Source organism: Agrobacterium sp. SORGH_AS_0745, from assembly GCF_030818995.1.
In the GTDB taxonomy this organism is placed as follows: domain Bacteria; phylum Pseudomonadota; class Alphaproteobacteria; order Rhizobiales; family Rhizobiaceae; genus Agrobacterium; species Agrobacterium tumefaciens.
Map to the genome: position 1 here is coordinate 2021055 of NZ_JAUTBI010000003.1, position 114105 is coordinate 2135159.

116 protein-coding genes, 1 pseudogene and 1 riboswitch (2 of these 118 running past the window's edge) are annotated in these 114105 nt (G+C 58.1%); of the genes and pseudogenes, 65 read left to right on the forward strand and 52 right to left on the reverse strand.

Annotated elements, in window-relative coordinates; genetic code table 11:
* Positions 1-216, reverse strand: the start of a protein-coding gene (locus QE432_RS19595) for a RidA family protein (RefSeq protein WP_003512829.1). Its footprint begins 255 nt before the window's first position; the window shows 216 of its 471 coding nt (coding positions 1-216); it begins with the start codon at positions 214-216; its stop codon lies off the left edge, out of view.
* Between the two features lie 116 nt (positions 217-332).
* On the opposite strand from QE432_RS19595, the gene QE432_RS19600 reads away from it, so the two are divergent.
* The 15 genes from QE432_RS19600 (at position 333) to lpxB (ending at position 14657) form a co-directional block, all read left to right on the forward strand.
* Positions 333-1175, forward strand: a complete 843-nt coding sequence (locus QE432_RS19600; protein ID WP_373465167.1) for a cell envelope integrity EipB family protein — start codon at positions 333-335, stop codon at positions 1173-1175.
* 61 nt (positions 1176-1236) lie between these two features.
* Positions 1237-1362 carry a hypothetical protein gene (locus QE432_RS19605; RefSeq protein WP_003512833.1) on the forward strand — a complete coding sequence of 42 codons (126 nt, stop codon included), beginning with the start codon at positions 1237-1239 and terminating at the stop codon, positions 1360-1362.
* A 6-nt stretch (positions 1363-1368) separates the two neighbouring features.
* Entirely contained in the window at positions 1369-2136 is a 768-nt protein-coding gene (gene rpsB, locus QE432_RS19610) for a 30S ribosomal protein S2 (RefSeq protein WP_003512836.1), read from the forward strand.
* A 362-nt stretch (positions 2137-2498) separates the two neighbouring features.
* Positions 2499-3425, forward strand: a complete 927-nt coding sequence (gene tsf / locus QE432_RS19615) for a translation elongation factor Ts (RefSeq protein ID WP_003512838.1) — start codon at positions 2499-2501, stop codon at positions 3423-3425.
* Positions 3426-3522: 97 nt separating this feature from the next.
* Positions 3523-4245 (forward strand): UMP kinase, encoded by a 723-nt coding sequence (gene pyrH / locus QE432_RS19620; protein ID WP_003502561.1) that lies wholly within the window; start codon positions 3523-3525, stop codon positions 4243-4245.
* 66 nt (positions 4246-4311) lie between these two features.
* The gene (gene frr, locus QE432_RS19625; RefSeq protein WP_003512840.1) at positions 4312-4869 is read left to right on the forward strand and encodes a ribosome recycling factor; all 558 of its coding nucleotides are present in this window, start codon (positions 4312-4314) and stop codon (positions 4867-4869) included.
* Positions 4870-4933: 64 nt separating this feature from the next.
* A complete protein-coding gene (locus tag QE432_RS19630; protein WP_003512842.1) occupies positions 4934-5677 on the forward strand; it encodes an isoprenyl transferase in 744 nt (247 codons plus the stop codon).
* Positions 5677-6510 (forward strand): phosphatidate cytidylyltransferase, encoded by an 834-nt coding sequence (locus tag QE432_RS19635; RefSeq protein ID WP_003512845.1) that lies wholly within the window; start codon positions 5677-5679, stop codon positions 6508-6510. The genes QE432_RS19630 and QE432_RS19635 overlap by 1 nt, the downstream gene beginning before the upstream one ends.
* Before the next feature lie 49 nt (positions 6511-6559).
* The gene (gene rseP, locus QE432_RS19640; RefSeq protein ID WP_019565535.1) at positions 6560-7681 is read left to right on the forward strand and encodes an RIP metalloprotease RseP; all 1122 of its coding nucleotides are present in this window, start codon (positions 6560-6562) and stop codon (positions 7679-7681) included.
* A 199-nt stretch (positions 7682-7880) separates the two neighbouring features.
* Entirely contained in the window at positions 7881-10205 is a 2325-nt protein-coding gene (gene bamA, locus QE432_RS19645; RefSeq protein WP_019565536.1) for an outer membrane protein assembly factor BamA, read from the forward strand.
* Between the two features lie 49 nt (positions 10206-10254).
* A complete protein-coding gene (gene lpxD, locus QE432_RS19650; RefSeq protein WP_306625376.1) occupies positions 10255-11322 on the forward strand; it encodes a UDP-3-O-(3-hydroxymyristoyl)glucosamine N-acyltransferase in 1068 nt (355 codons plus the stop codon).
* On the forward strand, positions 11315-11782 hold the full coding sequence (gene fabZ / locus QE432_RS19655; RefSeq protein WP_013636020.1) for a 3-hydroxyacyl-ACP dehydratase FabZ: 468 nt from the start codon (positions 11315-11317) through the stop codon (positions 11780-11782). Before lpxD ends, fabZ begins: the two co-directional genes overlap by 8 nt.
* Positions 11779-12594, forward strand: coding sequence for an acyl-ACP--UDP-N-acetylglucosamine O-acyltransferase (gene lpxA, locus QE432_RS19660; RefSeq protein WP_111795833.1), 816 nt, complete (start codon positions 11779-11781; stop codon positions 12592-12594). The genes fabZ and lpxA overlap by 4 nt, the downstream gene beginning before the upstream one ends.
* Positions 12595-12597: 3 nt before the next feature.
* The gene (locus QE432_RS19665) at positions 12598-13491 is read left to right on the forward strand and encodes an LpxI family protein (protein ID WP_162686637.1); all 894 of its coding nucleotides are present in this window, start codon (positions 12598-12600) and stop codon (positions 13489-13491) included.
* Positions 13476-14657, forward strand: a complete 1182-nt coding sequence (gene lpxB, locus QE432_RS19670) for a lipid-A-disaccharide synthase (protein WP_111783100.1) — start codon at positions 13476-13478, stop codon at positions 14655-14657. Before QE432_RS19665 ends, lpxB begins: the two co-directional genes overlap by 16 nt.
* Positions 14658-14787: 130 nt before the next feature.
* Here lpxB and gltA read toward each other — a convergent pair whose 3' ends face one another.
* On the reverse strand, positions 14788-16077 hold the full coding sequence (gene gltA / locus QE432_RS19675) for a citrate synthase (protein ID WP_003496202.1): 1290 nt from the start codon (positions 16075-16077) through the stop codon (positions 14788-14790).
* Between the two features lie 306 nt (positions 16078-16383).
* On the opposite strand from gltA, the gene QE432_RS19680 reads away from it, so the two are divergent.
* Positions 16384-18819, forward strand: a complete 2436-nt coding sequence (locus QE432_RS19680; protein WP_306625381.1) for a ComEC/Rec2 family competence protein — start codon at positions 16384-16386, stop codon at positions 18817-18819.
* A gap of 16 nt (positions 18820-18835) precedes the next feature.
* Here the strand turns inward: QE432_RS19680 and QE432_RS19685 are convergent, their stop codons facing one another.
* Positions 18836-19519 carry a glutathione S-transferase family protein gene (locus QE432_RS19685; protein ID WP_306625383.1) on the reverse strand — a complete coding sequence of 228 codons (684 nt, stop codon included), beginning with the start codon at positions 19517-19519 and terminating at the stop codon, positions 18836-18838.
* Between the two features lie 439 nt (positions 19520-19958).
* A complete protein-coding gene (gene lexA, locus QE432_RS19690) occupies positions 19959-20681 on the reverse strand; it encodes a transcriptional repressor LexA (protein ID WP_003512859.1) in 723 nt (240 codons plus the stop codon).
* Positions 20682-20892: 211 nt separating this feature from the next.
* Between lexA and QE432_RS19695 the strand changes: the two genes are divergently transcribed.
* The 11 genes from QE432_RS19695 to lipA all read left to right on the forward strand — a co-directional run bounded on the left by QE432_RS19695 (position 20893) and on the right by lipA (position 32285).
* On the forward strand, positions 20893-21774 hold the full coding sequence (locus QE432_RS19695; protein WP_111795838.1) for a VOC family protein: 882 nt from the start codon (positions 20893-20895) through the stop codon (positions 21772-21774).
* Positions 21774-22619 carry a 3-deoxy-8-phosphooctulonate synthase gene (kdsA, locus tag QE432_RS19700; RefSeq protein WP_060724147.1) on the forward strand — a complete coding sequence of 282 codons (846 nt, stop codon included), beginning with the start codon at positions 21774-21776 and terminating at the stop codon, positions 22617-22619. The genes QE432_RS19695 and kdsA overlap by 1 nt, the downstream gene beginning before the upstream one ends.
* A gap of 147 nt (positions 22620-22766) precedes the next feature.
* Positions 22767-24041: a phosphopyruvate hydratase gene (gene eno / locus QE432_RS19705; protein ID WP_003512870.1), complete on the forward strand. Its 1275-nt coding sequence runs from the start codon at positions 22767-22769 to the stop codon at positions 24039-24041.
* 337 nt (positions 24042-24378) lie between these two features.
* Positions 24379-24696, forward strand: a complete 318-nt coding sequence (locus QE432_RS19710; RefSeq protein WP_003512872.1) for an FtsB family cell division protein — start codon at positions 24379-24381, stop codon at positions 24694-24696.
* 153 nt (positions 24697-24849) lie between these two features.
* A complete protein-coding gene (pdhA, locus tag QE432_RS19715; RefSeq protein WP_003512874.1) occupies positions 24850-25893 on the forward strand; it encodes a pyruvate dehydrogenase (acetyl-transferring) E1 component subunit alpha in 1044 nt (347 codons plus the stop codon).
* An 18-nt stretch (positions 25894-25911) separates the two neighbouring features.
* Positions 25912-27333: a pyruvate dehydrogenase complex E1 component subunit beta gene (locus QE432_RS19720; RefSeq protein WP_003512876.1), complete on the forward strand. Its 1422-nt coding sequence runs from the start codon at positions 25912-25914 to the stop codon at positions 27331-27333.
* Between the two features lie 14 nt (positions 27334-27347).
* Positions 27348-28718, forward strand: a complete 1371-nt coding sequence (locus QE432_RS19725) for a pyruvate dehydrogenase complex dihydrolipoamide acetyltransferase (protein ID WP_306625388.1) — start codon at positions 27348-27350, stop codon at positions 28716-28718.
* Positions 28719-28730: 12 nt separating this feature from the next.
* Positions 28731-29375, forward strand: a complete 645-nt coding sequence (locus QE432_RS19730) for an SGNH/GDSL hydrolase family protein (RefSeq protein WP_003512881.1) — start codon at positions 28731-28733, stop codon at positions 29373-29375.
* Between the two features lie 58 nt (positions 29376-29433).
* On the forward strand, positions 29434-30879 hold the full coding sequence (gene lpdA / locus QE432_RS19735) for a dihydrolipoyl dehydrogenase (protein ID WP_013636031.1): 1446 nt from the start codon (positions 29434-29436) through the stop codon (positions 30877-30879).
* Positions 30880-30960: 81 nt separating this feature from the next.
* Positions 30961-31209 carry a GlsB/YeaQ/YmgE family stress response membrane protein gene (locus QE432_RS19740; protein WP_003512885.1) on the forward strand — a complete coding sequence of 83 codons (249 nt, stop codon included), beginning with the start codon at positions 30961-30963 and terminating at the stop codon, positions 31207-31209.
* 104 nt (positions 31210-31313) lie between these two features.
* The gene (lipA, locus tag QE432_RS19745) at positions 31314-32285 is read left to right on the forward strand and encodes a lipoyl synthase (RefSeq protein WP_003512887.1); all 972 of its coding nucleotides are present in this window, start codon (positions 31314-31316) and stop codon (positions 32283-32285) included.
* A gap of 78 nt (positions 32286-32363) precedes the next feature.
* Here the strand turns inward: lipA and QE432_RS19750 are convergent, their stop codons facing one another.
* The 3 genes from QE432_RS19750 to QE432_RS19760 all read right to left on the reverse strand — a co-directional run bounded on the left by QE432_RS19750 (position 32364) and on the right by QE432_RS19760 (position 34414).
* On the reverse strand, positions 32364-33293 hold the full coding sequence (locus tag QE432_RS19750) for a DMT family transporter (RefSeq protein WP_019565544.1): 930 nt from the start codon (positions 33291-33293) through the stop codon (positions 32364-32366).
* Between the two features lie 95 nt (positions 33294-33388).
* Positions 33389-34123 (reverse strand): helix-turn-helix transcriptional regulator, encoded by a 735-nt coding sequence (locus QE432_RS19755; protein WP_306625391.1) that lies wholly within the window; start codon positions 34121-34123, stop codon positions 33389-33391.
* Between the two features lie 114 nt (positions 34124-34237).
* Positions 34238-34414, reverse strand: coding sequence for a hypothetical protein (locus QE432_RS19760; RefSeq protein WP_003512893.1), 177 nt, complete (start codon positions 34412-34414; stop codon positions 34238-34240).
* 248 nt (positions 34415-34662) lie between these two features.
* On the opposite strand from QE432_RS19760, the gene QE432_RS19765 reads away from it, so the two are divergent.
* The gene (locus QE432_RS19765; RefSeq protein WP_111803678.1) at positions 34663-35232 is read left to right on the forward strand and encodes an AAA family ATPase; all 570 of its coding nucleotides are present in this window, start codon (positions 34663-34665) and stop codon (positions 35230-35232) included.
* Between the two features lie 9 nt (positions 35233-35241).
* On the forward strand, positions 35242-35697 hold the full coding sequence (locus QE432_RS19770) for a type II toxin-antitoxin system RatA family toxin (protein ID WP_003512897.1): 456 nt from the start codon (positions 35242-35244) through the stop codon (positions 35695-35697).
* On the opposite strand, the gene QE432_RS19775 is transcribed toward QE432_RS19770, so the two are convergent.
* Both QE432_RS19775 and QE432_RS19780 read right to left on the reverse strand, forming a co-directional pair.
* Positions 35679-36188: a CinA family protein gene (locus tag QE432_RS19775; protein WP_038490894.1), complete on the reverse strand. Its 510-nt coding sequence runs from the start codon at positions 36186-36188 to the stop codon at positions 35679-35681. The two genes, QE432_RS19770 and QE432_RS19775, sit on opposite strands and share 19 nt — an antisense overlap.
* The gene (locus tag QE432_RS19780) at positions 36185-37372 is read right to left on the reverse strand and encodes a bifunctional 2-C-methyl-D-erythritol 4-phosphate cytidylyltransferase/2-C-methyl-D-erythritol 2,4-cyclodiphosphate synthase (RefSeq protein ID WP_306625394.1); all 1188 of its coding nucleotides are present in this window, start codon (positions 37370-37372) and stop codon (positions 36185-36187) included. The genes QE432_RS19775 and QE432_RS19780 overlap by 4 nt, the downstream gene beginning before the upstream one ends.
* Before the next feature lie 305 nt (positions 37373-37677).
* Between QE432_RS19780 and dusB the strand changes: the two genes are divergently transcribed.
* From dusB to hflX, 8 genes are all read left to right on the forward strand, one after another.
* The gene (gene dusB, locus QE432_RS19785) at positions 37678-38664 is read left to right on the forward strand and encodes a tRNA dihydrouridine synthase DusB (RefSeq protein ID WP_272870597.1); all 987 of its coding nucleotides are present in this window, start codon (positions 37678-37680) and stop codon (positions 38662-38664) included.
* Positions 38661-39809: a two-component system sensor histidine kinase NtrB gene (locus tag QE432_RS19790; protein ID WP_003512904.1), complete on the forward strand. Its 1149-nt coding sequence runs from the start codon at positions 38661-38663 to the stop codon at positions 39807-39809. Before dusB ends, QE432_RS19790 begins: the two co-directional genes overlap by 4 nt.
* Positions 39806-41257 carry a nitrogen regulation protein NR(I) gene (ntrC, locus tag QE432_RS19795; RefSeq protein WP_003512914.1) on the forward strand — a complete coding sequence of 484 codons (1452 nt, stop codon included), beginning with the start codon at positions 39806-39808 and terminating at the stop codon, positions 41255-41257. The genes QE432_RS19790 and ntrC overlap by 4 nt, the downstream gene beginning before the upstream one ends.
* Before the next feature lie 149 nt (positions 41258-41406).
* On the forward strand, positions 41407-43668 hold the full coding sequence (locus QE432_RS19800) for a sensor histidine kinase NtrY-like (RefSeq protein ID WP_003512916.1): 2262 nt from the start codon (positions 41407-41409) through the stop codon (positions 43666-43668).
* Positions 43658-45022, forward strand: a complete 1365-nt coding sequence (ntrX, locus tag QE432_RS19805) for a nitrogen assimilation response regulator NtrX (RefSeq protein WP_003512918.1) — start codon at positions 43658-43660, stop codon at positions 45020-45022. The genes QE432_RS19800 and ntrX overlap by 11 nt, the downstream gene beginning before the upstream one ends.
* Before the next feature lie 50 nt (positions 45023-45072).
* Complete coding sequence (trkA, locus tag QE432_RS19810; RefSeq protein WP_373465171.1) at positions 45073-46449, forward strand: Trk system potassium transporter TrkA; 1377 nt, start codon at positions 45073-45075, stop codon at positions 46447-46449.
* A 184-nt stretch (positions 46450-46633) separates the two neighbouring features.
* Positions 46634-46876 (forward strand): RNA chaperone Hfq, encoded by a 243-nt coding sequence (gene hfq, locus QE432_RS19815; RefSeq protein WP_003496145.1) that lies wholly within the window; start codon positions 46634-46636, stop codon positions 46874-46876.
* Positions 46877-46969: 93 nt separating this feature from the next.
* Positions 46970-48409 (forward strand): GTPase HflX, encoded by a 1440-nt coding sequence (hflX, locus tag QE432_RS19820; RefSeq protein WP_306625406.1) that lies wholly within the window; start codon positions 46970-46972, stop codon positions 48407-48409.
* A gap of 201 nt (positions 48410-48610) precedes the next feature.
* On the opposite strand, the gene mazG is transcribed toward hflX, so the two are convergent.
* Both mazG and QE432_RS19830 read right to left on the reverse strand, forming a co-directional pair.
* Positions 48611-49456, reverse strand: a complete 846-nt coding sequence (gene mazG / locus QE432_RS19825; protein WP_306625408.1) for a nucleoside triphosphate pyrophosphohydrolase — start codon at positions 49454-49456, stop codon at positions 48611-48613.
* Positions 49457-49520: 64 nt separating this feature from the next.
* On the reverse strand, positions 49521-50108 hold the full coding sequence (locus tag QE432_RS19830) for a deaminase (protein ID WP_306625409.1): 588 nt from the start codon (positions 50106-50108) through the stop codon (positions 49521-49523).
* Positions 50109-50370: 262 nt separating this feature from the next.
* On the opposite strand from QE432_RS19830, the gene cysG reads away from it, so the two are divergent.
* The 5 genes from cysG (at position 50371) to QE432_RS19855 (ending at position 55296) form a co-directional block, all read left to right on the forward strand.
* Positions 50371-51834: a siroheme synthase CysG gene (gene cysG, locus QE432_RS19835; protein WP_306625411.1), complete on the forward strand. Its 1464-nt coding sequence runs from the start codon at positions 50371-50373 to the stop codon at positions 51832-51834.
* Entirely contained in the window at positions 51827-52141 is a 315-nt protein-coding gene (locus tag QE432_RS19840; RefSeq protein ID WP_003512933.1) for a DUF2849 domain-containing protein, read from the forward strand. The genes cysG and QE432_RS19840 overlap by 8 nt, the downstream gene beginning before the upstream one ends.
* A gap of 8 nt (positions 52142-52149) precedes the next feature.
* Positions 52150-53820 carry a nitrite/sulfite reductase gene (locus QE432_RS19845; protein ID WP_003512935.1) on the forward strand — a complete coding sequence of 557 codons (1671 nt, stop codon included), beginning with the start codon at positions 52150-52152 and terminating at the stop codon, positions 53818-53820.
* A gap of 10 nt (positions 53821-53830) precedes the next feature.
* The gene (locus tag QE432_RS19850) at positions 53831-54337 is read left to right on the forward strand and encodes a DUF934 domain-containing protein (protein ID WP_111783314.1); all 507 of its coding nucleotides are present in this window, start codon (positions 53831-53833) and stop codon (positions 54335-54337) included.
* Positions 54338-54483: 146 nt separating this feature from the next.
* Positions 54484-55296 carry a ferredoxin--NADP reductase gene (locus QE432_RS19855; protein ID WP_003512938.1) on the forward strand — a complete coding sequence of 271 codons (813 nt, stop codon included), beginning with the start codon at positions 54484-54486 and terminating at the stop codon, positions 55294-55296.
* A gap of 60 nt (positions 55297-55356) precedes the next feature.
* On the opposite strand, the gene QE432_RS19860 is transcribed toward QE432_RS19855, so the two are convergent.
* A complete protein-coding gene (locus tag QE432_RS19860) occupies positions 55357-56697 on the reverse strand; it encodes an MFS transporter (RefSeq protein ID WP_373465172.1) in 1341 nt (446 codons plus the stop codon).
* 133 nt (positions 56698-56830) lie between these two features.
* On the opposite strand from QE432_RS19860, the gene QE432_RS19865 reads away from it, so the two are divergent.
* Positions 56831-57334 carry a hypothetical protein gene (locus tag QE432_RS19865; protein ID WP_013636046.1) on the forward strand — a complete coding sequence of 168 codons (504 nt, stop codon included), beginning with the start codon at positions 56831-56833 and terminating at the stop codon, positions 57332-57334.
* Positions 57335-57380: 46 nt separating this feature from the next.
* Here the strand turns inward: QE432_RS19865 and QE432_RS19870 are convergent, their stop codons facing one another.
* The 5 genes from QE432_RS19870 to QE432_RS19890 all read right to left on the reverse strand — a co-directional run bounded on the left by QE432_RS19870 (position 57381) and on the right by QE432_RS19890 (position 63290).
* On the reverse strand, positions 57381-58184 hold the full coding sequence (locus tag QE432_RS19870) for an endonuclease/exonuclease/phosphatase family protein (protein WP_065704606.1): 804 nt from the start codon (positions 58182-58184) through the stop codon (positions 57381-57383).
* Positions 58185-58343: 159 nt separating this feature from the next.
* Positions 58344-61208, reverse strand: coding sequence for an aminomethyl-transferring glycine dehydrogenase (gene gcvP / locus QE432_RS19875; protein ID WP_003512945.1), 2865 nt, complete (start codon positions 61206-61208; stop codon positions 58344-58346).
* Positions 61208-61570: a glycine cleavage system protein GcvH gene (gene gcvH / locus QE432_RS19880; RefSeq protein WP_003512948.1), complete on the reverse strand. Its 363-nt coding sequence runs from the start codon at positions 61568-61570 to the stop codon at positions 61208-61210. The genes gcvP and gcvH overlap by 1 nt, the downstream gene beginning before the upstream one ends.
* Before the next feature lie 28 nt (positions 61571-61598).
* A complete protein-coding gene (gene gcvT, locus QE432_RS19885; protein WP_111783086.1) occupies positions 61599-62738 on the reverse strand; it encodes a glycine cleavage system aminomethyltransferase GcvT in 1140 nt (379 codons plus the stop codon).
* 154 nt (positions 62739-62892) lie between these two features.
* Positions 62893-62980, reverse strand: a riboswitch (glycine riboswitch).
* Between the two features lie 124 nt (positions 62981-63104).
* A complete protein-coding gene (locus tag QE432_RS19890; RefSeq protein WP_003496099.1) occupies positions 63105-63290 on the reverse strand; it encodes a DUF3008 family protein in 186 nt (61 codons plus the stop codon).
* A 173-nt stretch (positions 63291-63463) separates the two neighbouring features.
* Between QE432_RS19890 and QE432_RS19895 the strand changes: the two genes are divergently transcribed.
* On the forward strand, positions 63464-63844 hold the full coding sequence (locus QE432_RS19895) for a hypothetical protein (RefSeq protein ID WP_111783085.1): 381 nt from the start codon (positions 63464-63466) through the stop codon (positions 63842-63844).
* An 88-nt stretch (positions 63845-63932) separates the two neighbouring features.
* A complete protein-coding gene (locus tag QE432_RS19900; protein ID WP_306625416.1) occupies positions 63933-64922 on the forward strand; it encodes a copper chaperone PCu(A)C in 990 nt (329 codons plus the stop codon).
* A gap of 62 nt (positions 64923-64984) precedes the next feature.
* Here QE432_RS19900 and QE432_RS19905 read toward each other — a convergent pair whose 3' ends face one another.
* Entirely contained in the window at positions 64985-65413 is a 429-nt protein-coding gene (locus QE432_RS19905; RefSeq protein WP_003512955.1) for a plastocyanin/azurin family copper-binding protein, read from the reverse strand.
* Between the two features lie 120 nt (positions 65414-65533).
* The gene (locus tag QE432_RS19910; protein WP_065658277.1) at positions 65534-65824 is read right to left on the reverse strand and encodes a hypothetical protein; all 291 of its coding nucleotides are present in this window, start codon (positions 65822-65824) and stop codon (positions 65534-65536) included.
* Positions 65825-66026: 202 nt separating this feature from the next.
* Here QE432_RS19910 and crcB point away from each other — a divergent pair, with 202 nt between their 5' ends.
* The 5 genes from crcB (at position 66027) to QE432_RS19935 (ending at position 69509) form a co-directional block, all read left to right on the forward strand.
* On the forward strand, positions 66027-66404 hold the full coding sequence (crcB, locus tag QE432_RS19915; protein ID WP_013636055.1) for a fluoride efflux transporter CrcB: 378 nt from the start codon (positions 66027-66029) through the stop codon (positions 66402-66404).
* 66 nt (positions 66405-66470) lie between these two features.
* A complete protein-coding gene (locus tag QE432_RS19920) occupies positions 66471-67460 on the forward strand; it encodes an RluA family pseudouridine synthase (RefSeq protein WP_003512960.1) in 990 nt (329 codons plus the stop codon).
* A gap of 6 nt (positions 67461-67466) precedes the next feature.
* Positions 67467-68135 (forward strand): HAD family hydrolase, encoded by a 669-nt coding sequence (locus QE432_RS19925; RefSeq protein ID WP_306625418.1) that lies wholly within the window; start codon positions 67467-67469, stop codon positions 68133-68135.
* A 30-nt stretch (positions 68136-68165) separates the two neighbouring features.
* The gene (locus QE432_RS19930; protein WP_003512964.1) at positions 68166-68960 is read left to right on the forward strand and encodes an ATP12 family chaperone protein; all 795 of its coding nucleotides are present in this window, start codon (positions 68166-68168) and stop codon (positions 68958-68960) included.
* A gap of 60 nt (positions 68961-69020) precedes the next feature.
* Positions 69021-69509, forward strand: coding sequence for a hypothetical protein (locus QE432_RS19935; RefSeq protein ID WP_013636057.1), 489 nt, complete (start codon positions 69021-69023; stop codon positions 69507-69509).
* A 24-nt stretch (positions 69510-69533) separates the two neighbouring features.
* On the opposite strand, the gene QE432_RS19940 is transcribed toward QE432_RS19935, so the two are convergent.
* Positions 69534-70127: a TetR/AcrR family transcriptional regulator gene (locus tag QE432_RS19940; RefSeq protein ID WP_065704593.1), complete on the reverse strand. Its 594-nt coding sequence runs from the start codon at positions 70125-70127 to the stop codon at positions 69534-69536.
* A 165-nt stretch (positions 70128-70292) separates the two neighbouring features.
* Between QE432_RS19940 and QE432_RS19945 the strand changes: the two genes are divergently transcribed.
* Positions 70293-70691, forward strand: a complete 399-nt coding sequence (locus QE432_RS19945) for a RidA family protein (protein ID WP_013636059.1) — start codon at positions 70293-70295, stop codon at positions 70689-70691.
* A gap of 108 nt (positions 70692-70799) precedes the next feature.
* Here QE432_RS19945 and fghA read toward each other — a convergent pair whose 3' ends face one another.
* Genes fghA through QE432_RS19960 form a run of 3 tightly spaced genes read right to left on the reverse strand, consistent with a single transcriptional unit; the run spans position 70800 to position 72807 of the window.
* Positions 70800-71633: an S-formylglutathione hydrolase gene (fghA, locus tag QE432_RS19950; RefSeq protein ID WP_065704590.1), complete on the reverse strand. Its 834-nt coding sequence runs from the start codon at positions 71631-71633 to the stop codon at positions 70800-70802.
* A 33-nt stretch (positions 71634-71666) separates the two neighbouring features.
* A complete protein-coding gene (locus QE432_RS19955; protein WP_013636061.1) occupies positions 71667-72326 on the reverse strand; it encodes a DUF1345 domain-containing protein in 660 nt (219 codons plus the stop codon).
* Between the two features lie 25 nt (positions 72327-72351).
* Positions 72352-72807, reverse strand: coding sequence for a YaiI/YqxD family protein (locus QE432_RS19960; RefSeq protein ID WP_003512976.1), 456 nt, complete (start codon positions 72805-72807; stop codon positions 72352-72354).
* 166 nt (positions 72808-72973) lie between these two features.
* Here QE432_RS19960 and QE432_RS19965 point away from each other — a divergent pair, with 166 nt between their 5' ends.
* Positions 72974-73426 carry a DUF5680 domain-containing protein gene (locus QE432_RS19965; RefSeq protein ID WP_306625421.1) on the forward strand — a complete coding sequence of 151 codons (453 nt, stop codon included), beginning with the start codon at positions 72974-72976 and terminating at the stop codon, positions 73424-73426.
* 64 nt (positions 73427-73490) lie between these two features.
* Here the strand turns inward: QE432_RS19965 and QE432_RS19970 are convergent, their stop codons facing one another.
* Positions 73491-74147 (reverse strand): peroxiredoxin, encoded by a 657-nt coding sequence (locus QE432_RS19970; protein ID WP_003512980.1) that lies wholly within the window; start codon positions 74145-74147, stop codon positions 73491-73493.
* Positions 74148-74415: 268 nt separating this feature from the next.
* Between QE432_RS19970 and QE432_RS19975 the strand changes: the two genes are divergently transcribed.
* A complete protein-coding gene (locus tag QE432_RS19975) occupies positions 74416-75066 on the forward strand; it encodes a glutathione S-transferase family protein (RefSeq protein WP_111803688.1) in 651 nt (216 codons plus the stop codon).
* A gap of 298 nt (positions 75067-75364) precedes the next feature.
* On the forward strand, positions 75365-76015 hold the full coding sequence (locus tag QE432_RS19980) for a pyridoxamine 5'-phosphate oxidase family protein (protein ID WP_025593402.1): 651 nt from the start codon (positions 75365-75367) through the stop codon (positions 76013-76015).
* On the opposite strand, the gene QE432_RS19985 is transcribed toward QE432_RS19980, so the two are convergent.
* The 5 genes from QE432_RS19985 to QE432_RS20005 form a co-directional block, all read right to left on the reverse strand.
* Positions 76016-76657, reverse strand: coding sequence for a cytochrome b (locus QE432_RS19985; protein WP_111789237.1), 642 nt, complete (start codon positions 76655-76657; stop codon positions 76016-76018). It lies immediately after the preceding gene.
* Positions 76658-76660: 3 nt separating this feature from the next.
* Positions 76661-77440: an anti-sigma factor family protein gene (locus tag QE432_RS19990; RefSeq protein ID WP_121556569.1), complete on the reverse strand. Its 780-nt coding sequence runs from the start codon at positions 77438-77440 to the stop codon at positions 76661-76663.
* On the reverse strand, positions 77437-77943 hold the full coding sequence (locus QE432_RS19995; RefSeq protein WP_111783076.1) for a sigma-70 family RNA polymerase sigma factor: 507 nt from the start codon (positions 77941-77943) through the stop codon (positions 77437-77439). The genes QE432_RS19990 and QE432_RS19995 overlap by 4 nt, the downstream gene beginning before the upstream one ends.
* A 5-nt stretch (positions 77944-77948) precedes the next feature.
* Positions 77949-78338 carry a COG4315 family predicted lipoprotein gene (locus QE432_RS20000; RefSeq protein WP_111803691.1) on the reverse strand — a complete coding sequence of 130 codons (390 nt, stop codon included), beginning with the start codon at positions 78336-78338 and terminating at the stop codon, positions 77949-77951.
* Positions 78339-78449: 111 nt separating this feature from the next.
* On the reverse strand, positions 78450-79016 hold the full coding sequence (locus QE432_RS20005; RefSeq protein WP_121556570.1) for a YceI family protein: 567 nt from the start codon (positions 79014-79016) through the stop codon (positions 78450-78452).
* A gap of 568 nt (positions 79017-79584) precedes the next feature.
* Between QE432_RS20005 and QE432_RS20010 the strand changes: the two genes are divergently transcribed.
* The gene (locus QE432_RS20010; protein WP_065657925.1) at positions 79585-80001 is read left to right on the forward strand and encodes a hypothetical protein; all 417 of its coding nucleotides are present in this window, start codon (positions 79585-79587) and stop codon (positions 79999-80001) included.
* A gap of 38 nt (positions 80002-80039) precedes the next feature.
* Here the strand turns inward: QE432_RS20010 and QE432_RS20015 are convergent, their stop codons facing one another.
* Both QE432_RS20015 and QE432_RS20020 read right to left on the reverse strand, forming a co-directional pair.
* Positions 80040-81413 (reverse strand): ISNCY family transposase, encoded by a 1374-nt coding sequence (locus tag QE432_RS20015; protein WP_306625426.1) that lies wholly within the window; start codon positions 81411-81413, stop codon positions 80040-80042.
* Between the two features lie 633 nt (positions 81414-82046).
* Complete coding sequence (locus QE432_RS20020) at positions 82047-82943, reverse strand: LysR family transcriptional regulator (RefSeq protein WP_003515217.1); 897 nt, start codon at positions 82941-82943, stop codon at positions 82047-82049.
* A gap of 105 nt (positions 82944-83048) precedes the next feature.
* Here QE432_RS20020 and QE432_RS20025 point away from each other — a divergent pair, with 105 nt between their 5' ends.
* From QE432_RS20025 to QE432_RS20050, 6 genes and pseudogenes are all read left to right on the forward strand, one after another.
* Positions 83049-84131: a 4-oxalomesaconate tautomerase gene (locus QE432_RS20025; RefSeq protein ID WP_025593409.1), complete on the forward strand. Its 1083-nt coding sequence runs from the start codon at positions 83049-83051 to the stop codon at positions 84129-84131.
* A gap of 48 nt (positions 84132-84179) precedes the next feature.
* Complete coding sequence (locus tag QE432_RS20030; RefSeq protein ID WP_003515219.1) at positions 84180-85181, forward strand: ABC transporter substrate-binding protein; 1002 nt, start codon at positions 84180-84182, stop codon at positions 85179-85181.
* Between the two features lie 63 nt (positions 85182-85244).
* Positions 85245-86013, forward strand: a pseudogene (locus tag QE432_RS20035) (ABC transporter ATP-binding protein).
* Complete coding sequence (locus QE432_RS20040) at positions 86000-86776, forward strand: ABC transporter permease (RefSeq protein WP_003515221.1); 777 nt, start codon at positions 86000-86002, stop codon at positions 86774-86776. Before QE432_RS20035 ends, QE432_RS20040 begins: the two are co-directional and overlap by 14 nt.
* A gap of 231 nt (positions 86777-87007) precedes the next feature.
* Positions 87008-88117, forward strand: a complete 1110-nt coding sequence (locus QE432_RS20045; RefSeq protein WP_003515223.1) for a PAS domain-containing protein — start codon at positions 87008-87010, stop codon at positions 88115-88117.
* A gap of 11 nt (positions 88118-88128) precedes the next feature.
* On the forward strand, positions 88129-88554 hold the full coding sequence (locus QE432_RS20050) for a response regulator (RefSeq protein WP_003515224.1): 426 nt from the start codon (positions 88129-88131) through the stop codon (positions 88552-88554).
* Positions 88555-88593: 39 nt separating this feature from the next.
* Here QE432_RS20050 and QE432_RS20055 read toward each other — a convergent pair whose 3' ends face one another.
* Positions 88594-88755: a hypothetical protein gene (locus QE432_RS20055; RefSeq protein ID WP_236735600.1), complete on the reverse strand. Its 162-nt coding sequence runs from the start codon at positions 88753-88755 to the stop codon at positions 88594-88596.
* On the opposite strand from QE432_RS20055, the gene QE432_RS20060 reads away from it, so the two are divergent.
* From QE432_RS20060 to QE432_RS20070, 3 genes are all read left to right on the forward strand, one after another.
* Positions 88705-90900: a GAF domain-containing protein gene (locus QE432_RS20060; RefSeq protein WP_306627101.1), complete on the forward strand. Its 2196-nt coding sequence runs from the start codon at positions 88705-88707 to the stop codon at positions 90898-90900. The genes QE432_RS20055 and QE432_RS20060 overlap by 51 nt on opposite strands.
* Positions 90897-91280: a response regulator gene (locus QE432_RS20065; RefSeq protein ID WP_111789231.1), complete on the forward strand. Its 384-nt coding sequence runs from the start codon at positions 90897-90899 to the stop codon at positions 91278-91280. Before QE432_RS20060 ends, QE432_RS20065 begins: the two co-directional genes overlap by 4 nt.
* Positions 91281-91504: 224 nt before the next feature.
* Positions 91505-92665 carry a glucoamylase family protein gene (locus tag QE432_RS20070; protein ID WP_306627103.1) on the forward strand — a complete coding sequence of 387 codons (1161 nt, stop codon included), beginning with the start codon at positions 91505-91507 and terminating at the stop codon, positions 92663-92665.
* A 160-nt stretch (positions 92666-92825) separates the two neighbouring features.
* Here the strand turns inward: QE432_RS20070 and QE432_RS20075 are convergent, their stop codons facing one another.
* The 12 genes from QE432_RS20075 to QE432_RS20130 all read right to left on the reverse strand — a co-directional run bounded on the left by QE432_RS20075 (position 92826) and on the right by QE432_RS20130 (position 105281).
* Complete coding sequence (locus tag QE432_RS20075) at positions 92826-93221, reverse strand: c-type cytochrome (protein ID WP_306625429.1); 396 nt, start codon at positions 93219-93221, stop codon at positions 92826-92828.
* A gap of 68 nt (positions 93222-93289) precedes the next feature.
* Entirely contained in the window at positions 93290-93850 is a 561-nt protein-coding gene (locus QE432_RS20080) for a gluconate 2-dehydrogenase subunit 3 family protein (RefSeq protein ID WP_080798554.1), read from the reverse strand.
* The gene (locus QE432_RS20085) at positions 93850-95535 is read right to left on the reverse strand and encodes a GMC oxidoreductase (protein ID WP_003515231.1); all 1686 of its coding nucleotides are present in this window, start codon (positions 95533-95535) and stop codon (positions 93850-93852) included. Before QE432_RS20085 ends, QE432_RS20080 begins: the two co-directional genes overlap by 1 nt.
* A 153-nt stretch (positions 95536-95688) precedes the next feature.
* The gene (locus tag QE432_RS20090; protein WP_162632918.1) at positions 95689-96543 is read right to left on the reverse strand and encodes a sugar phosphate isomerase/epimerase family protein; all 855 of its coding nucleotides are present in this window, start codon (positions 96541-96543) and stop codon (positions 95689-95691) included.
* Positions 96544-96671: 128 nt separating this feature from the next.
* Positions 96672-97841: a Gfo/Idh/MocA family protein gene (locus QE432_RS20095; protein ID WP_112155080.1), complete on the reverse strand. Its 1170-nt coding sequence runs from the start codon at positions 97839-97841 to the stop codon at positions 96672-96674.
* An 11-nt stretch (positions 97842-97852) separates the two neighbouring features.
* On the reverse strand, positions 97853-98902 hold the full coding sequence (locus QE432_RS20100; RefSeq protein WP_306625432.1) for a sugar phosphate isomerase/epimerase family protein: 1050 nt from the start codon (positions 98900-98902) through the stop codon (positions 97853-97855).
* Between the two features lie 33 nt (positions 98903-98935).
* A complete protein-coding gene (locus QE432_RS20105) occupies positions 98936-99958 on the reverse strand; it encodes a LacI family DNA-binding transcriptional regulator (protein WP_003515235.1) in 1023 nt (340 codons plus the stop codon).
* Between the two features lie 3 nt (positions 99959-99961).
* Entirely contained in the window at positions 99962-100930 is a 969-nt protein-coding gene (locus QE432_RS20110) for an ABC transporter permease (RefSeq protein WP_003515236.1), read from the reverse strand.
* A gap of 1 nt (position 100931) precedes the next feature.
* Positions 100932-101876, reverse strand: a complete 945-nt coding sequence (locus QE432_RS20115) for an ABC transporter permease (protein WP_019566277.1) — start codon at positions 101874-101876, stop codon at positions 100932-100934.
* Positions 101873-103366 (reverse strand): sugar ABC transporter ATP-binding protein, encoded by a 1494-nt coding sequence (locus tag QE432_RS20120; protein WP_306625434.1) that lies wholly within the window; start codon positions 103364-103366, stop codon positions 101873-101875. The genes QE432_RS20115 and QE432_RS20120 overlap by 4 nt, the downstream gene beginning before the upstream one ends.
* Before the next feature lie 119 nt (positions 103367-103485).
* Positions 103486-104508: a substrate-binding domain-containing protein gene (locus QE432_RS20125; RefSeq protein WP_003515239.1), complete on the reverse strand. Its 1023-nt coding sequence runs from the start codon at positions 104506-104508 to the stop codon at positions 103486-103488.
* A 299-nt stretch (positions 104509-104807) separates the two neighbouring features.
* A complete protein-coding gene (locus QE432_RS20130; RefSeq protein WP_306625436.1) occupies positions 104808-105281 on the reverse strand; it encodes a ribonuclease H family protein in 474 nt (157 codons plus the stop codon).
* Positions 105282-105396: 115 nt separating this feature from the next.
* Between QE432_RS20130 and QE432_RS20135 the strand changes: the two genes are divergently transcribed.
* Positions 105397-105777, forward strand: a complete 381-nt coding sequence (locus QE432_RS20135) for an RDD family protein (protein ID WP_306625438.1) — start codon at positions 105397-105399, stop codon at positions 105775-105777.
* Between the two features lie 64 nt (positions 105778-105841).
* Here the strand turns inward: QE432_RS20135 and QE432_RS20140 are convergent, their stop codons facing one another.
* The 8 genes from QE432_RS20140 to QE432_RS20175 all read right to left on the reverse strand — a co-directional run.
* Positions 105842-106615, reverse strand: a complete 774-nt coding sequence (locus QE432_RS20140; protein WP_306625440.1) for a class I SAM-dependent methyltransferase — start codon at positions 106613-106615, stop codon at positions 105842-105844.
* A 177-nt stretch (positions 106616-106792) separates the two neighbouring features.
* The gene (locus QE432_RS20145) at positions 106793-108574 is read right to left on the reverse strand and encodes a chloride channel protein (RefSeq protein ID WP_113473201.1); all 1782 of its coding nucleotides are present in this window, start codon (positions 108572-108574) and stop codon (positions 106793-106795) included.
* Between the two features lie 21 nt (positions 108575-108595).
* Positions 108596-109426: an MBL fold metallo-hydrolase gene (locus QE432_RS20150; protein ID WP_038490991.1), complete on the reverse strand. Its 831-nt coding sequence runs from the start codon at positions 109424-109426 to the stop codon at positions 108596-108598.
* A gap of 2 nt (positions 109427-109428) precedes the next feature.
* On the reverse strand, positions 109429-110211 hold the full coding sequence (locus QE432_RS20155; RefSeq protein WP_111789220.1) for a TatD family hydrolase: 783 nt from the start codon (positions 110209-110211) through the stop codon (positions 109429-109431).
* Between the two features lie 11 nt (positions 110212-110222).
* Positions 110223-111773: a methionine--tRNA ligase gene (gene metG / locus QE432_RS20160; protein ID WP_003515246.1), complete on the reverse strand. Its 1551-nt coding sequence runs from the start codon at positions 111771-111773 to the stop codon at positions 110223-110225.
* Positions 111774-111877: 104 nt separating this feature from the next.
* A complete protein-coding gene (locus QE432_RS20165; protein ID WP_306625442.1) occupies positions 111878-112903 on the reverse strand; it encodes a DNA polymerase III subunit delta' in 1026 nt (341 codons plus the stop codon).
* Positions 112896-113570, reverse strand: a complete 675-nt coding sequence (tmk, locus tag QE432_RS20170) for a dTMP kinase (protein ID WP_111783061.1) — start codon at positions 113568-113570, stop codon at positions 112896-112898. Before tmk ends, QE432_RS20165 begins: the two co-directional genes overlap by 8 nt.
* Positions 113571-113707: 137 nt before the next feature.
* Positions 113708-114105: the end of a D-alanyl-D-alanine carboxypeptidase family protein gene (locus QE432_RS20175; RefSeq protein WP_003515250.1), read on the reverse strand. It continues 775 nt past the right edge of the window; the window shows 398 of its 1173 coding nt (coding positions 776-1173); its start codon lies beyond the right edge, outside the window — the gene reads right to left on this strand; its stop codon occupies positions 113708-113710.

Below are 114105 nucleotides of genomic sequence, written 5' to 3' on the forward strand. Positions count from 1 at the left end.
GGCGCATAATTCGGCGGCGCGCTGGGCGGTTGCAACATCAACATCGCGGCCAACGAGGCCCGTCACCGCAATCTTGCCTGATTCCATCGGCAGTTGACCCGATACATAAAGAAGATTGCCGCTGATGGTGAACGGAACGTAGTTTGCGGCAGGTGCTGCCGCTACGGGAAGAGTAAAGCCCAGTTCCTTGAGGCGGCCTTCGATGACATCAGACATTTTCGTCTCCGGTTTTGTTGTAAATCCTTCAAGAATCCGGCATTCAGAAGATGTTGATCCAAAAGCCGGGCGGTTGCTTGTACAATATGAGCAGCGAGTCCAACAGGAGATATTGAATGTTTGTCAGGACGCTTGGTTTCGTTGCCGCCACAGGGCTCATGACCGGCCTGTCGAACGGTGCCAATGCCTTGCCCGTCACGGTTCCGGACCTCATCGCCCATCGCGCCGTCTACGATCTCGAACTCAAGGACGCGACGGATCGTTCCGGTATCGAGGGCATGACGGGCCGCATGGTCTATGAATTCACCGGCTCTGCCTGTCAGGGTTACAAGACGGATTTCCGTTTCGTGACACAGATCAACACCGGCGACGCGGTCCGCATGACCGACCAGCAGACGACGACCTTCGAGGACCTGGCGGCCAGGAAGTTCACCTTCGAGACCAAGTCCTACACCGACGACAAGCTGGACAAGGAAGTGCAGGGCGCTGCGATCGACAACAAAGAGGGTGTGAAGGTTGATCTGACCCGCCCGGACCCCCGTCAGATCGATCTCGTCGCCAGCGAATTTCCGACCGAGCACATGTTTCAGGTCATTGAAAACGCCAAGCAGGGAAAGCGCATCTTCGAATCCCGTATTTTCGACGGCTCGGATGACGGCGATGAAAGCCTGATCACTTCCACGCTGGTCGGCAAGGCGCAGATGCCGAAGGACGGCGATGCCGAGGCTGGCAAGGCGGGCGAATTCGGCAAAGCCGCGTTCTGGCCGGTGACGATCGCTTATTACAACGACAAGACCGGCTCCGACGCCCTGCCGATCTACCGCATGTCGTTCAAGCTTTACGATAACGGAATCACCCGCGATCTGACGATGGATTACGGCGATTTCGTTCTGACCGGCAAGCTCGCGAAGCTTGATATCCTCAAGCCGGAAACCTGCGAAAACAAGCCGGTTCGCTAAAAGACGGACCGTTTGCGTGGTTTTTTCGCAGAAATGCTTGCTTTTTATCTGAGGCGACTGTATGCGCCTCACCATTCCACACGCGAAGCTTGGGATGTTCCGGGAGAAATCCGGTCCGTTCCGCCCGGTGGTGTCGATGAAAATCGGCGCTGTTCGCTTCGCGGGGGTTAAACCGGAAAAGGAGTAACTAGGCATGGCATTGCCCGATTTTTCTATGCGTCAGCTTCTGGAAGCTGGTGTTCACTTTGGTCACCAGACGCATCGCTGGAACCCGAAGATGAAGCCGTACATCTTCGGCGACCGTAACAACATCCACATCATCGACCTGGCTCAGACCGTTCCGATGCTGTCGCGCGCCCTTCAGGTCGTGTCCGACACCGTTGCTCGTGGCGGCCGCGTTCTATTCGTCGGCACCAAGCGTCAGGCGTCTGAAATCATCGCCGACAGCGCAAAGCGTTCGGCCCAGTATTACGTCAACTCCCGCTGGCTCGGCGGCATGATGACCAACTGGAAGACGATCTCCAACTCGATCCAGCGTCTGCGCAAGGTTGACGAGATTCTGAACTCGGAAGGCACCGGCTATTCCAAGAAAGAGCGTCTGACCCTCGAGCGCGAACGCGAAAAGCTTGAAAAGGCTCTCGGCGGTATCCGCGATATGGGCGGCGTTCCGGACCTGATGTTCATCATCGACACCAACAAAGAAAAGATCGCGATCGAAGAAGCCAAGCGTCTTGGCATTCCGGTCGTTGCGATCATCGACTCCAACTGCGATCCGGATCACATCGACTACCCGATCCCGGGTAACGACGACGCATCGCGCGCCATCTCGCTCTATTGCGACCTGATCGCCCGCGCCGCCATCGACGGCATCCTGCGTCAGCAGGGTTCGTCCGGCCGCGACATCGGCGCTTCGGAAGAAGCTCCGATCGAGCCCGCGCTCGAAGACGAGGCTGGCGCCTGATATAGGCCCTGTCTGGCGGCGATTTCGTGTCGCCGTCTCCTCGACCAGGATATGACAAGGCCGTCAAAGACCTTAAATGGGTTGACGGCCTTGTTCGTTTCAAACCGCTCCGTCGGGGCTTCGGTGAAGTCTCTGGCGTTTTGATGCGGATGAAATCCGGTGGCAGCCTTCATAACGCTGTCACACTTGAGCGGCACCCATCGTTTCGATGTATGGAGACGCCGCAGCACTTGGGAATGCGCATGCCCCTTTCCTGAAATCGTCCCGGTTTCAAAGGGTGTGCGGCCGGGTACACTCATCACCCAGAACTTCGGCACGGCGAATTCAGCCGGCTGACCGATCGAACCGATAAGAGGCAAACAATGACCGAAATCACAGCCGCAATGGTGAAGGAACTGCGCGAGAAATCCGGCGCAGGCATGATGGACTGCAAGAAGGCTCTTGCTGAAACCAATGGCGACATGGAAGCGGCGATCGACTGGCTGCGCGCCAAGGGCATCGCAAAGGCCGACAAGAAGTCTGGCCGTACGGCTGCCGAAGGTCTGATCGGCGTCGCCACCATGGGTCACAAGGCTGTTGTTGTCGAACTCAACTCCGAAACCGACTTCGTTGCCCGCAACGACGCGTTCCAGGATCTCATTCGCGGCATTGCCCAGGTAGCGCTCTCCACCGACGGCACCGTTGAAGCCGTCAGCGCCGCCACCTATCCGGCAACCGGCAAGTCCGTTTCCGACAGCATCAAGGACGCGATCGCCACCATCGGCGAGAACATGACGCTGCGCCGTTCGGCAGCACTCGAAGTCGAGCACGGCGTTGTCGCGACCTACATCCACAATGCTGCCGGCGAAGGCATCGGCAAGCTTGGCGTTCTCGTTGCCCTGAAGTCGGTCGGCGACAAGGCCGTTCTGAGCTCCATCGGCCGCCAGGTCGCCATGCACATCGCTGCAACCAACCCGCTCGCCATCCGCGCCGAGGAAGTTGACGCAGCCGTGGCCGAGCGCGAACGCAACGTCTTCATCGAGCAGGCCCGCGAATCCGGCAAGCCGGAAGCCATCATCGAAAAGATGGTTGATGGCCGTATGCGCAAGTTCTTCGAAGAAGTCGCTCTTCTGTCGCAGGCTTTCGTCATCAACCCCGACATCACTGTCGGCGCTGCCGTCAAGGAAGCTGAAAAGGAAGCCGGTGCTGCCATCGAAGTGACGGGCATGGTTCGCCTGCTGCTCGGCGAAGGCGTCGAAAAGGAAGAAAGCGATTTCGCAGCAGAAGTCGCCGCAGTCGCCAAGGGCTGATTATATTTACCCAATCTTGGGAAAACGGGAGGGCATCGCGTGACAACGCGGTGCCCTTCGTGTATCCGCGTTTCGGTTACATTTCCGAGGAGTCATGATGTCTTCCAAGCCGATCTACAAACGTGTTCTTCTCAAGGCTTCCGGTGAAGCCCTTATGGGCGATCAGGGTTTCGGTATCGATGTGGCGGTTGCAGACCGTATCGCCTCCGATATTGCCGAGGCGAGGGCGATGGGCGTTGAAGTCGGCGTTGTCGTCGGCGGTGGCAATATTTTCCGCGGCGTTGCCGTGGCGTCCAAGGGCGGTGATCGCGTTACCGGCGACCATATGGGCATGCTGGCCACCGTCATCAACGCGCTGGCGCTCGCAACCTCCCTGCGCAAGCTCAGCATTGACACCGTCGTTCTGTCCGCAATTGCGATGCCGGAAATCTGTGAGAGCTTCTCGCAGCGTGCAGCGCTCCACCATCTGGCGCAGGGCCGCGTGGTGATTTTTGCCGGCGGCACGGGCAACCCCTTCTTCACAACCGATTCCGCTGCAGCGCTGCGCGCCGCGGAAATGGGCGCGGAAGCAATCTTCAAGGGCACCCAGGTGGACGGCATCTATTCCGCCGATCCGAAAAAGGACCCGACAGCCACCCGTTTCGACGAGCTGACCCACAGCGAAGTGCTAGGCAAGGGACTGGCGGTCATGGATATTGCAGCTGTCGCGCTTGCCCGCGAGAATCACATCCCGATCATTGTTTTCTCGATCCACGAGAAGGGCGGTTTCGCGCAGATATTGACCGGCGGCGGCCGCAAGACCATCGTGCACGACAAATAATCAAAAAACGATGTCGCCCCTGTGGCGTATTCCGGCCGCCACGGCCGATAGAGATGGAGTATCAAGATGAGTGGTATTGACCTCAACGATATCAAGCGCCGCATGGATGGTGCCATCAATGCATTCAAAAGCGATATTGCATCGCTGCGCACCGGCCGCGCTTCGGCCAACATTCTCGATCCGGTGACCATCGAGGCCTATGGCTCGCGCGTTCCGCTAAACCAGGTCGCAAACATCACGGTTCCGGAGCCGCGCATGCTCGGCGTCAACATCTGGGACAAGTCGATGGTGAACGCCGTCGACCGTGCCATCCGCGAATCCAATCTCGGCCTCAACCCGATCGTTGATGGTCAGAACCTGCGTATCCCGCTGCCAGAACTCAACGAGGAGCGCCGCAAATCACTCGTCAAGGTAGCTCATGACTACGCCGAGAAGTCCAAGGTGGCGATTCGTCACGTGCGTCGCGATGGCATGGATGGTCTGAAAAAAGCCGAAAAAGACGGTGATATCGGTCAGGACGAAAGCCGTGGACAGTCGGAAAAAGTGCAGAAAATCACCGACGACACGATTTCGGAAATTGAGCGCTTGCTTGGCGAGAAGGAAAAGGAAATCATGCAGGTCTAGTATCGCTTGCGATAGACCTGTATTTTATTCGTTTTAATTCCACGCTGCCTGTTACTGGATCGATATGCCGACGACGACACGTTCCTCAATACCCGAGCACGTCGCCATCATCATGGATGGAAATGGGCGATGGGCAAAACAGCGCGGTCTTCCGCGGGTGATGGGGCATCGCCGCGGGGTCGAGGCTGTGCGCGAAACGGTGCGTGCGGCCGGCGACTGCGGTGTCCGCTATCTCACACTTTTCGCGTTCTCGTCGGAAAACTGGCGCAGGCCCGAATCCGAGGTCAGCGACCTGATGGGGCTCTTGAAGGCTTTCATTAGGCGCGACCTTGCGGAACTGCACCGCGAAAACGTGCGTGTGCGCATCATCGGCGATAGGCAGGGGCTGAAAAACGATATCCGCAGTCTTCTCGAAGAAGCGGAACATATGACGGCTGATAACACCAGGCTGACGCTGGTGATTGCCTTCAATTACGGCAGCCGCGACGAGATTGCCCGCGCGACAATGGCGATTGCCCGCGATGTCGCCGAAGGCCGGCTGGATGCAGAATCGATCACGCCGGAGATTATTTCGGCAAGACTTGATACATCAGGCATACCGGATCCTGATCTGATCATCCGCACCAGCGGCGAGGAACGGCTGTCGAACTTCCTGCTCTGGCAGGCCGCCTATTCCGAGTTCCTGTTCGTTCCCGAATATTGGCCCGACTTCGACCGGCAGCGGTTTTTTTCCGCAATCGAGCAATATGCAACGCGTGATCGCCGTTTTGGCGCTCTGGCCGAGCAGGTTGCCGTGGCAGGCGCCTGATGAGCCGTGAACTCAGACTGCGGATCATATCCGCAATCGTCATGGCGGCGGTCATTTTGGCTGCGACCTGGTATGGCGGCATTCTGTTCCGCATCGTGGCCGGTCTGCTGGCGATCCTCATCTATTATGAATGGGCGACAATCACCCGCATGTCGGAAACCAATTCCACCGGCAATGCCTGGGGCTGGTTTGCGGTTGCCGTCATCGCCGGCAACACGATTTTCGGCGAACCTTCGCTCGACCTGCCTCTGCTCTCTGGCTTCACGCTGACGGCGGCACTTTTTCCCGTGTTGCGTGGCAGAAACTGGTGGCTGGTGGGCGGCATCGTTTATGCGGGTCTGAGCGGCATATCGCTGGCCGCCATTCGCGGCGATGAGCTGACCGGTTTCGTCGCCATCCTGTTCATTTTCGCGGTCGTCTGGTCAACGGATATTCTCGCTTATTTCGTCGGGCGCGCCATCGGCGGGCCAAAGCTTGCGCCGTCGATTTCACCGGGCAAGACTTGGTCAGGCGCTATCGGCGGAGCGGTGGCCGCATTGATCGGCGGCGGCGCGGTGTCTCTTGCCTATCACGGCAGGATTAGCCTGCTGCTGCTTGGGCTCGCTCTCATTCTTTCGGTGTTCAGCCAGATAGGCGATCTCTTCGAATCCTTCGTGAAACGGCGTTTTCAGGTCAAGGATTCGAGCCATCTTATTCCCGGCCATGGCGGCTTCATGGACCGGGTTGACGGTCTTGTTTTCGCCTGCTTTACGGTATTCCTCATTGCTTTCGTGCATGCGGCGGCAACCGGCGACGTGCCCGGATCGGGCGGCGGCCTGTTGCCGGGCTTTTAAGCGGCACGCAAGGTCATGAAATAAAGGGCAGATTGTCATGAACACAGTAATGGCGGCGACCGGTTTTCTGACCGGCTATATCGTGCCCTTCGTCCTCGTACTTTCCCTGCTCGTTTTCGTCCATGAAATGGGCCACTACCTTGTCGGCCGCTGGAGCGGCATTCGCTCCACCGCCTTTTCCATCGGTTTTGGCCCGGAGCTGATCGGCTTTACCGACAGGCACGGCACGCGCTGGAAGATTTCCGCCATACCGCTCGGCGGCTATGTAAAATTCTTCGGCGACGAGGATGCGTCCAGCAAGCCGGATAGTTCCGGCCTGTCGCACATGTCGCTTGAGGAGAGGGCGCAGACGCTTTCCGGCGCTAAGCTGTGGAAAAGGGCGGCGACGGTTGCCGCCGGACCTATTGCCAATTTCATTCTCGCCATTCTCATCTTCGCGGTCCTGTTCGGTGTCTATGGCCGTATGATCGCCGATCCGGTCGTGGCGGAAGTGCGTGAAAACAGCGCGGCTGCGGCCGCCGGCGTGCACCCCGGTGACCGCCTCGTTGCGATCGACGGTGAAAAGGTCAAGACGTTCGAGGACGTACGCCGTTATGTCGGCATCCGTCCGGGCACGCCGATCACCGTGACCGTCGAAAGGGCAGGTGAGGAGCTGAAGCTGCCGATGGTTCCGACCCGCACCGAAACCACGGACCAGTTCGGCAACAAGCTGGAAATGGGCATCATCGGCATTGTCACCGACCAGAATAGCGGCAATTTCCGCCACATCGAGTATTCGCCGTCTGAGGCGCTGCTTGAGGGCGTGCGTGAAACGGGCCACGTCATCACCGGTACTTTCAACTACATCGGTAACCTCGTGACCGGGCGCATGAACGCCGATCAACTGGGCGGTCCAGTCCGCGTAGCACAGGCTTCCGGTCAGATGGCGACGCTCGGTATTTCGGCCGTCATCCAGCTTGCAGCGGTTCTTTCCGTATCGATCGGCCTTTTGAACCTGATGCCTGTGCCGGTTCTGGACGGCGGACATCTGGTGTTTTATGCAATCGAGGCCATCCGCGGCAGACCGCTTGGTGCCGGTGCGCAGGAGGTTGCGTTCCGTATCGGCATGGCAATGATTTTGGGGCTTATGGTTTTTGCAACATGGAATGATATCAGCAGCTTGATTGGCTGAGGATAGTGTTTTAACGGTTTTGTTAGTCGATTGTTTACCCTGTTTTTATCCCGAAGTGGCGAATGCGCCACTCTGGATCACGAAGTAAACAGAATTTAACGTTCTGACTTGCTTGTAGGGGAAAAGCAGGTAAAACGACGCACATGGCCGGAGTCGGGTTCCGCCCGCTGAGGGACAACGTAAAAAGGTAAGAATTGAAATGAAGGCTGGTTCAAGATTTTTGAACGCGGTGTCGGCGGTTGCGCTGTCTGCTGGTGTTTCTTCGGTTGCGGGCCTCGGCGTGCTTGCCTCTGCTGGTGTTGCGAATGCAGCCGTCATCAGCAAGATTGATGTTCGTGGCGCTGAGAGATCCGGTGCGGACTCCGTACGCTCCAACATCACCATTGCGCCGGGTAAGAACTTTTCCAATTCGGACATCGATGAATCGGTGAAGCGTCTTTACGCCACCGGTTACTTCTCGAATGTCTCCATGCGCGTTTCCGGCAGCACGCTGGTTGTAACGGTCAACGAAAACCAGCTCGTCAATCAGGTGGTTTTCAACGGTAACCGCAAGATCAAGGACGACAAGCTCGCTGGCGTCGTGCAGACCCAGCCGCTCGGCCCGTTCAATCAGGCAATCGTTACTGCCGATATCGCGCGCATCAAGGAAGCCTATTCCGCGATCGGCCGCAGCGACGTCGAAATCACCACCCAGACCGTTTCCGTTGGTCAGGGCCGTGTGAACATCGCTTTCGTCATTAACGAAGGCGAGCGCACGAAGATCGGCCGCATCGATTTTGTCGGCAACAATTCCTATAGCGACGGTCGTCTGGCCGCCGTCATCAATACCAAGAAGTCCAACATGCTGTCGTTCCTGACACGCAAGGACGTCTATAACGAGGACAAGCTGCGCGCCGACGAAGAGGCGCTGCGCCAGTTCTACTACAACCGTGGTTATGCCGACTTCCGGGTCGTGTCGTCCGACGCGGTGCTTGATGAATCCAAGAACGAATACACCATCTCCATCACGGTCGACGAAGGCAAGAAGTACGACTTCGGCAACGTCGCAGTCGAATCGACTGTTCCGGGTATTGACGGCTCCGAGCTTCAGGGTCTCGTGGAAACCCGCCAGGGCGCTAGCTACAGCGCCAAGGAAGTCCAGCAGAGCATGGAAGCGATTTCCAAGCGCGTTGCCGGTGAGGGGTATCCTTTCGCCCGTGTAACGCCGCGCGGCGACCGCGATATGTCTGGTAACACCATCGGTGTGACCTATATCGTCGATCAGGGCGAGCGCGCCTATGTCGAGCGTATCGAAATCCGTGGCAACACGCGTACGCGTGACTACGTCATTCGTCGCGAGTTCGATATTTCCGAAGGCGATGCTTTCAACCAGACTGTCATCACGGCTGCCAAGCGCCGTCTTGAAGCGCTCGGTTATTTCTCGAAGGTCAATGTCTCGACTGCCGGCGGCAGCGCGCCTGATCGCGTCGTCATCGTTGTCGACGTGGAAGATCAGTCGACAGGTTCGTTCGGTATCGGTGCGGGTTACTCGCAGAACGACGGTGTGCTGCTTGAAGCATCGATCGAAGAGAAGAACTTCCTCGGTCGTGGCCAGTACATTCGTCTCGCCGCCGGTGCGGGTGAAGACGATGCACGCAGCTACACGCTGTCCTTCACCGAGCCGTATTTCCTTGGTTACCGTCTGGCCGCAGGTTTCGACCTGTTCAAGAGCCAGAGCCGCAGCGAAGATTATTACGATTACGACGAGCAGGGCTTCGCACTGCGCGTGACGGCGCCGATCACCGAGAACCTCTCGACGACGTTCAAGTACACCTACAAGCAGCTCAACTACGACGGTGAGGGCGATTGGGAAACCGGCAGCAATCTTGCCGAGCCCTATAAGGCTCTGATCCGTGGCGGTGACTGGACACAGTCCATCATCTCCAACACGCTGAACTACAATACGCTCGACGACCGCAACATGCCGCGCGAAGGCTGGCAGGCTGCCTTGACGAACGAATTTGCAGGCCTCGGCGGCGATTCCGAATATTACAAGATCTACGCCAAGGCGCGCTTCTACTACACGCTTTCGGATGAGTACGACGTTATCGGCTCGCTCACCGGTCAGGCGGGTCACGTCGTTCCGACGGGCGACAATCTGCTGGTGTTCGATCAGTTCAAGTTCGGTGGTCGTCAGGTTCGCGGCTTCAAGAATGATGGTATTGGCCCGCGTATCGGTTCCGACTCCATCGGCGGTACGACCTACTTCGCGGCTTCTGCTGAAGTCACGGCTCCGATGCCTGGTGTTCCGGAAGATTTCGGCCTCCGTCTCGCCGGTTTCGTCGATGCCGGTACGCTGTACGGCAACAAGGTTGCCAACAGCGCAGGCGTGAAGGATGACAACTCCATCCGAGCATCCGCCGGTATCGGCGTGATGTGGGCATCGCCCTTCGGCCCGATCCGCGTCGACTATGCGGTTCCGATCGCCAAGGAAGACTACGACGAGGAACAGCGTTTCCGGTTTGGCATGTCCAACACTTTCTGATATCGGCAGTCCAGAACTGCAACTTTGAACGTTCTGGAGTGTCCGGCTAATGGAATACAACGCGTTTTTTCCGCCCCACGAGGGACTGCGATTGAAAGACATCGCAGACCGTTTTGGGGCGGAACTGTCTGATGAGGCGGCGGGAGAAAGGATCATCAGGTCCGTTTCGCCGGTCTACCGGGCAAAACCCGACCAGCTCTGCTATATTCTTTCTCGCAAGAACCGCGATGAGTTGCCGACCTGTGAGGCTGGCGCCGTCATTTGTGACGCCGCACTTGCGGATATGCTGCCGTCTCACATTCCGGCGCTGATATCGAAAAACCCGCACACGCTTTTTGCGCAGGTAGGTGCCTTGTTGCATCCCGCCGCGATGCGTCCCGGTACGACTGTGGTGATGGAAGCTGAAGTTTCCCATACCGCGCATGTCGATCCGTCTGCAAAGCTGGAAGCTGGCGTGATTGTTGAGCCGCTTGCCGTGATTGGCGCTGGTGCCCATATCGGCGCCGGTACCCGGATCGGGCCTGGTGTCATCATCGGCGCGGATGTTCAGGTGGGGCGTGATTGCACGATTGCCGGCGGCGCGAGCATTCTTGCCGCTCTCATCGGCAACAATGTGATTATTCACAACGGAGCGCGCATAGGTCAGGACGGGTTCGGTTATGCGCCCGGTCCGCGCGGCATGCTGAAGATCGTGCAGATCGGCCGGGTTATCATTCAGGATAATGTTGAGATCGGCGCTAATACGACGATCGACCGTGGCACGATGGACGACACGGTCATCGGCGAAGGTACCAAGATCGACAATCAGGTTCAGATCGGCCACAACGTCCGCATCGGCCGCCATTGCGGCATCGTCAGCAAGGTCGGCATTGCGGGCAGCACCCGCATCGGCGATGGTGTGATGATCGGCGGCGCGGCGGGTATCAACGGCCATATCACTATTGGTGACGGCGTGCAGATTGCGGCGATGAGCGGTGTTGTCGCCGACGTTCCGGCCGGCGCCCGTTATGGTGGGACGCCAGCGCGTCCGATGAAGTATTTCCTGCGCGACATGGCCGATATTCTGGCGCGCGCTGAAGGGCGTGATAAAAAAACAGGAGAAAAAAACGATGACTGAAGAAACCAAGACGACGCTCGGCGCGGCTGACATTCTGGAAGTCATGAAGCTTTTGCCGCATCGTTACCCGTTCTTGCTCATCGACAAGATCATCGAGATCGATGGTAATAATTCGGCGATTGGCATCAAGAACGTGACGGTCAACGAACCGCATTTCACCGGTCATTTCCCGGATCGCCCGATCATGCCGGGTGTTTTGATCGTCGAGGCCATGGCCCAGACGGCAGGTGCGATCTGCGCCCGCAGCCAGGGTGAGGGCGGTTATCTCGTCTATTTCATGACAATCGACAATGCGCGCTTCCGCAGACCCGTCGTTCCCGGCGATCGTCTGGAAATTCACGTGGTCAAGCAGCGCCAGCGGGGCAATGTCTTCAAATTTCATTGCGAGGCCAAGGTCGAAGGCGCGCTGGTGGCTGAAGCTGACGTCGGTGCGATGATGATCCCCGAGGACCAGCAATGAGCACTATCGCGGCTTCGGCAAAAATTCACCCGACCGCCGTTGTCGAAGACGGCGCGGTTATCGGTGAAAATGTCGTCATCGGTGCTCTGAGCTATGTCGGCGCGAAAGTCACTCTGCATGACGAGGTCACGCTGCACAATCATGCCGTCGTCTCCGGTCTCACCGTCATTGGCCGTGGTTCGGTCATCCATCCAATGGCCGTTATTGGCGGTACACCGCAGGCAATTCGCCACGATGGCTCGGAAACGACGCTTGAGATCGGTGCCCGCTGCATCATGCGCGAAGGCGTAACGATGAATGCGGGCAGCTCCGATGGCAGCGGCAAGACGATTGTCGGCGATGACAACCTGTTCCTCGCCAATTCGCATGTGGCGCATGATTGTCGCCTCGGCAGCCATATCATTCTGTCGAACAATGTGATGCTGGCGGGACATGTCACCATTGAGGACCGCGCCATCCTGGGCGGCGGCTGTGCCGTGCACCAGTTCACCCGAATCGGTCGTCAGGCCTTCATCGGCGGGTTGTCGGCGGTCAATTATGACGTCATTCCCTATGGCATGCTGAACGGTAATCCCGGCATTCTCGGCGGGCTGAATGTCGTTGGTATGACGCGTTCCGGTATAGACCGCGCGGATATTCACAAGGTCAGGCGCGTCTTCAAGCAGATCTTCGAAGGCGAAGGCGCTATCCGCAGCAATGCGGCTGCGATTGACCGCGCAGAATATCTCGATTGCCCCCAGGTCATCGAAATCCTCGATTTCATCGGTGCGGACAGCGACCGCGCGCTTTCCTCGCCAAACCGGGGCAAGTGAGTCGTGACAGGCGGCGGGCGTCTCGCCATCGTGGCCGGCAGCGGCCAGCTGCCGCTGCATGTCGCGGCGGCTGCGCGCGAGATGGGGGAGAACCCCTTCATTGTACAGCTGCGCGATGATTCCCAGTTTGACTGGAGCGGTTTCGACAATGCGGTGATTAGCGTCGGCGATGTCGCCGGGCTTGGTCGTCTGCTGCGCGAAAACCAGGTCGACCGCGTCGTGCTTTCCGGCGCCGTGGCGCGGCGCCCTGAATGGCGGGAAATCCGCCCCACGATCGGCATATTGCTGAAACTGCCATCCATCGTCCGCACCCTGCTGTCGAGCGGCGATGACGCCGTTTTGCAGATGGTCATCAAGGTCATCGGCACGCTTGGGGCAAAAGTCATTGGCGCCCACGAGATCGCACCCGGTCTGCTTGCTACGACCGGCCCTTTCGGTGCGCATAAACCTGCTGAAGACGATCTGCGCGACATACGCAAGGCCGCGCAGGCCGCACTGGCACTCGGCACGCTTGATGTCGGGCAGGGTGCAGTCGCCGTTGGCGGCCGTATCGTTGCACTGGAGGGCGTCGAGGGCACAGACGCGATGCTGGCGCGTGTCGCGGCATTACGCGCTGAGGGCCGCATCTCGACCCGTCGCAAGGGTGTTCTGGTGAAGCTCTGCAAGCCGCAACAGGATATCCGCGCTGACCTGCCGACTATCGGCGTGGAAACGGTGGAGAACGCGCATAAGGCCGGGCTGGCGGGGATCGCCGTTGAAGCCGGGCGCGCGCTGGTACTTGATCGCGATGAGATGTTGAAGGCGGCAGATCAGGCCGGCATATTCGTCTGCGGTATCGATACGTCACTCGGTGAAGACATGATGGGCGGAGACATGGTGGGATGGCGGCAACGTTGAAGGTGGCGGTTATAGCTGGCGAGGTATCGGGCGATCTTCTGGGTGCCGATCTCATCCGGTCCCTGAAAGGCCATTACTCGGGTTCTGTCGAGTTAATGGGCGTCGGCGGTGAGGCTCTGGAGGCGCAGGGGCTGGTTTCGCTGTTCGATTATTCCGAACTCTCCATCATGGGCTTCACGCAGGTTCTGAAGAAGCTGCCGAAGCTGATTTCGCGGATCAACCAGACCGCGCAGGCAATCATTGTCGCCAAGCCGGATATTCTGCTGATCATCGACAGCCCGGATTTCACCCATCGTGTTGCGAAAAAAGTACGCAAACAATTGCCGCATCTGCCGGTCGTCAATTATGTCTGCCCCAGCGTATGGGCGTGGAAGGAATATCGCGCCACTGCGATGTTGTCCTATGTCGATCACGTTCTGGCCCTGCTTCCATTCGAGCCGGAGGCGATGCGGCGTCTCGGCGGCCCGCCGACAACCTTTGTCGGCCATCGCCTCAGCGTCGATCAAGACGTGCTCTCCGTGCGGCAGAGGCGGGCTGAGCGGCCCCTGCCTGCCAACGGCGAACCGAAAACCATTCTGCTCCTGCCGGGGTCACGTTCCACCGAAACGACCCGGTTGATGGAGCCGTTTCAGGAAGCGGCAAAAGCATATGTCGAGCGCAACGGCCCGACGAAGTTTCTGCTGCCGACAGTGCCGCGCCAGGAAAACCGCATCCGCGAACTGGCGGCAACATGGCCTCAGGATATCAGGCCTGAAATCGGCATCGATCCCGCCTTCAAGTGGAATGCATTTGCGCGCGCCGATGCGGCGATTGCCGCGTCCGGCACCGTTATTCTCGAGCTCGCGCTCGTCGGCGTACCAACCATATCGGTCTACAAGACCGACTGGATTTTCACGATGCTGAGCAAGCGGGTGAAAACCTGGACAGGTGCGCTTCCGAACCTGATTGCCGACTATGTCGTGGTGCCGGAATATTTCAACGAGGTGGTACGGGCAGGGTCGATGTTGCGCTGGGCCGAACGGCTCTCATCCGACACCACCGAACGGCGGGCGATGCTGGAAGGCTATGCTCTTGTGCAGGAGCGTTTGCACACCGAAGTGCCTCCTGGCGAAACCGGCGCCCTTATCCTTCTCGATGTGCTGAACAGCCGCAAGCAGCAAGGCTGAACCGGCAGCGATCCTGTCTGCTTCCTGGGGTTGGCAGGGCAGGTTTCGCTATTCTTATCGATGATCATATCCAACAAAAAAGCCGGCGGATAAAACCCGCCGGCTTTTTTATGTTGGTTGGTTTCCCGGCTTAACGCTTGGAAACCGGAACGTAGTCACGCTTGCCGGCGCCCGTGTAGAGCTGACGCGGACGGCCGATGCGCTGCTGCGGATCCTCGATCATTTCGTTCCACTGCGCGATCCAGCCGACGGTGCGGGCCAGTGCGAACAGCACGGTAAACATGGTCGTGGGGAAGCCAAGCGCCTTCAGCGTGATACCCGAATAGAAGTCGACGTTCGGGTATAGCTTCTTCTCGACGAAGTAAGGATCGGAAAGAGCGATCTTTTCGAGTTCGAGCGCGACCTGCATGATCGGATCGTCGGAGTTGCCGGTGGCTTCCAGCACTTCGTACATCGTCTTCTGCATGATCTTGGCGCGCGGGTCGTAGTTTTTGTACACGCGGTGGCCAAAGCCCATCAGGCGGAACGGATCGTTCTTGTCCTTGGCGCGGGCAATATATTCCGGAATGCGGTCAACCGTGCCGATTTCGTTGAGCATGTTGAGCGCCGCTTCGTTGGCGCCGCCATGTGCCGGACCCCAGAGGCAGGCGATGCCCGCTGCAATACAGGCGAACGGGTTTGCACCCGACGAACCGGCAAGACGCACCGTGGAGGTGGAAGCGTTCTGTTCGTGATCCGCATGCAGGATGAAGATGCGGTCCATGGCGCGGGCCAGAACCGGATCGACCTTGTACTCTTCGCAAGGCACGGCAAAGCACATGTGCAGGAAGTTGGAAGCGTAATCGAGGTCGTTCTTCGGGTAAACGAAGGGCTGGCCGATATGGTACTTGTAGGCCATGGCGGCGATCGTCGGCATTTTCGCGATCATCCGCAGCGAAGCGACCATGCGCTGGTGCGGATCCGTAATGTCGGTCGAGTCGTGATAGAAGGCCGAGAGAGCGCCGACCGTGCCGCACATGACAGCCATCGGATGTGCGTCGCGACGGTAGCCGGTGAAGAAGCGGCTCATCTGCTCGTGCACCATGGTGTGGCGCGTTACGCGGGTGTCGAAGTCCTTCTTCTGCGCAGCCGTCGGCAATTCGCCGTAAAGCAGCAGATAGCAGGTTTCCAGGAAGTCGCCCTGTTCGGCAAGCTGCTCGATCGGGAAGCCGCGGTGCAGGAGAACGCCTTCGTCACCATCGATATAGGTGATCTTGGATTCGCAGGAGGCTGTCGAGGTGAAGCCGGGGTCGTAGGTGAAGGAGCCCGTGTGCTTGTACAGCGTGGCGATATCGACGACGCTTGGTCCAATCGTGCCTTCCCTGACCGGGAGTTCGACCTGTTTTTCGCCAAGTGTCACTGTAGCGCTTTTTTCCGTCATACTGATCCTCCGAAAACATGCGGGTGGGGGCGTTGAGATACGCCCCGCGGTTAAGCGTCTACCGATTAGCTATATGATCCTTGCGCGGATGCCAAGCTATCCAAAGGTCAAATTGTGCATTGCGGCAAACGCAATCGCGTTGCTTCAGGCTTTCCCGGCAGCAGCAATTCAATCTCGGTCAACGCATCGTTAAAGTAAAGGATTGCAATCCCCAGCGCTGGTCTGCAAACCTGTTTTTGGTGCGGCAAGGGGCGGTGGGGATTGCTCGGTCAAGGGGAAAAACAGCATTTCGAATATGCTAAAACGATGCAGGGAGACTTGCCCGGCACGCGGGAAATTCTGTTTCCTCTCCGCCGAAGCAGTGATGCGGCAACATATGACACTCCCGCCATTATTCCCGAGATTAACCGCAACACTACCTTGGCCGAAAAAATCGCCACGTGCCTGGCCGAGGAGCGCGCATTCGGCCACGATTTTCTTTTCATTCCCGTTTCCATCGGCTGCGGCGCGGTACTCTGGTTTTCTCTAGATGCCACGCCTTCCCCGGTCATTTTGATTGCCACATTTCTTTTTGTCGCCGTTCTGGCGCTCTTTGTGAGATACAAGGCTGGCATTGCGGCGGCGGTTTGCGGCCCTTTCGCTTTTCTATTGCTCGGCATGCTCCTGGCCGATTTCGAAACCCGACGGGCAAGGACCGTGGTGCTGGATACCCCCGTGACCACCACCATCACCGGCACCGTGGCGCGCCGGGAGGTCGATGCACGCGGCTACTGGCGATATGTCGTCGATCTGACCGCAACAGCGGACCCGACATTGTCGCGTCCGCCGCAGAGGATATCGGTGCTTTCGCGTGGCGGAGGCGAGCCGATCGCACTCGGCGCAACCCTTCGCGGCAAGGTCCGCCTCTCGCCGCCATCCGGCCCGGCCTTACCGGGACTGAACGACTTCGCCTTCACGTCCTATTTCAGAGGCATAGGCGCGACCGGTTTCTTTTATAAATCACCGGATGCGCTTGTATCACCCGTTGGTGACGCAAGGCCTGACAAGGGTTGGTTGGAATGGGCCGATATGCGGCTTTACGGCCTTCGCAGCGCAATTGCCGAACGCATCCGCACCACCATCGGCGGTGATGCCGGAGCCTTCGCCGCCTCTATCATCACCGATGAGAGACAGGCTATATCGGCGGAGACGATGGAGGCGTTGCGGCTCTCCGGCCTTGCCCATATCGTTGCCATATCCGGGCTCAACATGGCATTGGCATCCGGCATATTCTTTGTTGGCCTGAGACTGGCTTTCAGCCTGTTTCCCGCCTTTGCGCAGCGCTGGCCGGTCAAGAAGATCGCGGCTTTCGCGGCACTGCTGATGACGCTTGCCTATTATCTGATTTCCGGTTTTGCCGTTTCCGCCGAGCGTGCCTGGCTGATGATGTCTGTGATGCTGATCGCGGTCCTTTTCGATCAGCCATCACTCAGCCTCAGAAACGTTGCCATTTCCGCCCTGATCATTCTGGCTTTCTCGCCCTCGGAAATCATGGGTCCGAGTTTTCAGATGTCATTTGCGGCCACCATAGCGCTTGTTTCGGCCTATGCCTTCTGGAGCCGTTGGCGTACGGATCGCGAGCGGCTGTTCATCGGGCGCAAGCCCGCATGGCTGAAGGTGGCGGAAATGATGGGCGCGGTCATTGGCGGCGTTATCACGACGTCGCTGATCGGGGGCCTTTCGACGGCGATCTATTCAGCCGAACATTTTCACCGTGTCACCACCTATGGACTGTTCGCCAATCTGGCTGCAATGCCGCTCATGTCGCTGATCGTCATGCCATTCGCTCTTATCGCCATGCTGCTGATGCCCTTCGGGCTCGATGCGCCGTTCCTGAAGATCATGGGTTATGGCATGGCACTCGTCATCGAGGTTGCAAACGAGGTGGCCTCCTGGGGCGGCAGCGCAGCGACTGGGCGTCCGCACGGCTGGTTTATCGGTTTGGCTTCGGTGGGTTTCCTGCTGCTGACATTGCTGCGCAGCCGGCTTGCGCTTCTTGGCATCCCGTTTCTGCTCTTCGCCTTCGGTGTGTCGGCAGTTACGGCCTATCGTGATCTGCCGGATCTATTGATTCACGAGGACGGCGACTTGGTGGCACTCCTGGAGGACGGCAAGGTCTCAACCACAAAAGCCCGTCCGCAGGGCTTCGTTTACGGCCAGTGGCAAAGGGCGCTGCTGCTGCCGGAAAAAACCGTGCCGCCAGATTTTATAAATGGTGAAAGCATGGCAAATACTGCTGGTTCTGACTCGAGATCGAAACTGTCGCCGGAAGACATGGCTGTGGTGGTACGCGAGATGACGGCGGCGCTCAAAGACGCTAAAGCTGGCGTCTTCACCTGCAGGAAAGACATATGGTGCGTAGCGAGCGCCGCGAGCGGAGAGTGGATCGTCGTTCTGGAAGATGGCCGCTTCGCGGGAAAAGCCTGCGATATTGCCGATATCGTCGTTGTTTCCCGCAGAACCTCTTTTTCGCAGTGCCGCTCGGGTGCACTCCTGCTCAGCCGTGACATCTTGCGGCGTCTCGGTTCTGTGGAAATAGATTTTGCTGACAAGAGGGAGGAGGGTGTGGTGAGCGGGCTGCGCGCCGCAATCGCCGGAACGGACAGGCCCTGGAGCCAGCACCGTTATTACGACTGGAAAAGCGGACGTTTCGACCGTGATCTGCCGCAGCCCATCATCCGGCTGCTGGCGGCGTCGCAATGACTGCCGCCAGCATGGATCATCGGGCCTTGGCGCGCAAATCTTCAGTCAATTCGCCGATCCCGCCAACTTCCTCTTCATGACCAGCGTCGCGCCAGCTCTCCTTCAAACCGGCCTCGTACCATTCTTGCATGGCAGGCAGGGCGAGCAGCCGGTCGCAATAGGCTTTCGCTGCTGGCGAAAGATCCGCGCTGCCATAGGTCTGGAAACGGAATGCAACCGGGCAGAAGAAAGCATCGACCGCCGTGAACTTTTGACCGGCAAGATATGGCCCGCCGAATTTTGTGAGACCCTCGCTCCACAACGCATCGATCCGCTTTATATCGGCCTTAAGCCCGGCATCGCCGCCCCTGGGTTTGACCCGAATGCCCACCGACATGGGATAGAGATTGCGCAGCGAGGAAAAGCCGGCATGCATCTCACTTGCGGCCGAACGCGACCAGGCCCTCGCATGCTTGTCGCTAGCCCAGACGCTCTGGTGTCTTTCAGCAAGATATTCGACGATCGAAAGCGTTTCCCAAACCGTCATACCCTCGTCGACTAGGCAGGGCACCTTGCCCGTCGGCGAAAAGGAGGAGAAGGAGACGCCTTCGCCGAACGGAATGAGCTTTTCATCAAAGGCGATACCGAGCGTGCGCATCAATACCCACGGCCGCAGCGACCATGAAGAATAGTTCTTGTTGGCTATATAAAGATCGTACATGGCGTATCTCCCGGATATGACGCGTATTTCTACACCTGCCAAGAGTTCACGGAATATCGAAAATTATCCATGGCTCCCATAAACGCCGTTGATGAATGGTGATGTGGGGTCGCTGAGAGCGCGACTTGCGATAAGTCATCCTTTGGTGACCACTAAAACTGACTGCGCAACACGACAGAACAACGTCGCTAAAAAACAGCGGATGGGATCGCTTCGACAATTATAGCGAACAGCCCATTCGCCACCACGCCTGTAGCGAAACCGAAGCATCTTTATGGAGTAGGAACTCAGTTTAGAAAGGGCAACGCGCATAGGCTGAATGGCGCATATCCTCGTGCACCCGCAAAAGCACGCCACGTTTGGAAACAGCCAAACCCGATATAGGCGCCATCTTCACGATGACGCCTATTGTAAAGTGAATACGTTCGGTTCGATAAGATCAATGGTAGCGGCGGATCAGCCCCACCAGCTTGCCCTGAATTTTCACCCGGTCGGGCCCGAAGATACGGGTCTCATAGGCTGGGTTTGCCGCCTCGAGCGCAATGGAGGCTCCCTTGCGGCGGAAGCGCTTCAGCGTGGCTTCCTCGTCATCCACCAGAGCCACAACGATGTCCCCGGGATTGGCGGTGTTGCCGTTGCGGATGATGACTGTGTCGCCGTCGAAAATGCCGGCCTCGATCATCGAATCACCCTTGACCTCAAGAGCGTAATGTTCGCCCGTGCCAAGCATGTCTACTGGCACGGCCACATCATGGGTGTTGTTCTGGATGGCGGAAATCGGCACGCCCGCAGCGATGCGGCCCATGACCGGCACGGTGACAGCCCCGCCCAGATCATTGGCCGGCGTCTTGGGGGCAGGGGCCGGTTCCGGCGTCTTGGGCTTGCCAAGGCTGCCTTCGATAACGCTCGGCGAAAAGCCGCGCTGCGGCCTTGCACCCGGCGTATAAGCCTCGGGCAGCTTGATGACTTCCAGCGCCCGGGCTCTATTCGGTAGCCGACGAATGAACCCGCGCTCTTCGAGAGCGGTTATCAGGCGGTGGATGCCGGATTTCGAAGCAAGATCGAGTGCGTCCTTCATTTCATCGAAGGAGGGCGGCACGCCGGACTCTTTCATTCGTTCATGAATGAAGAGAAGCAATTCCTGCTGTTTGCGCGTGAGCATGAGGAAAACACCCTTTAGAATCGTAGTGGAAGTCGCGAAACAAATACAGAACGAACACTATATGTTCCATATGTGTTCTGCAATCCCCTAAAATTTCGTGAAGGTGCCATCTGTTGCTGTGATGATTTGCCTCATAGCACGCAATTGTGCTTTTGTGCGGTCAAAACCGTCCCGGCATGCTCCGGGCGGAAGGCCAGCAGGATACATTTTCATGACGAAACCCTATAGCGTTGACCATCTCGTTTTGCCCGTGGAAGTCATAGGCGTCGCCGTGAAGCGCCTCGTCAGTCTTGGCTTTACGGTTGCGCCGGAGGCTCTGCATCCTTTCGGCACCCAAAATGCCTGCGTATTTTTCGCCGATGGCACCTATCTGGAGCCGCTCGCAATTGCTGATCCGGCTAAATATAACGCGTCAATAGAGAGGGGTGATGTGTTCACCGGCAGGGATGTGGCCTTCCGGCAACGGGACGGGCAGGAGGGTTTTTCGGCTCTTGTCGCCAGGACTAAAGACGCCTTGGTTGACCATGAGCGGTTTCGGGCAGCCGGCCTTTCGGCGGGCGATGTTTTCGAGTTTTCGCGGCCTGTTCGGATGCCGGATGGCTCGCAAGGCGAGGCGGCGTTCCGGCTGGCTTTTGCGGCAAGCGGGGCGGCCGCGGATTTCTTTTTGTTCAGTTGTCAACGGCTTCAAGCCCTTCCGGGCGATCGCACCATGCTGGAGCGCCACGCCAATGGTGTCACCGGCCTGAGTGAAATCGTCCTGTTTTCCGGCGGCAATATGAAGGTGGCGGGCCTGATCGAGACAGTGTTTGGCTGTGAAGGCAAATGGTCTCCGGGCGGTGATATGGTTTTCGCGACCGGCAATGCCAACATCAGATTGCCCGGAAAACCGCCTTTCGGCGGGCAGGCCCTGAATGCTCAGGATGGCAACGAAGGCGGATTGCGCGGCGCGGGCATCGTCTTTTCGTCACACGATCTTGCCGTGACAGAGGCGGTGCTTGCTGCTAATGGCGTGTCCTGCGCAAAAGCGGACGGCCGTCTGGTGGTGCCCGCAGCACCTGGTCAGGGTGTTGCCTTCGCCTTCGAGGAAAAATGATGAGCGTTACGAACAATCTTAAAGTCACCGCCGGCGATGGCGCCAGCAAGGTTTCATTCTCGAATGCCGAGCGGTTTTCGCTGATTGCCGGTCCGTGCCAGATGGAAAGCCGCGAACATGCCTTCATGATCGCTGGCGTCCTGAAGGAGCTTTGCGACAAACTGGGAATAGGGCTTGTCTACAAGTCCTCTTTCGACAAGGCGAACCGCACTTCGCTTTCCGGAAAACGCGGCATCGGTTTGGATAACGCGATGCAGGTTTTTGCCGATCTCAAGAAGGAATTCGGTTTTCCTGTTCTGACCGACATCCACACGGAAGAGCAATGCGCCATCGTTTCCGAGGTAGTGGACGTGCTGCAGATCCCGGCGTTCCTCAGCCGCCAGACCGATCTTCTCGTTGCTGCCGCCAAGACCGGCCGCGTCATCAACGTCAAGAAAGGCCAGTTTCTGGCGCCCTGGGACATGAAGAACGTGCTTGCCAAGCTCAATGAGAGCGGCAATCCGAATGTGATGTTGTGCGAGCGCGGCGCGTCCTTCGGTTACAACACGCTGGTTTCCGACATGCGCTCTTTGCCGATCATGGCAGCGCTCGGCGCACCTGTCGTGTTCGATGCCACCCATTCGGTGCAGCAACCGGGCGGGCAGGGCGGCTCCACAGGTGGCCAGCGCGAATTCGTCGAGACGTTGGCGCGTGCGGCCGTTGCGGTTGGCGTGGCTGGTCTCTTCATCGAGACCCATGAGGATCCGGACAATGCGCCGTCAGACGGCCCGAACATGGTCCACCTGAAGGACATGCCGAAACTGCTCGAAAAGCTTCTGGCTTTCGACGCGATTACGAAAGCCTGATCGGCTGACCGTGACGGCGGGCACTTTTGTGCCAATCGATTTTAATGGCGGGCGGGCCGTTTCCGCTGCCCACCGTCATTGTAATTTCTTCGCCATCGTCTAAGACAGGCGACGGAAAATATCTGTTCCATTCCCAAGGGAGAGACCATGACTGCCATTACCGATATCATCGCGCGCGAAATTCTCGACAGCCGCGGCAATCCGACCGTTGAAGTCGACGTTTATCTCGAAGACGGCTCCATGGGCCGTGCCGCCGTTCCCTCCGGCGCCTCCACCGGCGCGCATGAGGCGGTTGAGCTGCGCGATGGCGGCAAGCGTTATCTCGGCAAGGGCGTGGAAAAGGCGGTCGAAGCCGTCAATACAGAAATCTTCGACGCGATTGGCGGTTTCGACGCTGAAAACCAGATCCAGATCGACCAGATGATGATCGCGCTCGACGGCACGCCGAACAAGTCGCGCATCGGCGCCAACGCCATCCTCGGCGTGTCGCTCGCCGTTGCGAAGGCTGCCGCTGAAGCCTCCGGCCTGCCGCTTTACCGTTATGTCGGCGGCCCGAACGCGCATCTGCTGCCGGTTCCGATGATGAACATCATCAACGGCGGCGCGCATGCCGATAACCCCATCGACTTCCAGGAATTCATGATCCTGCCGGTCGGCGCAGAAAATATTCGCGAAGCCGTGCGCATGGGCTCCGAAGTCTTCCATACGCTGAAAAAAGAACTGTCCGCACAGGGCCACAACACCAATGTAGGCGATGAGGGCGGTTTTGCACCGGGTCTCGAAAGCGCGCCGGCAGCACTCGATTTCATCATGAAGTCGATCGAAAAGGCTGGCTACCGTCCGGGCGACGACATGTTCATCGGTCTCGACTGTGCGGCGACCGAATTCTTCAAGAACGGCAATTACGTTTATGAAGGCGAAGGCAAGACCCGTTCGCCGATCGAGCAGGCCGAATACCTGGCCGAACTCGTGGCGAAATATCCGATCATCTCCGTCGAAGACGGCATGGCTGAAGACGACTGGGATGGCTGGAAGGCGCTGACCGATCTCATTGGCAACAAGTGCCAGCTGGTGGGCGACGATCTTTTCGTCACCAACTCCGCCCGCCTTCGCGACGGTATCAAGATGGGTGTCGCCAACTCCATCCTCGTCAAGGTCAACCAGATCGGTTCGCTTTCCGAGACGCTGGACGCAGTCGAAACGGCGCACAAGGCAGGTTACACCGCCGTCATGTCGCACCGTTCGGGCGAAACGGAAGATTCCACCATCGCCGATCTCGCGGTCGCAACCAACTGCGGTCAGATCAAGACCGGCTCGCTTGCCCGTTCCGACCGGCTCGCAAAGTACAACCAGCTTATCCGCATTGAAGAAATGCTGGGCCCACAGGCTGCTTACGCCGGCCGTTCGATCCTGCGCGGATAATTCGCGTTCGGGTTTCGCGATATGGCCCGCCGCCTGGCGGGCCAGTCTCAGGGATGGGCGGTTTATCCGCACTGCTCACTCCCGAGTTGATCCGGGGTTCAGTCAGCCCAGGTCCCTGGGTTGAAAGGACTCTTTTCACGGCGAAGACGCGCTGTGGCTTGATGCGGGATCACGCTCGGCATAACGAACTCTCTCTGATATCGTCGTCATTATTAGCCCGCCTCTGGCGGGCTTTTTTGCGCCTATCAGCCGCGCGGAATTTTAAGGTCAACGGATAGTTAAACAATCCGCATTAGTCTCGAGACTCACATTATGCGTTTTAAGGCTTCTCTCCGGCATGTGGACCAGACATCATAAAAAGAGACGATTCGGCCGTTTAATCGTTCCGGCCATTACGATCGCTTTTCTTTCCTATTTCGGGTATCATTCCATCCACGGCGACTTCGGCCTTCAGGCGACGGAGCGGCTGGAGCGGCAGCGTATTGCCAGAACGGCAGAGCTTGCCAAGCTGACGCAGGCGCGCGTTGCGCTGGAGCGGCAGGTCGAATTATTGAGCGACGGTTCTCTCGAACGTGACATGATTGACGAGATTTCCCGTTATCAGTTGAATATGTCCCGTACGGACGAAATTGTCATCATGAATACCTACTTCTAATTAACCGAAATCAAGTTAATTAATGATTTGTGATTTATTCACAGCACTTTAGCGTGAATATGTGCCATGCGTTTAAAGCATTGCTGCATGGCATTTTCTTGCATATGGTACGCGCCAATCTATCCATTCAAACGGCAACTCAGGGAGGGATGAATGGCGCCGCGAAAAACCGCGTCCGTATCCGGCCGAAAGACAACGGCAAAGGCTGCAGGCGAATTCACCGGTAAGAACAGCCCGGACTTTTCGAAGGAAGAAGAGCTTCACGCCTATCGTGAGATGCTTCTCATCCGTCGCTTCGAGGAAAAAGCCGGCCAGCTTTACGGCATGGGCTTCATCGGTGGTTTCTGTCACCTCTACATCGGTCAGGAAGCCGTTGTTGTCGGCATGCAGATGTCTCAGAAGGAAGGCGATCAGGTCATCACCGCTTACCGTGACCACGGCCATATGTTGGCTCTGGGCATGAGCGCGCGTGGCGTCATGGCCGAATTGACCGGTCGCAAGGGCGGCCTGTCGAAAGGCAAGGGCGGCTCGATGCACATGTTCTCCAAGGAGAAACATTTCTACGGCGGCCACGGCATCGTCGGTGCGCAGGTTTCGCTCGGAACCGGTCTTGCCTTCGCCAATAAATATCGCGGCAACGACAATGTCTCCGTGACCTATTTCGGTGACGGCGCCGCCAACCAGGGTCAGGTCTACGAGAGCTTCAACATGGCCGCTCTCTGGAAACTGCCGATCATCTATATCGTTGAAAACAACCGTTACGCCATGGGCACCTCGACCGCCCGCGCCACCGCACAGTCGAACTATTCGCTGCGCGGCCAGTCCTTCGGCATTCCCGGCATCCAGGTGGATGGCATGGATGTGCGCGCCGTAAAGGCCGCCGCCGATCAGGCGCTGGAACATTGCCGCTCTGGCAAGGGTCCGATCATTCTTGAAATGCTGACCTACCGTTACCGTGGTCACTCCATGTCCGACCCGGCGAAATACCGTTCGAAAGACGAAGTGCAGAAGATGCGCTCCGAACATGACCCGATTGAGCAGGTCAAGGCACGGCTTCTGGAGCAGGGCTGGGCAAGCGAAGACGAGTTGAAGGCCATCGACAAGGATGTCCGTGATATTGTCGCCGATAGCGCAGACTTCGCCCAGAACGACCCAGAGCCGGATGTATCCGAGCTCTACACCGACATTCTGCTCTGATCGGGAAAGGGGAAACCCATGCCAGTAGAAATTCTTATGCCCGCCCTTTCCCCGACCATGGAGGAAGGCACGCTTTCCAAATGGCTTAAAAAGGAAGGCGACAAGGTCACATCCGGCGACGTGATTGCCGAGATCGAGACCGACAAGGCGACCATGGAAGTGGAAGCTGTGGATGAAGGTGTTATCGGCAAGCTGCTGATCGACGCCGGCACCGAAGGCGTCAAGGTCAACACGCCGATCGCCGTTCTCATCCAGGAAGGCGAAAGCGCTGCCGACATCTCTTCTTCCGCCAAGAAGGAAGAGCCGAAGGCTGAAGCTGCAAATTCCGATTCGGATGCCGCAGGCGGCAAGACCCGCGAAGCATCCGAGGAGCCGAGCGCAGCCAAGGAAGCCGCAAAGGTTCCGGCAGCACCTAAGATCGAAGTCGCTGCCGATCCGGATATTCCTGAAGGCACGGAAATGGTGATGACGACGGTGCGTGAAGCGCTTCGCGACGCCATGGCCGAAGAAATGCGCGCCGACGAAAAAGTCTTCGTCATGGGTGAGGAAGTCGCCGAATATCAGGGCGCTTACAAGATTACCCAAGGCCTGTTGCAGGAATTCGGCGAGCGCCGCGTTATCGACACCCCGATCACCGAGCACGGTTTCGCCGGTATCGGCGTCGGTGCGGCAATGACGGGCCTGCGGCCCATCGTCGAATTCATGACCTTCAACTTCGCCATGCAGGCGATCGACCAGATCGTCAACTCGGCTGCGAAGACGCTTTACATGTCGGGCGGCCAGATGGGTGCGCCGATGGTGTTCCGTGGCCCCTCGGGTGCTGCTGCCCGCGTTGGCGCTCAGCATTCGCAATGTTACGCCGCATGGTACAGCCATATTCCGGGCCTCAAGGTCGTCATGCCCTACACGGCAGCGGACGCCAAGGGTCTCCTGAAGGCAGCCATCCGTGACCCGAATCCGGTCATCTTCCTTGAGAACGAAATTCTCTACGGCCAGAGCTTCGAAGTGCCGAAGCTCGACGATTTCGTGCTGCCGATCGGCAAGGCGCGCATTCACCGCAAGGGCAAGGATGCGACGATCGTTTCCTTCGGCATCGGCATGACCTACGCAATCAAGGCTGTTGCGGAACTCGAAAAGCTCGGCATCGACGTCGAACTGATCGACCTTCGCACCATCCGTCCGATGGATCTGCCCACCGTCATCGAATCGGTCAAGAAGACCGGTCGTCTGGTCACCGTCGAGGAAGGCTTCCCGCAGTCATCGGTTGGTGACTTCATCGCCAACCAGGTCATGCGTGCCGCTTTCGATTATCTCGATGCGCCGATCCTGACGATTGCCGGCAAAGACGTTCCGATGCCTTACGCGGCAAACCTCGAAAAGCTGGCTTTGCCGAACGTCGATGAAGTCGTTCAGGCTGTCAAAACCGTCTGCTACAAGTAAGGGGAGGCGTTTCGATGCCGATAAACATCACCATGCCTGCCCTTTCTCCCACCATGGAAGAGGGCAATCTGGCCAAGTGGCTGGTCAAGGAAGGCGACAAGGTCGCACCCGGTGACGTGATCGCCGAGATCGAGACCGACAAGGCAACCATGGAAGTGGAAGCCGTCGATGAGGGCACGGTCGCCAAGCTCGTGGTTCCCGCAGGCACGGAAGCGGTCAAGGTCAACGCCCTGATCGCTATCCTCGCCGCCGATGGCGAGGATGTGGCTGAGGCAGCAAAGGGTGGCAATGCTGCTCCTGCCGCGTCCCAGGCCAAAGCCGAGGCTCCGAATCAGGAAGCTGCAAAGGCCGAAGCGCCAAAGGAAGAAGCTGTCCCGGCCAAGGCTGAAAAGCCAGCTGCCGACCAGGCCTCCGCACCTTCCACCCCGGCCCCGGTTGCAAAATCCGGCGAGCGCATCTTCGCTTCGCCGCTTGCGCGCCGTCTCGCAAAGGAAGCCGGTCTCGACCTCACGGCTGTGTCCGGTTCAGGCCCGCATGGCCGCATCGTCAAGACAGACGTGGAAAAGGCCGCCGCTTCCGGTGGTGCGAAGGCAGCTCCTGCCGCCGCAGCATCCGCAGCCGCACCGGCTGCCGCACTTGCCAAGGGCCCGTCCGAAGAAGCTGTTCTCAAGCTGTTCGAACCCGGTTCTTACGAACTGGTGCCGCATGACGGTATGCGCAAGGTCATCGCCAAGCGTCTGGTCGAATCCAAGCAGACCGTTCCGCATTTCTACGTTTCGGTGGATTGCGAACTGGATACGCTTCTGGCGCTGCGCGCCCAGCTCAACGCCGCCGCTCCCGAAAAGGACGGCAAGCCCGCCTACAAGCTTTCGGTCAACGACATGGTCATCAAGGCGCTGGCTCTCGCGCTGCGCGATGTGCCTGATGCCAACGTCTCCTGGACGGAAAGCAACATGGTCAAGCACAAGCATTCGGATGTCGGCGTTGCCGTTTCCATTCCGGGTGGCTTGATCACGCCGATCATCCGCAAGGCGGAAGAGAAGTCGCTCTCCACCATCTCCAACGAGATGAAGGACTACGGCAAGCGCGCCAAGGAGCGCAAGCTGAAGCCCGAGGAGTATCAGGGCGGCACGACGGCCGTGTCCAACATGGGCATGATGGGCGTCAAGAGCTTCTCCGCCGTCATCAACCCGCCGCACGCCACCATTCTGGCAGTCGGCGCGGGCGAACAGCGTGCTGTCGTGAAGAACGGCGAGATCAAGATCGCCAATGTCATGACGGTTACGCTCTCTACCGACCACCGTTGCGTCGATGGCGCGCTCGGAGCCGAGCTGATCGGTGCCTTCAAGCGCTATATCGAAAACCCGATGGGCATGCTGGTTTGATCGGAGAGTGAGATGGTGAAGTCGGTCCTCTGCTTTGGCGATTCCCTGACATGGGGATCAGATGCGGAAACGGGTGGCCGGCACAGCCATGACGATCTTTGGCCGAGCGTCTTGCAAAAGGCGCTCGGGCCTGATGTGAAGGTGATCCACGAAGGGCTGGGTGGACGAACCACCGCCTATGATGATCATACCGCTGATTGCGATCGCAACGGCGCAAGGCTCTTGCCGACGCTTCTGCACAGCCACGCGCCGCTTGATCTGGTCATCATCATGCTCGGCACCAACGACTTGAAACCGTCGATTCATGGCTCGGCCATCGTCGCGATGAAGGGTGTGGAGCGGCTGGTCAAACTGGTGCGCAACCATGTCTGGCAGGTGCCGGACTGGGAAGCGCCGGATGTTCTGATCGTCGCGCCGCCGCAACTGTGCGAAACGGCCAACCCCGTGATGGGCGCTATCTTTCGCGATGCGATCGATGAATCGGCGATGCTCGCGCCGGTCTACCGGGATTTGGCCGACGATCTCGATTGCGGATTTTTCGATGCGGGGTCAGTTGCCCGCACGACGCCCGTAGACGGCGTTCATCTCGATGCTGAAAACACGCGGGCCATCGGGCGCGGGCTGGAGCCCGTCGTTCGCATGATGCTCGGACTTTGACAACAATTCTCGTTTCGGAACGGCATGCCGTGACCCGATAGGACAAGGCAGGATACCTATGGCTCAATCTTATGACGTCATCATCATCGGTTCGGGACCGGGCGGTTATATTGCCGCGATTCGCGCAGCCCAGCTCGGCATGAAGGTTGCCGTGGTCGAGCGCGAGCACCTCGCAGGCATCTGCTCCAACTGGGGCTGCATTCCCACCAAGGCGCTGCTGCGCACCGCCGATGTCTTGCATACGGCTCAGCACGCCAAGGATTACGGCCTGACGCTCGAAGGCTCGATCAAGCCTGATGTCAAGGCGATCGTTGATCGTTCGCGCGGCATCGCGCACCGCATGAACAACGGCGTCGGCTTCCTGTTCAAGAAGAACAAGGTCGATATCATCTGGGGCGAGGCCAAGATCACCAAGCCCGGTGAAATCGTGGTTTCCAAGACCCAGAAGAAGCCCGTCGAACCGATGGGCCCGGTTCCGAAGAACACGCTCGGCGAGGGCACCTATACCGCCAAGCACATCATCGTCGCCACAGGCGCCCGCCCGCGCGCGCTTCCAGGCATCGAACCGGATGGCAAGCTGATCTGGACCTATTTCGAGGCAATGAAGCCGGAAGAACTGCCGAAGTCGCTGCTCGTCATGGGTTCCGGCGCCATCGGCATCGAATTCGCCAGCTTCTACCGCACCATGGGTGTCGACGTTACCGTCGTTGAAATCATGAGCCAGGTGATGCCGGTCGAAGATGCGGAGATCTCTGCCTTCGCCAAGAAGCAGCTGGAGAAGCAGGGCATCAAGTTCCATCTGGAAACCAAGGTTGCCAAGGTCGAGAAGGCTGCTAATTCGGTTACTGCGACGCTCGAGAAGAAGGACGGTTCTTCCGAGAAGATCACCGCTGACCGGATGATTTCGGCTGTCGGCGTCGTCGCCAACATCGAAGGCATCGGCCTTGAGGCCGTCGGCGTGAAGACCGATCGCGGCTTCATCGTCATCGACGGTTACGGCAAGACCAACGTGCCTGGCGTCTACGCCATCGGCGATGTCGCCGGCCCGCCGCTGCTCGCCCACAAGGCCGAGCATGAGGCCGTGATCTGCGTTGAAAAGATCGCCGGTCTGCCGAATGTTCACCCGATGGACAAGCTCAAGATCCCCGGCTGCACCTATTGCAACCCGCAGGTCGCCTCTGTTGGTCTCACCGAAGCCAAGGCGAAGGAACTGGGCCGCGATATTCGCGTCGGCCGCTTCTCCTTTGCGGCCAACGGCAAGGCCGTGGCGCTCGGTGAAGATCAGGGCATGGTCAAGACCATCTTCGACAAGAAGACAGGCGAATTGATCGGCGCGCACATGGTTGGTGCGGAAGTCACCGAACTCATTCAGGGCTTCGTGGTCGCCATGAACCTCGAGACCACCGAAGAGGAACTGATGCACACGATCTTCCCGCATCCGACCATTTCCGAGTCGATGAAGGAAAGCGTGCTCGACGCCTACGGACGTGTGCTGAACGCATGAGTGCCCCGTGATGCCCGGCATTGTCTAACCGTGCCGGGTGTCCCATATGTCTCAACGCTGGTTCTATAAGGGAGCGCGGGAATGGAAAATATCGGCTGGATTGCGGCAATCATCATCGGCGGTCTTGCCGGCTGGCTCGCCGGCAAACTCATGGATATGCGTTTCGGCATCTTCATGAATATAGTTCTCGGCATCGTCGGTTCGGTGGTTGCCGTTGCGGTGCTGAGAACCTTCGACGTTTTCGTACAGGACAGCAGGCTCGGTTATTTCGTAACGTCCTTCATCGGCGCCAGCCTGTTGTTGTTCATGGCTAAGCTGGTACGGCGCTGACTAGGCTTCGTGCCCGGAAGGGGCTTACGCTTTTTCTGGAATTGTTCTAAAGCATCGCGTCAATAAATGTGATGATCGCGGCAAGCGATAGAAACAGGTTTCTTATGGTCACTATTCTCGACAGGACTTCGTCCGAAGAAAAGCGTATCCGCCACCCGGAAAAGGCCCATCGGCCTGATACCGAGGTCATGCGCAAGCCGGAATGGATCCGCGTCAAGGCGCCGACATCCAAGGGCTACCACGAGACGCGCGAACTGGTGCGCAGTCACAAGCTTGTGACGGTGTGCGAGGAAGCCGGCTGTCCAAATATCGGCGAATGCTGGGACAAGAAACACGCGACCTTCATGATCATGGGTGAGATCTGCACCCGTGCCTGCGCCTTCTGCAACGTCGCGACCGGCAAGCCCAATGCGCTTGACATGGACGAGCCGGAAAACGTCGCCAAGGCCGTCAAGCAGATGGGACTCAGCCACGTCGTCATTACCTCGGTTGACCGCGACGATCTTGCCGATGGCGGCGCGGAGCACTTCGAAAAGGTGATCTGGGCGATCCGCGCTGCGTCTCCCAACACCACCATCGAAATTCTGACCCCGGACTTCCTGAAGAAGCCCGGCGCGCTGGAGCGTGTCGTCGCGGCGAAGCCCGATGTCTTCAACCACAATATGGAAACCGTTCCCGGCAATTACCTCACGGTTCGCCCCGGTGCGCGTTATTTCCATTCCGTGCGCCTGTTGCAGCGCGTCAAGGAACTGGACCCCACCATGTTCACCAAATCAGGCATCATGGTCGGCCTTGGCGAAGAGCGCAACGAAGTGCTGCAGCTGATGGACGATCTGCGCAGTGCTGACGTGGACTTCCTTACGATTGGCCAGTATCTGCAGCCGACACGCAAGCACCACAAGGTCGAGGCTTACGTCACGCCGGAGGAATTCAAATCCTATGAGACGGTCGCCTATACCAAGGGCTTCCTGATGGTCTCCTCCAGCCCGCTGACGCGTTCTTCCCACCACGCGGGCGACGATTTTGCACGCCTGCGCGCAGCCCGCGAGAAGAAGCTTCTGGCCGCTGCGGAGTAAGTGGGCGGGGCGGGCAATTTCTCTCACACGTCATCCTTGGGCTTGTCCCGAGGATGACGTTGCGGCTTTCACCTGAAGTCAGGCCACAACCTTCTCCGGCCGATGCGCGCGCATGCACAGGATGACGCTCAGCACGACTGAGCAAATCGCCAGGACTTCGACGATTGTTGGTCCACGACCTTCCCAGAGGAAACCATAGAGCAAGGCAAAGAGCGTCTCGAACAGGATCATCTGCCCAACCATGGTGAGCGGCAGCAGGCGGCTCATGCGGTTCCAGAGAGCATTTCCGAGAATGGATGCGGTGAAACCCAGACCGGCGGCGATGGCCGCAAAATGCAGCCAGTCCTTGGAGCTATGGCTTTCCCCGCCGAAAGCGAAGGCCGGTATGGCGAGCGCCAGCGCCAGCCCGCCGGTCACCACACCCGTCATCATGTTCCAGTCGTCGGCGCTGACATCATGAAGGCGTGACAGCCAGCGGGCATTGCCAACCGCAAAGGCCGTCCATGAGGCGAGCGCGCCAAGCGCACAGGCCAGCCCGATGAGGCGGGATACATCCAGCCCCGCATCGCTTTCCGTCAGCGACTGCCAGGATATGCCGATAATGCCGATTGCGCCAAAGGCGAGCGACGGCCACAGACGCTTGAGCGATACCGCGCCATGATCGCGCGTGCCGATGATGGTGACGGCAACCGGCAGGAAGCCGATGATGATGGACGTGAAGGCAACGCCGCTCAGTTTCACCGCCGTTGATATGAAGACATAATAGGCGATGTTGCCGATCATGCTCAGCCAGCCGAGCGCGATCCATTCGCGCGCACCGAAATGGGCAGATACCCGTTTCAGGCGCGGTCCGATGATGATGAGCGAAATCAGCCCGTATGTCAGGTAACGGGCCGTCGACAGTTGCAGGGCGGAAAAATCCGGTACGAGTTTCGGGGCGAGAAAGATCGCACCCCAGAGAGCGCCCGCCATCATGCCGTAGATAACACCGAGGCTTGTCTTGTTCATGTCATGTCACATCCGCATTCACGATTGCCCGCGATGTGCCACAGCCACGTACGGCTGTCTTGACAAAAACTCCTGAGAGAAGAGGTGCTGTGCTTTCAGTGAATTCCGAAGGCCCGGCGATAAGCGGCAGGCGTTTTGCCCATCGCGTTGCGCATGGCGCGCGTCAGTGCCGTCTGGTCGGAGAAGCCGGCCCGCAAGGCAATTTCCGCAATCGGCAATGTGGAGTGGCGCAGCAATGCGCAGACCTTGTCCATGCGCAGCTCTGCAAGCCAGCGGTGAGGAGGGAGGCTGAACTCTTCCAGAAACAGCGCATGCAGGCGGCTATCGCTGATCGCGGCGCAGGATGCGAGCGTCTCGATGGTCCAGGGGAAAAATGGCTCCGCTCTGACGATCTTGCCCAGCGCATGCAGGCGGTGGCGGATATCGGTCTTTTCAGTCGCAAGGCTGTCGATCAGGAGCGGTGCCCAGAGGTTGGCAATATCCGCACGCGGCCCATCCGATCCGATGACGCCGCGCATGTAAGCGATCAGCTGCCGTGTATCCCGTGCGATATCGAGAAACGGCTTGTGGACAAATCTCTCCAGCACCTGTTCGGGAACAGCAGTTTCGTCGATATCGACCACCAGCGACCGGTTGATCGTCGTCGCTTCCTGCGTGTGCGATGTGTTGGGATGAATGAAGACCGCGCGCCCGGTGGACAATTCGTCCTGTAGCCCTGCTACATCGATCCGCAGACATCCCGAGACCGGAAGAACGATCTGCACGAAGCCGTGCCGTTCCTTCGGTCTTTCCTGCGTATAGGTCCTGATATCGGCGGATGCGGCGATCATGAGATTGTCATTTCCATCGTGAAAAGAAACGGCCGCCTCGAAAAGCGGCCGGTTTCAGTCCTGATTATGACATCGTCTTGAAGATTGGGCCAGCCGGCTTTATCGAGCCGGCGTCTAACATTCTTCCTTGGCGGTCGATTCGCCGCGTTTGCGCTTGCGCAAAACCGGCTTGTTCTCTCTCGCCTCGCATTTCGCAACGTCGATGAGATAGGCAAGCATCGGCATTTCGTTCATCGATGCAAGTTGCTTGGCGGATTCGAGAAGGTTGATGATGTTGGAAAAATCGTCCATCGGCTCACTCAGTGGCTCAAAGCGGGTTATGTGGGTGTGAACCCAGGGATGAATAAGCGCGGTGAAAATGGGAGGTTCCAGCGCCGTTGCATCCCATGGGTGTAATATTAGTCGCAAATAAATAGCAATCCCTGCGAGGGGGTTGCAATAGTTAAATTTCCGTAACATCGGACGCCGCGGCCATGCCGCCGCAGAATAATAGCCGCGCTATTTAAAAATGGCATGGTGGCGAAGACGAGGTTTATTCGATGCCGAACTATCTTGAAAAGGTGGAGGACGCGGCCGCGATTATCGCATCTGCGCAGCGTATTTCGGTCGTTGGTTGCTCCGGAGGCGGAAAATCGACGCTTTCCCGGAAGCTCGTAAGACGCTTTGGATTTGAATACATTTCCATGGATCGCGCTATTTTCTGGTTGCCAGGCTGGCAGGCACGCCCGCGCCAAGAACAGCGGCAAAGGATTGCCGCCATCGTCACCAAAGACCGGTGGCTGATGGACGGCAGCAATCCATCGTCTTTCGACATGCGTCTGCCGAGATCCGACATCGTCCTTTGGGTGCGCATGCCGCGCTGGCTTTGCCTTTGGGGCGCCATCACCCGGATTGCCAAGGGGTATGGCAAGGCGCGTCCTGAAATGGCTGAAGGGTGCCCCGAAAGACTGGATCTCGATTTCCTGCGCTATATCTGGAATTTCGAACGCCGGCACGCCCCGATCTTCGAGCAGAATTTCGCGCTTTATGGTCCCAACGTGCCGGTATTCCAGCTTAAAAGCCGAAAACAGCTTCGCCGCCTTCTTGATCTTCTTGTTATCGAGGATTAACTCCCGCTCATGCCACAGTTCGAAACGCATCGCCTTGTAAAACACTCGCCCGACCGCATGTACGACCTCGTCGCCGATGTGGAGAAGTATCCGCAGTTTCTGCCGCTTTGCGAAGCGCTGGTCATCCGCTCGCGCAAGGAGCGGGACGGCAAGACCCTGCTGGTGGCAGATATGACGGTGGGCTACAAGGCCATTCGCGAGACCTTCACCACGCAGGTGCTGCTGAACCCGGCAGAGCGCGCCATCGACGTGAAATATATCGACGGCCCGTTCAAATATCTCGACAATCGCTGGCGTTTTGAAGCCTCCGCAGAGGGCGGCTCGGCCATTCATTTTTTCATCGAGTATGAATTCAAGAACCGGCTGCTCGGTGCGGTCATGGGATCGATGTTCGACAGGGCCTTCCGCATGTTCGCCGAAGCCTTCGAGACCCGCGCCGATAAAATCTACGCGGACCCAGCCTGATTGAGGGTAATCAGCATCTCGAGCGCCGTTCTGATGGTTGCAAGACGGATTTCCGTGCGCCCGATCTCTCCGTAGTGCATTTCATGGTGCAGGATTTTACCGCTGCGCGCCCTGGCGGCCAGATGCACCAGCCCCACCGGTTTTTCAGCCGAACCTCCGCCCGGACCGGCAATGCCGGTCACGGCTACGGCAAAATCCGCCCGGGAACGAAATAGCGCGCCATGCGCCATTTGCAGCGCGGTCTGTCGGGATACGGCGCCGAAATTCGCCAGCGTCTCAGTTCCAACCCCAAGCATGTCCATCTTGGCCTGGTTCGTGTAGGTGACGAAGCCGCGATCGACGACGGCAGAAGAGCCGGCGATTTCCGTCAGCGAACCAGCAATCAGGCCGCCCGTACAGCTTTCCGCCGTCGAGACCATGAAGCCGCCGGCGGTAAAGTCAGAAATGATCCGCCGAGCCAGTTCTTCTATATCCGCAGGAAACAGGCTCATAGCGGTCTGCCCTTGTAGACCACAGTGGCAGTGGCAATCGCAGCAATACCTTCGCGGCGGCCGACGAAGCCGATCGTCTCGTTGGTGGTAGCCTTGACCGAGCAGCGCTCCAGCGCGATGCCGAGAATGTCGGAAAGCGCCTCACGCATGGCCTGCCGATGCGGTCCGATGCGCGGCGCTTCGGCAATCAGCGAGACATCGGCATTCATGATCGTGCCGCCATTGCCGCGGACTACCTTGGCCGCGTGTTCGAGGAAGATGCGCGAAGCGGCACCCTTCCATTGCGGATCGGAAGGCGGGAAGTGATCGCCTATGTCGCCAGCGCCGCAGGTGGCGAGCAGGGCATCCGTCAGCGCATGCAGCGCCACATCGGCATCCGAATGGCCTTTGAGTTTCTGGTCGTGTTCGATGAAGACGCCGCACAGCGTCACACCGTCTCCTGCTTCCAGCTGGTGCACGTCGTAACCATTGCCGGTGCGCACGTCAGGCAGTCCGTAGGAGAGCTTTTCATCGGCCATGGCGATATCCCGCTTGAGAGTGAGTTTCACATTGTCGACCGAGCCTTCGGTCAGCGTCACAGGCAGACTTGCCCATTCGGCGATCGAGGCGTCATCGGTAAAGTCGGTTTTTCCAGATGTGGCAGCAGCGCGATGCGCGGCGAGGATTTCGCCATAGCCGAAGCTTTGCGGTGTCTGCGCCGCATAAAGACCCTGCCTTGAAACCGTTTCCGCGACAGAATCGCCTGCGCCACGCTTCAGCGTATCAGTGACGGGCAGGGCAGGCAGAACGCCGACAGCGCCCGCCTTGTGCAGCGCCACGATGCGTTCCAGCATGTCAACGGCGATGAAAGGCCGCACGGCATCGTGGATCATCACATGTGTGAGGTCTAGCGCGGCCAGCGCTTCCAGACCAGCGAGCACCGATTGCTGCCGGGTTGCGCCGCCCGTGACGGTGACGATCCGCTCCCCGGCATTAAGCCGTTCAAGGATTGGTGACAGGAGTGCCGCATCGTCGGCATGGATAACGACCACGATAGGATATGTGTCTGCCCAGGCAAGAAAGGTCGACAATGTATGCTCGATCACGGCCCTGCCACCGATCGGGCGATATTGTTTCGGCCCTTCCTCGGGGGAGCCGGCTCTTTCTCCGCGTCCTGCGGCGACAACGACGATGCCGAGTTTCATAGTACTTTCCTGCATTGGTCTTATGCTTTGTGCGCAACCCTTAATGGTTGACAGTCCTGCTCTAGCGTTTCAAAACCCGAATGGCCAGCCCGATAAGCCGCCCACCCGCACCCACATGCCGCAGGATCGGTCATCCCGTTTGTTCAAACCTGCACAAATTGCCGCCGCCAGCAAAACAGGCAGGCAGGCCACGCGCAAATAAAAGGTGCAACCCTGTAAAAGTGCTTGGCAACTGCGCAAACACTGTCTAAAAATAATGCATATAACTCTTCTGCACGAAAGATCATCACTTGCCCCTTCCGGAGTTGTCAGTCCCGTTCAGCATCGGCTCAGTCGCGATCCGTAATCGCGCAGTGCTGGCGCCTATGTCGGGCGTGACAGATTTGCCTTTCCGTCAGCTCGCCTGGCGTTACGGCGCGGGCCTTGTGGTGACTGAAATGGTCGCAAGCCGGGAACTTGTCGCCAATCGTGGGGAATCCTGGGCGCGGCTTAAAAATGCCGGGATGGTTCCGCATATGGTGCAGCTCGCCGGACGCGAAGCGCATTTCATGGCGGAAGCGGCAAAAATTGCGGCTGACAATGGCGCTGGCATCATCGACATCAATATGGGGTGTCCGGCCAAGAAGGTTACGGGCGGTTACTCCGGTTCGGCCTTGATGCGGGATCCTGATCATGCGCTGTCGTTGATCGAGGCGACCGTCGGCGCGGTCGATGTGCCCGTGACGCTGAAGATGCGGCTCGGCTGGGATGAAAACACCATCAATGCACCCGAAATTGCTCGCCGCGCTCAAGCCGCCGGTGTCCAGCTGATCACCATTCACGGCCGCACCCGCATGCAGTTTTACGAAGGACGGGCGAACTGGGATGCCATTCGCGCCGTGCGCGAGGTGATTTCCGTGCCGCTGATCGCCAATGGCGATGTCGAGACCGCCGAAGATGCGCGTGAAATCCTCAGCCGTTCCGGCGCGGATGCCGTTATGGTCGGTCGCGGTGCACAGGGTCAACCCTGGCTGCCGGCGGTACTGGCCGGACATGCAGCGCCGCAACGCGCCGATATTGCCGATATCGCCGTCGAACATTACGACATGATGCTCGAATTTTATGGAAGGGAAGCCGGTCTTCGGCATGCCCGCAAACATCTGGGCTGGTATCTCGACCGTTTCGCGACGGAGATCGCCACCACCGACAAGGCTAGAATCATGACATCGCGTGATACGGGGGAAGTGGCTGATCTGCTGCGCTCCGCCCTTTGCGACAATGCGGGCGAAGAAGCCGCAAGGAAGGCCGCATGAGTGCTGATAAACACAGCCCGGCAGATGCGAACCCGCTCGCCATGGCGGTTCTGAACGCGGTGCAGAATCCCGTTATTCTGGTGGATGCCGAAGGTTTCATCGCTTTTGCCAATTGGGAAGCAGAAGCTTTTTTCGGGGCCAGCGCCTCCCATCTCGCTCGCTACCGCGTCTCCACCTTCATTCCCTTCGGCAGTCCGCTGCTTGCGCTGATCGATCAGGTGCGGGAACGCCGCGCGCCGGTAAATGAATATCGGGTCGATCTGAGCTCCCCCCGGCTTGGACAGGACAAGCTCGTCGATCTCTATGTCGCGCCTGTTGTCAGCGAGCCAGGGTCTGTTGTCGTCGTCTTCCAGGAACGGTCGATGGCTGACAAGATCGACCGGCAATTGACCCATCGGGCTGCTGCACGATCTGTCACCGGCCTTGCCTCGATGCTGGCGCATGAGATCAAGAACCCGCTTTCGGGCATTCGTGGTGCCGCGCAGCTTCTCGAGACATCGGTTGCCGATGAGGACCGTGCGCTGACGCGGCTGATCTGCGACGAGACCGATCGTATCGTCTCGCTGGTTGACCGCATGGAAGTGTTTTCCGACGAGCGTCCGGTGGACCGCGTGCCGGTCAACATCCATTCGGTGCTCGACCATGTGAAGGCCATAGCCAAGGCTGGCTTTGCCCGCAACATCAAGATTTCCGAGAATTATGATCCATCGCTGCCGGCGGTTTATGCCAATCGCGACCAGCTGGTGCAGGTCTTTCTCAATCTGGTGAAAAACGCGGCGGAAGCCGTCGGGAATCAGTCGGAGGGCGAGATCGTGCTGACGACGGCATATCGTCCCGGCATGCGCATGTCCGTGGCCGGCAGCCGCGAACGCATCTCGCTGCCGCTTGAGTTTTGCGTGCATGACAATGGGCCGGGAGTGCCGGCCGATCTCCTGCCGCATCTCTTCGACCCCTTCATTACCACCAAGACGAATGGTTCGGGCCTGGGTCTGGCGCTTGTCGCCAAACTGATCGGCGCCCATGGCGGCATTGTCGAATGCGACAGCCAGAACCATCGCACGACTTTCCGCGTATTGATGCCCGTCTCGCCTGAAGTGGCGCTGGACGACCGCATCTTGCCGAACTCGACAGGAAATGACAGATGACAGCTACTATCCTCGTCGCCGATGATGATGCCGCGATCCGCACCGTGCTTAATCAGGCGCTCAGCCGTGCCGGTTACGATGTGCGCATCACGTCCAATGCCGCAACGCTCTGGCGCTGGGTTTCTGCCGGCGAGGGCGATCTGGTCGTTACCGATGTCGTGATGCCCGATGAAAACGCCTTCGATCTGCTTCCGCGCATCAAGAAGGCCCGCCCGGACCTGCCGGTTCTTGTGATGAGTGCCCAAAACACTTTCATGACCGCGATCAAGGCCTCAGAAAAGGGCGCTTACGATTACCTGCCCAAGCCCTTCGACCTGACGGAGCTGATTGCCATCATCGGCCGCGCCCTGTCGGAGCCGAAGCGCAAGCCCGCCAAACTGGACGACGATATGCAGGACGGCATGCCGCTCGTCGGCCGCTCGGCCGCCATGCAGGAAATCTACCGGGTTCTCGCCCGCCTGATGCAGACCGACCTGACGCTGATGATTACCGGCGAATCCGGCACCGGCAAGGAACTGGTGGCGCGCGCGCTGCATGATTACGGCAAGCGCCGCAACGGCCCCTTCGTCGCCATCAACATGGCGGCAATCCCGCGTGATCTGATCGAATCCGAACTGTTCGGCCATGAGAAGGGCGCCTTCACCGGCGCGCAGAACCGCTCGACCGGCCGTTTCGAACAGGCCGAGGGCGGCACGCTGTTTCTCGACGAAATCGGCGATATGCCAATGGACGCCCAGACGCGGCTGCTGCGCGTATTGCAGCAGGGCGAATATACGACGGTGGGCGGACGCACGCCGATCAGGACCGATGTTCGCATCGTCGCCGCCACCAACAAGGACCTGAAGCAGTCGATCAACCAGGGCCTTTTCCGCGAAGACCTCTATTACCGCCTGAACGTCGTGCCGCTGCGGCTACCGCCGCTGCGCGACCGCGCTGAGGATATTCCCGATCTTGTGCGCCATTTCATCCAGACGGGTGAAAAGGAGGGGCTGGAAGGAAAGCGATTCGAGACCGAGGCGCTGGAAGTCATGAAAGCCTATGCCTGGCCCGGCAACGTGCGCGAACTCGAAAACCTGATCCGTCGCCTGATGGCGCTTTATCCGCAGGAAGTCATCACCCGCGAGATCATCGAGCAGGAATTGCAGTCGGATGTTCCAGACAGCCCGCTCGACAAGATGGCGGTCCGCACCGGCTCGTTGACCATTTCGCAGGCGGTCGAGGAAAACATGCGGGATTATTTCGCAAGTTTCGGCGAAGGCCTGCCGCCGCCGGGTCTCTACGACCGTGTTCTGCGCGAACTGGAATATCCGCTCATTCTCGCCGCCCTGACGGCGACGCGCGGTAACCAGATCAAGGCTGCCGATCTTCTTGGCCTCAACCGCAATACGCTGCGCAAGAAGATTCGCGAGCTTGGCGTTTCCGTGTATCGCAGCTCCCGCCCCAGCTGAGAATGTTGACAAGGCCACGGTTGTCGTTGCATTTTCGCCACATTGTGTTGCTTGGAAAACACTAGGATGGAGAGAGATTCGCCGGCACGAGGCGGATTTGCCCATTTTCATGAATGTGGTGCTGGCTAGCCAGCGATTGGGAGAAATGCATGCGGAAACCCGCCGCCGAAAAAGCCGTTGCCGAAGACGCAGCGGGAATGGTGGTAGCCGATCGCAGGATGTCTTTCGCTCTGCCGGGGCTGGTGCTTGCCGGTGTCGCCCTTGTTTGCGCCATACTGACACTTTTCGTGCTTCTGGGCGTAACACCGATTGCGCCGACATCGAATGTCGTCATCGCCTCGGTCGTCATCAATTCGGTCTTTGTGATCGGACTGATCTTTCTCATCGGTCGGGAAATCAACCGCCTGCTGAAAGCGCGGAAAAAGGGCAGGGCGGCGGCACGCTTGCATGTGCGCATCGTCGTGCTGTTTTCCATCGTTGCGATTACACCGGCCGTTCTCGTCGCCATCTTCGCCAGTCTGACGCTGAATGTCGGTCTCGACCGCTGGTTTGCGCTACGTACCCAGTCGATCGTCGATTCCTCCAGCAATATCGCCCAGGCCTATATGATGGAGAATGCCGGTTATCTTCAGGGACAGACCCTGTCGATGGCTACCGACCTCGACCGCAATCGCGCGCTCTTTTATCTCGACCGCACCGGCTTCGTCGATCTCATGACCCGTCAGGCCAAGGGCCGTGGTCTTCTCGGCGCATTCCTGGTGCAGGAAGACGGCGACGCCGTCGCGCAAGCCGATATCAAGACGGAAAAGCCGCTTCCGGCCATTCCGCACGATGCGCTTGAAAAGGCCGCCGCTGGTCAGCCAACCCTTATTCCGCCTGGTATCACCAATCTCGTCGGCGCCATCATCAAGCTCGAGGGCATCAGCGGTACGTTTCTTTACACCGTGCGTGCCGTCGATCCCAAGGTAATGGGCGCGATGCGGCTGATGGAAGAGAACCGCGCCGAATACAAGGCGATGGAGGCCGGCCGTGCGCCGTTGCAGATTGCGTTTGCAATCCTCTATCTCGGTTTCGCGCTGATCGTACTTCTGGCGGCGATCTGGACCGCGATTGCGGTAGCCGACCGTATCGTGCGTCCTATCCGTCTCCTCATCAGCGCCGCAGACAGTGTCGCCACCGGAAACATGCATGTGCTGGTTCCCGTTCGCGCCATCGATGGCGACGTTGGCCGCCTGTCGCGCACCTTCAACAAGATGGTCTCGGAACTGCGTAGCCAACAGGAACAGATCATTGAAGCGAAAGACGACATCGATGATCGCCGCCGCTTCATCGAGGCCGTATTGTCGGGCGTTACCGCGGCCGTTATCGGCATTGATGAAAACCGCAGGATCACCATCGTCAATCCTTCGGCTGAAGAATTCGTAGCGCTTTCCTCCGACCAGCTGATCGGCGCGCAACTATCTGATATCGCGCCTGAAATCGAAGAGGTCGTGACCGAGGCCAACACTTGGTCGCGCGGCAATTTCCGCAAGCAGATCAACATCATGCGGCGCGGCACCGAACGGACGCTCAATGTGCAGGTGACCCGTGAGGATGCACGCGACAGCCGCGACAGCTACGTCATCACGCTCGACGATATCACCGATCTCGTCATTGCCCAGCGCTCGACCGCCTGGTCCGACGTCGCGCGGCGTATTGCGCATGAGATCAAGAATCCTCTGACACCTATCCAGCTTTCCGCTGAGCGCATCAAACGCCGCTTCGGCAAGCAGATCGACGAGAACGATCGCGCCATCTTTGACCAGTGTACGGACACCATCGTCCGGCAGGTTGGTGACATCGGCCGGATGGTGGATGAATTCTCGGCCTTTGCGCGCATGCCGAAGCCCACGAAGGAAAAGTCGGACCTGCGTTCGATCTTGAAGGACGCGGCATTCCTGCGCGAAATAAGCGCCGCAGACACGAAATTCTCGACGGAATTTGGCGATGTCCCGCTGGAGGGCATGTTCGATGCCCGCATGCTGGGACAGGCGTTCGGCAATCTCATCAAGAATGCAACTGAAGCGATCGAGGCAGTGGAAGGCGAAAAGCGGCCAGGTAAAATCCTGGTGCGCGCATCCTTCGACGAGGCCAATTCGCGGTTCGTGGCTGACATCATCGACAATGGCAGAGGCCTGCCCGTCGAGAACCGTCACCGCATTCTCGAACCCTATATGACGATGCGGGACAAGGGCACGGGCCTCGGCCTCGCCATCGTCAAGAAAATCATCGAAGAGCATGGCGGGTATCTGGAACTCCACGATGCCCCGCCGGAGTTCGACCATGGCCACGGTGCCATGATCAGAGTGCTGCTGCCCTATATCGAGGCGGTCGGCGGCAAAAATAACAAGGAAGCAGCATATGGCGTCTGATATTCTGGTCGTGGATGACGAGGCGGACATTCGCGAAATCGTAGCGGGTATTCTTTCCGATGAAGGCCACGAGACGCGCATGGCGTTCGACAGCGACAGCGCGCTGGCCGCCATTTCCGAACGCGTTCCGCGTCTCATCTTTCTCGACATCTGGATGCAGGGGTCGAAGCTCGACGGTCTGGCCCTGCTGGACGAGATCAAGAGCCGCCATCCCGATATCCCTGTTGTGATGATTTCCGGTCACGGCAACATCGAAACCGCCGTCAACGCCATCAAGCGCGGCGCGTTCGATTTCATTGAGAAGCCGTTCAAGGCAGACCGCCTGATCCTGATTGCCGAACGCGCGCTGGAGAACTCCAAGCTGAAGCGGGAGGTGCAGGAACTCAAGAAGCGCACTGGCGATGCGGTTGAACTCGTCGGCGCGTCGCTTGCGGTTTCCCAACTTCGCCAGACCATTGACCGCGTGGCGCCCACCAACAGCCGCATCATGATTCTCGGCCCCTCCGGTTCCGGAAAGGAGCTGGTGGCGCGCATGGTGCACAAGAAATCCTCGCGTGCTACAGGACCTTTCGTTGCGCTGAACGCTGCGACCATCACGCCGGACCGCATGGAAATCGCCTTGTTCGGCACGGAAGGCCTGCCCGGGCAGCCGCGCAAGGTGGGCGCTCTGGAAGAGGCCCATCGCGGTGTTCTCTATCTCGATGAAGTCGGCGAGATGCCGCGCGAAACGCAGAACAAGATCCTGCGCGTGCTGGTCGATCAGCAGTTCGAGCGTGTCGGTGGCGGCAAGCGGGTAAAGGTGGATGTGCGCATCATCTCCTCGACCGCCCATCACCTCGAAAGCCTGATCGCCGAAGGCCAGTTCCGCGAAGATCTCTACCATCGCCTCGCCGTGGTGCCGGTGAAGGTGCCGGCGCTGTCCGAGCGGCGTGAGGATATTCCTTTCCTCGTAGACATGTTCATGCGGCAGATTTCCGAACAGGCCGGCATCCGCCCGCGCAAGATCGGCGATGACGCCATGGCCGTTCTCCAGACGCATGACTGGCCGGGTAACATTCGCCAGCTCCGCAACAATATCGAGCGGCTGATGATTCTGGCACGCCCCGAAGGCGGTGAGGCACCAATCTCGGCAGACATGTTGCCGGCGGATATTGGCGACATGCTGCCGAAGATTTCGGCGCAAGGCGATCAGCACATCATGACACTGCCGTTGCGCGAAGCACGTGAAATGTTCGAGCGGGACTATCTGGTCGCCCAGATCAACCGCTTCGGCGGCAATATTTCAAGAACGGCGGAATTTGTCGGCATGGAAAGATCGGCACTGCATCGCAAACTGAAATCTCTCGGCGTATAAGACACGAAGGCCCAAGTCGTCGTAATCGATTATTCCGTCAGAGAGACAGCATGAAAGTCATCATTTGCGGCGCAGGGCAGGTGGGTTACGGCATTGCCGAACAACTGTCGCGCGAGGATAATGAGGTATCGGTCATCGATACCTCCGCGACCCTCATTACCGCCATTACCGAGACGCTGGATGTGCGCGGTTATGTCGGCCATGGCGCCCATCCCGACATGCTGGCAAAGGCGGGTGCGGACCAGGCCGACATGATCATCGCCGTGACCCTGCATGACGAGATCAATATCGTCGCCTGCGAGGTTGCGCATGCGCTGTTCAGCGTTCCGACCAAGATCGCCCGCATCCGCGACCAAAGCTATCTGAAACCAGAATATGCCGATCTGTTCAGCCGCGAAAACATGTCGATCGACGTGACGATTTCGCCTGAAGTCGAAGTCGGCAAGATGGTACTCAGGCGCATCGCCTTTCCGGGTGCCACCGATGTCGTGCGTTTCGCCGACGACACGGTCTTCATGCTGGCAATCGAGTGCATGGAGGACTGCCCGGTCATCAACACGCCGCTGCAGCAGCTTTCCAACCTCTTTCCGGACCTTATCGCAACAGTGGTAGGCGTCTACCGGAACGGCATCCTCAAGGTCGCGCACTCCTCCGAGCAGCTGCGCGTCGGCGACCTCGCTTATGTCATCTGTCAGCGACAGCACGCACGCCGCACCCTTGGCCTCTTCGGCCATGAGGAGCAGGAGGCGCAGCGCATCGTCATTGCGGGCGCCGGCAATATTGGCCACTTCGTCGCGCTGAAGATCGAGGAGTTGCAGCCTAAGACGCGGGTAAAGATCATCGAGGCGGATCGCGACAGGGCTATTGCCGCATCGGAACAGCTCAGCAACACCATTGTCATGCATGGTTCGGCGCTGGACCAGAAGATTTTGCTGCAGGCCGATATTCAGGATGCGGATTTGATCGTGACGCTCACCAACAGCGATCAGACCAATATACTGGCGGCGGTGATGGCCAAGCAGCTTGGCTGCAAATCCAACCTTGCATTGTTGAACAGCTCGTCCTTTCACGAGGTTGCGGATTCACTCGGTCTCGACGCCTATATCAATCCCAGGGCCGTTACCATTTCGCGCGTTCTCCAGCATGTGCGCAAGGGCCGTATCCGGTCGGTTTATGCCGTTCAGCGCGGCTCGGCGGAGGTAATCGAGGCAGAGGCGCTGGAGACTTCGCCGCTGGTCGGCCAGTCCTTTCGTGACATCGATATGCCTGATGGCGTGCGCATCGGCGCGATCTATCGCGACGGTGTGGTGATCCGCCCGGACGGCAGCACGAAGATCAAGGCGAAGGACCGCGTCGTGCTGTTTGCATCTGCCGATGCGGTGCGCGACGTGGAACAGCTTTTCCGGGTTTCGATACAATATTTCTGACTGTTTCGAATCGAAAAAGCAGGTCAATACTCGTACTCATTCGGCTGTTTTCGCCGTTGCGGAACAGGACACGATTTGATACCAGAGTTGCAGGTCGGCCAAGCGGGGGACTAGACTCGGCCGGCTTATTATTGATTGATTATTTTCCGGTATCCCTGCCGGCAAAAAAGAAAGAAGCGGCGCCATGGCGGAACGTTCTCAAAACCTTCAGGATCTTTTCCTCAATACCGTTCGTAAGCAAAAGATTTCGCTCACGATTTTCCTGATCAACGGCGTCAAGCTGACGGGCGTTGTCACTTCCTTCGATAATTTCTGCGTGCTTCTGCGCCGTGACGGTCACTCGCAGCTTGTTTACAAGCATGCGATCTCCACCATCATGCCCGGCCAGCCGATGCAGATGTTCGAGAGCGAAGAAGGCGCAGCCTGATCAGGCTCCCTCAACGCTATCTTCGATATAAGCTGACCTGAACCGGGAACATTTCCGGTTCAATCAGGTTAATCCAGATAGTCGTCCGCACGGATGCGGTCGGCTGCAAATTCATTTCTTGATAAGGCTGAACCCATTACGACGCGCGACACCTCGAACGAATCGATCATCCCCGAACAGGAAAAGCACCGCGACGACATGCGTGCGGTGGTCATCGTGCCTGTCCTCAAGCAGCAGCGCGAAAGCCGTGATGCGGTGGCGGGTTCGGTTTCTCCTGTACGGTCTGTTGAGGCCAAGCTTGAGGAAGCAAAGGGGCTGGCGCTCGCCATTGATCTTGAGGTGACGCAAGGTCTTGTCGTGCCGGTCAACCAGCCGCGTCCGGCGACTTTGTTTGGAACCGGCAAGATCGAGGAAATCGGCCATCTTCTGGATGAAACCAATTCCGGTCTGGTGATCGTCGATCATCCTTTGACCCCGGTGCAGCAGCGCAATCTTGAAAAGCAGTGGAATGCCAAGGTCATCGACAGGACGGGCCTGATCCTCGAAATCTTCGGCCGCCGTGCCTCCACCAAGGAAGGCACGTTGCAGGTCGATCTTGCGCATCTGAACTATCAGAAGGGCCGCCTCGTCAGAAGCTGGACCCACCTTGAACGCCAGCGCGGTGGCGCGGGCTTCATGGGCGGTCCGGGTGAAACGCAGATCGAGGCCGACCGTCGGCTGCTGCAGGATCGCATCGTCAAGCTCGAGCGCGAGCTGGAGCAGGTGGTGCGCACCCGCCAGCTTCACCGCGCCAAGCGCCGCAAGGTGCCGCACCCGATCGTGGCGCTGGTCGGTTATACCAATGCCGGCAAGTCCACCCTGTTCAATCGTATTACCGGCGCTGGCGTTCTGGCGGAAGACATGCTGTTCGCGACGCTCGATCCAACCTTGCGCCGCATGAAGCTGCCGCATGGCCGCACTGTTATCCTGTCCGATACCGTCGGTTTCATCTCCGATCTGCCGACGCATCTCGTCGCCGCTTTCCGCGCAACGCTGGAAGAGGTGCTGGAAGCCGATCTTATTTTGCACGTGCGCGACATGTCCGATCCGGATAATGCCGCCCAGTCGGCCGATGTGCTGCGCATTCTTGGCGATCTCGGCATCGACGAAAAGGAAGCCGAAAAGCGCATCATCGAGGTCTGGAACAAGGTCGATCGTCTCGAACCCGAAGCGCATGACGCCATCATTGAACGTGCCGAGGGCCGCTCCGATATCCGTGCCGTTTCGGCGGTCACGGGCGAGGGCGTCGATGCCCTGATGGACGAGATTTCCGGCCGTCTGTCAGGTGTCCTGACGGAAACGACTGTAGTCCTCTCCGTCGAGCAATTGCCGCTGATCTCATGGGTCTACAGCAACTCCATCGTGGATAGCCGCGAAGACAATGAGGACGGTTCGGTTTCCCTTGATGTGCGCCTCTCGGAAGCGCAGGCCACCGAGCTGGAACGGAAGTTTGGAAAGGCAACCATCCGCGAGCGGGAAGACTGGGAGCAGTAAGCGCTCCGAGAACGATTGCGGTATATTCCCTTATACTCAACGTCATCCTTGGGCTTGTCCCAAGGATCTAGACACACAGATACAATCAGGACGTCGCAGATGCTCAGGACTGGCCCGAGCATGACGCAGGAGAGGTTCTAGGTTTTCGTCACCACTGTCGAAAGCACCGGGCACTCTGAATTTTTCGGCATATCCGGGTGATCAGGACGACACCATATCCAGCGAGCGTTCTATGCGTTTTGCCGCCTGCCACAGGTCTTCCATTCTCTCAAGGCTCGCTTCCTGAAGCGTTTCGCCATTTTCGGTGAGCGACGTCTCGATGTGATTGAAACGTCTGCGGAATTTCGTATTGGTGCCGCGCAGCGCGTCTTCCGGATCGGCTTTGACGTGACGGCCGATATTGACCAGCGCGAAGATGAGATCGCCAAGTTCATCAGAGACCTTCTCCGGCTTCCCCTCCGCCAGCGCTTCACGCAGTTCGGCGATTTCCTCCTCGATCTTGTCGAGAATGGGGGCTGGATCCGACCAATCGAAACCGACACGCGCAGCCTGTTCCTGCAACTTCAGAGCCTCGGTCAGAGCCGGCTGGCTACGCTGCACACTGCCTAAAAAGCCGGCCTTGAAATCCTCGGTGATACCGCGGCGGGCGCGGCGTTCCGCACGCTCGCGCTTTTCCTCGGCCTTGATCTGGTCCCATTGCAGCTTGACGCTGTCAGGCGTATTGGCGGCGGAAACGGCAAAGACGTGCGGATGGCGGCGGATCATTTTGGACGTCACGGCCTCAACCACGTCGCCAAAGGCGAATTCGCCTCGTTCCTCGGCGATGCGGGCATGGAAAACCACCTGCAGCAACAGGTCGCCCAGTTCTTCGCAAAGATCGTCCATATCCTTGCGCTCGATGGCGTCGGCAACCTCGTAAGCCTCTTCGATGGTGTAAGGCTTGATCGTCTCGAAGGTCTGGACTACATCCCAGGGGCAGCCGGTTTCCGGCTGGCGCAGGGCTTCCATGATCTCGATCAGGCGGGAAATATCCTTCGAGGCTTCCATAGTCTTTCAAACCTTCGTTCTTTATTTTCATACATATCCAGGCGGAAAACCGTCTAGAAATGCTCTAGTTCAGCGGAATATCGTTGCCACTCTTCGATGACTGATAGCTGGTGGAAAGCTCGTCATAGACAGCCTTGATGCGGGCCGTCTGCGCCTTCAACTCGGTCTTTAGCGGATCGTCTTCGCTCTCCACCAGATCGGTAATGAAGAAAGAGTTCCAGAAGGCGTTGCTGCGGCGATACCCGCCCGGCTCCAGCCCGAAAACTTCCTTGAGGATTTTCAGGTCGTGCGGGATGGCGAAAGCGTCGCGCGAATCCTCGTGGCTGAAAAAGGAGTAGAAATTGTCGAAGCCGGCCCAGGTGATGGCGGACATGCACATGGTGCAGGGTTCATGAGTGGAAAGGAAAATCAATTCCTTGGTGTTCGGTTTCTCACCCAGCTCGTAAAACCGCTTCAGCGCGTGCACTTCGCCATGCCAGAGCGGGTTTTCCAACTCGTTATTCGTCTCCGCGATCACCAGCGACAGGTCGGATTTACGCAGGATCGCCGCACCGAAAACCTTGTTGCCGAGGCTGACGCCGCGCGCCGTCAGGGGCAGGATATCGTGTTCGATAACATCGAGAAGACGGGCGGCAATTGTCGAGCTGGTCAAGGGTCTGATCCTTCGTGCCGCCTTAGGGCGAAGCGGTTTTTGCATGGAGATATCGACGAAAATAGTCCCTTCTTGTTCGGCGCGAGGGCCTGGTTTGTCAAGGGATTCTCATGGGATTTAGAGGCGTTCGACAGGGTTGATAAAGGTGCGCCGGTTAGTTTTCCTCAAAAACAGGGGTGTTCGAGAAATAAAAATCCAGGTGTCGGAAAGGCTTGAATTTCTGTTTCTTCAATCTTGCGCCGCAATGCGGGATAAATGCCCGATGCACAACGAACATGATTTTTCCGCTTCTGGCGATCGCCTTTCGACCTTCCCCGCGTTCTTCCGGGTTGAGGGACGGCAGGTCGCTGTTTTCGGCAATGGCGACGAGGCCTTTGCGAAGGTAAGGCTGCTTGCCAATACCAATGCACACATCATTGCTTATGCCGACCAGCCGGAAGCGGATTTTGCGCGCTATATCAGCGAAAACGGCATCGATCATCGGGCCCTGGGTTTCGCAAGCCAGTTGATTGAAGGCGCAACGCTGGTTTTTGCCGCCACTGGGGACGAGGCACTGGACCGTGAGATCGTTTTGGCTGCGCGCGCCAAGAAAATCCCCGCCAATGCGGTGGATCAGCCGGAGTTCTGCGATTTCTTCACGCCCGCACTCGTTGCCCGCGCACCCGTCGCCATCGCCATTGGCACCGAAGGCGCCGGCCCGGTTCTTGCCCAGATGATCCGTGCACGCATCGACCAGATGCTGTCTCCGTCGCTGGGCAAGCTTGCGCGCCTCGCCGTGCAATATCGTGACGCCGCCGAGCAGAATGTTCCCAAGGGCGCGTTGCGGCGCAATTTCTGGCGTCGGTTCTTTTCCGGTGCTGTCGCAGATGCCGTCGCTCTCGGCGATACATCATCCGCCCGCCATGCCGCTGACCGTTTGCTGCAATCGCCCGAGCGCAGCGAAGGCCGCGTCTGGCTTGTCGGCGCTGGTCCCGGTGCGGAAGATTTGCTGACGCTGCGCGCGCAGCGCGTGCTGATGGAAGCGGATGTGATCGTCTACGATGCGCTAGTGCCGCAGGCAATCGTTGACATGGGGCGCCGCGACGCCGAGCGGCTGTCCGTCGGCAAACGCAAGGGCTGCCACAGCAAGTCGCAGGATGAGATCAACCGCCTGCTGGTGCGTCTTGGTAAAGACGGCAAGCGCGTCGTGCGCCTCAAATCCGGTGATCCGCTGGTCTATGGCCGGGCGGGAGAGGAAATGGCGGCGCTGCGCGATGCCGGTATCGGTTACGAGATCGTTCCGGGCATTACCTCCGCCTTCGCCGCTGCTGCGGATTTCGAATTGCCCTTGACGCTGCGCGGTGTCGCTTCGTCGCTGATTTTCACCACCGGCCACGATCTGACTGGCGATGTCCTGCCGGACTGGGCGCGGCTTGCCGTCTCCGGCGCTACCATTGCTGTCTATATGGGCCGCAGCGTTGCCGCGTCGGTCGCGACGAGGCTGATAGAGGCAGGTCTCGGCGTGGAAACGACCGTAGCCGTTATCGAAAATGCCAGCCGCGCGGATCGCCGCCTGCTGCATGGCACTTTGAACGATCTGCCCGACCTCGAACATCGCGACGAACTGACCGGTCCGGTCATGGTCATCATCGGCGATGCGGTGGCGGGCGCCAAATTTGACAGGTCCGAGGCGCTCGCGCTTGTTGCGCGGCCAGCGAACCTTAAAAGGGAGTATGCAAATGGCTGACAAGGTTTTGACCGCCAACCGCCTGGGCGATGGGATCGCTGTATGGCTCGATGCCAATGGCGAATGGACGGAGAACCTGCAGGACGCAATCGTCGCCCGCCACGCAGAGGCCGTCGCTTCGTTCGAGGAAATCGGCAAGCGGGATTTTTCCGCCAACAAGGTCGTTGACGTGAATGTCATCGACGTGGTGGAGGAGAATGGCAAGCTTTGGCCGACGCGGCTTCGTGAGCGCATTCGCGCCGCTGGCCCGACCATGCACTATGCCAACGGCTTCAAGCCGGCCGATGCAGCATTCATCGCAGTCTGAGGAAGAATATGTACCGTTACGACGAGTTCGATCACGCATTTGTTGAAGGCCGCGTGGCACAGTTTCGCGATCAGGTCGAGCGCCGGTTGTCCGGCGAGCTTGCCGAGGACGCGTTCAAGCCGCTGCGCCTTATGAACGGTGTCTATCTCCAGCTCCATGCCTATATGCTGCGCGTCGCCATTCCCTACGGCACGCTGAATTCGCAGCAGATGCGGATGCTGGCTCATATCGCCCGCAAATATGACCGGGGTTACGGCCACTTCACCACCCGCCAGAACATTCAGTACAACTGGCCGCGCCTGTCCGACACGCCCGATATCCTCTCCGAACTGGCAAGCGTGGAAATGCATGCGCTGCAGACCTCGGGAAACTGCATTCGCAATGTGACCGCCGACCATTTCGCGGGCGCCGCCGCAGACGAGGTCGCCGATCCGCGTCCTTATGCGGAAATCCTGCGTCAATGGTCTTCCGTGCATCCGGAGTTCTCGTTCCTGCCGCGCAAGTTCAAGATCGCTGTAACGGGCGCCGAGCGCGACCGCGCCGCGATTCAGGTTCACGATATCGGCCTGCATCTGAAAAAGAACGACAAGGGCGAGATCGGTTTTGCCGTCTATGTCGGCGGCGGGCAGGGGCGTACGCCGATGATCGCCAAGAAGATCCGCGACTTCCTGCCGGAAGAAGACCTGCTGTCCTATACCACGGCCGTCATGCGCGTTTACAACCTGCACGGCCGCCGCGACAACAAATACAAGGCGCGTATCAAGATCCTCGTGCATGAAACCGGCGCAGAAGAACTGGCCCGCCAGGTCGAGGTTGAATTCGCGGAGCTGAAAAACACGGAATTGAAGCTTCCGGATGCCGACATTGCGGCCATCACCGCCTATTTCGCACCGCCAGCACTGAAGGACCGCCCTGAAGGCTGGGAGAGCCTGGCGCGCTGGAAGCGGGCGGATGAGGGTTTTGCCCGTTTTGTCGAGCAGAACGTCCAGCCGCATAAGCATCCGGACTACGGCATGGTGACGATTTCCCTGAAGCCGATTGGCGGCATTCCCGGCGATGCGACCGACGAGCAGATGGAACTCGTCGCCGATATCGCCGCCGAATACGCGTTTGACGAAATCCGCATCAGCCACGAGCAGAACATCATCCTGCCGCATGTGGCGCTGGCCGATCTCGAGCCGGTCTATCGCGCACTTGTAGGAGCCGGACTGGCGACTGCCAATGCCGGGTTGATCACCGATATCATTGCCTGTCCCGGGCTGGACTATTGCGCGCTTGCCAATGCGCGCTCCATTCCGGTGGCGCAGGAAATCTCTACCCGTTTTGGCGCGCCGGAACGTCAGGCGGAAATCGGCGAGCTTAAGATCAAGATTTCCGGCTGCATCAATGCCTGCGGCCACCACCATGTCGGCCATATCGGCCTTCTGGGTGTTGAGAAGAAGGGTGCGGAACTCTACCAGATCACGCTTGGCGGATCGGGTGATGAAAACACCTCGATTGGTGAGATCATTGGCCGTGGTTTCGAGCCGGAAAAAGTCACCGACGCGGTGGAAACTATCGTCGACACCTATCTGGGCTTGCGTCTTTCGAAGGAAGAAACCTTCCTCGAAGCCTATCGCCGCGTCGGACCGCAGCCGTTCAAGGATGCGCTCTACGGTTCCGCCGCTGAAGCCGCCTGAGGAGATTGCCATGACGAAAATCTGGAACCGCGACGGCTTCGTGGAAAACGATCCCTGGGTGATCGAAACGGAAGAGGTGAAGGCAACTGCCGAGCAGAAACCGGTGCTGTCGCTCGCTGATTTCCTTGTCCGTGCGGCTGAAAGCAATGATGTCGGCCTCGGCGTTCTGATTGCGCCTTCCGACGATGTCACCCGGCTCGAGCCCTATCTCGACCGCATCGACCTTGTCGCCGTCAGCTTCCCGGCCTTCAATGACGGGCGGGGTTTCAGCCATGCCTCGTTGCTGCGCAGCCGTCTTGATTTTGCCGGTGAGGTGAGGGCGGTTGGCGATGTTTTGATCGACCAGGTGCCGCTGATGCTGCGCACCGGCTTTACCAGCTTTGCGGTGACGAACGAGACGGCGATCCGCCGCCTGTCCGAAAATCGCCTGCCGGAAATCCCGGTCTATTACCAGCCGACGGCCCTTCCGGCCAACGGTGGAGAGGCCTATAGCTGGCGCCGCCGTGCGGCCCAATGACGCGCTGTGCGGAAATATGAGTTTTAGATGCATATTTTCTGCGCGCATGGCAGTATTGATATTCTCATGCCTTCAAACCGCGGCAAAAATGGTATAATTGCCCGGTCGAAGAATGTCGCTTATCGAATGAATGGACGGAACCTGAAATGAACGCGCCAGCCAAGACGGAAGATTTCGCGATCAAGATACCTGATGGTGTTTACGCCGAGACAGTTTTGTCGGTGGAGCACTATACGGATCACCTGTTCCGTTTCCGCATGACGCGTCCGGCCGGCTTCCGCTTCCGCTCCGGCGAATTCGCCATGATCGGCCTGATGGTCGGCGAAAAGCCGATCTACCGCGCTTATTCCATCGCCAGCCCTGCCTGGGACGAGGAACTCGAATTCTTCTCGATCAAGGTTCCGGATGGCCCGTTGACCTCGCATCTTCAGGCGATCAAGCCCGGTGATACCGTGCTTATGCGCAAGAAGCCGACAGGAACTCTGGTTCTGGATGCCCTGACACCAGGCAGACGGCTCTATATGTTCTCGACCGGCACCGGCATTGCACCTTTCGCAAGCCTGATCCGCGATCCAGAGACCTATGAAAAGTTCGAAGAGGTCATCCTCACCCATACCTGCCGCGATGTGGCCGAACTGAAATACGGTTTCGATCTGGTCGAGGAAATCAGGAACCATGAATTCCTGAACGAGATCGTCGGCGACAAGCTCAAGCACTATGCGACTGTCACGCGCGAGGATTATCCCTTCAAGGGCCGCATCACCTCGCTGATTGAGAACGGCAAGCTGTTTGCGGATCTGGGTGTTCCCGCACTCGATCCCGCTATCGATCGCGGCATGATCTGCGGTTCTTCGGCCATGCTGAAGGACACGAAGGAGCTTCTTGAAAAGGCCGGCCTTAACGAAGGTGCGAACAACAAGCCTGCCGAGTTCGTCATCGAGCGTGCTTTCGTCGGATAACCGACACTTGCGCAAGTTGGATGAAGGAGGCCGTGAGGCCTCCTTTTTTATTTGTACGGTTTACTGAGGCAGTACTTCGTCGGTCTGCTTCGGGGCGATCTCGTTTCGGTAGATGAAGAAGAGAGCGATGGCGATTGCCGATATGCCGCCGCCGACCAAGTGCGAAAGGGCGTAACCGCCTTTGGTTACCAGCCAGCCGGCAACGACGTTGCTGAGGGACGCACCAATGCCTTGCACCATCATGACGCTTGCAAGGCCGACATTGAACCGGCCGGTTCCCTTGAGAATGCGTTCGGCGGCCACAGGCGTCACGATGCCCAGAAGGCCGGCACCGATACCGTCAAGCAGCTGCACCGGAAAGATTACCCAGAAATCGGTGAAGGCGGAAGCCAGCAGACCGCGGATCGGAAGGGCGGCAAGCGCGATCAGGAATACCGTCGCAAGACCGAAGCGACGGATCAGCCACGGCGCCAGGGCCGCAACGAAGATCATGGCAAATTGCGCGACGCCAGTAATGATCGCTGTTGTGCGAAATGGTGTCTGCAGTTCGATGGCGAAATTCTGCGCGATAAGCCGCCCCATCGGCGCGTTGCCGAAGTGGAATATAAGAAGAATGATCGCGAGGAATATCAGACCGCGTTCGTGAAGCAGCACGTTGATGCCTGAAGGCCCCGGTTCGCCCTTGTCTTCGCCAAGGCCTCGCGCCACCTTGTGGTCGATCCTGTCGGGGTCGATGGCGGCGGCGGCAACAAGTGCGCCGGCAGCCGTCAAAAGCATCAGCCCGATGACGCCATGCAAGCCGAAGAAGGAAACAGCAACGTAAGTGGCGAAGAGCGATGCGAAATTGCCGCCATGGTTCCAGAATTCGTTTCGCGATATCTGACGGGAGAACAGGCGTTCACCGACCAGACCAAGCGTCAGTCCGGCCAGAGCCGGTCCAACGACGGCGCCGACAACCGCAGTCATGATCTGGCCGGTCCAGACGATCCACGCATCGGGAAAGATCAGCGTAATCAGCGCGCCGACGGTGACGAGAACGACGGGGATGGCAATCAACGTTCTTTTCCACGTCGTGCCGTCCACCAACGCGCCGCAGAGCGGTGTGGCAAGCAGACCGACAAGGCCACCGACCGTGGCAATCATCCCCAGCGAAAGCGATGACCAGCCCTGTGTCGCCAAAAATGCGTCCAGGAACGGCCCTAGCCCGTCGCGGGCATCGGCCAGAAAGAAATTAAGCGCCGCAAGGGCAAAAAGCGTGCGGTCTGACATACCACCGCTGCGAGGCAGACCGCCGGAGGGGAGGCTGCCGCGCGGTGCCAAAACGCCGATCGTCGTCATGAAATATGCTCCGAAAAATATGCGGTAGGTGATCAGAAATTGATCGACGCTGGCGAGAAACATCTATGCCTGCATTTGGTTGCATCGGCACGATAGAAACATGAGCCTCTCGAATTTTTTGACAGTTGCTAAATAAACCGGAGGAACGTTTGACGGTGCAAGCGAGTTAGTCTTCGTGAAAAATTGGATACGCGCCATGAAAACGACGGCTATCACGAGTTTATTTTTTGCAGGGCTGCTCGGTGTGCAGCCGGCATTAGCGGACGAACGCGAATTCCTCTCGTCGCTGAAAGGCACATGGGCGGGTAAGGGAACCGTGATCACCCGCATTGGCACGCCGCCAATCAACGTCAATTGTACGCTGAATTCCAAAGCGGGGACCTCGTCGCTCAATATGTCCGGCACATGCCGTGGCCTTCTAGTGGTCAGGCGCGCAATTGCAGCCGACCTGTCGGAGAAAGGTGGACGTTACAGCGGCGCTTACACCGGACCCTCCGGCCGACCGTCTGCCCTTTCCGGTACGCGGCAGGGAAATGCAATCAATCTGACGGTTCGCTGGAACCGCGACATCAACGGCGACCGCGTCGCAGCCATGACAATCGAAAAAGTCGGGCAAAACGGCCTGCGGCTTCGCACCACCGACAAGGACGGCAGGACCGGCAAGACGGTGGTGACGAGCGATATCCGGCTCGTGCGCTGACCAAACTGTGAGATGAAGACAACGACCGATAAGGCGGCTTAAGCCTCTAGCTGAATTCGAGCAGCAAGGGGCAATGATCCGAGACTTCTGGCTGTCTCACCACATCGAAATGATCGACCTGCACAACTGGGTTGACCAGCATGTAATCTGCAAAACGGTTTTGTTTGGCATAATGCGAGGTGCGCGTGTCTGTGAAACCACGTGTCGTGACGAGTTCGATGAGATCCAGTTCCTTCAATACCGTGAAGGTGTCGCTCTCAGGCAGAACATTAAAATCGCCGCACACGATGATCCGGTCACCATCCTCCGCGATGTCTTTGACGAGTTTCACGAGGCGTTTTGCCTGCATCAGACGGGCGGGAATATCGTGTTTACCGTTGGGGTCACGCAGCCCATGCATATGGGCGATGACGGCTGGCTGGCCGGTCGTGAAGTCGAAAACCCTGACAGCATGGCCCGTGCGCGAACGCGGGTGATCTCCGTATCCATTCGCAGAAAAGCAGCCGTGCACAAAACCTTGAGCCTGCGCAACAATCGCGATGGATTTACGCACGAAAGTCGCCAGCCCCCATTGAGAGGGATATCGTGTCTCCCCGTGCCAGAGGTCCCCCTGTGACGCCGGGCAAAAGATTGCCAGATGATCGGGTAGGGCTTCTTCGACATCGCGAAGAAAGTTCGCCCTTTGCGGCAGATCCCTACCGTCATCGCGATAGCTCAGCCAGTCCTCTTCGGCTGCCGGTGTATGCACCACTTCCTGCAAACATAGAATGTCGGGATCGGACGCGGAGATATAGGGAACAAGCTCGTCATGGAGCTTTCCGCCCCAACCATTCAGGCAAATCAAACGCATTCAAACTCCATCACCGCTTAAATTGCAGCATCCGGTTTAGCATGGAACGGGTTACGATCAATCGCATGTGACGTGGTCGCCCGGTCTTGGGGCTTGTGTCCGGAACGAAAAAGGCCCGGATCGCTCCGGGCCTTCATAAGTTCGTTCGTACCGATGCCTTTATTCGGCGGCCTCGGCATAAGCCTCCATCGGCGGGCAGGTGCAGATGAGGTTGCGGTCGCCATAGACATTGTCAATGCGGTTTACCGGCGACCAGTATTTGTCGATGCGGAAGGCGCCGGGCGGGAAGCAACCCTGTTCGCGGCTGTAGGGACGATCCCACTCGCCGACGAGATCTTCCACCGTGTGCGGCGCGTTCTTCAGCGGATTGTTGGTCTTGTCCGCACGGCCTTCCTCGATGTCGCGGGCTTCCTCGCGGATCGCCAGCATGGCATCGCAGAAACGGTCGATTTCCGCTTTGGTCTCGGATTCCGTTGGCTCGATCATCAGCGTGCCGGCAACCGGCCAGCTCATGGTCGGCGCATGGAAACCGCAGTCGACGAGGCGCTTTGCAACGTCGTCCACCGTCACGCCGCAACTGTCTGCCAGCGGGCGGGTGTCGATGATGCACTCATGCGCCACACGTCCCGTTTCGGACTTGTAGAGCACGTCGTAAGCGCCCTTCAGCCGTTCGGCGATGTAGTTGGCGTTGAGGATCGCAACCTTGGTCGCCTGCGTCAGCCCTTCGCCGCCCATCATCAGGCAGTAGCTCCAGGAAATCGGCAGGATCGACGGCGAGCCGAAGGGGGCAGCCGAAACCGCACCTTCACGACCGTCCGTCGTCGGATGGCCGGGAAGATAGGGAGCAAGATGCGCCTTGACGCCGATCGGCCCCATGCCCGGACCGCCGCCGCCATGCGGGATGCAGAAGGTCTTGTGCAGGTTGAGGTGGCTGACGTCGGAACCGATATCGCCGGGACGGGCAAGACCGACCATGGCGTTCATGTTGGCGCCGTCGAGATAGACCTGACCACCGTGTTTATGGGTGATCTCGCAAATCTCGCGAACCGTCTCCTCAAACACGCCATGGGTGGACGGATAGGTGATCATGCAGCACGAGAGGTTTTCCGCATACTGCTCTGCTTTTGCTCGAAAATCGTCGATATCGATGTCGCCATTTTCCCGCACTTTCACCGGCACCACTTTCATGCCAACCATCTGCGCGGACGCTGGATTGGTGCCATGCGCCGAGGTTGGAATGAGGCAAACGTCGCGATGTGCGCCGCCATTGGCGATGTGGTAGTTGCGGATGGTCAGGAGCCCCGCATATTCACCCTGCGCGCCGGAATTCGGCTGCATGGAGAAGGCGTCGTAACCGGTGACCGAGCACAGCTTTTCCGAGAGGTCATCGATCATTTCCTTGTAGCCGAGCGCCTGATTGGCCGGCACGAAGGGATGGATGTCGGAAAATTCCGGCCACGTTATGGGCAGCATTTCCGCAGTTGCGTTCAGTTTCATGGTGCAGGAACCGAGCGGGATCATCGAGCGGTCGAGCGCGAGATCACGGTCCGAAAGACGGCGGATGTAACGGGTCATCTCGCTTTCGGCACGGTTCATGTGGAAGATCGGATGCGTCATGTACTGGCTGGTGCGCAGCAGTTCCTTCGGCAGGCGATATTCCAACTCGAAATCCGAGATCGAGAAATTGCCGCCGAATGCGCGCCAGACCGCCTCAAGCGTCGCGGGACGCGTGCGCTCGTCAAGGCTCATGCCGATCTTGGTCGCGCCGACCTTGCGCAGGTTCACACCTTCCGCAACGGCCGAGCGCAGGATGACGCCCTGCATATGGCCGACTTCGACGGTGATGGTGTCGAAGAAGGTTTCCGGCTCGATGACGTAGCCAAGCTTCTCCAAGCCCTTGGCCATCAAAACGGCTTTCTGGTGGGTCTGCTGGGCAATCGCCTTGATGCCCTGCGGGCCATGGAAGACGCCATACATCGACGCCATGACTGCAAGCAGCACCTGCGCGGTGCAGATGTTGGAGGTAGCCTTCTCGCGGCGGATATGCTGCTCGCGGGTCTGCAGCGACAGACGATAGGCGCGATTGCCGCGCGCATCGACTGAGACGCCGACCAGACGGCCAGGCATGGAGCGCTTATGTGCATCCTTGACGGACATGTAAGCCGCATGCGGACCACCATAGCCGACCGGAACGCCGAAACGCTGCGAGGTGCCGATGGCGATATCCGCACCCATTTCACCGGGTGACTTCAACAGCGTCAGCGCCAGAAGATCGGCGGCAACGGCAGCGATGGCACCCGTCTGGTGCAGGCGGGAAATCAGGCCCGAGAAATCGCTGACATGACCGTGGGTGCCCGGATACTGGAAGATCGCGCCGAACACGTCGACAGGATCGAGATCGGTAAAGGGATTACCAACGATCACCTTCCAGCCGAGTGGCGCCGCACGTGTCTCGATCAGCGCGATGGTCTGCGGATGGCAATTGGCATCGACGAAGAAGGCGGTTGCCTTGGACTTCGCGACGCGCTGGCACATCGCCATGGCTTCGGCAGCGGCGGTCGCTTCATCAAGCAGCGATGCATTGGCGACATCGAGGCCGGTCAGATCGCAGACCATGGTCTGGTAGTTCAGCAGCGCCTCAAGACGGCCCTGGCTGATTTCTGGCTGGTAAGGCGTATAGGCGGTGTACCAGGCCGGGTTTTCCAGAATGTTGCGCTGGATCACGGGCGGGGTGATTGTACCGTAATAGCCCTGGCCGATCAGCGAGGTCAGCACCTGGTTCTTGTTGGCCGTTTCGCGCAGGCGGTCGAGCGCCTCGCGTTCGGTCAGCGCTGCACCCCAGGTCAGCGGCACCTTCTGGCGGATGGAGGAGGGAACGGTGGCGTCGATCAGGGCATCGAGGCTCTTGTAGCCGATGACCTTCAGCATCTCCGCCATTTCCGACGGCGACGGCCCGATGTGACGCCGGTTGGCGAAATCATAGGGCTGATAGTCGGTGAAATGGAATTCCGTGGGCGTCGTCATTACGCGATCAGCTCCTTGTAGGCTGCCTCGTCGAGCAGCGTATCGGCATCCGCGGCGTTGGAGAGCTTCAGCTTGAAGAACCAGCCGGCACCCTGCGGATCGGAATTGACCAGCGAGGGATCGTCGACGATGGCCTGGTTGATTTCCACCACTTCGCCATCCAGCGGACAATAGACATCGGAAGCCGCCTTGACGGATTCAACGGTCGCCGCGTCGCCATTCTTGGAGAAGGTGGCGCCCACTTCCGGCAATTCGACGAAGACGAGGTCGCCAAGCTGTTCAGCGGCGTGGCTGGTAATGCCAACGGTGGCGATATCGCCTTCGAACTTCAGCCATTCGTGTTCTGCGGTAAATTTCAGCATCGTATTCTCTCCGGAGATGGGATGAAGATTATCGTTTGTAGGTAGGCTTGATGAAGGGCAGGGCAGCGACGGTGACGGGCAGATATTTGCCGCGCACTTCCGCAAAGATCGCCGTGCCGGGAGCAGTATGGGCCGCAGGGACGTAACCCATGGCAACGGGACCTTCGACCGACGGACCGAAGCCGCCGGAAGTCACTTCGCCGATTTCCGTCTTGCCTTCGGCATCCGCGAAAAGCTTGGAATGACCGCGCACCGGTGCCTTGCCCTCTGGCTTCAGGCCGACGCGACGACGCGATGTGCCGTCCTTGAGTTCACCGAGAATACGCTCTGCCCCAGGGAAACCGCCTTCGCGATCACCACCGGCGCGGCGCGCCTTCTGGATCGCCCATTCAAGCGAGGCTTCGATGGGGGAGGTCGTTGTATCGATATCGTTGCCGTAGAGACAAAGGCCAGCTTCAAGACGCAGGCTATCGCGCGCTCCAAGCCCGATCGGCTCGCAATCAGGGTGCTCAAGCAGGGCCTTGGCGATCTCTTCCGCCTTTTCGGCAGGCACGGAGATTTCAAAACCATCCTCGCCGGAATAACCGGAACGGGAAACGATGCAGGGAACGTCGTGCAGCGGAACTTCCAGCACGTCCATGAACTTCATTTCGGAAACACCGGCCCAAAGCTCGGCCAGAACCGCTTCCGCGCGTGGCCCCTGAAGCGCAATCAGCGCTCGATCATCGAGAAGGGTAATGTCGCAAGTGTCAGAAAGATGCGCCTTCATATGGGCGACATCAGCGTCCTTGCACGCCGCGTTGACGACGACGAAAAGGTGATCGCCACGATTCGTGATCATCAGATCATCGAGGATGCAGCCGTTTTCATCGGTGAAGAAACCGTAACGCTGGCGGCCTTCCTTTAGGCCGAGAATGTCAACCGGCACCAGTTTTTCAAGCGCGATTGCAGCGTCGGCATTGTTGCCCGACTTCGCCTTCACGATAACCTGGCCCATGTGGGACACGTCGAAGAGGCCAGCAGAGGTACGGGTCTGAAGATGTTCCTTCAGCACGCCCGCCGGATATTGTACCGGCATGTCGTAACCGGCGAAAGGCACCATGCGGGCGCCAAGGGAAACATGCAGGGAATGGAGCGGCGTGATTTTAAGCTCGGCGGTATCGTCCAAGGACGCCTCCAGGGTTGCGCGAAAGATCGCGCGGGCTCAGGTCATGACGCGAAAAACGCGCCGGGTTCAAGAGCCCCCTCTGTCCTTGTCGCCTGAGATTGTTATCCCTTCGGCGAGCCGTCCTTATGAAAGGTGGCTTCTCTCCAGAGTTCCGTCGTCACCGGTGGTCCTTTTGCCTGAGAGTTTCCGGGGCGGTTGCTCCTTCGGCACCGCAATGAAGCGGTTTCTCCCAACGATGATGCGAGGCTCATTATCTTCGAAGCCCGGTCATTGGCAAGGACGAAATGACGCATCTGAACAGATTTTTGCTCCATCTGCGCCATCGCTGGCTAGATACACGGCGAGTTCCATGCACGAAGCGTGCCGTCAGTCTGATTTTTTCTCCGGCAGACCCTTGCGCTTTGTCGACGCCAGTTCATCAAGTTCCTTTTCTGTCATGGACTTCTCCATGCTTTTTGAAGCACCTTGTAAACTGGATTTCTTGACTTCACCGCGTTTGGCGGCCAGCGCCGCACCTGCGGCTTTCTGCTGGGCTTTCGATTTGGCTGGCATGTCGGTACTCCTTCCGAAACGATCCGTATTGGAAAGGAAATGCCGCCCTGTATCGATTGTTCCTTTGAGCGATTGGGCCTGCGGCAAATTTCCCCTTTGAAATCGGAAGGAAAGAGGGGTATCGCCAGAAGATGGACGCAAATCGAAAACGACCGCTGACAAGGGTGGAGAAAATGCTTCGCATTTTCTGCGCGCTTTTGATGTTGTCGCTTGGTTTTGCCCACAAGCCCGCGCTCGCCGCGGCACCTGCCGTTCTTCTGGATGAGAGTTACCGGCTGCCGGACGGCACCTTTGCCGAAATCTGCCTTGGCCACAGCGGCGGGGTAAATGCCTCGCACCCCAATGACGGCCCCGCCCATTCAAGCGATGCGATCCTGTTTTGCGAGGCCTGCCTGCTGGCCTCGTCCATTCTCTTGCCGGTGCCCGATGCGGCCGGCTGGCTGAGGACGGAATTCGCCTGGCTCGACAATCGCCTGACCGCGGAATGGGGCTTTCACTCGGTCCAGACGATCCGCAAACCGTCCGCACGCGGCCCGCCATCCCTGTCCGCCTGACCTCTTCGTTTCACAGGATCATCGCCGCCGGGTGGCGGCACGGAGCAGCTGCCCGGGCCAATGGCGCCGCAGTCGCAAGGACAAACAAATGAAAACCACCAAGATCATCACCTGCACCCTGTTCGTCGCCTCCGTCTCGACGGCGCAGGCCTTCGCCCATACGACCTTCGTTGACGGTTCGGCCGAACAGGAAAGCACCATCGTTGCCGCACTTCAGGTGCCGCATGGCTGCGATGGCGGACTTGCCACCACAGAAGTGCAGATCAAGCTGCCGGAAGGCTTCATCACTGCCAAGCCGCAGCCCAAGGCCGGTTGGGACCTTGAGGTCATCAAGGGCGACTATCAGAAAGCCTACAAGAACCACGGAAAGGACATCAAAAGCGGCGCGGTCGAAATCCGCTGGAAGGGCGGCAATCTGCCGGATGAATTCTATGACACCTTTGCCGTTCAGGGAAAAATCTCCGGCATAGAGGCCGGGCAGGACCTTCCCTTCAAGGTGACGCAGCTTTGCGGCGACAAAGGCAAGGTTTCCTGGGACGAGGTGGCGGCCGCAGGCGTCGATCCGCATTCGTTGAAAAGCCCGGCGCCGACCATCCGCGTTACCGCAAAAGCCCATGCCGGCGGGCATGACCATTCCGCTATGGCCATGGATATGGATATGGACGTGGTGAAGGCTGGCAGTCTCGAGCTTTCGGCTGGCGCGACAAAGGCCATGCTGCCCGGTCAGCCCGTGGGCGGCGGTTATGTGACGATCAAGAATACCGGTTCCAGCGACGACAAGCTGATCGGCGTCGAATCCTCCGCCGCCGGCCGTGCGGAAATTCACGAAATGGCCATGGTCAACGACGTCATGAAAATGCGCAAGCTGGATAACGGCATCGTCATTCCCGCCGGCGAGACAGTGGAGCTGAAGCCCGGCGGCCTGCACATGATGTTCTTCAACGTGAAGAAGCCGTTCGCCGAAGGCGACAAGGTACCGGTGACGCTGATCTTTGAAAAGGCTGGCAAGGTCGAGATTGTGCTTTCCGCAGGCTCGGCCAAGGGTGGTGACGACAAGAACGCTCACCAGCACAACTGACGCAAAAAAGAGGCTGCCGGAACGCAATACTCATCCGGCAGCCTCAGCTTGTTCGACCAATATTATTTTGTAACAGTCAGCTTGGCCTGCATGCCCGCTTCGTAGTGACCTTTTATGTTGCATAAGAGGAGATATGTGCCGGGCGTAAGCTTTGCCTTGAGCTGACCATCGCCGCCGGGCTTCAGGTCGGCCACTTCGCCAAGACTTTTAAGCTGTTTTTCATCGACACGGTGTTTCGCGGTATTGAGCGGTATTTTTTCGTCTGCAGACTTCAGCTTGACGAGCACCATTTCGTGCTGCTCGCTCATGGCATCGTTATGCACATGAAACACTGCTTCACCGGCTTTGACCGTCGTCTGGTCCATAACGAGTGTCATTGGTCCGCCACCTTCACCGCCTTCGGTGACCTTGATGGTCGTGGCCGCGAAAGCCGGCGCCGAAACAAGGAGCGCGATCGTGGTGGCTGTGACGTGACGGGCAATAGAAATCATGATCTTCCTCCAGTTGGTACCGAAGGACTAAAATTTGAATCTGACAACAACCTGAACGGGCGAAATGCGCACTAAAAAAACTTATAAATAGATTTAATAAGTATGGATATCAAATTGATATTATAAGTTTTTATTGGATTGATTTTCCTCGTAGGCCTGCACGGCCTGATCGAGTGTTGTCTGGGGGGCGTTGCGATGGCTGGCGCTTGTCAGGAAATAGAGGGTCAAGGCCGGCGGCTTGATGGCGGTGAGCAAGGCTCTCAACTGGAAATCGTCTCCCTGTTCGGCCTTGCGCGCCAATTCGTGAATGGCTTCCTCAACCTCGCTTCTGCGCGATACACGCTGCGACGGCTTCACGGCCTCCAGTGCGTAGGCCGCAGTGTTTGCAGAAACGGAAAGAACCTGTGTCATCCAACCTCCGGCCATCCTTCGCCGACCCGTAAAACCGCAGATTAGCAGCTGCGTCTTGTTGGAAGCCTAAATCGCGGACGTGCAATTTAATCGAGTTTTAATCGAAAAAAGGTCGGGACGAGGGGGTTTCACCACCCGTGGCTATGTTCTAGAAAACGTCTTCAACAGACCCGTCGGGTATTTCTCCGGAGACATTCCCCAAATGCTGAATATCGCTCTTGTCGCAGCAGGCGGCGCAATCGGTTCGGTTTTCCGCTATCTCGTCGGTCTGTTGAGTGTGCGCCTTGTGGGTATGACTTTCCCTTGGGGAACGCTGGCGGTGAATGTGGTCGGATCCTTTCTCATCGGTTTCCTGGTTGAGCTTGTTGCAAGGCGGCTGAACGCGTCCATGGAGATGCGCCTGTTTCTGGTCACCGGCGTTCTCGGTGGCTTCACCACCTTTTCGTCCTTCTCGCTGGATGCGGTAGCGCTTTTCGAACGCGGCGCGCTCGGCCTTTCGGCGGTTTACATCACGGCAAGCCTGGTGGTTTCCATCGCGGCGGTTTTCGCCGGGCTGGCCTTGGGCCGCAGTTTGTTCTAAAGGCTTGCTCCAAACGGTGCGCCGGATAACAGGGCGCGCGATCAAGACAGAGAGACTGGAAATTTCATGGCAGGTATCGAGCATATCAAGGTCGAGGCCGACGAGGCCGGTATGCGCCTCGATCGCTGGTTCAAGATTCACTATCCGGGTCTGGGGTTCGGGCAGCTGCAAAAGCTGCTGCGCTCCGGACAGGTGCGTGTTGACGGCGGCCGGGTGAAGACGGACGCACGGGTGCAGCCGGGACAGATGGTGCGTGTGCCGCCTGTTGATTCCGACCTCAAGGTCAAAAGCGGACCGATCGGATCAAGGGACCTCAAACATTCGGCAGACGGTGAACTTCTGGCGCGCATGCTGCTGCATGAGGACGACAAGGTTCTGGTGTTCAACAAGCCGGCCGGCATTGCCGTGCAGGGCGGCTCGGGCGTCAACCGTCACATCGACGGGCTTCTGGAAGCATGGACCAGCCCGAAGGGCGAAAAGCCGCGTCTGGTGCACCGTCTGGACCGTGACACGTCGGGCGTGCTGGTGGTGGCCCGCACCCGAGGTGCTGCACAAAAGCTGACGGCCGCTTTCCGCGAGCGCGATACCAAGAAGACCTATTGGGCGCTGGTTCGCGGCGTGCCGCGCAAGCATCAGGACAAGATTTCCACCTGGCTGGTCAAGGAGCAGACCCCCGACGGCGACCGCATGCGCATTGCCAAGCACGGCGAAGAGGGGGCAGATCACGCCATTTCCTATTACCGTGTCATCGATACCGCCGCGCAGAACCTCGCCTGGCTGGAAATGGAGCCCTATACCGGCCGTACCCACCAGCTGCGCGTTCACGCACTGCATATGGGGCACCCGATTATCGGCGATCCGAAATATTACATCGATGATCCGAACTGGGATTTTCCGGGCGGTGTACAAAAGCGTCTGCACCTGCATGCACGCCATATCGACATTCCGCACCCGAATGGCGGCCGGCTTCGCGTCAGCGCGCCTTTGCCACCGCATATGGTACAGACTTGGAACCTGCTCGGCCTCGACGTGGCCGATGGCGACAGGGAAGGCTGATATCAGATGAAACTCGTTCTTTTCGATTGTGACGGCACGCTGGTCGACAGCGCCGGCCTTATCCATGCCGTCATGGTGGATACCTTCGCCGATTTCGGAAAGCCACGGCCTGATGTTGCACAGACCAAGGCAATTATCGGCCTGACGCTCGACATCGCCATCGCCCGCATGCTCGGTAAGGCGCATGTGGATGACGAGGCGCGCGCGATGACTGAGCGCTATCGGGAAATCTATCACCCGATCCGCGCCCGACCTGGCATGATCGAGCCGCTGTTCGACGGTATCGCGCCCTTGATCGACACGCTCGCCAGACGGGATGAGGTGCTGATCGGCGCGGTCACCGGCAAGGGCCGTCGCGGGTTGACCCATATTCTCGAAACGCATGGTTTTGCCGAGCATTTCATCGTGTCGCGCACGGCGGATGATTGCCCTTCCAAGCCGCATCCGGCCATGGTGATGGAATGTTGCCATGAAACCGGCATGGTTCCGGCCGACACTGTCGTCATCGGCGATGCTATCTATGACATGCAGATGGCGAAGGCCGCCGGCGCAAAGGCCATCGGCGTTGCCTGGGGCTACGCCTCGGTCGATGATCTCTGGAAGGCCGGCGCAGACGCCGTCGTCAGCCATCCGAGCGAAATTCCGGCCCATGTTCCCGCCGATATTCTTGAATGATCCTTTCTATTCGACTGATGAGGACGTGCCATGCGTGATCTCCTGAACGACCTTTCGGAAGGCCTCAGCCACCCCGATCCGATCCTTCGCGCCCAAATCCAGATGCAGCGGCCCCTGCCGAAACGTTTCTATAAGGACGTTACCGTTGCTGACGTGGAAGACGGCGGCTTCACCATCCATCTCGATGGCAAACCTTTGCGAACGCCCGCCAAGAAGCCGCTTGTCTTGCCCTCGAAGGCGCTTGCGGATCTGCTTCGCGATGAATGGGATGCGCAGAAAGAAGTGGTGAACCCGGTCGTCATGCCGGTCTCGCGGCATGTGAACACCGCCATCGACGGTATCGCCAGCGACACCCAGGCGGTTTTCGAGGACATACTGCGCTTTTCCTCTTCCGATCTCCTGTGCTACCGCGCAGGTCAACCGGAAGCGCTTGTGGCGCGGCAGGCGGACCATTGGGATCCGGTGATCGACTGGGCGGCCAATGTTCTCGGCGCACGCTTCATTCTCGTCGAAGGCGTCATGCATCGCGATCAGCCTCGGGAAGCCGTTGCAGCCTTTGCCGTGACGCTCAAAAAATACGATACGCCGATCGCGCTTGCCGCCCTGCACACCATGACGTCGCTGACCGGCTCCGCCATTCTGGCGCTGGCACTGGCGGAAGGGCAGCTGACGCTGGAGGAAACCTGGGCGCTGGCCCATCTTGACGAGGACTGGACCGCCGAACATTGGGGCGAGGACGAGGAGGCGCTGGAGCGCCGCGCCACTAGGCTCATCGACATGCGTGCAGCACTCAACGTTCTGGAGGCGTTGAAGAGCGCGCCTTAACGCTTTTCTAACCCTGATGACCGAATATGCGGTTACCTCACGTTAGGGGAGCCGCAGATCATGAACACTCGATTGAAACGCCTTGGCATTGTTGTGCTGGCGTGTTTCACGCTCATGTCTTTCAGGCTGGAACCGGAGGCGACCAATGCCGACCGGCTGCTTTATGATGTGCGCGGCGCCTTTGTAGCGGCACGGCCGGATGTAGCGCCAGCATTGATGCAATCCATTCATGCGCAACTACAGAATGCCATCAAAACGACGGCACGCGGCGAAATCAGACCGCGCGTTGTGTTGACCATTCGCCTCGCATCCGTCACCCGCGGCCCCTTCCTGTTTGGAGAACGGGCATCGGCCCGTGTCATCGTTCGTGCGGCCGCCGTGGCGACGGGCGAGGTTATCGCCGAGGCCAAATTCACAGCCACCGTCGTCAGCTTCGACAATCAGTCAATCGAGCAGGATCTCGCTTACGGCGTCGCGGAGCGCGTGATCCGCGAGTTCCGGCTGAGCCGACCCGGACCGACAACGCTCGCGACGGCGTTGTTTCCGTGAACAAGTATGGTTTCCAGATAGAGTTTAAACTGGTTTCACAAGAAGGCCGGTGGCCATGGACTGGAAAGCCTCGACAGCCTTCGGCAGCACCCTCACGGGATCGTCACTGGCGGCGATCCATAGCGCAGCATTAAGTGCAGCGCCGCTTAGAAGCCGGGCAGCAGCTTCCGCATCGACTGACTTGATGACCCCTTGTTCGATGAGGCTCTGAACCGTTCGCTTGGTCGCATGCAGACAACTGCTCTGGCTAGGCCACTGCGACGGATCACCCAACACCGCAGGCCCGTCGAGCAGAACGATGCGTTGTACTTCCGGATCAAGCGCCATTTCGATATAGGCGGCGCCCTCGGCGAGCAAACCTTGCCAATCGTCCTCGGCCAATGCCCCGATCTCTTGAGCGCGAGACGCCATTTCAGAATCGATCTGATCGACCACCGCCGCCAGCAGCCCACGCTTATCTCCGAAATTGTGATAAAGCGCCCCACGCGTCAGACCAACCTCAGCAGTCAACTCGTCCATTGATGCGGAAGAGTATCCCTTTTCGGCGAAAATCTTTCGTGCAGCCGCGATCAGTTTTACGCGATTTTCCTCCATCGTTTCCGCGCGTCTTTTCGCCATACTCTCCTCAATTTCACATACGTGACGTATACGGGTTGACATACGGAACGTATGCCACCAAATTCAAATACGCACCGTATATCAAATAAGGCGTTGTGTGAAGCGCTCGAAGCGTAACGTTCCGCCCAGAGAGTGCACTTGATTACAAAGAAGAGAGATTTAAAAATGGCGAAGCGCGAAGCAATCTTTCCCGCAAACAGACATGCTCTTTACGAGGAGCACGGCTATTCGGCGGCTATCCGATCCGGGGACCTTCTGTTCGTTTCCGGGCAGGTGGGCAGCCTTTCCGATGGAACGCCAGAACCCGATTTTGAACGTCAGGTACAATTGGCTTTCGAAAATCTCAAAGCCACGCTGCATGCAGCGGGCTGTACATTTGATGATATTGTCGACGTGACGACATTCCATACGGACCCCGAAAAACAGTTCGGAACCATCATGGCCGTCAAGCAGCAGATTTTCAGCACGAAGCCTTACCCGAACTGGACTGCAATAGGCGTGAACTGGCTGGCGGGCTTCGATTTCGAGATCAAGGTCATCGCCCGCATTCCTTTGGATGCATAAATCTCCGAAAGCCATAGCGAAGACGGCGTACTGAAAACGCCGTCACGTCGCTGTTCAAGATGTCGGACGAATCCAAACCGCGCAGGTTAAGCTTCCCCTTTCGCAGCCTTAGCCAAGTCGCTCGGCATGCCATTTCAGATGGTCATCCATGAAGCTGGAGATGAAATAATAGGAGTGGTCGTAACGCTCGTGCATGCGCAGCGTCAGGCCGATATCGGTTCCTTTGATCGCCTCTTCGAACAGCCAGGGACGCAGGCCTTTTTCGAGGAAACTGTCGGCCTTGCCCTGGTCGATCAGGAATTCCGGAAAACGGGCGCCGTCTTCGACCAGCGAGCAGGCATCGTATTGCCGCCATGCGGCACGATCCGTTCCGAGATACTTTTCCAGCGCCGGTTCGGACCAGTCGGCAGAGGAGGGGGCGACGATTGGGGCGAAGGCGGAGCAGCTCTTGAAGCGGTCTGGGTTCTTAAGCGCAATCGTCATGGCGCCATGGCCGCCCATCGAATGGCCGAAAATGCCCTGACGGCTCATATCCGCGCGGAAATGCTGGCCAATGAAGGCTGGCAGCTCTTCCGTCACGTAGCTGTACATATGGTAGTGCTCCGACCAAGGCTCCTGCGTGGCGTCGAGATAAAAGCCCGCGCCCTTGCCCATCTGCCAGTTGGTCACTTCATCAGGCACATCGTTGCCACGCGGGCTGGTATCCGGGCAAACGATGATTAGCCCGAGTTCGGACGCCATGCGGCGATATTCGCCTTTTTCCATGACATTGGCGTGGGTGCAAGTGAGGCCGGAAAGATACCACAGAACCGGGCACGGCTCGCTGATCGCCTTCGGCGGCACATAGACTGCAAAGGTCATCTCGCATTTCAGGGTTTCGGATGGGTGCGAAAATACGCCCTGCATGCCGCCAAAGGCCGTATTTTGCGAGATGATATTCATGAAGCCATTCCTTTATGAAGAGTTTTTTTCGGTTCAGCCCGCAAGCGCGACCGCAGCATTGACCGCCGCTGCTACCAGAACCGTGTTGAAGAAGAAGGAGACGATGGAGTGCAACAGCGTGACCTTGCGCATCGGTGTCGTGGTTACAGCAACATCCGAGGTCTGCGCCGTCATACCGATGACAACAGCGAAATAGAGGAAGTCGTAACCGCAGGGTTCCTTCGTTGCCGGGAAATCCATGCCGCCGCGATGCTTGCGCTTGCCATCAACGGTTTCCGGACGCCAGTAAAGATGGGCATAGTGCAAGGCGGTCATGGTGTGGATTGTCAGCCACCCGAAAATCACGGAGCCGAAGGCGAGCAGCAGCGTCCAGACGGTTTCGCCGGAATGGTTGAGTGCCTGAAAAAGTGAAACGACGGCGACGGTGGCAGCGATCAGCGTAATGGCGATGATGGCCATTGCCGGCAGGTCATCACTATCGGCATGCGCTTTCAGGTGCTGGGCCGTTAATTTCGGAAGCCGAAAGGCCACCAGCCCGAGATAGGTCAGGAAAAACAGAATGGCTGCAATTTCGATGGCGAGCGGCCGTGCGAATGCCAGCGCCAAGCCAAGGCCGAAGGCGCCAACAAAAAGAGCGACGAAGAAAGGCTTATGGCGGCTGTAGGTGTTGCTCTGCGGATTGGCCGGGGTCATGGGCTGCGCCTTCCTGTTTACGCGGTCATTTTTTGACACGGCGGCAGAAACGGTCAAGCGTCTCCAGAAAAGCAGACCGGTCGCGCGGCGAGAAAGCCGCGTTATATCCCTTGCTCTCACCGGTTTCGCGCAGGTGTGCGCCAAGGTCGCGCATCGCAGTTGCCATACCGATGTTGGTTTGGTCGAAAACGCGGCCGGTCGGTCCCGTCACCAGCGCGCCCCTGGCAACGCAACGCCCGGCGAGCGGCACATCGGCGGTAATGACGATATCGTTTTCGCCCGCACGCTCCGCAATCCAGTCATCCGCCGCATCGAAACCGGCCGATACGATCACGTTTTTCACCATCGGATCGCGCGACGGGCGCAAACCGGAATTGGCAACGAATGTCACCTCCAGCCCATGCCGTTCCGCCACCTTGAGAATCTCGGGTTTCACGGGGCAGGCGTCGGCATCGACATAGATTTGCGGGGTCTGCGACATGGGCACTCTTCGAGGATCATTTATGCATCGCTTTTAAGGGCAAACGCTGCGATTACCAAGCCCACCATCTGTGAAAATATGGCGACAGGCAGGGTAAGGAATACGCTTGCGACCTTCACACAAGTCCAGTATGTTCACTTTATGTTCCTGATGTGAGGTATTCCCGATGCTGGAAGAATTCATCGTGCAGGCCAAGTCCGCCACTTATGTGGGCGGCGGCAACAAATCCTCGACGCCCATCCGCATCGGCTCACACGACCTCGGCTTTCGAAGTGGCGACTGGAACTACATCGATAGCTATTTCGGCGGAACCGACTTCATCGGTCAGGAGGTCGTCTGGCATCAGGGAATTCCACTTTGGGCCATGAATTATTACGGCCGCATCATCCGCCCTGAGCTAATCGACGGCACGGTGGCGGGCAGGGTGATCCAGCGATCGCTTTCCACGCTATACAGGGAAGGGCGCTTCCTCGGCGGCTTCACCCACGAGGTCGAAGACATGATCTATGTCGATACCAATGAGGGCGAATTCCGGTCTTTTACCGGCGTGGAGCGCATATATCGGGACAGCGTTGAGGTGTACCGGCTCGACTACCACGGCGGCGTGATAAAGCCGTAGCTGCGCCGCGAGTAAGATCAAACAGGGACGATGGAGATCCATCGCCCCTTTTATCGATTTCAAATCAGCCCGGCTGCTTCGTCTTGCGCAGGTATGGAAGAACTGTGTCATAGGAGCCGAAACGGGCAATCGCATCCTCGTTGGAGACGGCGGCGGTGATAATGACGTCTTCGCCCTGTTTCCAGTTTGCCGGTGTCGCCACCTGATGTTTAGAAGTCAGCTGGATGGAATCGATCGCGCGAAGAATTTCGTCGAAGTTGCGCCCGGTGGTCATCGGGTAGGTGAGGACCAGCTTGATCTTCTTGTCGGGACCGACAACGAAGACGGAGCGCACGGTGGCGTTGTCGGCCGGCGTGCGGCCTTCGGAACTGTCGCCCGCGCCCGCCGGCAGCATGTCATAGAGCTTCGCGACTTTCAGGTCCTTGTCGCCGATCAGCGGATAATCGACATTAAAGCCGGTCGCGGTGCGGATGTCGTTTTTCCATTTCTCATGGCTTTCGACCGGATCGACCGAAATGCCGATGATCTTGACGCCGCGCTTTTCGAATTCCGGCTGCAGGCCGCCCATCGCGCCGAGTTCCGTGGTGCAGACCGGCGTGAAATTCTTCGGATGCGAAAACAGGACCGCCCAGCCGTCGCCGATCCATTCGTGAAAGCTCACCGGACCGTGTGTGGTCTCGGCGGTGAAATCGGGTGCGATGTCGTTTATACGCAGGCTCATCTGATGGTTTCTCCCTAATGATTTAAATTGAAATCCTGAAGGTTTTGGCAATCCGCGTCCGGCGCAGGAGCTTAGAGTTTTTGCGTGAAATGGCCAGCCCTTTCCACGGCAAACGGCACGCTAATGACCTGTCATGGAAACGTACAAGGATTGTTTTCGTTCTGGCAAACGCCTATTCTGACGCGCTGCCTTTTCCGGCCGGCGCAAAAAGCTGATGCTCGACCACAATGAGCCAATAGTCTCCAAACAGACGCGATGGGGAACAGCAATGACGATCACGATTACCGCTTTTGAACGCTCGCCCGATGGCGGCAAGGGTCTGGCCCGCGACATGCGCGTGCGCTGGGCGCTGGAGGAAGCTGGACTGTCTTACGATGTTCGCCTTCTCTCCTTCAAGGCGATGCGGGAACCTGCGCATCTGGCACTTCAGCCGTTTGGACAAATCCCGACCTATGAGGAGGGCGACCTTGTACTGTTCGAATCCGGCGCGATCATTTTCCACATCGCGCAGCGCAATGCCGGCCTGTTGCCGCGGGATGTGAATGCGCGGGCACGGGCGATAACCTGGATGTTCGCCGCGCTCAACACGGTGGAGCCGCCAATCGTTGACCGCTCGATTGCCCGATTTCTGGAGGGCGACAAGAGCTGGTACGAAGAGCGCTTGGCGATGATCGATAAAAATATCAGCAAGCGGCTCGGCGAACTCTCCCGCTGCCTCGGTGACGACGACTGGCTCGACGGTGCGTTCAGCGCTGGAGATCTGTTGATGATATCGGTGCTGCAAAGGATAAAAAGCTCAGGCATCCTCGACGAATATCCAAACCTTTCAGCCTATGTGGCTCGCGGTGAGGCGCGTCCGGCCTATCAACGCGCCTTTGCCGACCAGCTTGCCGTCTTCAAGGCCGCTTCGACCGCTTGAACGTCGGTAAATAGCGAGGGCCTTAAGGTAAGAACAAACTACACGGTCTGTACAGGATTGCCCGCCCTCAAAGGCTCGCGCAGCCGTTTCGGTGATTGTTGTGCCTCTGTCGGCGCCGGTTCTACTTCTTGATTGAAATTAAAATCTGCGATAGTGCTAATATTGAGGTACGTACCTCAAATTTAGAAGCAGCTCAAATGCGGACAGAGAAGAACAATCGATATGTCAGCAATATCCAGGCGTTTTCGTCTGGTGAAGCTGATGGGAACAACGGGGCAACGTCACAAGGGTGAGGATGATGACGGCGTTTGAACTTGATCCGGAATTTGCAATAACAGATGAGCCATCGCTTCGAGGATTGTTCGAGGCGACCCACGCGCTGGCGATATTGAAGTGTCAGGACACCATTGGCGAGCATGCGCGGGAATTTATCAGACGCTCTCCGTTCCTGTGCATAGGAACGCAGAATCTGGCGGGAAGTGCTGACGTAAGCCCTCGTGGCGACCCTGCGGGGTTCGTCAAGATTCTTGATGAACGCACACTCGCGATACCGGATCGGCCGGGTAACAATCGTCTGGATACGTTGACCAATATCATTGCCAATCCAAGCGTCGGGCTATTGTTTGTCATACCGGGATTTGACGACACGTTGCGTGTGAACGGGCAGGCAAAGCTCGCAACCGACCCGGAACTTCTGAGATGCATGAGTATCAATGATCGTGCGCCCAAACTCGCGATTGTCGTCAGGGTGAGTGAGGTTTTCATGCATTGCGCCAAGGCGTTTCGGCGGTCTCATTTGTGGAGCCCGGATCATTTTCAGGATCGCTCCGAGATGCCGTCGCTCATCAAAATCATCCTTGACGAAACGACGGGGGCGCCCAGCAACAAGGATGAGATGCGGAAATTGGATGACGATCTGGAAAAGGACTACCAGAGAACACTTTATTAGCTATTTTCGAGGGGAGGCGGTGCGGCTCCTGTTGTCTGCAGCAGCCCTGAAAGGGATCATGCGCCGAAGCGTTGGATCTTTGCGGACGAAATGGTGCCACAGCGCTGCTGCCACATGAAGAACGACGATAACTGCGGCAAGATAGGCCAGAGTGGCGTGAACCTCAGTCCAGAAAGCCTCGGCTTGGTCGGAGATCGCCATGGGTAGTCCTGGCATGACGACAAGATCGAAGACATAACTGGGGATCTGCAGAGGAGACGTCGACGCGACGGCCCAACCGGCAAGGGGAACGGCAAGAGTAAGGAACAGCAGTGCGGCGTGAGCCGCCCGTGCGGCCAACCTCGAAGCCATCCCTTCACCATCCAGAGCCCGCGGTTTCCTGCTGAAAACCGACCAGATGAAGCGGGGGGCGGCGAGGGCCAGAACCAGAAACCCAATCGACTTGTGATACTGAAAAAGATTGAACTGAAGCACCGGATCGATGTCGCGGCTCATAAAATATCCCAGCGCAAGCTGCGCGAGGAATAGGAGCGCGATTGTCCAATGGAAAACGATCGCCACCAAACCAAAGGAGGCGGACGTGTTTCGCCATCTCCTTACGCCTCTCGTCGCTCTATCGGAATGACCCTTGAGATATTGCATCGGCTAACTCAGCTGTTGATAGGTGTCTTTGGCAATAGCGTCCATGCGGTCGGACGGCAGGCTGCCGACCAGGGCGCAGCGGATTGTTTCGTCATCCCAGGACACTGTTTCCAGCGCGTCGACATTGGAGCGCCGCATGGCGGTATCGCTCGTTTCAGCCGCAGCCACGATGTAAAGAGTGATACGTTGCCCACTTTTGTCTTCATACATCAGTTGAGCTGCGGCGCCTTCGGAACTGGGCAGCACCCGGCCGCCGACAAGGGACAAGCCATGGCGGGTGAGGTCCGGCACGTTAAGTTTACGGTCGAGCCGTTTTGACAACCATTTCGGCAGACTGGAACCGTTCTCGGCATCAGCCCGAACTTCGACCGGGTGCAGAACCTCGCTTGCAAACAACTTATGCGCCTGCGTCGCATCCGCCACGATGGAATGGGCAGGTGCATCGACCTCCGACACAAGTCCGCGCCCGAACCAGCCACCTGTCAGTCCAACTGCCAGAACGAGAACGGATGCCGCTGCCAGATTGCGCCAATTTGCACGCTCCGATCGCAAGCGCCGCTCCATCCGATAAACATCGAGGCGCTCGGGTAAAACATCGATATCAGCAGGGCGATAGAGAGCCGTAAGTGTCGCATTCTGCCGCTGCCATATCTCGACCTTGCGCGCATCGGCCGGATTGGAGGCGAGGTGGGAGCGAACGGCATCACGTCGCTGGTCTTCGAGCTGCCCGTCGACATAGGATATCAGATCGGCTTCGGTTATCTGCGGCTCGTTGCCAGTCATTTTATCACCTTGAGATTTGGCTGGTCTTCCTGGGTCATACGGGCCAAGGCTGTTCGGGCGCGCCCCAGACGGGACATCAAAGTGCCCAACGGAATTTCCAGAACCTTTGCCGCTTCCGCATAACTCAGACCTTCGACGACGACGAGGAGGAGGGCCTCACGGTGCTCGCCTGACAGTTTTTCGATGGCACGGGCCATTTCGGCAAGCGCGATCCGGCCCGTCTGCGGCGCCGGCACAAACATCTGTTCGGCAACATCATCAATCGGGATTTGCGAGGGCCGGCGGTTTCTGCCGCGCAGATTGTTGCGGTAAACGTTGACCAGCACCCGGTACAACCATGGACGTAACGGCGCCTGCGGCCGCCACAGCGCCTTTTTGCGGATGGCTCTTTCCAGACAGTCCTGAACGAGATCGTCAGCCGTGTCACGGTCGTGCGTGAGCGCATTCGCATAACGTCGAAGCGCCGGTATGCAACTTGTGATCTCGTCAAGAAAATCAGGCATGGGTGCTATTCCTTGGCAACGTGCCAGACGCCACCAATACCATCACCCGTGACATCGCCGGGCTTCTTGTCCATCTGCCAATGATACAGCGGCTTTCCATCATGCGACCACTGCATCGTGCCATCCCTGCGGGCGAGTGGTCTGTAGTCGCCATCCGCCTTGTCGGTTTTGGCAGCCGCAAGTGGCGGCCATTTCTTCGCGCAGCCGTCATAGCAGGCTGACGAGCCATCGCCATCATTGTCGAACGTATAAAGGGTCATGCCCTTGGCGTCAGTCAGGATCGTGCCCTTTGCCGTCGCCATTTCAACCACCGCGCCACCGGCATATGGTTCGGCAAGCGCGGCAGTGGAGGCGAGCGCGAGAGCGCCTGCCAGAATGAAATGATGTTCACGCATGAGATCGTCCTTTGAGAGGTAACGGTGCGGACACCATGTCCGATACAACACAGAACACCGACCAGCGACAATTAATCCCGTCCCGCCGATTTTTTTGACGTTCCGTCGTTTTTATCTGACGCCCTTCAAATCTATGTCGAAGGCAACCGTGTTCGAATAGAGTGGCACGCCAACACCCATGCCATAGGGCAGGCGAGGGATATTTCCGGTGACATGGAAGGTGACGGAACCCTTTTGCTGCTCAACGAATGTTGCGTGAAACGTCTCGGTTCTGGAGACGCCTCGGGCCGTGAGCACGCCTTCAACGACCGCGCTGCGCGGCCCGTCCTGCGTAACGCGGTTGGAGCGAAACACGATCTGCGGATAGGCGGTGATGTTGAAAACTGCGCTGGACCGCAGGAAGTTTTCCACCCGCTCCTGGCCTGTCTTCACGCTGGAAGGGTTCAAACTGATTTCCACATAGGACTTGGACGGTTGGTCCGGATCGATATCGAAGCGGCCGGATATATCGGGAATAGTGCCGTTGATGCCCGGACCGGCAACCTGTGCAATCGAAAATCCGATGTGCGAGGCGGGATCGATACGGTAACGTCCGGCGGCCGACGAAAACGGGCTTGCAGATACGGCCGTGCAGGCCAATGTGGCAATAACGAGTGTGATGGAATAGAGGTGCTTCACGGCGCAGGCTCCTTCATGAGTACGTGGTCGTACCCGTGAGAACACCGCTGGCTACTATTTAATCCCTATCAGTTCCGACAGATCATCAAAATCTTTGCCGCATCAGCCAATGCATGGGCATTTCGTCAGCAATGTCTTTCATGGGTTCAAAGCCCACTCAAGGCTAGGTGCTTTCTCTAAATCCTTTGCTCGTTATTGTGCTCGAGCGAGGTACAGAGTGTCTAGGCGGCGCTGATGAAGGTGAGGCGCTCGGGACCATAGAAAGCTTCATCAGCTTACCACATACGATGTGGCGGCAAGGTTGAAATGTCGCGAATCGTGCAAAGTTAAAATGTCATCTGTCGCTCTGCCAGCCAGTTAGAAATGCGACACTGGCTCAAACAATCAGCCCCCGACCGGACCGGCTGGGCCGGGTTGCAAGGGTAGGGAGGGGGCGGGTGATGGAACACACCCTTCGGCTTTAGCTTTCTCACTCCAAAGCACTTTTCGTCGCGTCATGGTCAGCCGTTGACAGCGCCATAAGCTACAATCAGATTCACCTTGGCTTCGCCAGATGAGAGGGAAGGGCATGATAGATGGGCTTGAGAACTGGAGAGAGATCGACCATCGCGAACGCGCGCTCCTAATGCATCTGCTGCGAGGTGACTTTCAAGGGAAAGCGGAAATCCTGGAGCAGATGAGCTCCGTGGAAGTGATGCGCATCAGCCCTACCGGGAGCCTAAAGCTTCGCAGTCAAGGGCCGTTGGCGATCGTGAAGGACAACGACGCCCCTTCGCCTAGACCAAACGACCATATACCCATCGAGAGCTTTTACGACGATGAAGCTCCAAACCAGAAAAGTATCGTTCGCATCGCCAGACTTGTGCGATTGGCGCTGCACGTAACCAACGGCAGAATCTCCGAGCTTGAAGTTTACAAGGAAGATGGAAGCCCAATCCAGACAGATCCATATGAAGTCGATCTGTCGAAAGTCCATTTTTACTGAAAAGCCAGTTGTTTACACGGCAGAAGTGGGTGCGGCCTTCACCCAGCCGCATCCATTTGAGCAAGAGCCTTTTGCCGTCTCGCAATGACGTCCGGATCATTCATGAAATCCGTGCGCGGACCGGGTTTGCGGCCTCTCGGCTTGTAGCCGATCTTCTCACTGTTGGTCTTTGGCGCAGCTGCGTGGTCTCGATCTTGCTGCTCTTTGATGTAGGCCAGTACTTCGCCGAGACGCTTGTTCTCGACCACCGCCGCATGGGTCACGCGCTGATCCTTGTCGAAGATCTTGTAAGGCAACGAGTGACCTTTCCATCGAATATCCAGTCGACCATCAACGTAAGCGAATGTCTCGACATACTTTCCAACCAGGCCGCGCGTGACGTCGTTCTCCTCAAGCATGATGCGTTTGCGCTCATAGGAGAATGAAAGCTGTGCGCCGACGTGTCTTTGCTCGCGTTTGCAAAGCACGTCATTCAGCCTGCTTGGCGCCAGATTGACAGGCCGATGGAGGTTGTCGGGGCGGGTAGGGGTCACCGCAAAGCGGTCATTGTATCGCTCGATGAAGGCTGGCAGAAACGCATTGCCGGTCTCCATGTCACTGATATTGGCAAGCCTCAATTCCTTGACCAGCCGATCCTGCAATGTCCTGTTCATACGCTCGACGCGTCCCTTGGCCTGGCTGGAATTGGCGCAAAGGATATCGATGTGCAGCTCCGATAGCGCGCGACCAAACTGCGTCATGCCTTGCCCACCCTTGGCGTCTTTCCGGGCGACACGAAAAACGGAATGTTTGTCGGAGTAAAAGGCGATAGGTGCGCCATGCTCTTCAAGGTAAAGCGAAAGCGCCTCGAAATAGGTAAAAGCGCTCTCCGATCGAACAAACCGCAGCTGCATCAGCTTTCCGGTCGCATCGTCGACGAAGACCAGCAGAGAGCACGCAGGGCCACGGTCCTCAAACCAGCGGTGCTCGGAGCCGTCGATCTGCACCAGTTCACCATAAGCCTCGCGCCGCAACCGCGGCTGATGAAACGCCCGCCGCTGTTTTCTCGAAAGCCATATGCCAGCATCCTGCATCCACTTACGCAGCGTCTCACGCGAGACTGTGACGCCATGCTCTTCCTTAAGCTTCTCGGCCGCCAGCGTTGGCCCGAAATCAAGGTAGCGTTCGCGCACCAGAATCAAAACGTAATCGCGGACGCCGGTGGCGATTTTATTGTTCGACGGGCGACCAATTGCCTTGTGTCTGATCGAGGCAGCGCCGGTAGCCTCAATACGACCAATCAGTCTCTGAACATGCCGGGCGCTGATTGCCAGCACATGCGCCGCTGCGACGATGGTCATGCGGCCATCAACGACTTTCGACAAAACCTCGATCCGCTGCAAATCGCGCTCGCTCATCGTGATCAATCCCATCCGCAATCTCCCCGGTATCATTCAGGTCCGGGGAGTGTGACATTCCAACTTTGCAGAAACACGACACTTTAACTTTGCGGCTACATACGGTAATCGCATAAGATAGATTATGGAACGTTTTCTGGTTTAAATGTCTTGCGTTTTCAGTCCAAATGACCCTTTAGGCAACCTTCAGAACTCGTTTTGAACCTTATCTGGTTGTTGCGTTATCGCACTGAGTCGAAGCGTAACGCATCCTTTCGCTCTAAACAAAACACCACTCAATTTCCGCCTCACATTATTGCCTCAAGGGATACTGATGGAGGTCGCTCTTGCTGCGAGTATGCCTTGTCAGTCGATAAGCAGGCTATGATCTTCAACCATATCTACATTGTACGGTTGATCAGTATTGAGCTTGCTGACGTCAATCGGCGCGGCGCACGTCGCCGTTTCCTTCAACAGCCAAAATGGCAACAGCAAAACCCATATCTATGACCCAGAACGCCAAGGCGGTCCGCTATTAGAAGAGCCGGTAAGGCGGCGTGACGACGCAACCATCTCTGAGAAGACGGCGTCACCCTCGCCCGTTTCTCGACCTTCCACCAGGTGACGTCAGACCCGGGCCCTTCGCGGCAAGATACACGATTGTGAACCCTAAGGCGTTTTCCAGGTCTTCAACAGCATTTCCACGAATTTCTCCGCGGCGGGAGATAAGGCGCTGCTTCTTCTTTGCACGATACCGATGGTTCGGGAGACCACGGGATTAACGATCGGCCGCGTAACGAGGAAAGGATGGTCATCCTGTGGGGTAGCCAGTCGCGGCAACACGGAAATCCCCAACCCAGCCTCCACCAGGCCAAGCGACGTGTTGAGATGGGTCACCTCGTAGAACCAGTTCAGCTTTAGATTGTGCCGCGCGAGTGCGCCATCCAGAAGCGTTCTATTGCCGCTGGAGCGATCGACGACAACCAGCGGGTAAGGCTCCAGTTGATTCCATTGGATCGTTTCGAAAGCCGCCAGAGGATGGTCTTTCCGCATCGCCAGCACAAACGGGTCATCGATGAGAGGTTCGAATGCCAGGTCTGGATCAGAATTACCCATGAGGTTTATCCCGAACTCCACCTCGCCTCGCGCAACCGCCTGCAGCCCCTCGTTTGCCGTAAGGTCTCTGATACGCAGCCTAATATGCGGATATTGCTTGCTAAATGTTTTGATCACGGTGGGTAGAAAATAAAACGCTGCGGTTGGAACGCAGGCCATCGTGATGAGGCCGCGCCGATGTGCACCATCTTTCATCGCAAAAAGCGATCCATCGAACTCCTCCAGCATGCGCCGGACAAGCGGCATTACCTCCTGACCCATCGCTGTCGGGGCAACGTGGCGTGTGGTCCTTTCTAGGAGTGGCGCGCCAATGGCCTGTTCCAGTTTCTGGATGCGCCGGGTAAGCGCCGGTTGCGAAATATGCAACGCGTCGGCAGCCCTATGAAAACTTTCAAGCTCAACTACTGCTTGAAATGCTCTTAAATCCAGAATTTCGCAATTGATGCTCATATCGCAATAATACCTCCGAACATTGCATTTAACAGATTAGATTCTTTTGCTCATATTGCAACAACAAGGCGGATTGATCCACCAAATGCAAGATTGAGGCGATAAATGAACGACCTGCTTAAGATACCCTGTGTGCTGATGCGCGGCGGAACATCTCGTGGACCGTTCTTCCTGGCGTCTGACCTTCCGCGTAATCGAGCGGAACGGGATGCGGCACTTTTGTCCATCATGGGTTCCGGTCATCCGCTGCAGATAGACGGGATTGGAGGCGGCAATCCGGTCACCTCGAAAGTGGCGATCATAGGTCCTTCCACCGTCGAAGGCGCAGACATCGACTATCTCTTCGCCCAGGTTCGTACCGACAGGCAGTATGTCGACTATTCGCCCAATTGCGGAAATATGCTGGCCGCTGTCGGTCCCTTTGCGATCGAAGCTGGACTTGTCGAGGCTCGGGGAAGCGATACCGTGGTTCGCATCCACAACGTGAACACCGGAAAATTGATCGAGGCAAAGGTGCCGACGCGTGGTCGCGAAGTAATTTATCTCGGAGACGCATCCATCGACGGCGTTCCGGGTCTGGCTGCACCGATCGCCCTGACTTTCGTGGATGCGGCGGGTGCGAAAACCGGAAAACTGTTGCCCACCGGAAACCCTGTCGACACGGTTGAGGGAATAGATGTGACGGCGATAGACTGCGCAATTCCGATGGTCCTCATGCGTGCGGGAGACCTCGGCGTCACGGGATATGAAGATCCGCAGACCCTGACTTCCAATAGCGATCTCATCGAACGATTGACCCGCATACGCATTCAGGCAGGCAAATTGATGGGGATGGGGGATGTAACGGATATGGTCATACCAAAACCCGTGATCGTAGCGCCGGCCCGCAAGGGAGGCACTCTGTCTGTCCGGTACTTCATGCCCAATGAGTGCCACCCTGCCCTGGCAACGACCGGCGCCGTTGGCATAGCAACCGCAGCGATCACGGAAGGCTCCGTGGCATTTGAACAAGCGGGAAATCGATCTGTTCCGACCCAGATCTGCATCGAGCATCCCGCCGGTCGGCTGGACGTGCAACTTGAGATGCGGAACGGAGCAATAACAGCCGGGCTTGTGAGAACGGCCCGCAGACTTTTCGAAGGCTTTGCCTTCGCCAAGCCAAACGCTGCGATTGAAGACGCAGCCTAGACAAAGCCATACTGGCTCAAAACATAGCAAAACTGGGAGGAGACCCTCATGCGTAAATACTTGCTTGCAACAGCGGCGCTCTGTGCGCTGGCAGCGTCGGCAAATGCAGAATCCGTCAGAATGAGTGTTGGTTCGTACAACCTCAACAACCTGCCTTTTCCGGTGGCGGCCAGCCTCGGCTTCTACAAGGACGAGGGCCTTGAGGTGACGACCGAGAACTTTGCCCAAGGCGGTTCGAAAGTCCTGCAGGCGCTCGTCGCAGGGTCCACGGATGTAGCCGTCGGTTTCTACGATCACACGATTCAGATGCAGTCCCAGAACAAGCACGTGGTTGGCTTCGTTCAGCTTGCCCGCAATTCCGGGCTGGTTCTCGCAGGAAAGAACGATACAGATTTCGATCCGGCAAAACCTGAAACCATCAAGGGCAAAAAGGTCGGGATCACCTCGCCCGGGTCTTCGTCCGATTTCTTCATTCGTTATTACATGAAGCAGCACAATCTGAGCGACAACGACATCGCTATCATCGGCGTTGGCTCCGGCGCTGCTGCTGTTGCCGCTCTGCAGCAGGGCAAGATTGACCTGTTGGTCAATTACGATCCGGCTGCGACGATCGTGGTTGAGCGTGGTCTTGGCAAGATTTTGATCGATGCCCGTAGCGATCAGGGCGCCAAGGACGTCTACGGCGGGATCTACCCCACCTCCGTCTTGTATGCGACGCAGGAATACATCGATGCACATCCCGAGGTGATCCAGAAGGTTACCAATGCCACGGTAAAGGCGCTGCATTGGATGAAGGAGCATTCGGCCGAGGAAATCGTTGCAAAGCTTCCCGATGATTTCGTGTCCGGCGACAAGCAGACCTACATCAAGGCCGTCGAAGCCGCCAAGGCGATCTTCTCCGAAGATGGAACCTTCAACCAGGCCGATCTGGAAACCCCGTTGGCGGTTTTGAAAAGCTTCAACGACGCAGTCGCGAAGGCCACGATCGATCTCAACACGACCTACACCAACAAGTTCGTCGAGGCTGCGGCTTCGAAGGGCGTAAACTGAGGGTCTTCAATGTCTTTGCCAATTAGAAAGTTAGAACCCGTGGCGGAACTCAATCTTCAGCCAATGGTGGCAATCGAGAACGTAACAATGGCCTTTGGCGCGTTCGTTGCGGTCCAGGATGTGAACCTGAAAGTTGGAGATGGTGAGTTTCTGTCGATTGTCGGCCCAACCGGATGCGGCAAGTCCACCATTCTCAATGCCATCGCGGGTTTGCTGAAACCGGCGCAGGGAAAGGTCTCCATCGATGGTTCTCCCGTGCAGGGCGTGCAGAACAACATCGGATATCTCTTCCAGCAGGATGCGCTGCTTCCCTGGAAAACGGCCTATCAGAATGTCGAGCTTGGCCTGCTGTTCCGCGGCGTATCCGAACATGAGCGCCGTACCAAAGTTCTGGCCTGGCTGGAAAAAGTTGGCCTGAAGGGGTTTGAAGAGCGCTTTCCGCATCAACTTTCAGGCGGACAGCGCAAACGTGTCCAGATGGCGCAGGCGCTTATCACCGAGCCGAAGGTCATCCTGATGGACGAGCCCTTCTCCGCACTCGACATTCACACGCGCCACCTCATGCAGAATGAACTCCTGAGATTGTGGCAAGAGGATCGCCGTGCAGTGGTCATGATCACGCACGATCTCGAAGAGGCGATTGCACTCGGCGACCGGGTTGTCGTCCTTGCTGCCGGCCCCAAGAGCCGAGTTATCGAGAGCTTCCCGGTTGATCTGGAACGGGCCCCGCAACGTGGCCGAAATCAAGCTCGATCCGAAATTCATGACCCTATATCGCGATATATGGGCGTCTTTACGCGGCGAAGTGGAGAAAAGCTATGCAAGCCGTTAATGTTCGCATCATCCAGATCGTGCTTCTGGTCGTGCTCCTGGGTGGGTGGCAACTCGGGGTAAGCTCCGGGGCGATCGACCGCTTCTTCTTCCCGGCACCCATCGACATCGTAAAGCAGGTCATCACCTGGGTTGCCGATGCCGGCTTTTACAAACATGTCGGTATCACCTTGAGTGAAACGGTTCTCGGTTACCTCATCGGTACAGGTCTCGGCGTCGGCGCCGGTGTCTGGCTGGGCCTCAGTCCCTTTGTGGCCCGTGTGTTGGACCCGTTCATCAAGGCCGTGAATGCCATCCCGCGTGTGGTCCTCGCGCCAATTTTCGTCCTTTGGCTGGGGCTTGGCCTCTGGTCAAAGGTCGCTCTTGCGGTCACCCTCGTCTTCTTCGTGACGTTCTTCAACGCCATGCAAGGTGTTCGCGAAGTAAACCCCGTCGTGCTTTCCAACACGCGCATTCTCGGTGCAAAGCGCTCTGATCTCTTGCGTCATGTTTATTTTCCGGCGGCAGCCAGCTGGATTCTGTCGTCGCTGCGCACATCCGTCGGATTTGCGGTGGTTGGCGCGATCATCGGCGAATATCTCGGGTCTTCCGCAGGCCTCGGTTACCTGATCGCCCGTTCGGAAGGTAACTTCGACGCGGTCGGCGTTTTCGCCGGTATCATCATTCTCGCCATTTTTGTTCTCGTCATCGATCTCATTCTCGATGTCGCCGAGAGAAAGCTGATCACCTGGAGGCCGAACGCGGGCGAAGAACGGCCTGCTTGAGGTTTCGACCCAGTCTCATATCAAGCGGGGCGGCCAGTTGGTCGCCCCGTTTTTGTTCTACTGACGTCATCAGGCCGATTTCTCGACTATCGGACGCCGGCAGACCTGTCACGGACAATATGCAAAAAGATGGTGGATCCCCTACCCTGTAAAACAGGAATAATTCACTTTGTCGTTGGAACCAAATTCCCATTCAAACATTTTAGGGGACCGTTACCTTCAGGACCTTGCATGAAAGATAATGATCTCCTCCGGCAGGATGCTCAAGACGCTGGAGAGCGTCTAGTATCTGGCCACGCTTCTGAAGATCCGTTTGCGGCAGCCTTCAAGGCCACCCGCATGCCCATGATCATCACAAATCCACTCCTCAACGACAATCCAATCATCTTCTGCAATGCCGCTTTCAGCAGATTGACGGGCTATTCCGCCGAAGAGCTGGTTGGTCAAAATTGTCGTCTGCTCCAAGGTCCAGACACGGATCCTGGCTCAGTTACGAAACTGCGTGAGGCAATCGCAGCCGAGCAGGATTTGGCGATCGACATCCTTAATTATCGCAAGGACGGATCAGAGTTTTGGAATGCTCTCTTCGTAAGTCCTGTTCGCGATGCTGCTGGAACCGTCATCTATTTTTTCGCCTCGCAACTCGACTTCACCGATATCAAGAGCAAGGAAGCCGAACTCGCTCGCGCCCGCCACATCGCGGAGGGAGAGGTGGCGCTGCGAACGGCGGATTTGACTGAGGCATTGCGGGCAAAAACAACCCTCGTCCACGAAGTTGATCATCGCGTAAAAAACAACCTCCTGACAATCGCCTCAATCGTGAAGCTTCAGGCGCGGATGACTGATAACGATGTTGTGGAGCGGACATTGATGTCTGTGCTGAACAGGGTCGAAGCACTCAGCACCGTTCAGCGCAAGCTTCTGAACGATGAAGATGTAGGGCATTTCGATGTCGCGGATTTTGCCAATACATTGATGCTCGACAAGATCGGCGCCTTGAAGCGAACCGACATCATCCTCACCACCGATCTTCACGAGGTTGTGGTTCCGGCGACCAAGGCCTCCCCCCTTGCCTTGATCATCAACGAACTCATCGGCGACGCCATTCGCAGAGGATTGAAGGACCGTGGCGGGCAATTGCACCTGGAGGTCAAGCGCCTAAACGGCCACTTCCTTGTCAGGGTTGCCGATACCGTCACGCCGGGCGAAGTGGACAAGGAAGAAGCAGCCTTTAGCAAAAAGATGCTGGAAGCGTGCGTAAAACAATTGCGTGCTACGATAGTTCGGACGGTTGAAGGTTGCCTCTCGGATGTTCGTGTCACGCTTTCTGTAAAAGACTGAAAGGATCTCCTGTGAAAATCTTGATCGTAGAGGACGAAGCTCTGCTGGCGATGGAACTTGAAAGCGAAGTGGAAGATGCCGGACACGAGATTGTGGGGATCGCTGCCGACAGCAAGGAAGCTATCGAGCTTGCCAACAAGGCACTGCCGCAATTCGCATTTGTAGACATTCAATTGCTGGATGGTCCAACGGGCATAGAAGTCGGCCGATATCTTTCCTCGAGCTCCATCCCCTATGTTTTCGTTTCGGGTAACCTGAAGAGAATACCTGAGGACTTTGCGGGCGCACTTGGAGCGATCGAGAAACCCTACACGATGAACGGTTTGCAAAATGCCTTGCAGTTCATTGAAGGCATCGTTATTGGCGCAGAGCGCTCCGCTACACCTCCTCCCAGCCTTGTTGTTTCGCCCAAACTGCTTGCCGCCTTGTCGGCTTGACCAACGCCGCCCCTGTGCGGATAAGGATTGACCTTGAATTCACCGTCGGAACGCATTGACGCAGTTCGAAACTCTGGGCTGCTTGATGTCCAGAGCCCACCCGAATTCCAGGATATTATCGAGGTCGTCAAAACCGGCCTGAAATGCCCAGTGGCTTTGATCTCCATTCTGGACGAGCACCGGCAGGTTTTCATCGCTCATGTCGGGTTGCCACCCAAATGGGCTGAAGCAGCGGAAACGCCACTCACGCATTCATTCTGTCAGCATGTGGTTCGTGACAGACAGCCTTTGATCATCGGGGATGCGACGGTTCATGATCTCGTTAGAAATAATCTGGCCATAACCGATCTGGGTGTGATCTCCTACATGGGAGTGCCTGTAACCCTCCCTGATGGCATGGTGATCGGCGCGCTCGCAGCAATCGATGGAGAACCACGCACATGGACGGAAAGCGAGCTGCAGTTACTGAACCAGATCGGAAGGGTCGCCTCGAACCAGATTGCGACCTTCCTTTCCGAGCGACGCTGGGGTGCGCTTTTCCAGCAATTGGAGGAAGGCATCGTCGTAGGATCGGTGATCCGTGACGTCGAAGGAACGATTGTCGATTGGCGGTACGAGACGGTCAATCCCGCATGGAGCACTCTTCTTGGATTACCAGGCGATGATGTGCCTGGTCGAACCATGCGCGAACTCTTTCCAGAATTCGAGAATGAGTGGGTTTCCGATGTGGTGGAGGCCGTCGAGACCCAACAAAGCAAGCGTTTCACCCGCAAGATCGGATCGATGGACCGGTGGTTTGACGGCTACGTTCAAGCCACTGGTGAAGACACGTTCGTCATCATGTTCGTTGAAGTTACTGATCGGATGCAAGCCCAGGAGGCTTTGCGTGACAGCGAAACGAAGCTTCGCCTGATCGTCGAAGGCGCCAAAGACTATATCATCATGACGATCGATGAAGACCAGCGCATTACAAGCTGGTTTGGTGGAGCGCAAGAGACATTTGGCTGGTCGGAAGCCGAGATGCTCGGACGGCCGTTTGAGTCGATTTTTACTGAGGAGGACCGGGCAGCCGGCGTTCCTGCGGCTGAAGTGAGCAGAGCCACGTCCGAAGGGGTTGCACCCGACCGCCGATGGCACCTCGCTGCCGATGGCTCCAGCATCTTTCTGGACGGCACGATCCGGCCGATGTCCAACCATTCGTCGCCCAAGGTCCCGGGATATATCAAGGTCGCACGCAACGCCACCGCTCAAAAACTGTCGGAGGACAGGCAGCTTGCATTCCTGGAACTCGGCGAAAAGATCCGCGAGCTGGATACTGTTGCGGAAGTGGCATTTGCCGCCGCCGAGATTTTGGCACGGAGTCTGAGAGGCGCGACGCGGGCGGGCTACGGCATCGTTGACCCTATCGCCGAGACGGTGCAGATGCTTCCCGACTGGTGTGCGGAGGGAATGTTCACTGTCGCGGGGCTCCATCATTTCAGGAATTACGGATCCTACATCCAGGATTTGAAGCGCGGCGAGACGGTCATCATACCCGATGTGGCGACAGATCCGAGAACCTCCGCTTCAGCCCAGCTTCTACACTCATTAGGCATCTCCGTCCTCGTGAATGTGCCAATCATCGAAAGAGGTGCATTCGCGGGGGTCATGTTCGTACACTACGACAAGCCGCATGAATTCTCGTCCGAGGAGCGTGATTTTGTGCGTGCGATAGCGGACCGCACGCGTGAGGCGATCTCCAGGATTCGGGCCGAGCAGGAACAGCAGGTTCTCAATCACGAGATCAGCCACCGGCTCAAAAACACGATGGCCATGGTTCAGGCGATTGCGACACAGACGCTTCGCCCCGTCACCGACAGAGCCCCTGTCGAAGCCTTCACGAGCAGATTGCGCGCGCTTTCCAATGCGCATGAGGTTCTCCTGAACCAGGACTGGTCGTCGGCGCGCATGGTGGCAGTGATCGATTCCGTGCTTCGCCAACTTTCTCTTCCCGAGCGATACCGCATATCGGGCACCGACATGGAAATCGGGCCTAGAACTGCACTGTCGCTGGCTCTCCTGATGCACGAGCTTGGCACAAACGCTTTGAAATATGGAGCCTGGTCTTCTGATGCCGGAACCGTCGTTATTTCATGGACGATAGAAGATGCAGGCGGCGAGAACGCGCTTGTTCTGGAATGGAAGGAGCAGGACGGCCCGCCGGTGACCGCTCCATCGGGTAAAGGTTTCGGATCGAAGCTCATCCAGCTTGGTCTGATGGGTACAGGCGGTGTCGAGGTAAATTTTGATCCTGACGGCCTGCGGGTAACGATGCAGGGACTGGTTTCCCATTTGAGACAGTCATGATGACCGTGACCTCGAATGCTGCCGGTGTGGCAACCATACTCGTCGTTGAGGATGAGCCGCTGCTACGCCTTGCCGCCGTGGATCTGGTTGAAACCGCAGGATACACAGCGCTTGCTGCGGCAGATGCTACGGAGGCGGTCAATATCCTTGAGGCACGCGCAGACATACGAATTGTCTTCACTGATATCGATATGCCACGCGGCGTCGACGGCCTGCAACTGGCAGCCATTATTCGTGACAGGTGGCCCCCAATCAAAGTTATCCTGGTTTCCGGCCATCTCGAAGATCCCGGTCATATGATCGCGGCTGATACGGCTTTCTTTACGAAACCCTACTGCGAAGAGCAGATCGTGGAGACGATAAGACAGATGCTGCGGTAGCCGAGAATTTTTGCGGCTACCGGCATTCACCGCTCCGCTTGAAATTTGGAGATGGTGACAGAGTCGGATAAGGCTTGGCAGTCGATCTGCCGACTGATTGCCGCTGGTCCCTGAGGTTGGAATTGACGGATAAATTACCTGCTGAACTTGATGGTTTGCATCGCAACACCTTTGAATATTTCTGGTCCGGGAGCCACCCGGAGAGTGGCCTACCGCGGGATCGTATGCGATCCGATGGTCTTTCGATCCATGAAATCGCGTCGGTCTCCGGTATTGGGTTTTGTTTTCTTTCGCTCATCGTTGGTGTCCGCCGTTCTTGGATAACCGAACAGGAAGCCATCGCCCGGGCGAGCCGGATGTTGAGATCGCTGGCAAGTGTGAAGCGTTTTCATGGCGCCTTCCCTCACTTTATCGACGCGTCCAGCGGAAGAACGATACCCTTCGCGAAATTCGACGACGGCGGAGATCTCGTTGAAACCGCTCTTCTGGTTCAGGCGCTGATCTGCGTCAGGCAGTTTTTTGGCGCGCAGACATCCTCCGAAATCGATTTACGCCGGTCCATAAATGAAATCGTCGAGACGGTGGAGTGGGGCTGGTTTACCAGGGGAAAGCCCGGGCCGCTGTTCTGGCATTGGAGCCGTCGGTATGCCTGGGCGAAAAACTTGCCGATTGTGGGCTGGAACGAGGCCCTTGTCTGTTATGTGCTCGCGGCAGGATCAACGACGCATGCAATCAGCGCCGAGTCTTATCATTCCGGATGGGCAAGCGATGGCGAAATCCGGAACGGATCGATGTATCTCGGTGTTCGGCTGCCGCTTGGCCAGCCGTATGGAGGACCGCTTTTCCTGTCGCACTATTCCTTCTGCACACTCGATCCGCGCGGTCTCGGCGATGTTTATTGTCACGACTATCTGGAGCAGGTTCACGCGCATTGCATGATCAATTACCGCTACTGCCGCACGCGCTACCCAAGTGAGGCCGGGTGGGGTCTGTCTGCGTGTGATGGGCCAAAGGGCTATGTCGTAAATTCTCCGACCGACGATGACGGCATCATTGCGACAACGGCAGCCCTCTCTAGCATGCCCTTCTTTTCTCATCGCTCACGCGAGGCGGCGTTGCGGTTTCTGCAATGGAACAATGGTGCACTCATCGGCCGCTTTGGCCTCATGGATTCATTCCAGCCCTCAACCGGCTGGGTGTCCGGAACGCATCTTGCGATCAATCAAGGGCCTGTTGTTGCGATGATGGAAAACTATCGCAGCGGCCTGATCTGGGATTTATTCATGAACGCACCGGAGGTGAAAAACGGCTTGGCCAAACTGGGCTTCCATCAGGACAGGTCTTTCGAAAAGTCGGGCCTGCAGGAAGGACGGACCGACCCCTGAGAACCGGTATTTGAGTACCGCAAATGCATCCTTGAAGACAACGCCGGAAGGCCTTGGCAATTCCTTGGCAAGGCCTTCGGCGCGCAGGATATGCTGGGGTAAAGTCGTGGTCATCGTCTCAAAACTGCGGGAGTTTTGATGTTCGATGAACGGCGTGCTGTCATTCGGCTGGTTTCGAAGACGCGCTTTCGATATAGGCGATAAGATTATCCAGTTCTTCCGGTTTGCTGATGCCCGCCAAGGCCATCTTGTTTCCGGGGATTTTCTTCTTGGGAGCGCTGAGAAAGTCTCGCAGTTCCTCCGGTGTCCACACCATCCCTTCCCCGCCTGCTTTTTTCATCGCATTCGAGTAATTATAGTCCGGATCGCCGCCCGCAGTGCGGCCGATGATCCCGTTAAGCTGCGGGCCTACCTTGTTTTTCGCGCCCTCGCCGATGGCGTGACAGGCGGAACAGCGCTTGAAGGCCGCCTCCCCCTTGGCAACATCGCCCTCTGAAAAAGCGGGAATGGCGCTTGCTGCCAGCATTGCCGCCGCGATGATCATTCTCTTGCGCATCGTGTCATCCTTGTTCTGCCGTGTGAACGCGCCCGCCTGCGAATGCAGGCGGGCGGCTTGTTCTCAATTCAGGTCGTGCCCCAGGCGGGCGTACCCTTCTTGTAGGGAACGCAGGTCTCAAAGCCTCCGGGGATTTCGTCGTAAACGAGAACCTCGGTGGCGCCGATCTTCGAGGTGAAGAAACCGAGCAGCGTCAGCTGCTTGACGAGTGTGAAGGGATGCGGTGCGGTCGGTGTCTGTTCCGCCCGTGCCTGTTTGTCCAGCGCAGAAATCAGCGTCTGCCGCTCCTGCGACGTCAGCTCCAGAAACGCCTTCTTGTATTCCGTCCGGCTGCGGTTTTCGATGTCAGCCATAGCGGAGAGGAAGAGTTTCCGCTGTTCGCCCGTGTAACAATCGGCCGCATAGACTGCCATGAATGCGCCAACGGCGGCGTCCTTCGCACCCGGGGTGGATGTGCGAGGGATGATCGTTTCAGCCACCTCGTCCAGAAGCCGGATTTCCTCCGGGCTGAACACGTGGACGTCGCCGGCAGGCTTGGCCGCGTTTTCCGCCGCAGTGACCACGTCAGCGCCGATCAGCGGAAGACCGGAGGCAATGGCTATCAGTTTCAGCAGTTCACGTCTGTTCATCACAGATTCCCCTTCTTGCGTTCGGAAACGGCAAATTCCGCGGCACGCGCCGTCAGCGCCATGTAGGTGAGCGACGGGTTGACGCAGGAGGCCGAAGTCATGCAGGCGCCGTCAGTGACAAAGACGTTCGGCGCATCCCAGACCTGGTTGTTGCCATTGAGCACGGAAGTTTTGGGGTCGCGTCCCATGCGGGCCGTACCCATTTCATGGATACCCATGCCCGGCGCATAGCTACCCCTCGACGGTTTGACGTTCTTGATGCCGACCGCTTCGAACATCTCGACTGCGTCATTGACCATGTCTTCGCGCATATCGAGTTCGTTCTGCTTCATCTCGACATTCATCGACAGGACCGGCAGGCCCCATTTGTCCTTCTTGTCGTGGTCCAGCTTCACGCGGTTCTCGTGATAAGGCAGCATTTCACCGAAGGCAGTCATGCCGATAGTCCAGGCGCCCGGCTGGGTCAGCGCTTCCTTGTAGTCGGCTCCGATGTTGAGTTCGGCGATTTCCCGCTCCCAGCGCGAACGGCTGGCGGATCCCTGATAACCGAAACCGCGCAAATAGTTCCGCTTGTCGTCGCCGGTGTTGCGGAAACGGGGAATATAGAATCCCGCCGGGCGGCGGCCCTTGAAATAAAACTCTTCGAAACCTTCCACCTCGCCGGTGGCGCCCATGCGGAAATGGTGGTCCATCACATTGTGGCCGAGTTCGCCCGAGCTGCTGCCGAGCCCTCCCTCCCACACGTCGGTGGCCGAGTTCATCAGAACCCAGGTCGAGTTGAGCGTCGAAGCGTTGAGGAAGATCACATCGGCGGTGTATTCATAGGTCAGGTTCGTTTCGGCATCGATGATCTCGACACCGCGAGCTTTCTTCTTGTCCTTGTCGTAAAGGATTTCCTTGACGATGGAGAAAGGCCGGAGCGTAAGATTTCCGGTGGCGACTGCCGCCGGCAGGGTCGATGACTGCGTGCTGAAATAGCCGCCGAAAGGACAGCCCAACCGGCACTTGTTGCGGAACTGGCAGCGCGTGCGCTCCTGATCGGGAAGTTCCTGGGTGATGTTGGCGCAGCGCGAATTGATGAGGTGGCGTGTGCCTTTAAAGGCGGTTTTCAACCGGCGTGCCACATCCTCTTCAACGCAATTCAGCGGAATAGGCGGCAGGAATTCACCATCAGGAAGAATGTCCAGCCCCTCGCGGCTGCCGGAAATGCCGGCGAAACGCTCGACATAATCATACCAGGGAGCAATGTCTTGATAACGGATCGGCCAGTCAACGGCGATCCCTTCTTTGGCATTGGCCTCGAAATCGGTCTGCGACCAGCGGTAGGTCTGGCGTCCCCACAGCAGCGAACGGCCGCCGACGTGATAACCACGGAACCAGTCGAAACGCTTTTCTTCGACATAGGGCGTTTCCTGCTCGTCGGCCCACATGCCGAGCGTGGCCTCTTCCAGCAGATAGTCGCGGCTGAGAACCGGATACTTCGCCTTCATCTCCTGCGTGGCGCGGTTGCGATGGGGATAGTCCCAGGCTTCCTTGTCGGCATTCTGATAGTCGGTAATGTGCTCGATGTTTCTGCCGCGCTCCAGCAGCAGAACCTTCAGGCCTTTTTCCGTGAGTTCCTTTGCAGCCCAGCCTCCACTTATGCCTGAACCGACAACAATCGCATCATAATGATTGTCCGCCATGATAACTCCTCCGATTGGTACTTGGGTAAAAAGTCGACGAGACAATGCGCTCCCCGTCGCAACGCGGCGGAAACTTCATCATGCGTCTGTCGAACCTTATGCGCCCCGGCGAAACCGGCCGCCGAGGTGCGGTTCTGGTTTTACTGGCAGTGTTTACTGAATCGTCGGCAAGTGCTCGCTCAGGAACGCGTTGCCCTTGGTCACGACCGCTTCGGCATCGAGCGGAAGGTCGTGTTCAAGGATGAACCATTGTGCGCCGGCATTTTTGGCCGCCGGCAGGATCGTCTTCCAGTCGAGAACGCCGGTGCCAATCGTTGCAAAGCCGCGCTCGTTTTCGGCCGTGCCGGCCGGTGCATTGTCCTTGGCGTGGATTGCGAAAACCCGACCGTTCAGAGTGCCGAGGAACTCAGCCGGATCATTGCCGCTGCGCGCCACCCAGGCGACGTCGAGTTCGCTCTGCAGTTTCGGACCTGCGGCATCGAGCAGCAGTTCAAGCGCCGTCTTGCCGTCGAACTTGACCATTTCAAAATCATGGTTGTGATAGGCCATGGAGAGGCCAGCCGCGGAAAGCTTGTCGGCATATCCGCCAAGTTCCTTGCCGAAGGCTGTCCAGCCTGCGGCGTCCTTAGGGCGGTCTTCGGGCTTGAGGAACGGCACGGTCACGACCGGATTGCCGACAGCCTTCTGCTCGGTGATGACCTCGTCGAGGTTGCCGCGAAGCTTGTCGATCGGCACATGCGAGGAAATGACCTTGATCTTGTGCTTTTCCAGAAGCGCGTTCAGCTCGCTGGAGGTGACCTTCTGCATATCCACCGTTTCCACGGCGGAAACGCCCGCGCGGTTGAGGATGGCAAGCTGCTCCTCAAGCGTTCCGGCGTTGCGCAGTGTGTACATCTGCGCGGCAATCGGCAGCGTCTTGCTGTCATCGGCAAAAACCGGATTTGCGATACCGGCCGCCAGTCCGACGACGAATGCCATCTTCGCGAATTTTGACTTTAACGTTTTCAAACGCGTAACTCCCTTTCCGTTTGATCAATATGACGACACGCCTGTCCATGCTCTTCCGAACAATCAGTAGGATAATGCTGGGCACAACCTCCGATGCCCTGCGTCGTCAGTCCCCGATATCCAGTGATCTAGATGTCGATCTCTACCCAGGACGAGGTCAGGCTGGACCGCACGGCCGCATCGATGAATGCGAGACCCGCAAGGCCGTCCTCTATGCCGGGATAAATCACATCCCCGGCGGCTGCTCTTCCCTCCCTTTTTGCGATGATTGCGTCTGCGGCTTCACGGTAGATCGTCGCAAAACCCTCGAGATATCCCTCCGGATGCCCTGATGGCACACGGCTGACACGGTTCGCGGCAGCGCCTGCACCCGCGCCATTGCGCGTAATCAGCCGCTTGGGCTCGCCGTAAGGTGTGAACCACAGCTCGTCCGGCACGCGGTGGTGCCATTCAAGGCCGCCCTTATCGCCATAGACCCTGAGCGACAGGGCGTTTTCATTGCCGACAGCGATCTGGCTTGCCCAGAGCATGCCCTTCGCGCCGCTTTCGTAACGCAGCAGAATATTGGCGCTGTCATCCAGCTGCCTGCCCGGAACGAAGGAAGTGAGATCTGCGTAGAGGCTCGCGGGAATTTCACCGGTCACGAAGGCGGCGGCGTTGAAAGCGTGGGTGCCTATGTCGCCGATTGCCCCGCCCGCGCCCGAGCGGCTCGGATCGGTGCGCCATTCCGCTCCCTTTGCGCCGGTCTTTTCGACCGCTTCGGTCAGCCAGTCCTGGGCATATTCTGCCTGGACATGGCGCAGCTTGCCGATGGCACCGTTGGCCACCATCTCCCGCATCTGCCGCAACATGGCATAGCCGGTGTAATTATGCGTGAGGATGAACAGCCTGTCGGATGCCCTCACGATATTCGCCAGCTCCTTGGCCTCCTCCAGCGTCGCGGTGACGGGCTTGTCGCAGATGACATGGATGCCAGATTCGAGAAAGACCTTGGACGGGGCGAAATGCAGGTGGTTGGGGGTGACGATGGCGACCGCCTCGATACCGTCTTCACGACCGGCCTCGGCCGACGCCATCTCCTCAAAAGAAGCGTAGGACCGCTCGGGCGCAATGCCGAGCAGGGTTGCCGAAGCGCTGGCGCGTGCCGGGTCGGAGGAAAGCGCACCGGCGACCAATTCGTAACGGTCGTCGAGCCGCGCGGCGATACGATGCACCGCGCCGATAAAGGCACCCTGACCGCCACCCACCATGCCGAGACGAATGCGGCGGCTATTAAATCTTGCTGTTGCGGAGGACATGTCTATCCCTTTCAAAGCCCGAGAAGGCGACGGTTGGCGGCATCATCGACGCCGCTTTTGGCGAAATCGTCGAAAGCCCGCTCAGTCACGCGGATGATGTGATTTTCAATGAAACCGGCACCTTCACGCGCCCCGTCCTCCGGGTGTTTCAGCGCGCATTCCCATTCCAGCACGGCCCATCCTTCGAAGTCGTATTGGGTGAGCTTGGAAAACACCGCGCCGAAATCGACTTGCCCGTCGCCGAGGGAGCGAAAGCGCCCCGGCCGGTCGACCCAGCCTTGATAACCGCCATAGACGCCGGACCGGCCAGTCGGATTGAACTCGGCATCCTTGACGTGAAAGGCCCGGATGCGCTCGTGATAGATATCGATGAAATCAAGATAATCCATCGCCTGAAGCACGAAGTGCGAGGGATCATAAAGGATGTTGGCGCGGGAATGATTGCCGGTCGCCTCCAGAAAACGCTCGAAGGTAATGCCGTCATGCAGGTCTTCGCCGGGATGCAGCTCGTAGCAGAGATCGACGCCATTCTCCTCGAATGTATCGAGAATCGGCGTCCAGCGCTTGCCGAGTTCAGCAAAGGCCATTTCGACAAGACCTGCGGGGCGCTGCGGCCAGGGATAAACGAAAGGCCACGCCAGCGCGCCGGAAAAACTCGCATGGCTCTTGAGGCCCAGATGCTGCGAGGCTTTCCCCGCGCACTTCAGCTGGTTGACCGCCCATTCCTGACGCGCCTGCGGTTTGCCGCGCAGTTCGGCGGGCGCAAAACCGTCGAACATCTCGTCATAGGCAGGATGAACAGCGACGAGCTGGCCCTGAATATGGGTTGAAAGCTCGGTGATTTCGACGCCTGTCTCGGCCAGACGTCCCTTGATATCATCGCAATAAGCCTTGGAAGCGGCGGCTTTCTCAAGATCGAAGAGCTTGGGATCGGTCGGCACCTGAATGCCCTTGTAACCAAGGGAAGCCGCCCATTGGCCGAGATTGTCGAGCGTGTCGAAGGGTGCCTTGTCCCCGACAAATTGCGCGAGGAAAATCGCCGGGCCTTTGATCGTCTTCATGTCCTTACACTCCTTGCATTCACTGTCTGGCCGCTACCGGTGCGGCGAACGGCAGGGCGCGACCGAGCCGCGCACCACCAGTTCCGTATCCAGCACGATGGTTTCGGCCGTGCGTTTGCCATTAAGCCGGTCGACCATCAGCGCCATGGCTTTGCGGCCCATTTCCTGCCGGGGCTGGCGCACTGTCGTTAGCGGTGGTTCGAAGGCATTGGCGAAAATTATATCGTCGAAGCCAATGACCGAGACATCGGTCGGCACGGACAGCCCGCGCCCGCGCAGCTCGCTGATCGCGCCAATCGCCATCTGGTCGCTCGAGGCGAAGATGGCGGTGAAGGAAATGCCGTTTTCGAGAAGTCCGGCAATCGCCTGTCTACCGGCTTCGATGCTGTAATCGCCTGTCACGACGAGTTCATCCGCGTAACCGATACCCGCTTCCTCAAGCGCGTCGCGGTAGCCCTCGAAACGCTCCTGTGCCAGACTTTCCGGAAAAGGTCCGGCGAGATGTGCGATCTTCGTGTGCCCTGCTTCGATCAGATGATGCACGGCGTTTTTGGACGCGGCGCGGTTATCGACCTTGACGGTGGGCAGCGCAATGCCTGGCACGGTTTCCGAAGCGATGACGATCGGCGGCAGCGCGTCACCCTGACCGAGAAGCTCTGAAGGAAACTGGCCGGTCATCAGGATGAGGCCGTCAGCATGTTTCTGCCTGACCATGTCGATATGTGTCGCAACGCGGTTTTCGTCGTTACGGGCGTCGCCCATGAGCACCTTGAAGCCCGCCTCCCCCGCCGCTTCCTCCACGCCCTTGTAGATCTCGAGATAAAACGGGTTGCCGATATCGCGAACGAGAAGAATGACAGTGTTGTTGGATTGACGCCTGAAGCTTGCGGCCTGGGCGTTGGGAACAAAGTTCGCCTGCCTGACGGCATCGAAAACCTTCTTCCTCGTTTCCGGGCGGACTTTGTCGGGTTGTTGCAGCGCCCGTGACACGGTCGCGATCGAAACGCCCGCGAGAGCTGCAACTTCCCTGATATTCGAACCTTGGTCTTTGCTCATCTGTCACACACGCAGCTGCTTTTGGCGGCCATAAAGCAGCATCAGCGCAAGTAACGTGACACCGAATATGATCTGCCGGGCCCATACATCGAGGTTGAGCGTTATCAGTACGCTTTGCAGAATGGTGAGCGCAACTGCCCCAGCCATGGTTCCGATATATCCGCCCGCACCACCGGCAAGCGAAGTGCCGCCGATGACAACAGCGATGATCGATGGAAGGACATATTGGTCGCCGACAGAAATGAAGGAGGTGCCGGTATAACCGATCACGCAGACCCCGGTCAGACCGGCAAACAGGCCGGACAGGCCGTAAAGCAGCGTGCGGATCAAAGACACGGGCAATCCGACCAACGTCGCCGCCCGCTCGTTGGAGCCGATGGCGTAAATGGAGAAGCCGAAGGCCGTGCGGCGCAGCACGAACAGCATGATCGCGGCAATGCCAAGCCAGACGAAGAGGACGCCGGGAATACCGAAAACGAGAGGCCGGTTGATGAAACCCGCCAGGAGGGGCGCCGCCGCACCTGATGGAACGCCCTGCGAATAGACCACAAGCCCGCCCTGGATCACCGCTGTCATGCCGAGTGTCATGACCAGCGGGGGAATGCGCACGAAGGTGATGCCGAGGCCATTGATGAGGCCGATCAGGAAGGGAATGCCACCTGCGACCAGTATGGCGAGCGGTATTCCGACATTCTGTCCGTTCATCATGTTGCCGGCAAGGACCGCGCCGAGCGAGATCATCGCGCCGACGGACAGATCGATGCCTTCGCGTCCGCCGAGGATCACAAGATTTTGGCCCGCCGCGACGATGCCGAGAATGGCGGCGATCGTCAGCAGCCGCACGATCTGCGACCCCTGTGCGAAGCCGGGCGACAACAGTTCGCCGACCAGCAGCAGGAAGACTGACGCGCCAATCGCAATGGTCAGCGGATCGGTGATGATGGATTTGATTTTCAAACCGGAATTTGTCATCTCAACGCCTCGTCACCAGAACGCCGCCGGCAAGTGCCGTCAGCACGATCAACCCCTGCACCAATGTCTGGTACTCGAAGGGCAAGCCCGCAAAGAAAATCACATTGCCAATCATGCCCAGCACCAGCGCGCCGGCGATCGATCCTGTCGAGCTGCCGAACCCGCCGGACAGTGCTGTGCCGCCAAGAACGACCGCCGAAATGGAGGAGAGCGCCAGGCTTGCACCGAGCAAGGGGTCGCCGGAGGCGGTCTCGCCCGTCAGGCACAGCGCTGCGAGCGCTGAAAACAGACCGGAAATCATGTAGGCGCCAATGCGAATGCCGGAGAGGCGCAGGCCCGTCTGGAAAGCGCCCGTGCGATTGCCGCCCACGGCCAACAAATGCACGTGAAACGGAATGCGCGACACAACGAGCGTAAAGGCAATACCAGCCAACAGCATCCACAGCACGAAAGGCAAACCGATGAAACTACCGGAATAGGTCTGCCAATAGGCTTCCGGCACGGGAAGACCGGCCTGCGGCAGAACCCAGATCGCCAGACCGGCGAAGATGATGCCCGTCGCGAAGGTGGTGACGATTGGCTGGAAACGCAGGCCGGATATGAACAGGCCGTTGACCAGCCCACAGATCAGTCCAACCGCAACACCTGCTCCCATACCTGCAACGACGGCACCTGCCGTTCCGCCAAGTGCAGCGATGACGCTGACGGTAACGACATTGGCGAGCGCTACGATGCTTCCGACCGACAGGTCGATATCCCCAGCCAGAATGACATAGGTCTGACCGATGGCGACCAGGATCAGGGGAAGAAATGTCGTCAGGTTCGACTGCAATACGGCCGGCTGCACGAAAGACGGCTGCAGAAACGTGTTGACGCCGATGAGAACGGCCAGAACCACAAGAGTTATGATCCAGGGTTGCTTGCGCACAAAACCGAGGGAATTCATGCGGCGTCTCCATAGGCGGCGCGGGTCATGTTGACGGATGTCATGTCGGCTCCGGTCAGCTCCGCAGAAATGCGTCCGCCGTTGAACACGAGAATGCGGTCGGCATATTCGAGGACTTCCGCATCTTCCGAGGAATAGAGAAGAATGGTCGCGCCCGCGTCAGCCTGCTGGCGCATCAGCGCGAAGAGATCGGCCTTGGCACCAAGATCGATACCCTTGGTCGGATCATCGAGCAGCAGCAGTTTCGGCGCGGTGGCAAGCCAGCGGGAAATGAAGATTTTCTGCTGGTTGCCGCCTGAGAGCGTGCCGATAGGCATATCCATGCCGGCAAACTTCGTCTTCATGTCGTCCGCGACCTTCTGCACTCGCGGCTTCAGCGTCGCGGGCCGGACCAGTCTCATCTTTTCGCGCACCATCAGAGCTGCAACAAGATTTTCGAAGATCGACCGGCCCTGAAGCGAGGCATCACGCCCGCGGTCGCCCGACACATAGGCAAAACCGTTATGGACCGCCTGCGAAGGCTTGCCGATGGCGACATCACGGCCCTCGAACTGGATTTGCCCGGCGGCAAAGGGGCTTGCGCCGAACAGGCCCTTCAGCAAGGCCGACTGGCCCTGCCCCTGCAATCCCGCCAAACCGACGATTTCACCCGGATAGGCTTCAAGACTGACACCGCGAACACCCTCGCCCGCAACGTTCGTCACCTTCAGGCTGGGCGCTGCACCTGCGCGTCCCTGCTGGCGGGCAGGCGCGGCGCGGACATCGCCGACCATGTCATGCACCACGGCCTCGCGGGTGGTAGCGGCGGTGTCGAGTTCCGAAATGGTCGCACCGTTACGCATGACGGTGATGCGGTCGCAGACAGCAAAAACCTCATCGAGCCGGTGGGAAATCATGATGGTGGAGATACCGTCCGCCTTCTTGGCTCTGAGTATCTCAAAAAAACGCTCGGACTGGCGGCCATCAAGTGCCGCCGTTGCCTCATCCATGATCATGAGGCTGGCATTCTGGGCGAAAACTTTCAGGATTTCGACGAGCTGGCGCTGATCGGGCGGCAGATTGCCGACTATCGTATCCGGCTCCAGACCGGTGCCGGCAACACCGTCAAACAGCGCGATCAGCCTGCGCGCCTCGGCTTTCAGGGCCTTGCTGTCGACAAAAACGCCGCGCTTCGGTTCGCGACCGAGAAAAATATTGTCAGCGACGGAAAGCTGCGGAATGAGGCTTAGCTCCTGATAAAACAGCGCAATGCCGGCATTTTCGGCGTCACGCGGGCTTTTGAAGCGCATGTTTTCGCCGTTGAACCGGATGGTGCCGCTGGTCGGCGCGACCGCACCTGCAACGATCTTGCAGAGCGTGCTCTTGCCGCAACCATTTGCGCCCAGCAGCGCGTGAATTTCACCGCGACCAACGGTCAGCCTGCCGTCGGAAAGCGCACGCACGGCGCCAAAATTCTTCTGTATGCCGGCCGCTTCCAGAGCGTTCGCCATCGCATGTCCCCGAATTTTACTTGTCATTGTGCTTCGTCACTGGCGGACGCGCGCGATACGCGGTCCACATTCGAATTTCAGGTTTCGGGCTGGCGTTTGCGGCCAGCCCGAGACTGATCTTACTTGAAGAACTCGCCAGCCTGTTCCGGCGTCACGGTTGCCGTGACAGACCAATAGCCCGGCTTACCTTCGGCGGACTTGATGTTGTCCGCGAGGTTGTCGTTGCTGACGAAGGGGATCGGAATATAGATGGCGTTGCCGTAGGTACCGCCGAAAATGCCGTCCTTGAATTCCTTGCCCTGCAGCTTCAGAACCGCAACGTTGAGCGCGCTGGCCATGACACCCGGAGGATTGACGGAGGCGCCGGAGTTGAACTTTTCCTTCTCCCAGCGCGTCATGAAGTCCTTGCGGATTTCACCTGTCGCGGCGATGTCCTTGGTCTTGCCGGCGGCTTCGATTGCGCGCCATGCGCCATCGGCCATGCCGTCCTGCACCCACACACCGCTGATATCGGGATAGGTGGCGAGAAGGTTCTGCATCGCCTGCTGGCCCTGCGCCTGATCCCAGCTCGCATTGGCTTCGTTCAGCACCTTGATATCAGGATATTTCTTGAACACTTCGCGGTAACCGGCGACGCGGGCTTCGTTGGCGGGATTGCCGGCGATACCGTTGATCGCGACGACGCTTCCCTTGCCCTTCAGCGAATCCGCAAGCCACTGTGCGGACTGTGCCGCCCAGGCCTTCTGGTCGATGCCGACATAGATCGCGTCCTTAGAAGACACTTCCGCGTCGGTTGCGATGACGAGAATGTTGCGTGCCTTCGCCTGAGCGAAGATCGGATCAAAGGCCGTCGGGCTGCCGGGATTGATGAGGATCGCATCAACGCCCTGGTTCATAAAATTGCGGATATGGCCGATCTGCCCCTGCACATCGACATTACCGCTCTGAACGACGACTTCGACCTTCACGCCCTTTTCGCCCCACGCCTTTGCGGCAGCCTGGGCTTCCTCGATCATCTGCGTGCGCCACTCGCTGCCGACAAAAGAATTGGAAAGACCGATCTTGAAGCTCTGTTCCTGAGCATGCACGGACGTGCCCGCCGCCAGCACCATAGCGGCAGCAGCCATCAAATGTTTAAACATGAAATTTGCTCCTCCAAGCACGGTTTTTAACCGATGAAACCGTTTACATGATGGAATGTAACCGGTTTCATAAATGAGTCAACCCAGCTGGGATTTTTTATGCACCCGTTGCCACAGCGAATTGACGACCCTTGGCGGAGAGATTGGGTGGCAATTTATGGAGGAACAGCGGCATCATATTGGCGTGGATTGCAGGGCTGATAACGCCCCAATTTTGTTCGTGTGCGGACAGCTTGAAGCTCCGCTACTTTAACAAGAACAAGCTGCTGGCGTGCGTCTATAGACCGGGTGGCGTCAGACTAATTGCCCCCATCCACCATCTTGGTACGGGCCAAAGTATCCGCGAGATCGTTCCCGGCTATACCGGAATGTCCCTTGCACCACGCTATCTCGACGTTCGGATTACAAAGGAGCAAACGATCCACATTCTGCCACAGACCGCCATCTGGTATCTGTCGTTTGCGTTTTCGCGAATCTGGATTGATGCGTTTCCACCCGTTGCTCCGCCAGATTTCGCGCCAGCGATGGCAACCTTCCATCACGTGAGCGGAGTCTGTCCAGAGCTTGGCTGGCCGGCCTGAAGCCTGTGCATCGAGCCATAAAAGTGCATTCATGACCGCCATGACTTCAAACGAATTGTTCGTAAGTCCGATTTCCGTTCCTCGCGCAGCATGGATCTGCCGCTCGGTTTCAAACACGATGAATGCCCAGCTTCCCGATAATGCAACAGGGTTGTATGAACCATCCGCGTAGATGACGAGTGGAGCAGTCATGGATCTCGTTTCCTTGCGTCAGAGGCGCTTGGAAAGAATGACAGCGCTTTCGGGTGTTTGTAGATAGCTTGTACAATCATCTTATTCGAGTCAGATTCACGTCCAGGGATGAAACATGATCTTCAAACGCATCGTCGCAGGAATAGTCGATCTCATCTTGCTCATCAGTGTGGCGTTTGCACCGACATTCATCGCCGCAGAATGGCTACCGCAGTATATGGACGCTCCAGCGGGGCAACCGCCGACACCTCTGATGGGTGCAACGCTTTTATGGCTGGCATCCGTGTTGTTTTGCTATTTCCCGGCCTTCGAAAGCAGCGCCTTCATGGCAACTCCCGGAAAACTGCTAATGCGATTAAAGGTCGTCCGGCGCACCGGCGAAAGACTGACCTTTACGCAAGCGCTCTATCGCATGGTCTTCGGCCCGCTCGCAATATGGTTTCTGCCCTGGTACCGCGACCATTTCTCGGGTGGTGCAATTGTAAAAGACCGCTGAGTTCTTGGTTGTGTGATTTCACACTCGGCCATCACCTTTCCCGTTTCCCATTACCAGTCCCGTTTCAAGGACGGCGGCAGGTCAGGATGAAACGACGGTAGACGAAAGTTCGCAGCCTGTTGCGCAGGTTGGTGTTTTTCCGCTGCGCTCTCGCAATAGGGGCATGTGAGTGCAGTTCGATGCCGGTAAAGCCGGCGGCGATCAGGAGCGGCGTCAGCATCTGCGGGCGCAACCCCTGCCCGAACGGAAGCGCCTTCATGATTGCGGCATGATGGCTGCTTTGGGCACCATCGTAATTCTTGTCGGCCCCCACCGAAAGATCGATGAGCCGGATCAAAAGGCTGGCGAGACGCCCTGCCGGTTTTGGCGTTGCCCAGTCACCATCGAAAAACAAGAGCCGACCGCCCGGACGAAGCAGCCTGAACCACTCGCGGAAGGTCTCCTCAGGCTGCGTCAGTGTCCAGACCAGATGCCTGCAAATGATCGCATCATAGGACGCATCCGGCTCCATGGTGTTTTCGGCATCCGCCATCACGAAACGTAGCCTTGGTTTTCCCGCATGTTTGGCGCGCGCTACGGATAACATCGCTTCTGAAAAGTCGAGTGCCGTGACCTCATGGCCGAGATCATGAATAAGCTGCGTCACCTCGCCGGTGCCACAGGCCAGTTCAAGGATATGTTTCGGCTCAGGTCCCACCAGGTCGCGGATCGGCTTCTGCCATGCATTGGCCTCGGCGCCAGCTGCTATCTTGTGTCCAAAGGCCAGATCGAAAGTCTCTGATCTTTTCGACCAATAATCGCGGATTTCCTCCTTGAGGTCGAAGTTGCCGCCATCCATGGTCTATTCCTTTGAGTACTCAAATCGCATCCGCTGCGGCGAATGACAGCTTGCTTCACAATGTGATGTCAAGTTAGCCCATGCGACATCACTGGAAAATCACAAGTCTGTTTCCCAAGATATAAAGCGCGATAAAACTATTTATTTCAACATATAACTGCAGTTTCCTGATGTGATTTATAACTCTCCTGATGCCTCCCGGCGCCTTTGCTCGAGCTCTTCGCTATACCGCCTCAGCGTATGGCTTTCCGTCAGCAGGCCAACGGGTCGGTTTTCAATCTTGTCGTTGACGACAACCAGCGCTTCGCTTTCCGTAGCATCGAAGGCTGCCGCCGCCTGACGTGCATTCATCGCCGGCAGCAGCACGTCGTTCTTGTAATTGAGGTAGGTCTCGAGGCTGATCTTGGAGGGATCGCGATCCATCGGATCGGCGTAGATTTCCGGCACGAGGACCATGCCGGCATAACGCCCGTCGTCATGTGTCATGATAACCCGCTGCGTCGAGCCTAGCGGAAACTTCTCCTTGAACGCGGGAAGACCCATGCTGACATTGGCCTTGCGAATATCGGCGCGCATCATCTTGCCCACCGTCAGGTCGCGGATCCAGCCGATATCGTGGGCGCTGCGAATGCTTTCGCCCCGCAGATGAAAACGCCAGGTGGCGAAGGAGTAACCGAAGGTGGTGCGTACCACGAGCGATGTCGTGATGACGGCCGCCAGCACCAAAGCCGTGATCTGGAAGTCTCCGGTCAGTTCCAGCGCCAGAAACGTCATCGTCAGAGGACCGCCGATGATGGCGGCGGCAAAAGCACTCATGCCGACCACGGCGTAGACCACGGGTGCTGTCGAGCCATAGCCGATATAGGGTGCGCAGAGTGCGAAAATCTTGCCGACCAGCGAGCCCATGAACAGCGAGGCAAAAAACAGACCGCCGCGGAAATTCGAGCCGATGGAAATCGCGCTCGCCGCAGCCTTCAGCAGGAAAAGCCCGGCCAGCCCGTATATCGTCAGATCGGCATCGATGTTGAGATGGAGCGCACCGTGGCCGCTCGACAGGACCTGCGGTGAAATCAGCGCAAGTGCGCCCACCGCCACGCCACCGATTGTTGGACGCAGCCATCCGGGAATGGCGCTTTTGCGGGCCGTTTCCTCGATAAGGGAGACCGTCTGCATCAGCACGATGCCGATAAACGCACATACCATGCCGAGAAAGATGGCCGGTACATAATCCGGCGGCGTCACACGGCTGGCATCATAGATATCGATGGACAGGCCATGTCCGCCGATAAGCCCTGCCACGATGCTGGCCACCAGCGCCGAGACAATGAGCGGCGCGAGTGTCACGACGGTATAGGTGCCGATGATGAGTTCTATGGCATAGAATGCCCCGGTCAGAGGCGCGTTGAAGGCAGCGGCAATGGCACCAGCAGCACCACAGCCGACGAGGATGCGCATGTCTCCTCGTCTCAGCTTCAGCTTGATGCCGATCTTGGAGGCCACACCGCTGGCGATCTGCGTATAGCCTGCCTCAAGCCCGACAGATGCGCCGAAACCGTTTGAGACGATGTTCTGCACGCAGACGATGATGCTGTCCGTCAGCGAAAGACGTCCGCCATGCAGCGCATTCGCCTCGATAGGGTCGACCATCGGCTTTTTGCGGGTTTTCGAAAGAATGAAGAGGATCAGGCCGAGTACGATGCCGCCAATGACCGGCCCGGCAAGCACGATCCAGCCGGAAAGTTCACTGCTGCTCAGCCGCTCGACACCGAAGACCAGCACATGAAGGGCCGTACTCAATCCGCCTATCAGCGCCACCAGAAGGCCGGCCGCAATACCGATGAGGACGGCGAGAGCCACCAGCCCCAGCTCGCCGCGCCGGAACATCGCCCGCAGGCGACTGGAGCGCAGATTGTCGAAGAAGCTCGCCATACTGGGTGCACGGAAAGGCCGGGTCGACATGCTGTTCCTTTTCAGGCGGTATTAGGGCGCTTCAATCTCGAGTTCGACTTCGAAACGCATCTGGTCGTAAGCCGGTTCAACATGATCAGGCGTTTCGCGCATCACCGTGTCATAATCGAGCGGAATGTGCATATGGGTCAAGATCGCCCTTTTGGGTGCAAATCTATCGATCCAGCCGAGAGCCTGTTCGAGCGAGAGATGGCTGGGGTGATAACGGTGCTGCAGCGCATCGATGACGAGGACGTCGAGACCGGCAAGCTTGGGCACGCTTTCGACCGGAAAATCGCTGACATCGGTGCAATAGGCGACATTGCCAATCCGGAAGCCGAGCGAGTGCACGTCACCATGCTGCTGCATGTGCACGTTGAAAGGTATTGACCCGCCTGCCCCGTCGATGATCAGGGTCGCGTCGATATCGGCGATGATCCGCGGCTCGACGATCGGCGGATAATTGCTGCCCGGAGGCGTTTCCAGGCAATAGGCAAAACCATCCCAGATGCGCGCCATGGTGACTGGATCGGCATAGATGGGAATGCGGCTCTGCTGAATGGCGAAATAGATGCGCAGATCGTCAATACCGTGCAAATGGTCGGCGTGGGCATGAGTGTATAGAACCGCATCAACGGCCTCCACTTTGGCGGCAATCATCTGCTCGCGAAAATCAGGCCCAGTGTCGATGACGACGGTGGTCTTACCGCCATCGGGTCCGATCTGCTCCACCATGAAGGCCGCACGAGTACGCCGATTTCTGGGGTTTTCAGGATCGCAGGCGCCCCAGTCGCCGTTGATGCGAGGTACGCCGGGAGACGACGCACATCCGAGAACCGTAAAGCGGCGACGGTAGATTGCCACGCCTACACCCTTGTCATCTTCGAAAAGCAGCGGAAAGCATTCTCGGTGGTGATTTCGGCCATGCGCTCGAACGAGATGCCATGTACCTCGGCCAGCACTTCCGCCGTGTTCACCACATAAGAAGGCTCATTGCGCTTGCCGCGCCAACGCTTGGGCGCGAGATAAGGCGCATCCGTTTCCACCAGCACACGGTTGAGCGGCACGGTGGCGGCAATATCGCGGATATCCTGCGATTTCGGGAACGTCAGAATGCCGGAAAAGGATACGTAACCGCCAAGTTCGACGCCGGTTTTGGCGAGATCGGGACCTGCGGAAAAGCAGTGCAGAATAAAGGGAAAAGCACCCTTGTCGCTTTCTTCACGCAGAATCGCAGCCATGTCCTCATCAGCGCTGCGGCTGTGGATGACGAGCGGAAGCTTGGTTCTCCGCGCCGCCTCGATGTGGCGAACGAGGCCGGTCTTCTGGTCTTCCGGCTTTTGCGTGTCGTAGAAATAATCCAGCCCCGCCTCGCCGATCGCCACGATCTTGTCGTGACTCTCGGCAAGCCGCACAAGCTCGTCGGCCGAAATGTCGAGTTCTTCGTCGGCATTGTTCGGATGCGTGCCGACCGAGCAGAAAACCGACGGGTATTTTTCCGCAATCTTCAGAAGCTCGGGCAGACGGCGCACCCGGGTCGAGATCGTCACCATCTGGGCAACGCCGGAAGCATGGGCGCGGGCGATGATATCGTCGCGCTCAGCCTCGAAATCGGGAAAATCCAGATGGCAATGCGTATCGATCAGCATGGTCGTCGCCTTCACGCTTCCGGTGCGACGTAACGCGGGAAGACCGGCTTCGGTGCCTCAAGCGGCGTTCCCGGAACCAGACGTCCGGCTTCGCCGAGTGCGGCAAAATCCCGTTTGTCGGCAGGGGCAGCAACGAGATCGAGCAGCTTCTCGCAGGATCCCGGCATGAAGGGCTGCAACAGAATGCCGATCTGGCGGACCACTTCCGCCGTCACGTAAAGAACGGTGCCCATGCGTTCTGGGTCGGTCTTCTTCAGAGCCCACGGCTCCTGCGACGCGAAATAGCGGTCGGTTTCCGAAACGACGGCGATGATGGCCGCAAGCGCGCGATGGATGAGCTGCTTGCCCATCTCCTCACGGCAGAGTGCCAGAAGCCCGTCGGCGGAGGCGAGCATCGCCTTGTCTTCATCGGTCAACGGCCCGGGCGTCGGGATCTGTCCGTCACAATTCTTGACGATCATCGACAGCGAGCGGCTGGCCAGATTGCCGATGCCATTGGCAAGATCTGCGTTGATGCGGGTGGCGATGCCCTCTTCGCTATAGCTGCCGTCCTGGCCGAAGGAGACTTCGCGCATGAAGAAATAGCGGACCTGATCGAGACCGAAATGATTGACCAGATTGACCGGATCGACGACGTTGCCGAGCGACTTGGACATCTTCTCGCCCTTGTTGAGCAGGAAGCCGTGCGCATAAACCCGCTTGGGCAGCGGCAGCTTGGCGCTCATCAGGAAGGCCGGCCAATAGACCGCGTGGAAGCGAATGATGTCCTTGCCGATGATATGCACGTCGGCCGGCCAATATTTTGCGCGCGGACCGTTCTTGTCTTCGATGTAACCCGTAGCGGTAATGTAGTTGGTCAACGCATCGACCCAGACATACATGACGTGCTTCGGATCATCAGGAACCTTGATGCCCCAGTCGAATGTCGTGCGGGAAATCGACAGGTCCTTGAGGCCGGATTTGACGAAGGAGATGATCTCGTTGCGACGCTCAGCGGGACCGATGAAATCCGGGTTCTCCTCGTAGAGCTTCAGCAGCTTGTCCTGATATTCCGAGAGCTTGAAGAAATAGCTCTCCTCCTCGACCCATTCGACGGGCGTGCCCTGCGGCCCATAGCGAACGCCGTCGGCGCGCACTTCCGTCTCGTCCTCGCCGTAATAGGCCTCGTCGCGCACTGAATACCAGCCGGCATAACTGTCCTTGTAGATGTCGCCGCTGTCGGCCATCAGGTTCCAGATATTGCGCGAGGTCTCGTGGTGACGTTCTTCCGTGGTGCGGATGAAATCGTCGTTCGAGGCGTTGAGCAGCTTGCCCATCTCGCGGAACTGGTCGGAATTGCGCTGCGCCAGCTCTTCCGGCGAAATGCCTTCCGCCCGCGCTGTCTGCTGCATCTTCTGGCCGTGTTCGTCGGTGCCGGTCAGGAAGAAAACATCCATTCCGTCCAGGCGCTGAAAGCGTGCCATGGCATCCGTCGCAATCAGTTCGTAGGCATGGCCGATATGCGGCTTGCCGTTAGGATAGGAGATTGCGGTGGTGATGTAGAAGGGTGTCTTGTCTGTCATGACGGTCTATCGACTTTACAGGCTGTTTTTTGGATAGACCGCTCTTAAACGATTGTTCGCAACAGCGAAAGCAAAAGCGTACGTTCCGTACGATCTCTTGGGTCTCACACGCCGCGAACATCTTCCAGAATGGAAAGCACCATCTGCTTCTTGTCGAGATTATAGGCCTGCGCCACGGTAATGCGTTCCGAAAGCGTCGACGAAAGGCGCGCATGTTTCTCTGCCGCCGCGATATCACCGGCCATCGCCGCCGCTCTCGCACGCGCCATCAACTCCTCCGTCACGTGCTCCATGAAGAAGCCGAGAACAATATCGCCGTCCTTCTGTGCCAGAACTTCGGCAAGCTTGTGCATCTGCTTGCGTGCACCGGGCCCTTCGGCCGTCATGACGGAGGCGAGCGCCTCCACAATGTCGGAGCCGCCGTAATTCATCAGTTTTAACGCCTGCGCGACGCTGCCCTTGGAGGCGGAAAGCAGCGAATCCCGCTTTTCGCCAGCCGGGCTGATACCGAGATGATCGAGCGACTGCACCATATCCGCATCCGAAAGCGGCAGCAGCCGGAGCGGCATGCAGCGCGAGCGGATGGTCGGCAGCAATTTGCCCGGCGCATGCGACAAAACGAGGAACATCGCCCGCTTTGGCGGCTCTTCGAGTATTTTCAGAATGGCGTTTGCGGCATTGCGGTTTAGATCGTCAGCCGGATCGATGATGACGATACGCCAATTGCCGGTGCCCGAGGTCTGCGAGAAGAAGTGCCCTGCCCGCCGCACCTCATCCACCGTGATGGCGGATTTCACGCGGCCGGTCTTTTCATCCGCCGGGCGGGTCAGATGCAGCAGATTATGCGACGCACCGGAGGTGATCTGCCGGCTGACAAGCGATTCCGTATCGGGATCGGCCAGGAAATCCGGTGCTGTGGCTGGATCGGGATGGGTAAGTACGTGGTTGGCGAAACGGAAAGCGAGTGTAGCCTTACCAATGCCTTCAGGGCCTTCGATCAGGATCGCATGGTGGCCCTTGCCGGAGCGATAGGACTGCGCAAGAAACGCCTCCGCTTCGCCATGGCCGAAAAGCTTCGTGTTCTGCTGCGGCGCAATTGCGCCGTCGAGAACGCCCTGAACCTCACTCATGCGCCGTGCCCGCCGCAGTCTCCAGCCGCTCGAGCAAAGGCTCAACAAATGACATGACGTCTTCCGTCACTTTTTCTTCCGGCTGATCGGCATTGACGATCCGACAACGACGCGGCTCGGCAAGCGCAATATCCAGATAGGCTTCACGCCGCTTCTCGTGGGTCTCGATTTCCTCTTTTTCGAAACGGTCCGGTGCGGCACCCTCATCCGCACGCTTTCTGGCCCGGGCAAGGCCCTTTTCGGCGGCGATATCGAAGATCAACGTCAGTTCCGGTACGACGCCATCAATAGCAACGCGTTGCAGCGTCTCGATGAAATCCGGCTCCAGATTGCCGGTCGTACCCTGATAGACACGTGAGGAATCAAGAAACCGGTCACAAAGCACGATTGCGCCACGTTCCAGTGCAGGGCGAATGACCTCCTCGACATGGTCGTTGCGCGCTGCCGCAAACAGGATTGCCTCCATGCGCACGCCGAAGGATTCGGCAGCACCCGACAGCAGAACATGGCGAACAGCCTCTGCCCCCGGTGAACCGCCCGGCTCACGGGTTACGACAACATCGAAACCACGGTCGCGAAGCGCCTCGGCAAGCGTGCGAATCTGCGTCGACTTGCCAGCGCCTTCGCCGCCCTCGAAGCTGATGAACAATCCGGTCTTTTCGGCCAATGTCACGTCCTGTGAGGAATTCTCAGAAATATCGAAATGCCTGTTTACAGCATCGAACCGAAAAGTGTGAAGCGCTTTTCAGAAAATCCGGTGTCTGAACAAAAGCATAGGGAAAGTTGCGGCTTGCGCGATAGGCATCAGAGCCAGAACAGCAGCAATTCCTTGAGCGCCCCGGCTGCATTCTGGGTCAACGTGCCCTTGCCGACTGCTGTTCTCGTATAAAGCGGCACTTCCCGCAACAGCCTTTCGCCCGAAAAAACCTTGAGTGTTCCGACATTCGCACCAGTGTCGAGCGGTGCATTGAGCGGCCAGCGATAGACGATCCGCCCGGAAATACGCTCGGGATTATTGACCGGTACCAGCACGCTGACATCTTCCCGGGGCGACAGGTCTATATGCGAGACATCGCCACCGTAGACGCTGACTGAACCGACGGCTTCGTCCTTTGCAAAAAGATGGCGTTTTTCGAAGGCCGTCAGCCCCCAGTCAACCACCCGGCGTGCTTCGTCCTGCCGCGTCTTGTCGTCAGCGATGC

Bases quoted from the DNA above. Each gene is read 5' to 3' on its own strand.
- QE432_RS19600 (WP_373465167.1), top strand. From the start codon at position 333: ATGTTTGTCAGGACGCTTGGTTTCGTTGCCGCCACAGGGCTCATGACC.
- QE432_RS19605 (WP_003512833.1), top strand. From the start codon at position 1,237: ATGCGCCTCACCATTCCACACGCGAAGCTTGGGATGTTCCGGGAGAAA.
- rpsB (WP_003512836.1), top strand. From the start codon at position 1,369: ATGGCATTGCCCGATTTTTCTATGCGTCAGCTTCTGGAAGCTGGTGTT.
- tsf (WP_003512838.1), top strand. From the start codon at position 2,499: ATGACCGAAATCACAGCCGCAATGGTGAAGGAACTGCGCGAGAAATCC.
- pyrH (WP_003502561.1), top strand. From the start codon at position 3,523: ATGTCTTCCAAGCCGATCTACAAACGTGTTCTTCTCAAGGCTTCCGGT.
- frr (WP_003512840.1), top strand. From the start codon at position 4,312: ATGAGTGGTATTGACCTCAACGATATCAAGCGCCGCATGGATGGTGCC.
- QE432_RS19630 (WP_003512842.1), top strand. From the start codon at position 4,934: ATGCCGACGACGACACGTTCCTCAATACCCGAGCACGTCGCCATCATC.
- QE432_RS19635 (WP_003512845.1), top strand. From the start codon at position 5,677: ATGAGCCGTGAACTCAGACTGCGGATCATATCCGCAATCGTCATGGCG.
- rseP (WP_019565535.1), top strand. From the start codon at position 6,560: ATGGCGGCGACCGGTTTTCTGACCGGCTATATCGTGCCCTTCGTCCTC.
- bamA (WP_019565536.1), top strand. From the start codon at position 7,881: ATGAAGGCTGGTTCAAGATTTTTGAACGCGGTGTCGGCGGTTGCGCTG.
- lpxD (WP_306625376.1), top strand. From the start codon at position 10,255: ATGGAATACAACGCGTTTTTTCCGCCCCACGAGGGACTGCGATTGAAA.
- fabZ (WP_013636020.1), top strand. From the start codon at position 11,315: ATGACTGAAGAAACCAAGACGACGCTCGGCGCGGCTGACATTCTGGAA.
- lpxA (WP_111795833.1), top strand. From the start codon at position 11,779: ATGAGCACTATCGCGGCTTCGGCAAAAATTCACCCGACCGCCGTTGTC.
- lpxB (WP_111783100.1), top strand. From the start codon at position 13,476: ATGGCGGCAACGTTGAAGGTGGCGGTTATAGCTGGCGAGGTATCGGGC.
- gltA (WP_003496202.1), bottom strand. From the start codon at position 16,077: ATGACGGAAAAAAGCGCTACAGTGACACTTGGCGAAAAACAGGTCGAA.
- QE432_RS19680 (WP_306625381.1), top strand. From the start codon at position 16,384: ATGCAGGGAGACTTGCCCGGCACGCGGGAAATTCTGTTTCCTCTCCGC.
- QE432_RS19685 (WP_306625383.1), bottom strand. From the start codon at position 19,519: ATGTACGATCTTTATATAGCCAACAAGAACTATTCTTCATGGTCGCTG.
- lexA (WP_003512859.1), bottom strand. From the start codon at position 20,681: ATGCTCACGCGCAAACAGCAGGAATTGCTTCTCTTCATTCATGAACGA.
- QE432_RS19695 (WP_111795838.1), top strand. From the start codon at position 20,893: ATGACGAAACCCTATAGCGTTGACCATCTCGTTTTGCCCGTGGAAGTC.
- kdsA (WP_060724147.1), top strand. From the start codon at position 21,774: ATGAGCGTTACGAACAATCTTAAAGTCACCGCCGGCGATGGCGCCAGC.
- eno (WP_003512870.1), top strand. From the start codon at position 22,767: ATGACTGCCATTACCGATATCATCGCGCGCGAAATTCTCGACAGCCGC.
- QE432_RS19710 (WP_003512872.1), top strand. From the start codon at position 24,379: ATGTGGACCAGACATCATAAAAAGAGACGATTCGGCCGTTTAATCGTT.
- pdhA (WP_003512874.1), top strand. From the start codon at position 24,850: ATGGCGCCGCGAAAAACCGCGTCCGTATCCGGCCGAAAGACAACGGCA.
- QE432_RS19720 (WP_003512876.1), top strand. From the start codon at position 25,912: ATGCCAGTAGAAATTCTTATGCCCGCCCTTTCCCCGACCATGGAGGAA.
- QE432_RS19725 (WP_306625388.1), top strand. From the start codon at position 27,348: ATGCCGATAAACATCACCATGCCTGCCCTTTCTCCCACCATGGAAGAG.
- QE432_RS19730 (WP_003512881.1), top strand. From the start codon at position 28,731: ATGGTGAAGTCGGTCCTCTGCTTTGGCGATTCCCTGACATGGGGATCA.
- lpdA (WP_013636031.1), top strand. From the start codon at position 29,434: ATGGCTCAATCTTATGACGTCATCATCATCGGTTCGGGACCGGGCGGT.
- QE432_RS19740 (WP_003512885.1), top strand. From the start codon at position 30,961: ATGGAAAATATCGGCTGGATTGCGGCAATCATCATCGGCGGTCTTGCC.
- lipA (WP_003512887.1), top strand. From the start codon at position 31,314: ATGGTCACTATTCTCGACAGGACTTCGTCCGAAGAAAAGCGTATCCGC.
- QE432_RS19750 (WP_019565544.1), bottom strand. From the start codon at position 33,293: ATGAACAAGACAAGCCTCGGTGTTATCTACGGCATGATGGCGGGCGCT.
- QE432_RS19755 (WP_306625391.1), bottom strand. From the start codon at position 34,123: ATGATCGCCGCATCCGCCGATATCAGGACCTATACGCAGGAAAGACCG.
- QE432_RS19760 (WP_003512893.1), bottom strand. From the start codon at position 34,414: ATGGACGATTTTTCCAACATCATCAACCTTCTCGAATCCGCCAAGCAA.
- QE432_RS19765 (WP_111803678.1), top strand. From the start codon at position 34,663: ATGCCGAACTATCTTGAAAAGGTGGAGGACGCGGCCGCGATTATCGCA.
- QE432_RS19770 (WP_003512897.1), top strand. From the start codon at position 35,242: ATGCCACAGTTCGAAACGCATCGCCTTGTAAAACACTCGCCCGACCGC.
- QE432_RS19775 (WP_038490894.1), bottom strand. From the start codon at position 36,188: ATGAGCCTGTTTCCTGCGGATATAGAAGAACTGGCTCGGCGGATCATT.
- QE432_RS19780 (WP_306625394.1), bottom strand. From the start codon at position 37,372: ATGAAACTCGGCATCGTCGTTGTCGCCGCAGGACGCGGAGAAAGAGCC.
- QE432_RS19790 (WP_003512904.1), top strand. From the start codon at position 38,661: ATGAGTGCTGATAAACACAGCCCGGCAGATGCGAACCCGCTCGCCATG.
- ntrC (WP_003512914.1), top strand. From the start codon at position 39,806: ATGACAGCTACTATCCTCGTCGCCGATGATGATGCCGCGATCCGCACC.
- QE432_RS19800 (WP_003512916.1), top strand. From the start codon at position 41,407: ATGCGGAAACCCGCCGCCGAAAAAGCCGTTGCCGAAGACGCAGCGGGA.
- ntrX (WP_003512918.1), top strand. From the start codon at position 43,658: ATGGCGTCTGATATTCTGGTCGTGGATGACGAGGCGGACATTCGCGAA.
- trkA (WP_373465171.1), top strand. From the start codon at position 45,073: ATGAAAGTCATCATTTGCGGCGCAGGGCAGGTGGGTTACGGCATTGCC.
- hfq (WP_003496145.1), top strand. From the start codon at position 46,634: ATGGCGGAACGTTCTCAAAACCTTCAGGATCTTTTCCTCAATACCGTT.
- hflX (WP_306625406.1), top strand. From the start codon at position 46,970: ATGCGGTCGGCTGCAAATTCATTTCTTGATAAGGCTGAACCCATTACG.
- mazG (WP_306625408.1), bottom strand. From the start codon at position 49,456: ATGGAAGCCTCGAAGGATATTTCCCGCCTGATCGAGATCATGGAAGCC.
- cysG (WP_306625411.1), top strand. From the start codon at position 50,371: ATGCACAACGAACATGATTTTTCCGCTTCTGGCGATCGCCTTTCGACC.
- QE432_RS19840 (WP_003512933.1), top strand. From the start codon at position 51,827: ATGGCTGACAAGGTTTTGACCGCCAACCGCCTGGGCGATGGGATCGCT.
- QE432_RS19845 (WP_003512935.1), top strand. From the start codon at position 52,150: ATGTACCGTTACGACGAGTTCGATCACGCATTTGTTGAAGGCCGCGTG.
- QE432_RS19850 (WP_111783314.1), top strand. From the start codon at position 53,831: ATGACGAAAATCTGGAACCGCGACGGCTTCGTGGAAAACGATCCCTGG.
- QE432_RS19855 (WP_003512938.1), top strand. From the start codon at position 54,484: ATGAACGCGCCAGCCAAGACGGAAGATTTCGCGATCAAGATACCTGAT.
- QE432_RS19860 (WP_373465172.1), bottom strand. From the start codon at position 56,697: ATGTTTCTCGCCAGCGTCGATCAATTTCTGATCACCTACCGCATATTT.
- QE432_RS19865 (WP_013636046.1), top strand. From the start codon at position 56,831: ATGAAAACGACGGCTATCACGAGTTTATTTTTTGCAGGGCTGCTCGGT.
- QE432_RS19870 (WP_065704606.1), bottom strand. From the start codon at position 58,184: ATGCGTTTGATTTGCCTGAATGGTTGGGGCGGAAAGCTCCATGACGAG.
- gcvP (WP_003512945.1), bottom strand. From the start codon at position 61,208: ATGACGACGCCCACGGAATTCCATTTCACCGACTATCAGCCCTATGAT.
- gcvH (WP_003512948.1), bottom strand. From the start codon at position 61,570: ATGCTGAAATTTACCGCAGAACACGAATGGCTGAAGTTCGAAGGCGAT.
- QE432_RS19890 (WP_003496099.1), bottom strand. From the start codon at position 63,290: ATGCCAGCCAAATCGAAAGCCCAGCAGAAAGCCGCAGGTGCGGCGCTG.
- QE432_RS19895 (WP_111783085.1), top strand. From the start codon at position 63,464: ATGCTTCGCATTTTCTGCGCGCTTTTGATGTTGTCGCTTGGTTTTGCC.
- QE432_RS19900 (WP_306625416.1), top strand. From the start codon at position 63,933: ATGAAAACCACCAAGATCATCACCTGCACCCTGTTCGTCGCCTCCGTC.
- QE432_RS19905 (WP_003512955.1), bottom strand. From the start codon at position 65,413: ATGATTTCTATTGCCCGTCACGTCACAGCCACCACGATCGCGCTCCTT.
- QE432_RS19910 (WP_065658277.1), bottom strand. From the start codon at position 65,824: ATGACACAGGTTCTTTCCGTTTCTGCAAACACTGCGGCCTACGCACTG.
- crcB (WP_013636055.1), top strand. From the start codon at position 66,027: ATGCTGAATATCGCTCTTGTCGCAGCAGGCGGCGCAATCGGTTCGGTT.
- QE432_RS19920 (WP_003512960.1), top strand. From the start codon at position 66,471: ATGGCAGGTATCGAGCATATCAAGGTCGAGGCCGACGAGGCCGGTATG.
- QE432_RS19925 (WP_306625418.1), top strand. From the start codon at position 67,467: ATGAAACTCGTTCTTTTCGATTGTGACGGCACGCTGGTCGACAGCGCC.
- QE432_RS19930 (WP_003512964.1), top strand. From the start codon at position 68,166: ATGCGTGATCTCCTGAACGACCTTTCGGAAGGCCTCAGCCACCCCGAT.
- QE432_RS19935 (WP_013636057.1), top strand. From the start codon at position 69,021: ATGAACACTCGATTGAAACGCCTTGGCATTGTTGTGCTGGCGTGTTTC.
- QE432_RS19940 (WP_065704593.1), bottom strand. From the start codon at position 70,127: ATGGCGAAAAGACGCGCGGAAACGATGGAGGAAAATCGCGTAAAACTG.
- QE432_RS19945 (WP_013636059.1), top strand. From the start codon at position 70,293: ATGGCGAAGCGCGAAGCAATCTTTCCCGCAAACAGACATGCTCTTTAC.
- fghA (WP_065704590.1), bottom strand. From the start codon at position 71,633: ATGAATATCATCTCGCAAAATACGGCCTTTGGCGGCATGCAGGGCGTA.
- QE432_RS19955 (WP_013636061.1), bottom strand. From the start codon at position 72,326: ATGACCCCGGCCAATCCGCAGAGCAACACCTACAGCCGCCATAAGCCT.
- QE432_RS19960 (WP_003512976.1), bottom strand. From the start codon at position 72,807: ATGTCGCAGACCCCGCAAATCTATGTCGATGCCGACGCCTGCCCCGTG.
- QE432_RS19965 (WP_306625421.1), top strand. From the start codon at position 72,974: ATGCTGGAAGAATTCATCGTGCAGGCCAAGTCCGCCACTTATGTGGGC.
- QE432_RS19970 (WP_003512980.1), bottom strand. From the start codon at position 74,147: ATGAGCCTGCGTATAAACGACATCGCACCCGATTTCACCGCCGAGACC.
- QE432_RS19975 (WP_111803688.1), top strand. From the start codon at position 74,416: ATGACGATCACGATTACCGCTTTTGAACGCTCGCCCGATGGCGGCAAG.
- QE432_RS19980 (WP_025593402.1), top strand. From the start codon at position 75,365: ATGACGGCGTTTGAACTTGATCCGGAATTTGCAATAACAGATGAGCCA.
- QE432_RS19985 (WP_111789237.1), bottom strand. From the start codon at position 76,657: ATGCAATATCTCAAGGGTCATTCCGATAGAGCGACGAGAGGCGTAAGG.
- QE432_RS19990 (WP_121556569.1), bottom strand. From the start codon at position 77,440: ATGACTGGCAACGAGCCGCAGATAACCGAAGCCGATCTGATATCCTAT.
- QE432_RS19995 (WP_111783076.1), bottom strand. From the start codon at position 77,943: ATGCCTGATTTTCTTGACGAGATCACAAGTTGCATACCGGCGCTTCGA.
- QE432_RS20000 (WP_111803691.1), bottom strand. From the start codon at position 78,338: ATGCGTGAACATCATTTCATTCTGGCAGGCGCTCTCGCGCTCGCCTCC.
- QE432_RS20010 (WP_065657925.1), top strand. From the start codon at position 79,585: ATGATAGATGGGCTTGAGAACTGGAGAGAGATCGACCATCGCGAACGC.
- QE432_RS20015 (WP_306625426.1), bottom strand. From the start codon at position 81,413: ATGGGATTGATCACGATGAGCGAGCGCGATTTGCAGCGGATCGAGGTT.
- QE432_RS20020 (WP_003515217.1), bottom strand. From the start codon at position 82,943: ATGAGCATCAATTGCGAAATTCTGGATTTAAGAGCATTTCAAGCAGTA.
- QE432_RS20025 (WP_025593409.1), top strand. From the start codon at position 83,049: ATGAACGACCTGCTTAAGATACCCTGTGTGCTGATGCGCGGCGGAACA.
- QE432_RS20030 (WP_003515219.1), top strand. From the start codon at position 84,180: ATGCGTAAATACTTGCTTGCAACAGCGGCGCTCTGTGCGCTGGCAGCG.
- QE432_RS20040 (WP_003515221.1), top strand. From the start codon at position 86,000: ATGCAAGCCGTTAATGTTCGCATCATCCAGATCGTGCTTCTGGTCGTG.
- QE432_RS20045 (WP_003515223.1), top strand. From the start codon at position 87,008: ATGAAAGATAATGATCTCCTCCGGCAGGATGCTCAAGACGCTGGAGAG.
- QE432_RS20055 (WP_236735600.1), bottom strand. From the start codon at position 88,755: ATGAGCGATGAAAACCTGCCGGTGCTCGTCCAGAATGGAGATCAAAGC.
- QE432_RS20065 (WP_111789231.1), top strand. From the start codon at position 90,897: ATGATGACCGTGACCTCGAATGCTGCCGGTGTGGCAACCATACTCGTC.
- QE432_RS20070 (WP_306627103.1), top strand. From the start codon at position 91,505: ATGCGATCCGATGGTCTTTCGATCCATGAAATCGCGTCGGTCTCCGGT.
- QE432_RS20075 (WP_306625429.1), bottom strand. From the start codon at position 93,221: ATGCGCAAGAGAATGATCATCGCGGCGGCAATGCTGGCAGCAAGCGCC.
- QE432_RS20080 (WP_080798554.1), bottom strand. From the start codon at position 93,850: ATGAACAGACGTGAACTGCTGAAACTGATAGCCATTGCCTCCGGTCTT.
- QE432_RS20085 (WP_003515231.1), bottom strand. From the start codon at position 95,535: ATGGCGGACAATCATTATGATGCGATTGTTGTCGGTTCAGGCATAAGT.
- QE432_RS20095 (WP_112155080.1), bottom strand. From the start codon at position 97,841: ATGTCCTCCGCAACAGCAAGATTTAATAGCCGCCGCATTCGTCTCGGC.
- QE432_RS20100 (WP_306625432.1), bottom strand. From the start codon at position 98,902: ATGAAGACGATCAAAGGCCCGGCGATTTTCCTCGCGCAATTTGTCGGG.
- QE432_RS20105 (WP_003515235.1), bottom strand. From the start codon at position 99,958: ATGAGCAAAGACCAAGGTTCGAATATCAGGGAAGTTGCAGCTCTCGCG.
- QE432_RS20110 (WP_003515236.1), bottom strand. From the start codon at position 100,930: ATGACAAATTCCGGTTTGAAAATCAAATCCATCATCACCGATCCGCTG.
- QE432_RS20115 (WP_019566277.1), bottom strand. From the start codon at position 101,876: ATGAATTCCCTCGGTTTTGTGCGCAAGCAACCCTGGATCATAACTCTT.
- QE432_RS20120 (WP_306625434.1), bottom strand. From the start codon at position 103,366: ATGGCGAACGCTCTGGAAGCGGCCGGCATACAGAAGAATTTTGGCGCC.
- QE432_RS20125 (WP_003515239.1), bottom strand. From the start codon at position 104,508: ATGTTTAAACATTTGATGGCTGCTGCCGCTATGGTGCTGGCGGCGGGC.
- QE432_RS20130 (WP_306625436.1), bottom strand. From the start codon at position 105,281: ATGACTGCTCCACTCGTCATCTACGCGGATGGTTCATACAACCCTGTT.
- QE432_RS20135 (WP_306625438.1), top strand. From the start codon at position 105,397: ATGATCTTCAAACGCATCGTCGCAGGAATAGTCGATCTCATCTTGCTC.
- QE432_RS20140 (WP_306625440.1), bottom strand. From the start codon at position 106,615: ATGGATGGCGGCAACTTCGACCTCAAGGAGGAAATCCGCGATTATTGG.
- QE432_RS20145 (WP_113473201.1), bottom strand. From the start codon at position 108,574: ATGTCGACCCGGCCTTTCCGTGCACCCAGTATGGCGAGCTTCTTCGAC.
- QE432_RS20155 (WP_111789220.1), bottom strand. From the start codon at position 110,211: ATGCTGATCGATACGCATTGCCATCTGGATTTTCCCGATTTCGAGGCT.
- metG (WP_003515246.1), bottom strand. From the start codon at position 111,773: ATGACAGACAAGACACCCTTCTACATCACCACCGCAATCTCCTATCCT.
- QE432_RS20165 (WP_306625442.1), bottom strand. From the start codon at position 112,903: ATGAGTGAGGTTCAGGGCGTTCTCGACGGCGCAATTGCGCCGCAGCAG.